This window comes from Rhodococcus sp. W8901, from assembly GCF_013348805.1.
Taxonomy (GTDB): domain Bacteria; phylum Actinomycetota; class Actinomycetes; order Mycobacteriales; family Mycobacteriaceae; genus Prescottella.
Genome location: NZ_CP054690.1, coordinates 3,886,255 through 3,998,872 on the forward strand (window position 1 = coordinate 3,886,255; position 112,618 = coordinate 3,998,872).

At 68.6% G+C, this 112,618-nt stretch carries 110 protein-coding genes, 4 tRNA genes, 1 other RNA gene and 2 pseudogenes (2 of these 117 running past the window's edge); 43 read left to right on the forward strand and 74 right to left on the reverse strand.

Translation table 11 applies throughout. The annotated features are described in order from the left end of the window. Positions 1-1,271, reverse strand: the 5' portion of a protein-coding gene (gene leuC, locus HUN07_RS18155; RefSeq protein WP_174911639.1) for a 3-isopropylmalate dehydratase large subunit. Its footprint begins 163 nt before the window's first position; the window shows 1,271 of its 1,434 coding nt (coding positions 1-1,271); it begins with the start codon at positions 1,269-1,271; its stop codon lies beyond the left edge, outside the window. 118 nt (positions 1,272-1,389) lie between these two features. Between leuC and HUN07_RS18160 the strand changes: the two genes are divergently transcribed. The 3 genes from HUN07_RS18160 to HUN07_RS18170 all read left to right on the forward strand — a co-directional run bounded on the left by HUN07_RS18160 (position 1,390) and on the right by HUN07_RS18170 (position 2,933). Continuing rightward, the gene (locus HUN07_RS18160) at positions 1,390-2,091 is read left to right on the forward strand and encodes an IclR family transcriptional regulator (protein WP_174911642.1); all 702 of its coding nucleotides are present in this window, start codon (positions 1,390-1,392) and stop codon (positions 2,089-2,091) included. Between the two features lie 90 nt (positions 2,092-2,181). After that, entirely contained in the window at positions 2,182-2,679 is a 498-nt protein-coding gene (locus HUN07_RS18165) for a pyridoxamine 5'-phosphate oxidase family protein (protein ID WP_174911645.1), read from the forward strand. 86 nt (positions 2,680-2,765) lie between these two features. Continuing rightward, positions 2,766-2,933, forward strand: a complete 168-nt coding sequence (locus HUN07_RS18170) for a DUF5302 domain-containing protein (protein WP_174911648.1) — start codon at positions 2,766-2,768, stop codon at positions 2,931-2,933. A 106-nt stretch (positions 2,934-3,039) separates the two neighbouring features. Here the strand turns inward: HUN07_RS18170 and HUN07_RS18175 are convergent. From HUN07_RS18175 to HUN07_RS18195, 5 genes are all read right to left on the reverse strand, one after another. Next, positions 3,040-3,112 (reverse strand) — tRNA-Glu (locus tag HUN07_RS18175). 89 nt (positions 3,113-3,201) lie between these two features. Beyond that, positions 3,202-3,277 (reverse strand) — tRNA-Glu (locus HUN07_RS18180). 147 nt (positions 3,278-3,424) lie between these two features. After that, positions 3,425-3,496: transfer RNA gene (locus HUN07_RS18185), tRNA-Gln, on the reverse strand. A gap of 138 nt (positions 3,497-3,634) precedes the next feature. Further along, positions 3,635-5,110 (reverse strand): glutamate--tRNA ligase, encoded by a 1,476-nt coding sequence (gltX, locus tag HUN07_RS18190; protein WP_174911650.1) that lies wholly within the window; start codon positions 5,108-5,110, stop codon positions 3,635-3,637. A gap of 92 nt (positions 5,111-5,202) precedes the next feature. Further along, positions 5,203-5,976: a fumarylacetoacetate hydrolase family protein gene (locus tag HUN07_RS18195; protein ID WP_174911653.1), complete on the reverse strand. Its 774-nt coding sequence runs from the start codon at positions 5,974-5,976 to the stop codon at positions 5,203-5,205. Positions 5,977-6,157: 181 nt separating this feature from the next. Between HUN07_RS18195 and HUN07_RS18200 the strand changes: the two genes are divergently transcribed. After that, positions 6,158-7,306: an MFS transporter gene (locus tag HUN07_RS18200; RefSeq protein ID WP_114722601.1), complete on the forward strand. Its 1,149-nt coding sequence runs from the start codon at positions 6,158-6,160 to the stop codon at positions 7,304-7,306. Between the two features lie 62 nt (positions 7,307-7,368). On the opposite strand, the gene HUN07_RS18205 is transcribed toward HUN07_RS18200, so the two are convergent. From HUN07_RS18205 to HUN07_RS18225, 5 genes are all read right to left on the reverse strand, one after another. Further along, on the reverse strand, positions 7,369-8,382 hold the full coding sequence (locus HUN07_RS18205) for a 3-isopropylmalate dehydrogenase (protein WP_174911655.1): 1,014 nt from the start codon (positions 8,380-8,382) through the stop codon (positions 7,369-7,371). 95 nt (positions 8,383-8,477) lie between these two features. After that, the gene (gene serA / locus HUN07_RS18210; protein ID WP_114722603.1) at positions 8,478-10,070 is read right to left on the reverse strand and encodes a phosphoglycerate dehydrogenase; all 1,593 of its coding nucleotides are present in this window, start codon (positions 10,068-10,070) and stop codon (positions 8,478-8,480) included. A gap of 265 nt (positions 10,071-10,335) precedes the next feature. Beyond that, positions 10,336-11,337: a ketol-acid reductoisomerase gene (gene ilvC, locus HUN07_RS18215; RefSeq protein WP_174914848.1), complete on the reverse strand. Its 1,002-nt coding sequence runs from the start codon at positions 11,335-11,337 to the stop codon at positions 10,336-10,338. 77 nt (positions 11,338-11,414) lie between these two features. Further along, the gene (gene ilvN / locus HUN07_RS18220; protein WP_174911658.1) at positions 11,415-11,918 is read right to left on the reverse strand and encodes an acetolactate synthase small subunit; all 504 of its coding nucleotides are present in this window, start codon (positions 11,916-11,918) and stop codon (positions 11,415-11,417) included. Beyond that, the gene (locus HUN07_RS18225) at positions 11,915-13,855 is read right to left on the reverse strand and encodes an acetolactate synthase large subunit (protein ID WP_174911661.1); all 1,941 of its coding nucleotides are present in this window, start codon (positions 13,853-13,855) and stop codon (positions 11,915-11,917) included. Before HUN07_RS18225 ends, ilvN begins: the two co-directional genes overlap by 4 nt. A 268-nt stretch (positions 13,856-14,123) precedes the next feature. Between HUN07_RS18225 and HUN07_RS18230 the strand changes: the two genes are divergently transcribed. The 3 genes from HUN07_RS18230 to HUN07_RS27095 all read left to right on the forward strand — a co-directional run bounded on the left by HUN07_RS18230 (position 14,124) and on the right by HUN07_RS27095 (position 17,324). Beyond that, positions 14,124-14,657: a PH domain-containing protein gene (locus HUN07_RS18230; RefSeq protein ID WP_174914850.1), complete on the forward strand. Its 534-nt coding sequence runs from the start codon at positions 14,124-14,126 to the stop codon at positions 14,655-14,657. Between the two features lie 187 nt (positions 14,658-14,844). Continuing rightward, on the forward strand, positions 14,845-16,686 hold the full coding sequence (gene ilvD / locus HUN07_RS18235; RefSeq protein ID WP_174911663.1) for a dihydroxy-acid dehydratase: 1,842 nt from the start codon (positions 14,845-14,847) through the stop codon (positions 16,684-16,686). Between the two features lie 155 nt (positions 16,687-16,841). Next, entirely contained in the window at positions 16,842-17,324 is a 483-nt protein-coding gene (locus tag HUN07_RS27095) for a hypothetical protein (RefSeq protein WP_114722514.1), read from the forward strand. A gap of 501 nt (positions 17,325-17,825) precedes the next feature. Here the strand turns inward: HUN07_RS27095 and HUN07_RS18245 are convergent. Further along, a complete protein-coding gene (locus tag HUN07_RS18245) occupies positions 17,826-18,737 on the reverse strand; it encodes a DoxX family protein (protein WP_114722516.1) in 912 nt (303 codons plus the stop codon). A 111-nt stretch (positions 18,738-18,848) separates the two neighbouring features. On the opposite strand from HUN07_RS18245, the gene HUN07_RS18250 reads away from it, so the two are divergent. After that, positions 18,849-19,994, forward strand: a complete 1,146-nt coding sequence (locus HUN07_RS18250) for a PQQ-dependent sugar dehydrogenase (protein ID WP_174911666.1) — start codon at positions 18,849-18,851, stop codon at positions 19,992-19,994. A gap of 3 nt (positions 19,995-19,997) precedes the next feature. On the opposite strand, the gene HUN07_RS18255 is transcribed toward HUN07_RS18250, so the two are convergent. The 5 genes from HUN07_RS18255 to HUN07_RS18275 all read right to left on the reverse strand — a co-directional run bounded on the left by HUN07_RS18255 (position 19,998) and on the right by HUN07_RS18275 (position 25,736). After that, positions 19,998-21,230 (reverse strand): cation:proton antiporter, encoded by a 1,233-nt coding sequence (locus tag HUN07_RS18255; RefSeq protein WP_174911668.1) that lies wholly within the window; start codon positions 21,228-21,230, stop codon positions 19,998-20,000. Positions 21,231-21,252: 22 nt separating this feature from the next. Further along, positions 21,253-22,764 (reverse strand): Asp-tRNA(Asn)/Glu-tRNA(Gln) amidotransferase subunit GatB, encoded by a 1,512-nt coding sequence (gatB, locus tag HUN07_RS18260; RefSeq protein WP_174911671.1) that lies wholly within the window; start codon positions 22,762-22,764, stop codon positions 21,253-21,255. A gap of 22 nt (positions 22,765-22,786) precedes the next feature. Beyond that, positions 22,787-23,818 carry an ATP-dependent 6-phosphofructokinase gene (locus HUN07_RS18265; protein WP_174911674.1) on the reverse strand — a complete coding sequence of 344 codons (1,032 nt, stop codon included), beginning with the start codon at positions 23,816-23,818 and terminating at the stop codon, positions 22,787-22,789. A gap of 82 nt (positions 23,819-23,900) precedes the next feature. After that, positions 23,901-24,563 (reverse strand): response regulator, encoded by a 663-nt coding sequence (locus tag HUN07_RS18270; protein WP_114722520.1) that lies wholly within the window; start codon positions 24,561-24,563, stop codon positions 23,901-23,903. Positions 24,564-24,572: 9 nt separating this feature from the next. Next, a complete protein-coding gene (locus HUN07_RS18275) occupies positions 24,573-25,736 on the reverse strand; it encodes a sensor histidine kinase (protein ID WP_114722605.1) in 1,164 nt (387 codons plus the stop codon). A 242-nt stretch (positions 25,737-25,978) separates the two neighbouring features. Between HUN07_RS18275 and HUN07_RS18280 the strand changes: the two genes are divergently transcribed. From HUN07_RS18280 to HUN07_RS18290, 3 genes are read left to right on the forward strand one after another with little or no spacing between them, the layout of a single operon-like run. Then, complete coding sequence (locus HUN07_RS18280; RefSeq protein WP_174911677.1) at positions 25,979-26,632, forward strand: hypothetical protein; 654 nt, start codon at positions 25,979-25,981, stop codon at positions 26,630-26,632. Next, positions 26,629-27,990, forward strand: a complete 1,362-nt coding sequence (locus tag HUN07_RS18285) for an alpha/beta-hydrolase family protein (RefSeq protein ID WP_174911680.1) — start codon at positions 26,629-26,631, stop codon at positions 27,988-27,990. The genes HUN07_RS18280 and HUN07_RS18285 overlap by 4 nt, the downstream gene beginning before the upstream one ends. Positions 27,991-28,034: 44 nt before the next feature. Next, a complete protein-coding gene (locus HUN07_RS18290; RefSeq protein WP_174911683.1) occupies positions 28,035-28,562 on the forward strand; it encodes a mycothiol transferase in 528 nt (175 codons plus the stop codon). Here HUN07_RS18290 and HUN07_RS18295 read toward each other — a convergent pair. The 3 genes from HUN07_RS18295 to gatC all read right to left on the reverse strand — a co-directional run bounded on the left by HUN07_RS18295 (position 28,489) and on the right by gatC (position 31,912). Next, positions 28,489-30,003, reverse strand: a complete 1,515-nt coding sequence (locus tag HUN07_RS18295; protein ID WP_174911685.1) for a flavin-containing monooxygenase — start codon at positions 30,001-30,003, stop codon at positions 28,489-28,491. The two genes, HUN07_RS18290 and HUN07_RS18295, sit on opposite strands and share 74 nt — an antisense overlap. 128 nt (positions 30,004-30,131) lie before the next feature. After that, positions 30,132-31,616: an Asp-tRNA(Asn)/Glu-tRNA(Gln) amidotransferase subunit GatA gene (gene gatA, locus HUN07_RS18300; RefSeq protein WP_174911688.1), complete on the reverse strand. Its 1,485-nt coding sequence runs from the start codon at positions 31,614-31,616 to the stop codon at positions 30,132-30,134. After that, a complete protein-coding gene (gatC, locus tag HUN07_RS18305) occupies positions 31,613-31,912 on the reverse strand; it encodes an Asp-tRNA(Asn)/Glu-tRNA(Gln) amidotransferase subunit GatC (protein ID WP_031938977.1) in 300 nt (99 codons plus the stop codon). Before gatC ends, gatA begins: the two co-directional genes overlap by 4 nt. A gap of 186 nt (positions 31,913-32,098) precedes the next feature. Between gatC and HUN07_RS18310 the strand changes: the two genes are divergently transcribed. Then, a complete protein-coding gene (locus HUN07_RS18310) occupies positions 32,099-32,749 on the forward strand; it encodes an ACT domain-containing protein (protein ID WP_114722526.1) in 651 nt (216 codons plus the stop codon). A 2-nt stretch (positions 32,750-32,751) separates the two neighbouring features. Here the strand turns inward: HUN07_RS18310 and HUN07_RS18315 are convergent, their stop codons facing one another. The 7 genes from HUN07_RS18315 to HUN07_RS18345 form a co-directional block, all read right to left on the reverse strand. Then, a complete protein-coding gene (locus HUN07_RS18315; RefSeq protein WP_114722527.1) occupies positions 32,752-33,240 on the reverse strand; it encodes a GNAT family N-acetyltransferase in 489 nt (162 codons plus the stop codon). A 274-nt stretch (positions 33,241-33,514) separates the two neighbouring features. Next, on the reverse strand, positions 33,515-35,659 hold the full coding sequence (gene ligA, locus HUN07_RS18320) for an NAD-dependent DNA ligase LigA (RefSeq protein WP_254623014.1): 2,145 nt from the start codon (positions 35,657-35,659) through the stop codon (positions 33,515-33,517). Positions 35,660-35,738: 79 nt separating this feature from the next. After that, positions 35,739-36,770, reverse strand: coding sequence for a methionine synthase (locus HUN07_RS18325; protein ID WP_174911691.1), 1,032 nt, complete (start codon positions 36,768-36,770; stop codon positions 35,739-35,741). Beyond that, positions 36,767-37,855, reverse strand: a complete 1,089-nt coding sequence (gene mnmA / locus HUN07_RS18330) for a tRNA 2-thiouridine(34) synthase MnmA (protein ID WP_174911695.1) — start codon at positions 37,853-37,855, stop codon at positions 36,767-36,769. Before mnmA ends, HUN07_RS18325 begins: the two co-directional genes overlap by 4 nt. Next, entirely contained in the window at positions 37,856-39,082 is a 1,227-nt protein-coding gene (locus tag HUN07_RS18335; RefSeq protein WP_174911698.1) for a cysteine desulfurase family protein, read from the reverse strand. Positions 39,083-39,135: 53 nt separating this feature from the next. Beyond that, complete coding sequence (locus HUN07_RS18340) at positions 39,136-39,984, reverse strand: lysophospholipid acyltransferase family protein (protein ID WP_174911701.1); 849 nt, start codon at positions 39,982-39,984, stop codon at positions 39,136-39,138. Further along, positions 39,981-40,811 (reverse strand): GNAT family N-acetyltransferase, encoded by an 831-nt coding sequence (locus HUN07_RS18345; RefSeq protein ID WP_114722533.1) that lies wholly within the window; start codon positions 40,809-40,811, stop codon positions 39,981-39,983. Before HUN07_RS18345 ends, HUN07_RS18340 begins: the two co-directional genes overlap by 4 nt. A 581-nt stretch (positions 40,812-41,392) precedes the next feature. Between HUN07_RS18345 and HUN07_RS27100 the strand changes: the two genes are divergently transcribed. After that, the gene (locus HUN07_RS27100) at positions 41,393-41,566 is read left to right on the forward strand and encodes a hypothetical protein (protein ID WP_254622588.1); all 174 of its coding nucleotides are present in this window, start codon (positions 41,393-41,395) and stop codon (positions 41,564-41,566) included. A gap of 123 nt (positions 41,567-41,689) precedes the next feature. Here the strand turns inward: HUN07_RS27100 and HUN07_RS18355 are convergent, their stop codons facing one another. Beyond that, a complete protein-coding gene (locus HUN07_RS18355) occupies positions 41,690-42,646 on the reverse strand; it encodes an electron transfer flavoprotein subunit alpha/FixB family protein (protein ID WP_114722535.1) in 957 nt (318 codons plus the stop codon). A 45-nt stretch (positions 42,647-42,691) separates the two neighbouring features. Then, complete coding sequence (locus HUN07_RS18360; protein ID WP_114722536.1) at positions 42,692-43,492, reverse strand: electron transfer flavoprotein subunit beta/FixA family protein; 801 nt, start codon at positions 43,490-43,492, stop codon at positions 42,692-42,694. A 240-nt stretch (positions 43,493-43,732) separates the two neighbouring features. Here HUN07_RS18360 and HUN07_RS18365 point away from each other — a divergent pair, with 240 nt between their 5' ends. Genes HUN07_RS18365 through HUN07_RS18375 form a run of 3 tightly spaced genes read left to right on the forward strand, consistent with a single transcriptional unit; the run spans position 43,733 to position 47,375 of the window. Next, positions 43,733-44,548 (forward strand): class I SAM-dependent methyltransferase, encoded by an 816-nt coding sequence (locus tag HUN07_RS18365; RefSeq protein WP_429519861.1) that lies wholly within the window; start codon positions 43,733-43,735, stop codon positions 44,546-44,548. Continuing rightward, positions 44,545-46,131: a 1,4-alpha-glucan branching protein domain-containing protein gene (locus HUN07_RS18370; RefSeq protein ID WP_174911704.1), complete on the forward strand. Its 1,587-nt coding sequence runs from the start codon at positions 44,545-44,547 to the stop codon at positions 46,129-46,131. Before HUN07_RS18365 ends, HUN07_RS18370 begins: the two co-directional genes overlap by 4 nt. Next, positions 46,131-47,375, forward strand: a complete 1,245-nt coding sequence (locus HUN07_RS18375; protein ID WP_114722537.1) for a glycosyltransferase family 4 protein — start codon at positions 46,131-46,133, stop codon at positions 47,373-47,375. The genes HUN07_RS18370 and HUN07_RS18375 overlap by 1 nt, the downstream gene beginning before the upstream one ends. A 29-nt stretch (positions 47,376-47,404) precedes the next feature. Here the strand turns inward: HUN07_RS18375 and HUN07_RS18380 are convergent, their stop codons facing one another. The 3 genes from HUN07_RS18380 to ald all read right to left on the reverse strand — a co-directional run bounded on the left by HUN07_RS18380 (position 47,405) and on the right by ald (position 49,833). Continuing rightward, positions 47,405-48,184, reverse strand: coding sequence for an acyltransferase (locus tag HUN07_RS18380; protein WP_114722538.1), 780 nt, complete (start codon positions 48,182-48,184; stop codon positions 47,405-47,407). 53 nt (positions 48,185-48,237) lie between these two features. Next, the gene (locus HUN07_RS18385; protein WP_254622589.1) at positions 48,238-48,585 is read right to left on the reverse strand and encodes a hypothetical protein; all 348 of its coding nucleotides are present in this window, start codon (positions 48,583-48,585) and stop codon (positions 48,238-48,240) included. Between the two features lie 123 nt (positions 48,586-48,708). Further along, positions 48,709-49,833, reverse strand: coding sequence for an alanine dehydrogenase (ald, locus tag HUN07_RS18390; RefSeq protein WP_174911707.1), 1,125 nt, complete (start codon positions 49,831-49,833; stop codon positions 48,709-48,711). Between the two features lie 194 nt (positions 49,834-50,027). Here ald and HUN07_RS18395 point away from each other — a divergent pair. After that, positions 50,028-51,333 (forward strand): annotated as a pseudogene (locus HUN07_RS18395) (outer membrane protein assembly factor BamB family protein). A gap of 3 nt (positions 51,334-51,336) precedes the next feature. On the opposite strand, the gene HUN07_RS18400 reads toward HUN07_RS18395, so the two are convergent. The 8 genes from HUN07_RS18400 to ctaD all read right to left on the reverse strand — a co-directional run bounded on the left by HUN07_RS18400 (position 51,337) and on the right by ctaD (position 60,085). Then, positions 51,337-52,494, reverse strand: a complete 1,158-nt coding sequence (locus HUN07_RS18400; RefSeq protein WP_174911712.1) for a THUMP-like domain-containing protein — start codon at positions 52,492-52,494, stop codon at positions 51,337-51,339. Positions 52,495-52,511: 17 nt separating this feature from the next. Further along, positions 52,512-53,495: a class I SAM-dependent methyltransferase gene (locus tag HUN07_RS18405; RefSeq protein WP_114722542.1), complete on the reverse strand. Its 984-nt coding sequence runs from the start codon at positions 53,493-53,495 to the stop codon at positions 52,512-52,514. A gap of 129 nt (positions 53,496-53,624) precedes the next feature. Further along, positions 53,625-54,404 carry an enoyl-CoA hydratase/isomerase family protein gene (locus HUN07_RS18410; protein ID WP_174911715.1) on the reverse strand — a complete coding sequence of 260 codons (780 nt, stop codon included), beginning with the start codon at positions 54,402-54,404 and terminating at the stop codon, positions 53,625-53,627. Between the two features lie 10 nt (positions 54,405-54,414). Then, positions 54,415-55,278: an NUDIX hydrolase gene (locus tag HUN07_RS18415; RefSeq protein WP_174911718.1), complete on the reverse strand. Its 864-nt coding sequence runs from the start codon at positions 55,276-55,278 to the stop codon at positions 54,415-54,417. Positions 55,279-55,333: 55 nt separating this feature from the next. Continuing rightward, on the reverse strand, positions 55,334-56,164 hold the full coding sequence (locus HUN07_RS18420; RefSeq protein ID WP_114722545.1) for an ABC transporter ATP-binding protein: 831 nt from the start codon (positions 56,162-56,164) through the stop codon (positions 55,334-55,336). Positions 56,165-56,224: 60 nt separating this feature from the next. Beyond that, positions 56,225-56,974 carry a peptidyl-tRNA hydrolase gene (locus HUN07_RS18425; RefSeq protein WP_174911721.1) on the reverse strand — a complete coding sequence of 250 codons (750 nt, stop codon included), beginning with the start codon at positions 56,972-56,974 and terminating at the stop codon, positions 56,225-56,227. After that, complete coding sequence (serB, locus tag HUN07_RS18430) at positions 56,971-58,194, reverse strand: phosphoserine phosphatase SerB (RefSeq protein ID WP_174911724.1); 1,224 nt, start codon at positions 58,192-58,194, stop codon at positions 56,971-56,973. The genes HUN07_RS18425 and serB overlap by 4 nt, the downstream gene beginning before the upstream one ends. Before the next feature lie 154 nt (positions 58,195-58,348). Continuing rightward, positions 58,349-60,085: an aa3-type cytochrome oxidase subunit I gene (gene ctaD / locus HUN07_RS18435; protein WP_114722548.1), complete on the reverse strand. Its 1,737-nt coding sequence runs from the start codon at positions 60,083-60,085 to the stop codon at positions 58,349-58,351. Positions 60,086-60,476: 391 nt separating this feature from the next. On the opposite strand from ctaD, the gene HUN07_RS18440 reads away from it, so the two are divergent. From HUN07_RS18440 to HUN07_RS18450, 3 genes are all read left to right on the forward strand, one after another. Further along, complete coding sequence (locus tag HUN07_RS18440) at positions 60,477-61,442, forward strand: ABC transporter substrate-binding protein (protein WP_441346827.1); 966 nt, start codon at positions 60,477-60,479, stop codon at positions 61,440-61,442. A gap of 99 nt (positions 61,443-61,541) precedes the next feature. Beyond that, positions 61,542-62,501, forward strand: a complete 960-nt coding sequence (locus HUN07_RS18445) for an ABC transporter substrate-binding protein (protein WP_174914853.1) — start codon at positions 61,542-61,544, stop codon at positions 62,499-62,501. Between the two features lie 7 nt (positions 62,502-62,508). Next, positions 62,509-62,985 (forward strand): NUDIX hydrolase, encoded by a 477-nt coding sequence (locus tag HUN07_RS18450; protein WP_174911729.1) that lies wholly within the window; start codon positions 62,509-62,511, stop codon positions 62,983-62,985. A gap of 15 nt (positions 62,986-63,000) precedes the next feature. Here the strand turns inward: HUN07_RS18450 and HUN07_RS18455 are convergent, their stop codons facing one another. Continuing rightward, positions 63,001-63,387, reverse strand: a complete 387-nt coding sequence (locus tag HUN07_RS18455; RefSeq protein ID WP_174911731.1) for a VOC family protein — start codon at positions 63,385-63,387, stop codon at positions 63,001-63,003. A gap of 144 nt (positions 63,388-63,531) precedes the next feature. Here HUN07_RS18455 and HUN07_RS18460 point away from each other — a divergent pair, with 144 nt between their 5' ends. After that, positions 63,532-64,020, forward strand: a complete 489-nt coding sequence (locus HUN07_RS18460) for an RDD family protein (RefSeq protein WP_174911734.1) — start codon at positions 63,532-63,534, stop codon at positions 64,018-64,020. A 78-nt stretch (positions 64,021-64,098) separates the two neighbouring features. Here the strand turns inward: HUN07_RS18460 and nrdF are convergent, their stop codons facing one another. The 4 genes from nrdF to HUN07_RS18480 are packed head-to-tail and all read right to left on the reverse strand — an operon-like array spanning position 64,099 to position 67,994. Beyond that, positions 64,099-65,073 (reverse strand): class 1b ribonucleoside-diphosphate reductase subunit beta, encoded by a 975-nt coding sequence (gene nrdF / locus HUN07_RS18465; RefSeq protein ID WP_114722554.1) that lies wholly within the window; start codon positions 65,071-65,073, stop codon positions 64,099-64,101. Positions 65,074-65,107: 34 nt separating this feature from the next. Further along, positions 65,108-67,294 (reverse strand): class 1b ribonucleoside-diphosphate reductase subunit alpha, encoded by a 2,187-nt coding sequence (nrdE, locus tag HUN07_RS18470; protein ID WP_114722555.1) that lies wholly within the window; start codon positions 67,292-67,294, stop codon positions 65,108-65,110. Beyond that, positions 67,252-67,710 (reverse strand): class Ib ribonucleoside-diphosphate reductase assembly flavoprotein NrdI, encoded by a 459-nt coding sequence (gene nrdI / locus HUN07_RS18475; RefSeq protein ID WP_114722556.1) that lies wholly within the window; start codon positions 67,708-67,710, stop codon positions 67,252-67,254. Before nrdI ends, nrdE begins: the two co-directional genes overlap by 43 nt. Before the next feature lie 50 nt (positions 67,711-67,760). Then, positions 67,761-67,994: a redoxin NrdH gene (locus HUN07_RS18480; protein ID WP_174911736.1), complete on the reverse strand. Its 234-nt coding sequence runs from the start codon at positions 67,992-67,994 to the stop codon at positions 67,761-67,763. 565 nt (positions 67,995-68,559) lie between these two features. On the opposite strand from HUN07_RS18480, the gene HUN07_RS18485 reads away from it, so the two are divergent. Then, positions 68,560-69,450 carry a siderophore-interacting protein gene (locus HUN07_RS18485; RefSeq protein WP_174911739.1) on the forward strand — a complete coding sequence of 297 codons (891 nt, stop codon included), beginning with the start codon at positions 68,560-68,562 and terminating at the stop codon, positions 69,448-69,450. 73 nt (positions 69,451-69,523) lie between these two features. On the opposite strand, the gene HUN07_RS18490 is transcribed toward HUN07_RS18485, so the two are convergent. After that, entirely contained in the window at positions 69,524-70,105 is a 582-nt protein-coding gene (locus tag HUN07_RS18490; RefSeq protein ID WP_174911742.1) for an NADPH-dependent FMN reductase, read from the reverse strand. 102 nt (positions 70,106-70,207) lie between these two features. Here HUN07_RS18490 and HUN07_RS18495 point away from each other — a divergent pair, with 102 nt between their 5' ends. Together HUN07_RS18495 and HUN07_RS18500 are read left to right on the forward strand one after the other, a co-directional pair. Beyond that, positions 70,208-70,822: a TetR/AcrR family transcriptional regulator gene (locus tag HUN07_RS18495; protein WP_174911744.1), complete on the forward strand. Its 615-nt coding sequence runs from the start codon at positions 70,208-70,210 to the stop codon at positions 70,820-70,822. A gap of 9 nt (positions 70,823-70,831) precedes the next feature. Further along, complete coding sequence (locus tag HUN07_RS18500) at positions 70,832-71,653, forward strand: META domain-containing protein (protein WP_174911747.1); 822 nt, start codon at positions 70,832-70,834, stop codon at positions 71,651-71,653. A gap of 15 nt (positions 71,654-71,668) precedes the next feature. Here HUN07_RS18500 and HUN07_RS18505 read toward each other — a convergent pair whose 3' ends face one another. Continuing rightward, entirely contained in the window at positions 71,669-72,232 is a 564-nt protein-coding gene (locus HUN07_RS18505; RefSeq protein WP_174911750.1) for a nucleosidase, read from the reverse strand. A 108-nt stretch (positions 72,233-72,340) separates the two neighbouring features. On the opposite strand from HUN07_RS18505, the gene nadE reads away from it, so the two are divergent. Both nadE and HUN07_RS18515 read left to right on the forward strand, forming a co-directional pair. Beyond that, positions 72,341-73,186 carry an ammonia-dependent NAD(+) synthetase gene (gene nadE / locus HUN07_RS18510; RefSeq protein ID WP_174911753.1) on the forward strand — a complete coding sequence of 282 codons (846 nt, stop codon included), beginning with the start codon at positions 72,341-72,343 and terminating at the stop codon, positions 73,184-73,186. 23 nt (positions 73,187-73,209) lie between these two features. Then, positions 73,210-73,977: an SDR family oxidoreductase gene (locus tag HUN07_RS18515; protein WP_174911756.1), complete on the forward strand. Its 768-nt coding sequence runs from the start codon at positions 73,210-73,212 to the stop codon at positions 73,975-73,977. 9 nt (positions 73,978-73,986) lie between these two features. Here HUN07_RS18515 and HUN07_RS18520 read toward each other — a convergent pair whose 3' ends face one another. Next, complete coding sequence (locus HUN07_RS18520; RefSeq protein WP_254622590.1) at positions 73,987-74,256, reverse strand: MoaD/ThiS family protein; 270 nt, start codon at positions 74,254-74,256, stop codon at positions 73,987-73,989. Beyond that, positions 74,249-75,322, reverse strand: a complete 1,074-nt coding sequence (gene moaA / locus HUN07_RS18525) for a GTP 3',8-cyclase MoaA (RefSeq protein WP_174911759.1) — start codon at positions 75,320-75,322, stop codon at positions 74,249-74,251. The genes HUN07_RS18520 and moaA overlap by 8 nt, the downstream gene beginning before the upstream one ends. 62 nt (positions 75,323-75,384) lie before the next feature. Here moaA and HUN07_RS18530 point away from each other — a divergent pair, with 62 nt between their 5' ends. The 3 genes from HUN07_RS18530 to HUN07_RS18540 are packed head-to-tail and all read left to right on the forward strand — an operon-like array spanning position 75,385 to position 78,006. Further along, positions 75,385-76,599 (forward strand): molybdopterin molybdotransferase MoeA, encoded by a 1,215-nt coding sequence (locus tag HUN07_RS18530; protein ID WP_174911762.1) that lies wholly within the window; start codon positions 75,385-75,387, stop codon positions 76,597-76,599. Between the two features lie 14 nt (positions 76,600-76,613). Continuing rightward, positions 76,614-77,600 carry a bifunctional molybdenum cofactor biosynthesis protein MoaC/MoaB gene (moaCB, locus tag HUN07_RS18535; protein ID WP_174914857.1) on the forward strand — a complete coding sequence of 329 codons (987 nt, stop codon included), beginning with the start codon at positions 76,614-76,616 and terminating at the stop codon, positions 77,598-77,600. Next, complete coding sequence (locus HUN07_RS18540) at positions 77,593-78,006, forward strand: molybdenum cofactor biosynthesis protein MoaE (protein ID WP_174911765.1); 414 nt, start codon at positions 77,593-77,595, stop codon at positions 78,004-78,006. The genes moaCB and HUN07_RS18540 overlap by 8 nt, the downstream gene beginning before the upstream one ends. 110 nt (positions 78,007-78,116) lie before the next feature. On the opposite strand, the gene HUN07_RS18545 is transcribed toward HUN07_RS18540, so the two are convergent. Continuing rightward, a complete protein-coding gene (locus HUN07_RS18545; protein WP_147283537.1) occupies positions 78,117-78,329 on the reverse strand; it encodes a hypothetical protein in 213 nt (70 codons plus the stop codon). Here HUN07_RS18545 and HUN07_RS18550 point away from each other — a divergent pair. Next, positions 78,292-79,791 carry a DEAD/DEAH box helicase gene (locus HUN07_RS18550; protein ID WP_254622591.1) on the forward strand — a complete coding sequence of 500 codons (1,500 nt, stop codon included), beginning with the start codon at positions 78,292-78,294 and terminating at the stop codon, positions 79,789-79,791. The genes HUN07_RS18545 and HUN07_RS18550 overlap by 38 nt on opposite strands. A gap of 17 nt (positions 79,792-79,808) precedes the next feature. On the opposite strand, the gene bluB is transcribed toward HUN07_RS18550, so the two are convergent. Both bluB and HUN07_RS18560 read right to left on the reverse strand, forming a co-directional pair. After that, a complete protein-coding gene (bluB, locus tag HUN07_RS18555; RefSeq protein WP_174911768.1) occupies positions 79,809-80,438 on the reverse strand; it encodes a 5,6-dimethylbenzimidazole synthase in 630 nt (209 codons plus the stop codon). Positions 80,439-80,497: 59 nt separating this feature from the next. Then, a complete protein-coding gene (locus HUN07_RS18560; RefSeq protein ID WP_174911771.1) occupies positions 80,498-81,568 on the reverse strand; it encodes a CobW family GTP-binding protein in 1,071 nt (356 codons plus the stop codon). Positions 81,569-81,750: 182 nt separating this feature from the next. Between HUN07_RS18560 and HUN07_RS18565 the strand changes: the two genes are divergently transcribed. From HUN07_RS18565 to HUN07_RS18575, 3 genes are all read left to right on the forward strand, one after another. Then, a complete protein-coding gene (locus HUN07_RS18565; RefSeq protein WP_174911774.1) occupies positions 81,751-82,467 on the forward strand; it encodes a (2Fe-2S)-binding protein in 717 nt (238 codons plus the stop codon). Between the two features lie 276 nt (positions 82,468-82,743). Continuing rightward, positions 82,744-83,040, forward strand: a complete 297-nt coding sequence (locus HUN07_RS18570) for an antibiotic biosynthesis monooxygenase family protein (protein WP_114722616.1) — start codon at positions 82,744-82,746, stop codon at positions 83,038-83,040. Positions 83,041-83,109: 69 nt separating this feature from the next. Continuing rightward, positions 83,110-83,589, forward strand: a complete 480-nt coding sequence (locus tag HUN07_RS18575) for a GNAT family N-acetyltransferase (protein WP_174911777.1) — start codon at positions 83,110-83,112, stop codon at positions 83,587-83,589. A gap of 76 nt (positions 83,590-83,665) precedes the next feature. Here the strand turns inward: HUN07_RS18575 and HUN07_RS18580 are convergent. From HUN07_RS18580 to HUN07_RS18590, 3 genes are all read right to left on the reverse strand, one after another. Continuing rightward, positions 83,666-83,738, reverse strand: a tRNA-Ala gene (locus HUN07_RS18580). A 145-nt stretch (positions 83,739-83,883) separates the two neighbouring features. Beyond that, the gene (locus HUN07_RS18585) at positions 83,884-84,633 is read right to left on the reverse strand and encodes a DsbA family protein (protein ID WP_114722567.1); all 750 of its coding nucleotides are present in this window, start codon (positions 84,631-84,633) and stop codon (positions 83,884-83,886) included. Between the two features lie 87 nt (positions 84,634-84,720). Continuing rightward, positions 84,721-85,209 carry a MauE/DoxX family redox-associated membrane protein gene (locus tag HUN07_RS18590; protein ID WP_114722617.1) on the reverse strand — a complete coding sequence of 163 codons (489 nt, stop codon included), beginning with the start codon at positions 85,207-85,209 and terminating at the stop codon, positions 84,721-84,723. A gap of 73 nt (positions 85,210-85,282) precedes the next feature. Here HUN07_RS18590 and HUN07_RS27105 point away from each other — a divergent pair, with 73 nt between their 5' ends. Continuing rightward, entirely contained in the window at positions 85,283-86,038 is a 756-nt protein-coding gene (locus HUN07_RS27105) for a VIT1/CCC1 transporter family protein (protein WP_254622592.1), read from the forward strand. Between the two features lie 39 nt (positions 86,039-86,077). Here HUN07_RS27105 and HUN07_RS18595 read toward each other — a convergent pair. From HUN07_RS18595 to HUN07_RS18635, 9 genes and pseudogenes are all read right to left on the reverse strand, one after another. Continuing rightward, a pseudogene (locus tag HUN07_RS18595) lies at positions 86,078-87,277 on the reverse strand (MFS transporter); the annotation flags it as partial. 35 nt (positions 87,278-87,312) lie between these two features. Further along, positions 87,313-88,950 (reverse strand): phosphoglucomutase (alpha-D-glucose-1,6-bisphosphate-dependent), encoded by a 1,638-nt coding sequence (gene pgm / locus HUN07_RS18600; RefSeq protein ID WP_174911782.1) that lies wholly within the window; start codon positions 88,948-88,950, stop codon positions 87,313-87,315. 81 nt (positions 88,951-89,031) lie between these two features. After that, positions 89,032-89,376: a fluoride efflux transporter CrcB gene (gene crcB / locus HUN07_RS18605; protein ID WP_174914859.1), complete on the reverse strand. Its 345-nt coding sequence runs from the start codon at positions 89,374-89,376 to the stop codon at positions 89,032-89,034. Beyond that, a complete protein-coding gene (locus HUN07_RS18610; RefSeq protein ID WP_114722571.1) occupies positions 89,373-89,735 on the reverse strand; it encodes a fluoride efflux transporter FluC in 363 nt (120 codons plus the stop codon). The genes crcB and HUN07_RS18610 overlap by 4 nt, the downstream gene beginning before the upstream one ends. A 23-nt stretch (positions 89,736-89,758) precedes the next feature. Further along, the gene (locus HUN07_RS27525) at positions 89,759-90,280 is read right to left on the reverse strand and encodes a cupin domain-containing protein (protein WP_368077024.1); all 522 of its coding nucleotides are present in this window, start codon (positions 90,278-90,280) and stop codon (positions 89,759-89,761) included. Positions 90,281-90,324: 44 nt separating this feature from the next. Next, positions 90,325-91,116 (reverse strand): DUF1295 domain-containing protein, encoded by a 792-nt coding sequence (locus HUN07_RS18620; protein ID WP_174911785.1) that lies wholly within the window; start codon positions 91,114-91,116, stop codon positions 90,325-90,327. A gap of 103 nt (positions 91,117-91,219) precedes the next feature. Further along, the gene (locus tag HUN07_RS18625; RefSeq protein ID WP_174911788.1) at positions 91,220-92,518 is read right to left on the reverse strand and encodes an SAM-dependent methyltransferase; all 1,299 of its coding nucleotides are present in this window, start codon (positions 92,516-92,518) and stop codon (positions 91,220-91,222) included. Continuing rightward, on the reverse strand, positions 92,518-93,276 hold the full coding sequence (locus HUN07_RS18630; RefSeq protein ID WP_217487148.1) for a DUF1365 domain-containing protein: 759 nt from the start codon (positions 93,274-93,276) through the stop codon (positions 92,518-92,520). Before HUN07_RS18630 ends, HUN07_RS18625 begins: the two co-directional genes overlap by 1 nt. Then, positions 93,267-94,589 carry an NAD(P)/FAD-dependent oxidoreductase gene (locus tag HUN07_RS18635; RefSeq protein ID WP_174911793.1) on the reverse strand — a complete coding sequence of 441 codons (1,323 nt, stop codon included), beginning with the start codon at positions 94,587-94,589 and terminating at the stop codon, positions 93,267-93,269. Before HUN07_RS18635 ends, HUN07_RS18630 begins: the two co-directional genes overlap by 10 nt. A gap of 170 nt (positions 94,590-94,759) precedes the next feature. Here HUN07_RS18635 and HUN07_RS18640 point away from each other — a divergent pair, with 170 nt between their 5' ends. After that, positions 94,760-95,254 carry a DUF5994 family protein gene (locus tag HUN07_RS18640; protein ID WP_174911796.1) on the forward strand — a complete coding sequence of 165 codons (495 nt, stop codon included), beginning with the start codon at positions 94,760-94,762 and terminating at the stop codon, positions 95,252-95,254. Positions 95,255-95,317: 63 nt separating this feature from the next. Here HUN07_RS18640 and ssrA read toward each other — a convergent pair. Continuing rightward, positions 95,318-95,689, reverse strand: a transfer-messenger RNA (tmRNA) gene (ssrA, locus tag HUN07_RS18645). Positions 95,690-95,915: 226 nt separating this feature from the next. Between ssrA and HUN07_RS18650 the strand changes: the two genes are divergently transcribed. Then, a complete protein-coding gene (locus HUN07_RS18650) occupies positions 95,916-97,124 on the forward strand; it encodes a lipase family protein (RefSeq protein WP_174911799.1) in 1,209 nt (402 codons plus the stop codon). A gap of 202 nt (positions 97,125-97,326) precedes the next feature. After that, positions 97,327-99,342, forward strand: coding sequence for a peptidase (locus tag HUN07_RS18655; RefSeq protein WP_254622594.1), 2,016 nt, complete (start codon positions 97,327-97,329; stop codon positions 99,340-99,342). 74 nt (positions 99,343-99,416) lie between these two features. Here the strand turns inward: HUN07_RS18655 and smpB are convergent, their stop codons facing one another. The 6 genes from smpB to prfB all read right to left on the reverse strand — a co-directional run bounded on the left by smpB (position 99,417) and on the right by prfB (position 104,194). Continuing rightward, positions 99,417-99,890 (reverse strand): SsrA-binding protein SmpB, encoded by a 474-nt coding sequence (gene smpB, locus HUN07_RS18660; RefSeq protein WP_114722577.1) that lies wholly within the window; start codon positions 99,888-99,890, stop codon positions 99,417-99,419. Positions 99,891-99,973: 83 nt separating this feature from the next. Next, positions 99,974-100,879 (reverse strand): permease-like cell division protein FtsX, encoded by a 906-nt coding sequence (ftsX, locus tag HUN07_RS18665; protein WP_114722578.1) that lies wholly within the window; start codon positions 100,877-100,879, stop codon positions 99,974-99,976. A 63-nt stretch (positions 100,880-100,942) separates the two neighbouring features. Beyond that, a complete protein-coding gene (gene ftsE, locus HUN07_RS18670; protein ID WP_114722579.1) occupies positions 100,943-101,632 on the reverse strand; it encodes a cell division ATP-binding protein FtsE in 690 nt (229 codons plus the stop codon). A gap of 65 nt (positions 101,633-101,697) precedes the next feature. Next, positions 101,698-102,186, reverse strand: coding sequence for a hypothetical protein (locus tag HUN07_RS18675; protein ID WP_114722580.1), 489 nt, complete (start codon positions 102,184-102,186; stop codon positions 101,698-101,700). Next, positions 102,183-103,085, reverse strand: a complete 903-nt coding sequence (locus HUN07_RS18680) for a mechanosensitive ion channel family protein (protein ID WP_114722581.1) — start codon at positions 103,083-103,085, stop codon at positions 102,183-102,185. The genes HUN07_RS18675 and HUN07_RS18680 overlap by 4 nt, the downstream gene beginning before the upstream one ends. A 5-nt stretch (positions 103,086-103,090) precedes the next feature. After that, positions 103,091-104,194, reverse strand: coding sequence for a peptide chain release factor 2 (gene prfB, locus HUN07_RS18685; protein ID WP_174911805.1), 1,104 nt, complete (start codon positions 104,192-104,194; stop codon positions 103,091-103,093). A gap of 327 nt (positions 104,195-104,521) precedes the next feature. On the opposite strand from prfB, the gene HUN07_RS18690 reads away from it, so the two are divergent. From HUN07_RS18690 to HUN07_RS18710, 5 genes are all read left to right on the forward strand, one after another. After that, positions 104,522-105,571, forward strand: coding sequence for an ABC transporter substrate-binding protein (locus tag HUN07_RS18690; protein WP_174911807.1), 1,050 nt, complete (start codon positions 104,522-104,524; stop codon positions 105,569-105,571). Beyond that, on the forward strand, positions 105,568-106,395 hold the full coding sequence (locus tag HUN07_RS18695; protein ID WP_174911810.1) for an ABC transporter permease: 828 nt from the start codon (positions 105,568-105,570) through the stop codon (positions 106,393-106,395). The genes HUN07_RS18690 and HUN07_RS18695 overlap by 4 nt, the downstream gene beginning before the upstream one ends. Further along, positions 106,395-107,195 carry an ABC transporter permease gene (locus HUN07_RS18700; protein WP_174911813.1) on the forward strand — a complete coding sequence of 267 codons (801 nt, stop codon included), beginning with the start codon at positions 106,395-106,397 and terminating at the stop codon, positions 107,193-107,195. The genes HUN07_RS18695 and HUN07_RS18700 overlap by 1 nt, the downstream gene beginning before the upstream one ends. Next, positions 107,195-108,235, forward strand: coding sequence for an ABC transporter ATP-binding protein (locus tag HUN07_RS18705; protein WP_114722586.1), 1,041 nt, complete (start codon positions 107,195-107,197; stop codon positions 108,233-108,235). Before HUN07_RS18700 ends, HUN07_RS18705 begins: the two co-directional genes overlap by 1 nt. Positions 108,236-108,304: 69 nt before the next feature. Further along, the gene (locus HUN07_RS18710) at positions 108,305-109,300 is read left to right on the forward strand and encodes an Lrp/AsnC family transcriptional regulator (RefSeq protein WP_174911816.1); all 996 of its coding nucleotides are present in this window, start codon (positions 108,305-108,307) and stop codon (positions 109,298-109,300) included. Positions 109,301-109,475: 175 nt separating this feature from the next. Here HUN07_RS18710 and HUN07_RS18715 read toward each other — a convergent pair whose 3' ends face one another. From HUN07_RS18715 to HUN07_RS18725, 3 genes are read right to left on the reverse strand one after another with little or no spacing between them, the layout of a single operon-like run. After that, positions 109,476-109,949, reverse strand: a complete 474-nt coding sequence (locus tag HUN07_RS18715; protein WP_114722588.1) for a DUF3830 family protein — start codon at positions 109,947-109,949, stop codon at positions 109,476-109,478. A gap of 44 nt (positions 109,950-109,993) precedes the next feature. Next, positions 109,994-110,728 (reverse strand): gamma-glutamyl-gamma-aminobutyrate hydrolase family protein, encoded by a 735-nt coding sequence (locus HUN07_RS18720; protein WP_174911819.1) that lies wholly within the window; start codon positions 110,726-110,728, stop codon positions 109,994-109,996. Beyond that, positions 110,721-112,220 (reverse strand): aldehyde dehydrogenase family protein, encoded by a 1,500-nt coding sequence (locus HUN07_RS18725; RefSeq protein WP_174911822.1) that lies wholly within the window; start codon positions 112,218-112,220, stop codon positions 110,721-110,723. The genes HUN07_RS18720 and HUN07_RS18725 overlap by 8 nt, the downstream gene beginning before the upstream one ends. 186 nt (positions 112,221-112,406) lie before the next feature. Between HUN07_RS18725 and hisN the strand changes: the two genes are divergently transcribed. Continuing rightward, positions 112,407-112,618, forward strand: partial view of a histidinol-phosphatase gene (gene hisN, locus HUN07_RS18730; RefSeq protein WP_114722591.1) — the beginning only. The gene runs 571 nt beyond the window's last position; only the first 212 of its 783 coding nucleotides appear in the window; its start codon is at positions 112,407-112,409; its stop codon lies beyond the right edge, outside the window.

A 112,618-nucleotide genomic window follows, 5' to 3' on the forward strand; every position in this document is an offset into this window, starting at 1 on the left:
ATACCCAGGCACATCGAACATCCGGCCTGACGCCACTCGGCTCCCGCAGTGGTGAAGATCTCGCCCAGGCCTTCCTCTTCGGCCTGTGCGCGAACGCGCATCGAACCCGGGACGATCAGCATCCGGACGCCTTCGGCGACCCGACGGCCCTTCAGGACGTCCGCAACGGCACGCAGATCCTCGATGCGCCCGTTGGTGCACGAGCCGACGAAGACGGTGTCCACGGACACATCCCGCAGCGGCGTTCCGGCCTCCAAGCCCATGTACGCCAGCGCCTTCTCGGCTGCGTTCCGCGCGCTCTCGTCGGCGATCTCTGCCGGATTCGGGACCGAATCTCCCAGCGGAGCGCCCTGTCCGGGGTTGGTGCCCCACGTGACGAACGGGGTCAACGAGGCCGCGTCGATGCGCACCTCGGCGTCGAAGACGGCGTCGTCGTCGGTCTTCAACTGTTCCCAGGCCGCCACTGCGGCGTCCCAGTCGGAACCCTGCGGCGCGTGCGGGCGACCCTTGATGTACTCGTAGGTGATCTCGTCCGGTGCGATCATCCCCGCGCGAGCGCCGGCCTCGATCGACATGTTGCAGATCGTCATCCGGGCGTCCATCGACAGCTTGCGGATGGCCTCGCCGCGGTATTCGAGGACATACCCCTGTCCCCCACCGGTACCGATCTTCGCGATCACCGCGAGGATGAGGTCCTTGCTCGTGACACCGGACGGCAACTCACCGTCGACCGTGATCGCCATCGTCTTGAACGGCCGCAGCGACAGCGTCTGCGTCGCCATGACGTGTTCGACCTCACTCGTACCGATTCCCATTGCGAGAGCACCGAAAGCGCCGTGCGTCGAGGTGTGGCTGTCACCACACACGACGGTCGTACCGGGCTGGGTCAGGCCCAGCTGCGGGCCCACCACGTGCACGATGCCCTGATCGAGATCGCCCATCGGGTGCAGACGCACGCCGAACTCCTCGCAGTTCCTCCGGAGGGTGTCGACCTGCGTGCGGGAAACCGGGTCCGCGATGGGCTTGTCGATGTCGATCGTCGGGACGTTGTGGTCCTCGGTGGCGATCGTCAGATCCGGTCGACGCAGCTTGCGGCCCGCGAGCCGGAGCCCGTCGAATGCCTGCGGGCTGGTGACCTCGTGAACGAGATGCAGGTCGATATAGATGAGGTCCGGCTGCCGCGCCGAACCCTCGCCTTCGCCGCGCACGACAACGTGCTCGTCCCACACCTTCTCGGCCAGAGTGCGTCCTCTGTTCGCCATCTTCTCCACCTCTGTATCCGGATGTCGCGCCGCCGGGCTTCAGGGCCGGCCCGTGTCGCGTGATGTGCCGAACCGTCCCTCGCGAAATCAGCTATGATCCCAATATGCGAGAACGGAGTATCGACCTATGAGACAGCATAGCGGCATTGGAGTGCTCGACAAAGCAATGGGCGTCCTGCATGCAGTGGCCGAACAACCTTGCAGCCTCACCGAACTGTGCAACCGCACAGGACTCCCCCGCGCTACCGCCCACCGTCTCGCCGTCGGGCTGGAAGTGCATCGCCTCCTCACTCGCGACGCGGACGGACTGTGGTGCACGGGCCCCGGTCTGGGCGAGCTCGCCGCGAGCGCCAGCGACACCCTCGTCGATGCCGCCACCCTGGTCCTGCCACGGCTGCGCGAGATCACGGGCGAGAGCGTTCAGTTGTATCGGCGGGAAGGCACGCACCGGGTGTGCATCGCCTCGATGGAACCGCCCACCGGCCTGCGCGACACCGTCCTCGTGGGTGCACGCCTGCCGATGACGGCAGGCTCGGGCGCCAAGGTCCTTCTCGCATGGGCGGACCCCCAGACGCAGCGGGCGATCCTGCCCGACGCCTCGTTCGGCGAACGTGTCCTCGTCGAGGTGCGCCGCCGCGGTTGGGCACAGAGCGCGGCAGAACGAGAGCCGGGCGTCGCGAGCGTCGCCGCGCCGGTCCGGGATGCCGCAGGGAACGTCGTCGCCGCAATCTCGGTGTCCGGGCCGATCGACCGGATGGGTCGCCGCCCGGGCGCACGCTGGGCCGCCGATCTCCTGGCGGCGGCGGACGCCTTGCACAAGCGCCTCTGAATTCCATGACGCACCCCACTCGGCGGTCCGCGTAGTGATTCGTGGCACAGTTCTCGCCAGAACGAATTCCAGCCGAGTGGAGGAACTGCAGTGGGAACCAACCAGCGCGGTCAGATCACGATGACGGATGCCGAGATCACCGAGTTCGTCGAGCGGAGCCGGGTGTCGACCATGGCGACGGTCGGACCGAACGGCATGCCGCATCTCGTGGCCATGTGGTACGCGGTGATCGACGGTGAATTGTGGTTCGAGACCAAGGCCAAGTCGCAGAAGGCCGTCAATCTTCGCCGCGACGGCCGGCTCACCATGATGATCGAGGACGGCGACACGTACGACACCCTGCGCGGAGTCTCGATCGAGGGTCGCGGCGAGATCATCGACGATCCGGAGGCGCTGTTCAAGGTCGGCATCAGCATCTGGGAGCGCTACACGGGCCCCTACTCCGAGGACGTCAAGCCGGCCGTCGAGATGATGCTGCACAAGCGCGTCGCCGTCCGAGTGGTCCCGGAGCGGGTCCGGTCGTGGGATCACCGCAAGCTCGGTCTGCCCGCGATGCCCGTCGGCGGATCCACCGCCGCGTATCTGTAGTCGCAGGGAAAACCACGCGACGTCTCCCCCTCCTCGGCGGTAGATTCCGACAGACGAGTCACCACCGAGGCAGGGAGGAGGACGACGTGAGCGAGCCCCGCAACGACGCGATCAAGCGCAAGTTCCGCGAAGCACTCGAGCGCAAGAATCATCAGCAATCGAATTCCGCAGCACATCTGGACGGTCAGTCGAAGGTCCACGACGCGCACGGCAGCGCCGAGCACAAGCGCGAGTTCCGCCGGAAGAGCGGCTAGGACCTCTGGAGAGCGTCAGACGAACCTCAGAAGCCCTGAGAGAACCTGAGAGAACCTCAGCGAACGAAAAAGACCCTCCGATCAATGATCGGAGGGTCTTGCTTTGTAGCCCCGACGGGATTCGAACCCGCGCTACCGCCTTGAGAGGGCGGCGTCCTAGGCCGCTAGACGACGGGGCCAGGAACTTCGTTCTTTACATGCTGTACACCAGGATAAATGCTCTCACCGAAAGAGAATTCCCTGATCCAGGATCGGAGAGTGCTTCCCTTGGTAGCCCCGACGGGATTCGAACCCGCGCTACCGCCTTGAGAGGGCGGCGTCCTAGGCCGCTAGACGACGGGGCCAGAACATTTTCAAGGTGTGTCGCCGCATGCGTGCGACACGATGGAACGCTTCCAATTTCAATCCGACCCTTTCGGATCCGATCTGCGATGGAAGCTCGGCCAGCTGAACTAACCGGAGTTCGGAGTGAAATTCACTCGAACTCTCCGCTGGGGTACCAGGACTCGAACCTAGAATGGCGGTACCAGAAACCGCTGTGTTGCCAATTACACCATACCCCAATGCTCTTCCGGGCTTGCCTGACCTCGCGGCCGGGGGCTTGCCTTTCGAACGAGGAGAACAATATCAAAGCCCCCCACTGTTTCTCCAAATCGGCTGGTCAGAGGGCTGAAATAGCCCTCCGACCGCCGACGGGGAGGCTAGCTGCCGACCTGAGCGCGGGCGGAACGCAGACGCGCGAGCGTCGCCTCCCGACCGAGCAGTTCCATCGACTCGTACAGCGGCGGGCTGATGTGCGAACCGGTGACCGCGACGCGCACCGGCGCGAACGCCTTACGCGGCTTCAGTTCCAACTTCTCGATCAGCGCGGCCTTGAGTGATTCCTCGATATCCGCGGTCACCCACTCCGACAGGGAGTCCAGCGCCTCGATCGTGGCATCCAGGACGGGCGCCGCGTCCGCACCGAGGTTCTTGGCCGCGGCAGCGGGGTCGATCGCGAAGTCCGCGTCGGACACCAGCAGGAACTTCAGCAGGTTCCACGCGTCCGACAGGACGACGATGCGCGTCTGGACCAGGTCGGCTGCAACAGCGAACTGATCGTCGGTCAGCGCGTCGACAGGATGCCCGTGCGTCGTGAGGAACTGGCGCAGCCGCGCAGCGAAGTCCGCCGGCTCGAGCAGACGGATGTGCTCGGCGTTGATCGCGTCGGCCTTCTTCTGGTCGAAGCGCGCGGGATTCGAGTTCACCTTGGAGATGTCGAATGCGGCGACCATCTCGTCGAGCGAGAAGACGTCGTGGTCGTCGGCGATGCTCCACCCCAGCAGCGCGAGGTAGTTGAGCAGGCCCTCCGGAATGAACCCGCGGTCCCGGTGGATGAACAGGTTCGACTCGGGGTCACGCTTGGAGAGCTTCTTGTTGCCCTGCCCCATGACGAAGGGGAGGTGTCCGAACTCCGGGGTGAAGTCGGCGACGCCGACGCGCTGGAGCGCCTCGTAGAGGGCCAACTGGCGCGGCGTGGACGACAGCAGGTCCTCGCCACGCAGGACGTGGGTGATCTTCATCAACGCGTCGTCGACCGGGTTCACCAGCGTGTAGAGCGGGATGCCGTTGCCGCGCGTGAGCGCGAAGTCCGGCACCGTGCCGGCCTTGAACGTGGTCTCGCCGCGCACCAGGTCGTTCCACGCCAGGTCGTGGTCGGGCATGCGCAGGCGGACAACGGGCTTACGTCCCTCGTCCAGGTACGCCTGACGCTGCTCGGGAGTGAGGTCCCGATCGAAGTTGTCGTAGCCCAGCTTGGGATCGCGTCCGGCCGCCTTGTGCCGCGCCTCGACCTCCTCGGGGGTCGAGAACGACTCGTAGGCCTCGCCCGCGTCGAGCAGCTTCCGCACGACGTCGAGGTGCAGGTCGCGCCGCTGCGACTGCCGGTACGGCTCGTACGGGCCGCCGACCTCGGGCCCCTCGTCCCACGACAGACCGAGCCAGCGCAGGGCATCGAGGATCGCCTGGTACGACTCCTCCGTGTCGCGGGCGGCATCGGTGTCCTCGATGCGGAACACGAACTTGCCACCGTGATGCCGCGCGAAGGCCCAGTTGAACAGGGCGGTTCGGACGAGCCCGACGTGCGGGGTGCCGGTGGGTGACGGACAGAAACGGACGCGTACTTCGCTGGTGGTCATGGCTCACTTCGATACACGCTGCTAGGCGCTGGGAAAGGACCCCTACAGGCTAGTACCGCGCCGGTTCCGTGCACACCCGGAAGGCGATCCGATCAGCGTTTGGCGGCAACCGGATTGGTCAGTGTGCCGATCCCCTCGACGGTGACACTCACTGTCTGGCCGTCGACGATCGGCCCGACGCCCTCGGGCGTGCCGGTGAGAATCACGTCGCCCGGCAGGAGTGTCATGACACCGGAGATCCACTCGATGACCTTCGGGATGTCGTGGAGCAGCAGCGAAGTGCGGCTGCGCTGCTTGATCTCGCCGTCGACCTCAGTCCTGACCTCGACGTCCGAAACGTCGAGCTTCGTCTCGATCCACGGTCCCAGCGGGCAGAACGTGTCGTACCCCTTGGCCCGCGTCCACTGGCCGTCGTGGCGCTGCTGATCGCGCGCCGTGACGTCGTTCGCGACGGTGTAGCCGAGGACCACGTCGAGGGCCTTCGCCGCGGGTACATCCTTGCACGGACGGCCGATGACGACCGCGAGTTCGCCCTCGTAGTGGACCTCGTTCGACGACGGCGGCAACAGGATCGGCGCACCCGGCCCGACGATCGACGTGTTGGGCTTGATGAAGATGACCGGATCCTCCGGCGCCTCGCCGCCCATCTCCGCAGCATGCGCCGCGTAGTTCTTGCCGATGCAGATCACCTTGCTCGCCAGGATCGGCGCCAGCAGGCGAACGTCGGCCAGCGGCCAGCTGCGACCGGTGAAAGTCGGTGTGCCGAAAGGATGTTCGGCGATCTCCTTCGCGGTCTGCGCGTCGCCCTCCCCTTCGATCGACACGAAGGCAACTCCATCGGGACTGGCAATTCGACCAAGGCGCATGTGCCCGAGTCTATCCACCCATCGGACGCGATCGCGGGACACCCGGCACCGGCGGCCCCCGAAGAGGTCTACACTCCGAACGGTATCCACACTATAAGACTCTCATTTCACATACTGGGATGGCAACGTGAACCAGGCAGCACAGCAGGAAACGCAGGCGAGCACGCTGCACCGCTGGTCGATGCTGGCGCTCGGCGTACTCGCGCAGGCAGCGGGAGCCATGTTCGCCAACGCGCCCGCTTTCCTGATCCCGACCCTGCAGAGCGACTATGGCGTGAGCCTCAGTCGCGCCGGACTGATCGCCGCGGCCCCGACGCTGGGCTTCCTCGTGAGCCTCATGGCCTGGGGTGCCGTGGTCGACCGCATCGGCGAACGGCGTGTGCTGGTGATCGGCCTGTCCGTCACCGCGCTCGCGAGCGCCGGCGCGGCACTGAGTCAATCGTTCGCACTGCTGGGCGTATTCCTCGTGCTGGGCGGCATGGCCGCGTCGAGCGCCAACGCCGCGAGTGGACGCGTCGTCGTCGGATGGTTTCCGCCCGAGCGCCGCGGCCTGGCAATGGGCATCCGGCAGATGGCGCTGCCGCTCGGTGTCGCTTTCGCGGCACTGACCGTCCCGCAGATCGCCGAATCACACGGTGTGGGTTGGGCGTTGGCACTTCCGACCGCCGTGACCATCATCGCGGCGGCAGCGTGCCTGCTGATCGTCGACCCGCCCCGGCCGACGCGCGCAGCGGCGAAGGAGAGCGGGCTGCTCGACAACCCGTACCGCGGCCGCGGAATGCTCTGGCGGATCCACGGCGTCTCGGTGCTGCTGGTGGTCCCGCAATACCTGGTGTGGACGTTCATGCTGGTGTGGCTGATGACGGATCGGAACTGGTCCGCCGCGTCCGCCGGCATCCTCATCACCTTCACGCAACTCCTCGGCGCGGCCGGTCGGATCGGCGCAGGCTTCTGGTCCGACCGGGTCCGCAGCCGAATGGGCCCCATGCGGTGGGTTGCGGTGGCCGCCGCCGTCTCGATGCTCGCGGTCGCGCTCACCGACTGGCTGGACTCCCCCGCGGCGGTTGCGCTCATGGTGATCGCGTCCGTGATCACCACCGCCGACAACGGGTTGGCCTTCACGGCGGTCGCGGAGATCGCGGGGCCGTACTGGAGCGGTCGTGCGCTGGGCGCCCAGAACACCACCCAGTATGTGGCCGCGACACTGGTCCCCCCGATCTTCGGCGGGTTGATCGGCCTCGTGAGCTTCCCTCTCACGTTCGCGATCGCGGCACTGTTCCCACTCGCTGCGGTACCGCTGGTGCCGGAGGACCCACCCGAACGTGTGTGAGAAACAACACGACCGCCGCCCGGCTACCGGGCGGCGGTCGTGTCGTGTGGAACTCGATGAACCTAGACGGCAGCCGCGATCCGGTCGCCCACCTCGGCGGTGACGATCGGGGCGTCGCCACGCGAAGCCAGATCAGCCTCGACGGCAGCCTCGATGCGGACGGCGTCGTCCTCACGGCCCAGGTGACGCAGCAGCATCGCGGCCGACAGGATCGCTGCCGTGGGATCGGCGATCCCCTGGCCGGCGATGTCGGGTGCGGAGCCGTGGACGGGCTCGAACATCGACGGGTTCGTGCCCGACGCATCGATGTTCGCGCTCGCGGCCAGGCCGATGCCACCGGTGACGGCACCCGCGAGGTCGGTGATGATGTCGCCGAACAGGTTGTCGGTGACGATCACGTCGAAGCGCGTCGGGTCGGTGACCATGTAGATGGTCGCCGCATCGATGTGGCAGTAGGCCGTCTCGACATCCGGGTACTCGGCGCCGATGGTCTCCATCGCGCGGGTCCAGATCCGGCCCGCGTTGGAGAGCACGTTCGTCTTGTGGATGAGCGTCAGGTGCTTGCGGCGGGTCCGCGCCAGCTCGTACGCGGCGCGGACGACGCGCTCGGCGCCGAACCACGTGTTGACCGAGACCTCGGTCGCAACCTCGTGCGGGGTGCCGACGCGGATCGACCCACCGTTGCCGGTGTACGGACCCTCGGTGCCCTCACGGACCACGATGAAGTCGATGTCCGGGTTCGCGGCCAGCGGCGAGCTCGACCCCGGGTAGGTGCGGGCCGGACGCAGGTTCACGTGGTGGTCGAGCAGGAACCGCATGTTCAGCAGGAGCCCGCGCTCGAGGATGCCCGGCTCGACGAACCGCGGATCGCCGATCGCGCCGAGCAGGATCGCGTCGTGCTGACGGATCGCGTCGAGCTCGGCCTCCGGCAGCAGGTCGCCGGTCTCGTTGTAGCGCTTGGCACCGAGGTCGAACTCGGTGGTCTCCACGTCGGGAACCAGCTTCCGCAGCACCTTCAGCGCTTCCGTGGTGACCTCGACACCGATGCCGTCACCGGGAATGACCGCAAGCTTCATGGACACACTCTCTTCTCGTAGAACCGACAGCGGGAGAATCCGACGGTGGCCGCGACCGTCCTCGACGATCGCGGCCACCGGTACAGACTGGAAGATCAGGACAGGTCGACCTGCGCGACGCGGGCGTCGAGCTGCTCCACGATCTGGGCGACCTCGGCGTCACCGACGACCTGGTTGACGCGCAGGATGACGGTGGCACCGGTGCCCTCGACGTCCTGGCTCAGGGCGGCGGCCTGGATGTCGATGCCGGCGTTGCCGAGCACGGTGCCGAGCACACCGAGAACGCCCGGGCGGTCCGCGTAGTGCACGACGATGTTGTGGCCCTCGGCGCGCAGGTCGAAGCTGCGGCCGTTGACGTTGACGATCTTCTCGACCTGCTGCAGGCCGGTCAGGGCGCCCGCGACGGCGGTGACGGTGCCGTCGGCGGCAACCGCGCGGACCTCGACGGCGCTGCGGTGCGTCTGTGCCTCGCTGTGCTTCTCGACCTCCACGCTCACGCCGCGCTGCTCCGCGAGCTGCGGGGCGTTGACGAACGTGACGGCCTCGTCGCTGCTCGCGGAGAACAGGCCGCGCAGGGCGGCCAGGCCCAGGATCTCGACGTTCTCGGCGGACAGCTCACCGCTGACGACGACCTGGACGTTCTGGACGGCCTCGGGCGACAGGGTGCCGGCGAGCAGACCCAGCTTGCGGACCAGCTCGAGCCACGGCGCGACCTCTTCACCGACCGGGCCGCCGGAGACGTTGACGGCGTCCGGCACGAACTCGCCGGCCAGGGCCAGCAGGACGCTCTTGGCGACGTCGGTGCCGGCGCGGTCCTGGGCCTCCGAGGTGGAGGCGCCGAGGTGCGGGGTGACGACGACGTTGTCGAGGTCGAACAGCTTGGAGTCGGTGCACGGCTCGGTGTTGAACACGTCGAGGCCGGCGGCGCGGACCTTGCCGGAGACGAGCGCGTCGTACAGCGCGTCCTCGTCGATCAGGCCACCGCGAGCGGCGTTGACGATGATGACGCCGTCCTTGGTCTTGGCCAGACGCTCGGCGTTCAGGAGGCCCGCGGTTTCCTTGGTCTTGGGCAGGTGCACCGAGATGAAGTCGGCGCGCTCGACGAGCTGGTCGATGTCGACGAGCTCGATGCCCAGCTGCGCGGCGCGAGCGGCCGGCAGGTAGGGGTCGTACGCGATGATCTCGGTCTCGAACGCGGCGAGGCGCTGCGCGAACAGCTGACCGATGCGGCCCAGGCCGACGACGCCGACGGTCTTGCCGAGGATCTCGGTGCCGTTGAAGCTCGAGCGCTTCCAGGTCTTCTCACGCAGCGTGCGGTCCGCGGCCGGGATCTGACGCGCGGTCGACAGCAGCAGCGAGACGGCGTGCTCGGCGGCCGAGTGGATGTTGGAGGTCGGTGCGTTGACGACCATGACGCCACGCTCGGTGGCGGCCGGGATGTCGACGTTGTCGAGGCCGACACCGGCGCGGCCGACGATCTTCAGCTTCGTCGCGGCGGCGAGCACCTCGGCGTCGACCGTGGTGGCGGAGCGGACGAGCAGCGCGTCGGCCTCGGGCACAGCCGCGAGCAGAGCGGGACGGTCGGGGCCGTCCACCCAGCGCACCTCGACACCGTCACCGAGCGCATCGACGGTCGATTGTGCGAGCTTGTCGGCGATCAGGACAACGGGACGGCCATTCTGGCTCACGAGGAACTCTCCTGTGTTGGGTGCGGGCTGTTTCAGGTCGAGCAAATGTCCACGGCCGGGCACCTCGAGGGCGCGCACGGATGGCCGTAGTCAGGATCAGTTTAGTTGGCACGGCGCAGCTATTCCGCAGGGCGGGTATCCGCTACCACATAGTGGACACCGAAGGGAAGCACTTCGGAGATCCACGCCACAATCCGGAAACGACTTCGGCCCGAGGCCGTGCGCACAGAACGCACGGCCTCGGGCCGAAACTGTCAGCTGTGGATCAGGCCGTCTCGGTGATCGGGCGATCGACCCAGCTCATCAGGTCGCGCAGCTTCTTGCCGGTGACCTCGATGGGGTGCTCGGCGTTGGCCTTGCGCAGGCCCTCGAGCTCGGTGTTGCCGTTCTCGACGTTGGCGACCAGGCGACGGGTGAACTCACCCGACTGGATGTCGGCCAGGATGGCCTTCATGCGCTCCTTGGTGCCGGCGTCGATAACGCGCGGGCCGGACAGGTAGCCACCGAACTCGGCGGTGTCGGACACCGAGTAGTTCATGCGGGCGATGCCACCCTCGTACATGAGGTCGACGATCAGCTTGAGCTCGTGCAGCACCTCGAAGTAGGCCATCTCGGGGGCGTAGCCCGCCTCGACCATGACCTCGAAACCGGTCTTGACCAGTTCCTCGGTGCCACCGCAGAGCACGGCCTGCTCACCGAAGAGGTCCGTCTCGGTCTCTTCCTTGAACGTGGTCTTGATGACGCCGGCGCGGGTGCCACCGATGCCCTTGGCGTAGGACAGAGCCAGGGCCTGGCCCTCACCCTTCGGGTCCTGGTGGACGGCGATCAGGGCCGGGACGCCCTTGCCGTCGACGAACTGACGACGCACCAGGTGGCCGGGGCCCTTCGGGGCGACCATGCCGACCGTGACGTTCTCCGGAGCCTTGATCAGGTCGAAGTGGATGTTGAGGCCGTGGCCGAAGAACAGCGCGTCGCCGTCCTTCAGGTTCGGCTCGATGTCGTTCTTGAAGATCGACGCCTGAGCGGTGTCGGGGGCGAGCACCATGATGACGTCGGCCCACTCGGCAACCTCGGCCGGCGTGCCTACGGTCAGGCCCTGCTCCTCAGCCTTGGCGCGGGACTTCGAACCCTCCTTGAGGCCGATGCGCACATCGACACCGGAATCGCGCAGGCTCAGCGAGTGCGCGTGGCCCTGGCTGCCGTAGCCGATGACCGCGACCTTGCGGCCCTGGATGATCGACAGGTCTGCATCGTCGTCGTAGAACATCTCGACTGCCACAGTTCTTACCTTCCCTCTGGGTTCTATGAACGCTTGATTGTCTGTTGTTGTCGGGTGTGACGGTACTAGCGGGTGGCCGTGATGGACTTCGGCCCACGGCCGACCGCCACCACACCGGACTGCACGATCTCGCGGATGCCGAACGGATCGAGCATGCGCAGGAGCGCATCGAGCTTGGAGCGGGTACCCGTGGCCTCGATCGTGACGGCCTCCGGCGCGACGTCGATCACCTTGGCGCGGAACAGGTTCACCGTCTCGATGACCTGCGTGCGCACGCTGGCATCTGCGCGCACCTTGATCAGGATCAGCTCGCGCGCCACCGACGCGTCGGTGTCCTGCTCGACGATCTTGATCACGTTGACCAGCTTGTTGAGCTGCTTCGTGACCTGCTCGAGCGGGAACTCGTCGACCGTCACGACGATCGTCATGCGCGAGATGTCGGGGACCTCGGTGCCGCCGACGGCGAGCGACTCGATGTTGAATCCCCGGCGGGAGAAGAGTGCGGCGACGCGGGCCAGCACGCCCGGCTTGTCCTCGACGAGAACACTGAGGGTGTGACTGGTGCTCACTGGCGATCCTCTCCTGCTGCGGCCTCGCCGGCACGCTGCTCGCGTTCCATGGCCTCGTGGATGGCGGCGGGCTCGGACACAGCCTCGTCGTCGTCGAACAGCGGCCGGATTCCCCGGGCCGCCATGATCTCGTCATTGCTGGTGCCGGCGGCGACCATCGGCCACACCTGGGCGTCGGCGCCCACGATGAAGTCGATGACGACGGGCTTGTCGTTGATCGACTGTGCGGTGCGGATCGCGTCCTCGACGTCCTCCTCGCGCTCGACCCGGATGCCGACACAGCCGAGAGCCTCCGCCAGCTTCACGAAGTCCGGGATCCGCACCGCGCCATGGGTGCCCAGGTTCGTGTTGGAGTAGCGCTCGTCGTAGAACAGGGTCTGCCACTGGCGGACCATGCCGAGGTTGCCGTTGTTGATCAGCGCGACCTTGATCGGCACGCCCTCGACGGCGCACGTGGCCAGTTCCTGATTGGTCATCTGGAAGCAGCCGTCACCGTCGATTGCCCACACCTCGGTGCCGGGCATGCCCATTTTGGCGCCCATCGCGGCGGGCACCGCGTAGCCCATGGTGCCCAGGCCGCCCGAGTTGAGCCACGTGCGCGGCTTCTCGTAGTTGACGAACTGCGCGGCCCACATCTGGTGCTGGCCGACGCCGGCGCAGTAGATCGCATCGGGGCCCGCGAGGCGGCCGACGGTCTGGATCACGTACTCGGGCGAGAGCGCGCCATCCGCCGGGCGGTCGTACGCCAGCGGGTAGGTGCGCCGGATGCCGTCGAGGTACGCCCACCACTCGGTGAGGTCGAGGGTGGTGCCCGTCGCCCGGTCGGCACGGATCGCCTCGATCAGCTCGGTGATGACCTCCTTGCAGTCGCCCACGATCGGGACGTCCGCATGGCGGTTCTTGCCGATCTCGGCAGGGTCGATGTCCGCGTGGATCACCTTGGCGTCGGGCGCGAACGAATCGAGCTGCCCGGTGACGCGGTCGTCGAAGCGAGCGCCGAGCGTGATCAGCAGGTCACTCTTCTGCAGCGCAGCAACGGCGGCCACGGTGCCGTGCATGCCCGGCATGCCGCAGTTGAGCTGGTGGCTGTCCGGGAACGCGCCGCGCGCCATGAGCGTGGTGACGACGGGGATGCCGGTGAGCTCGGCCAGTTCGAGCAGCTCGGGCGAGGCGTCGGCCTTGATCACGCCGCCGCCGACGTACAGGACCGGCGACTTGGCGTCGGCGATGAGGCGCGCAGCCTCACGGACCTGCTTGCCGTGCGGCTTGGTGACCGGGCGGTAGCCGGGCAAGTGCATCTCCGGCGGCCACGAGAATGTGGTCTGCGCCTGCAGGATGTCCTTGGGGATGTCGACGAGAACCGCGCCCGGGCGGCCGCTCGACGCCAGGTAGAACGCCTCGGCCAGGATCCGCGGGATGTCGACGCCGTCGGTGATGAGGAAGTTGTGCTTGGTGATCGGCATGGTGATGCCGGAGATGTCGGCTTCCTGGAAACCGTCGGTCCCGATCAGCGAACGCGCCACCTGGCCGGTGATCGCGACGACAGGGACCGAGTCCATCTGAGCATCGGCGAGCGGGGTCACCAGGTTGGTCGCACCCGGACCCGACGTCGCCATGCAGACGCCGACCTTGCCGGTCGCCTGGGCGTAGCCGGTCGCGGCGTGACCCGCGCCCTGCTCGTGACGCACCAGGACGTGCCGAACCTTCTGCGAATCGAAGAGCGGGTCGTACACCGGCAGAACGGCACCACCCGGGATACCGAACACAGTGTCGACCTCGAGCTCCTCGAGGGCGCGGACCACGGACTGCGCGCCGGTGACCCGCTCGGGGGCGACCTGACGACGGTTACCGGTCGGCGTGGCGGCGGCCGCGGTTGTCGGGCTGGCTGCTCCCGACTTGCGCGGCGTGGGTTGAGGCCGTGCGGTTGGTGCGCTCACTGGAAAGTCCTCTGATTCTGGCTCCGGGCAACAAAAAACCCTCGTCAGCATCCGCTGTACGAGGGTGGCGCGTCGTTATCTGGCGAGTTGTAAGAACCGGCTCAGGCGACGACGCGCCGGCCGATTACGAGCAACTCATTCTGCTTCACGCGCTCGACGGTAGGCGCGTCAATGGTAGACAGTCAACTTTGGTGAGTGCGCTGTCCCAGAATGTAAGATGCCTCGGCTGCAGTGCGAAGATGTAGAGGTGTCATCTCCTCAGCAGCCCGTGCCACCGGTGCCATCATCCCATACGCCCTCAGACGACCGACAGGTCATCCGGATTTCCCCACTCGCCCTGATGGCGTGCTTGTTCCTGTTGTTCTGCTTGAGCTTCCCGGTTCTCGGATGGCCGGCCGCGTTCGGCTGGACGCTGGTGATCCCGTTCCTGATCGGGGCCTGGGTCCTGCGCGTGCGGACCACCGTCGGCCCGGACGGCCTCGAGCTGCGCCGAGCCTTCTCTTCGCAGTCCATATCGTGGGATCAGATCAAGGGCTTCCGCTTCCCCAAGCGCGGCTGGGCACGCGCCGAACTCCTCGACGGCAACGAGGTCTCCCTGCCCAACGTGACCTTCGGACGCCTCCCGCAGCTCGCGTCGGCGAGTGGCGGCCGCGTCACCGACCCGTACGCCGCAGCCCGCGAGGCACAGGCGGAGAAGTCTCGCGCCAAGGCCGCGGCGGCCGACGAGGCCGCCCAGTCCGTCGAATCTCCGGGGGCCGCGAAGCCCGAGTCCGCCGGCGATTCGGAGCCGGATACCGACTAGCTCGCGCGCGGGGGTAGCGTCCAACCAGGATGTCTCTCGCTCCCACCGGAGATGACGAGGCTGCCACACCAGCCGAAATCGGGTCCAGCGACCAGCACCTTCACGGACCCACCAGTTCACGTATTACGCCGCGCTCGGCGAGCACAGCCCGCCGCCGAGAACCGCTGATCGACGAAGGAATTCGCCCATGCCCCCGCTGAGGTCACGCACCACCACCGTCGGACGCAACGCTGCCGGAGCCCGTTCGCTCTGGCGCGCAACCGGTATGACCGACTCCGACTTCGGTAAGCCGATCGTCGCGATCGCGAACTCCTACACGCAGTTCGTGCCCGGCCACGTTCACCTGAAGAACGTCGGCGAGATCGTCGCCGAGGCCGTCCGCGCAGCGGGTGGCGTGCCGCGCGAGTTCCACACCATCGCCGTCGACGACGGCATCGCGATGGGCCACGGCGGCATGCTCTACTCGCTGCCGAGCCGCGAGATCATCGCCGACTCCGTCGAGTACATGGTCAACGCGCACACCGCCGACGCCCTGGTGTGCATCTCGAACTGCGACAAGATCACCCCCGGCATGCTCAATGCCGCGATGCGCCTGAACATCCCGACGGTCTTCGTCTCCGGCGGCCCGATGGAGGCCGGCAAGGCCGTCGTCGTCGGCGGCGTCGCGCAGGCCCCCACCGACCTGATCACCGCGATCTCGGCGAGCGCCAACGACTCCGTGTCCGAGGAGGGCCTGGACGAGGTCGAGCGCAGCGCGTGCCCCACGTGCGGTTCGTGCTCGGGAATGTTCACCGCCAACTCGATGAACTGCCTCACCGAGGCACTCGGACTCGCACTGCCCGGCAACGGTTCCACGCTGGCCACCCACGAGGCGCGTCGCGCCCTCTTCAGCAAGGCCGGCACCACCGTCGTCGAGGCGGCGCTGCGCTACTACCGCGACGAGGACGAGTCGGTTCTGCCCCGGAACATCGCCTCCCCCAAGGCGTTCCGCAACGCGATGGCACTCGACGTCGCGATGGGCGGCTCCACCAACACGGTGCTGCACACCCTCGCGGCAGCGCAGGAAGGCGAGGTCGACTTCGACCTGAGCACCATCGACGAAATCAGCCGTCGCGTGCCGTGCCTGTCGAAGGTCTCCCCCAACTCGGACTACCACATGGAGGACGTCCACCGCGCCGGTGGCATCCCCGCTCTCCTCGGTGAACTGCGCCGCGCGAACCTACTCGAGACCGACGTCTCGACCGTCCACACCAAGAGCTTCGACGAGTGGCTCGACACGTGGGACATCCGCTCCGGCAAGGCGTCCGACGAAGCACTCGAACTGTTCCACGCAGCCCCCGGCGGTGTGCGCACCACCGAGCCGTTCTCGACGAACAACCGCTGGTCCGCGCTCGACACCGACGCCGAGGGCGGCTGCATTCGCGACCTCGAGCACGCGTACACCGTCGAGGGCGGCCTGTGCGTGCTGCGCGGCAACATCGCCGTCGACGGCGCGATCCTCAAGACCGCGGGCATCGACGAGGAGCTGTTCTCGTTCCAGGGTCCGGCCGTCGTCGTCGAGTCCCAGGAGGCGGCGGTCTCGGTGATCCTCCAGAAGCAGATCAAGCCGGGCGACGTCATCGTCGTGCGTTACGAGGGCCCCAAGGGTGGTCCGGGCATGCAGGAGATGCTGCACCCCACTGCCTTCCTCAAGGGCGCCGGTCTCGGCAAGGTGTGTGCACTGGTCACCGACGGTCGCTTCTCGGGTGGCACGTCCGGCCTGTCGATCGGGCACATCTCCCCCGAGGCTGCGTCGGGCGGTGTGATCGGTCTGGTCGAGGACGGCGACCAGATCCGCATCGACGTCGCGACCCGCACCCTCGAGGTCCTCGTCGACGACGAGACGCTCGCGCAGCGCCGCGCCAAGATGGAGGCCTCCGAGCGCCCGTGGCAGCCGGTGGATCGTCAGCGCTCGGTCACCACCGCACTGCGCGCCTACGCGGCGCTGGCCACGTCGGCCGACAAGGGCGCCGTCCGCCACGTGCCGTAAGAGGTCCTGCCGCTCCGCTTTTCGCTGTGCCGCGTCCCCGATCGGGGGCGCGGCACAGCCGTTTCCGGAGCGGCAGATCTGTGGATACCGAGAAATCCATCCACAGATCGCGGATCGAGCACCGTCGACGGCTCCGGCGACGTCAGGCTCGATACATGGATTTCGACGGCACACCACTGGTGTTCAGGTCCGACGCACTCGGTCGCGGCTTCACCGACCACGAACTACGCGCGGCCCGACGGTCGCGGGAACTGCTCGCGGTCCGACCCGGGGCGTACGTCCGCGCCGCCGACCTCGCCCGACTCGATTCCGTCGCGCAACACAGACTGGCGGTCCTCGCCGCGGCGTCGTCGTGCCCGGATGCCGTCGTCAGCCACGTGTCGGCGGCGGTACTGCACGGGATCGCCGTGTGGGCCGTGCCGCTGCGGCGGGTGCACTCCACCCTCGACCGCGCCTCCGGCGGCAAGATCACCACTCGTCGACATGTGCACGTCGCACGCTGCCCGCCGAGGACATCGTCGTCGTGGACGGTGTGCCGGTCACAGCGCCCGCCCGAACGATCGTCGACCTCGCGCGGACGACGCCGTTCGAGAGCGCGGTGGTGTCGGGTGACAACGCGCTCGCCACCGGACTGGTGACGCCCGAGGATCTCGAGGACGCGCTCGTCCGGTGTCGTGGCCGACGCGGGGCGGCACAGGCGGCGCGGGCGGTCGCGTTCATGGACGGTCGGAGCGAGAGTGTCGGCGAATCCCGCAGCCGTGTACTGATCCACCGCGCCCGGCCGCCGGCGCCGGAACCAGCGGGACCTGTTCGACGGCGATTCCTGGATCGGCCGTGTCGACTTCTGGTTCGAGGGCGAGCGCGCGGTCGGCGAGTTCGACGGGCTCGGCAAGTACGCCGAGCATCTGCGCCCCGGTCAGACCACCGAACAGGCGGTCATCGAGGAGAAGCTGCGCGAGGACCGGATCCGCACGGCCGGATACGGCGTCGCGCGATGGGGTTGGCGGGAGCTGAGCACACCCGAGGAGGTGGTGCGACGGCTGCGGCGCGCATTCGGCTGAGCCCGCCGCCGCTCCGGAAATGGTCGTGCCGCTCCCCCGATGGGACGAGCGGCACGACGAGAACCGGAGCGGCAGGCGTCAGATGACGGGGTTGGCCCCGTTGAGGAAGATCCACACGCCGACACCCACGGCCGCACCGAGGATCAGGATCACCGTCGATCCGACGTACGGGCGGGTGGCCCACTTGCGGCGGCCGTCCAGGGAGATCCGGCCCGGACCGGTCAGGATGATCGCGGCCGCGGCCGCACCGAGCACCGTCTCGTACTCGATGCCCTCGGGCGCGAAGTACTCGAGGCCGGGCACCATGGACTGCTTGAGGCACCACGCGTTGATCATCACGGCGACCACCGTGGCGGCCGCGATCGGAGTGAGCAGGCCGAGGATCAGCAGTGCACCGCCGGCCACCTCGCCGACCGCGCCGGCCACCGCGAGAACCCGCGCGTGGTCGAAACCGGAGTCCACCAGGATGTCCCGGTAGCCGCCGAGGCCCGGCCCGTTCCACCATCCGGTGAGCTTCTGCAGGCCGTGCGCGAGCAGCGTGCCGCCGACCACGAGTCGCAGGACCAGCAGACCGAGATCCAGCGTGCCGCGCCGGTTGTCCGCCCCGCCGTCCGAGCCCGGCATCGGCGGGACCGCGACCGGGGCGGCGACCGTCGACGCATCGCCGATCGGCTCCGACACGATCGGCTCGGACACGATCGGCGGGGACAGGGTCGGCGTCGGCACGGTGGCGTCGTCGCGCTGGATCACGGTGGTGGGCTGGTCCTCGATGCCGGTCGGCGCGGGAGCGGGGCGGAAGGCGGGAATCTGCTCCGTCGGCAGACTCGAGGCGCCCCTGTCGTCGAAGTCGAGGTCGTCGTCGGTGTGCGCCAACGGTCGGCTCCCCCGGTCGACGGACTGCGCGGCGAACCTCTCGGTCGGCTGATCGAACGGGCTCGGCGCGGACCCCGCGCCGGTGGACTCGGTGTGATCTTTCGACTTGTCAGTCACGCATGGCAGCCTAGGACGGTTCGTGGAGCTTGACCGGGTAGCGAGGCCCGGCGCGCCGGTCACACCGCGCCGCGTGGCGCACCCCGCCCGGGCTTCCGTAACGTCTGCACCATGACGAAGGGTGTACCGGGCCGGAAGGTTCGAGGGGCGGCCACGGCAGCCATCTGTTCGATCGCTGTGGTGGCGGCCGCCGGATGCGCGCGGTTCGACGACTCCACATCGTCGCCGTTCACCCCCGAGCCGACGTTCGGTTCCGGTGCGGAGGTGCAGCCTCGCGAACCGTCCGCACCCTCGTCGGTGCTGCCCGAGCCGTCGGTGCCGAACGACCCCTGCTTCGACCGCGACCCCAATGTCATTGCCACGTGCCTGGATGCGACCGGCGGGCTGGTGATGCTGCCCGACGGCGGCTCCGCATTGGTGGCGGAGCGTCGCACCGGGCGCATCGTGCGGGTGGCGCCGGGTGAGAAGCCGACCGAGTTCGCCAGGATCCCCGTCGATTCCGGATCCGACGGCGGCCTGCTCGACATCGCGCTGTCCCCCACGTACACCGAGGACAACCTCCTCTACGCCTACATCACGACGGGCAGTGACAACCGGGTGGTCCGCATCGCGCCCGGGGACACGCCCAAGGACGTCCTCACCGGAATTCCGCGCGGCGACGTCGGAAACGCCGGCGCACTGACGTTCTCGACGCCCGGAGAATTGATGGTCCTGACGGGCGACACCGGCAATCCCGCGGCCGCGGCCGATCCCGCGTCGCTCGCCGGAAAGCTGCTCGGTGTGACCGCGCTGTCCTCGACCCCGAATCCGCCACGGCCCGCCGTCGTACTGTCCGGGCTGGGTCGGGTGGGCGACGTGTGCGCGGATCCCGGTGGTGGCGTGTGGGTCACGGACCGTACAGCACTCGAGGATCGGATCCAGCGCGTCCGACCGGACGGAACCGTCGGGGCGCCCGCGTGGACGTGGCCGGACAAGCCCGGGGTCGCCGGATGCGCCGCCGCACGGGGCGCGGTCGCGGTCGCCCTGACCGACGCGCAGGCGATGGCGGTCCTGGCTACCGAGCACGACACCGGTGCCGTCACCTCGGCGCCGGCCCTGCTGGCGCAGAAGCTCTACGGCCGTCTCGGTGGGACGGTGATCAGCGGTGCCGGCGAGATCTGGGCGGCCACGGTGAACAAGTCCGGCGGGGAGCCCGGTCCCACCGACGATCGTGTCGTGAAGCTTCCGCTGCCGAGCGGTGGCGGCGGGACCGACTGACGCTCAGGCGCTCGCGGGTCTGGCCGTCTGCGGGTCTCGCCGATCTCCGTGCTCGCCCCGGTCGCCGCGTGCCAGCGCGCTCGCGAGCATCGGCAGCACCAGCACCGTGATGGCTCCGGCCGCGACGAGGATCGACGCCGTCGCATTGGACATCTCGCCCGCCGACACCGCGACGCCGGTGACTGCGACGATGAGCGGAAGACCCGTGGTCGAGTACAGCGCGATCTGGAGTTGCTCGCGGGTGTCGAAATTCGCGCCGGCCGGTCCCCGGTCGTAGCGCGACGCGACGAACACCGGGAGACCGCGGGCCACCAGCAGCAGGCCGAGGAAGGCGAGCAGGACCACCGGCTCGCCCGCCACCGCGGACACGTCGATCGCCATCCCGGACGTGACGAAGAAGATCGGGATCAGGAGCCCGAACGCCAGGCCCTCGAGTTTCGCCTCGAGCTGCTCGTTGCCGTCGGGCACCGCGCGTCGCAGGATGAACCCGGCCGCGAAGGCGCCGAGGATGACGTCGAGGTCGAACACCGCCGCGACGGCGATCAGCGCCACCAGCAGGAGCATCACCAGGCGAACCGTCGTCTGGGCCGTGGTGTCCGCGCCGCGGCGGATCACCGCGAGCAGGTCCGAGCCCTCGCGCAGGATCCTGGTCGGCAGCATCGCGACGACGACCGCCACCACCGCGAACGCCGCGAGCACGACGAGGGACATGATCGCGCCGCGGGCGCCGAGCAGCACGGCCATCGCGATCACCGGGCCGATCTCGCCGACAGCGCCGTGGTTGAGTACCGCCTTGCCGATCGGCGTCTCGACGAGCCCGCGATCCTTGAGGATCGGCAGCAGCGTGCCGAGTGCCGTCGACGTCAGCGCGATCGCCACGGCGATCTCCGAGTGCACCAGACCCGCCGCCCCCAACGCGGCGACGATCCCGAACGCGACGGCCAGGCACACCAGCCACGTGACGAGGGCGCGCCGACCGCCGCGGCCGGTCAGCTCCTCACGGTCCACCTCGTATCCGGCGAGGAGGAACAGCATGCCCAGTCCGAGTTCCCGCAGCATCTCGATCTCGCTGCCGGCGTCGGCAAGTTCGAGCACGTAGGGACCGATCACGATCCCGGCCACGAGCAGCAGCACGACCTCGGGCACGAGCTTGCGGGGCAGTGATCCGGCGACCAACGGCGCGACCACGGCCGCGACGGCGATCCAGAACAGTGAGGTGGCGACGGCGGCGTCCATGCGCCGCTACATTACTGCCCGATCAGCTGCACGCCGCGATGACGAGCTCCTTGACGCGCGCCGGGTCGGCCTGCCCGCGAGTTGCCTTCATCACGTCGCCGACAATCTTGCCGGCCGCCGCGACCTTGCCGCTGCGGATCTTGTCGGCGATGTCGGGGTTCGCGGCCAGGGCCTCGTCGACCGCGGCCTGCAGCTTGCTGTCGTCACGCACGACCACGAGCTCCGGGTGCGCGGCGAGGATCTGTGCCGGATCGCCCTCACCGTCGAGCACGTAGTCGACGACCTTGCGGGCGAGCTTGTTGGTGAGCTTGCCCTCGGCGACGAAACCGATGACCTCGGCGACCTGCGCGGGCGTGATGGGCAGCGCGGTGAGCTCGACGCTCCGGGTGTTGGCCTGCTGGCTCAGGTAGGCGACCCACCACGAGCGGGCCTCGGACGCGGGCGCGCCGGCCTCGGTCGTCGCGATCACCAGGTCGAGTGCGCCGGCGTTGACGAGGTCGCGCATCTCCTCGTCCGAGACACCCCACTCCTGCTGGATGCGCGCGCGGCGCAGCCACGGCAGCTCGGGCAGCGTGCCGCGGAGTTCCTCGACCCAATCGGCGTCAGGCGCGACGGGCTCGAGGTCGGGCTCGGGGAAGTAGCGGTAGTCCTCGGCGGTCTCCTTGCGGCGACCGGCGGACGTGGTGCCGTCGGCCTCCTGGAAGTGCCGCGTCTCCTGGATGATCTCGCCACCGGAGACGAGGACGGCGGCCTGACGGCGCATCTCGTGGCGGACGGCGACCTCGACGCTCTTGAGCGAGTTGACGTTCTTGGTCTCGGTGCGGGTGCCGAACACCTCGGCGCCGATCGGCATCAGCGAGACGTTCGCGTCGCAGCGCAGCGAGCCCTGGTCCATGCGGACGTCGGAGACATCGAGGGCCTTGAGCAGATCACGCAGGGCGGCGACATACGCGCGGGCCACCTCGGGCGCGCGCTCACCTGCACCGGTGATGGGCTTGGTCACGATCTCCACGAGCGGGACGCCGGCGCGGTTGTAGTCCAGCAGCGAGTGGCTCGCACCGTGGATTCGGCCGGTGGCGCCACCGACGTGCAGCGACTTACCGGTGTCCTCCTCCATGTGCGCGCGCTCGATGTCGACACGCCACGTGCTGCCGTCGTCGAGCACCACGTCGAGGTAGCCCTCGGTCGCGATGGGCTCGTCGTACTGCGAGATCTGGTAGTTCTTCGGCTGGTCCGGGTAGAAGTAGTTCTTCCGCGCGAACCGGCCCCACGGGGTGATCGAGCAGTTCAGCGCCAGGCCGATGCGGATCGCGGACTCGACGGCGGCCTGATTGACCACCGGCAACGCTCCGGGCATGCCGAGGCACACGGGGCACACCTGGGTGTTGGGCTCAGCACCGAACTCGGTGGGACACGGGCAGAACATCTTGGTCTTGGTGTGCAGCTCGACGTGCACTTCCATGCCCAATACGGGCTCGAACTTCGCGAGGACGGCGTCATAGTCGAGAAGGTCAGCGGACACGGCGGCAGTCATGGCCATGAGTTTATGCGCCCCGTCACCCGAAGAACGCGGCCGCCTCCCGGTAGCGCTCGACGGGCACGGTCTTGAGCTGTTTGGTCGCCTCCGACAGCGGCACCAACTCGATGTTCGTGCCGTGCAGCGCCACCATCTGACCGAACTGGTTGCTGTGGGCGGCGTCGGTCGCGTGGACGCCGAATCGGGTCGCGAGGACCCGGTCGTACGGGGTCGGCGTCCCGCCGCGCTGCACGTGCCCGAGCACCGTCGTGCGCACCTCCTTGCCGATGCGGTGTTCGATCTCGACGGCCAACTGCTGCGCGACACCGGTGAAGATCTTGTGTCCGTACTCGTCGATGCCGCCCTCGCGGAGCGTCATCGACGCCGGGTCGGGCGAGGCCCCCTCCGCGACCACGCAGATGAAGTGCGAGTCGCCGCGCTGGAAGCGCTTCTTGACCAGCGCGCACACCTCGTCGACGTCGAACGGCTCCTCGGGCACCAGCGTCAGATGCGCGCCCGACGCCATGCCGGACTGCAACGCGATCCAGCCCGCGTGACGGCCCATCACCTCGACGAGCATCACCCGCTGGTGTGATTCGGCGGTGGTGTGCAGCCGGTCGATCGCGTCGGTGGCGATGGTCAGGGCGGTGTCGAAGCCGAACGTGACGTCGGTGCAGTCGATGTCGTTGTCGATCGTCTTGGGCACCCCGACGACGGGGACACCGCTGTCGGCGAGCCAGCTCGCGGCGGTGAGCGTGCCCTCGCCGCCGATCGGGATGAGCACGTCGATGCCGTTGTCGTCGAGGGTCTGTTTGATCCGGTCGAGGCCGTCGTGCAGTCTCTGCGGGTTCACCCGCGCGGTGCCGAGGATGGTGCCGCCGCGCGCGAGGATCCGGTCTATGCGGTCCTCGTTGCGCATCTGCATCTTGCGGTCCTCGAGCAGACCCCGCCAGCCGTCCTGGAACCCGACGACGGTACTGCCGTAGCGCGCGTCCGCAGTGCGCACGACAGCGCGGATGACGGCGTTCAATCCGGGGCAGTCGCCGCCCCCGGTCAGGATTCCGATGCGCATCACGGCCCCTCTCGGCCATCGCGGAGCAGAGCGGTCCCTTCTCATCTTGCCGCGCCCGCGCCGATCAGGCACGCCGAGTCGATCAACCGGGCGTGACCAGTCCCGTTTCGTAGGCGAGGACGACGGCCTGCGCACGATCCCGCAGCGACAGCTTCGCCAGCACCTTCCCGACGTGCGTCTTGACGGTCTGCTCCGCAACGAACAGGCGTTCGGCGATCTCGGTGTTCGACAGCCCGGCCGCGATGAGTTCGAGGACCTCACGCTCGCGCGGCGTGAGCGACTCCAACCGCGTGTTCCGCGGGCGCGGCGCCGAACGCCGACGGGTGACGTCCGCGATGAGACGACGCGTGACGCTCGGCGCGAGCAGCGCCTCACCGGCCGCGACCACCCGCACCGCCCGGATCAGCTCCTCGGCCGGCGCATCCTTGAGCATGAACCCGCTCGCCCCCAGCCCGAGGGCCTCGTAGACGTACTCGTCGATGTCGAACGTCGTGAGCATCAACACCCGAACCGGATGTTCCGTTGTGGCGGAAAGGATTTCACGTGCCGCGTCGAGACCGTTCATCTCCGGCATCCGCACGTCCATCAGCACCACGTCGGGGCGCAGGCGCTTGACCTCGCTGACGGCGACCCGCCCGTCCGGCGCGTCACCGATGACACTGATGTCCGGCTGTGCACCGAGCAGCGCGCCGAAACCCTGCCTCACCATCGCCTGGTCGTCCGCAATGAATACCGTGATCGCCACCGTGACAGACTAGGCGGCCGGCCCGGCCGGGGTGCCGGCCACAACCGGGACACTCCCCGGAATATGGGCCCGGACCTCGAATCCCCCGCCGTCGAGTGCGCGGGTGTCGAGTGTGCCGCCGACGGCGCGGGCACGATCCCGCATGCCGGCGATCCCACTGCCACCCGACGACTCGGGACGCGGTTCGGCTCCCACCGCGGGACCGTTCGTCACGACGAGCGACGTGACGGCGGGCGAGAAGTCGACGACGACCTCCACGTGCGCGCCCGGACAGTGCCGACTGGCATTGGCCAGCGACTCCTGCAGGATCCGGTACACCGTCAGCCCCGTCGTCTCGGAGATCGCGGACGGCTCCCCGGAGATGCTGCGCGACAGCGACATACCGGCACGGACGCTGCCGTCGAGCAGTTCCTCGATCTGCGCGACGCCGGGCTGCGGGGCCCGCTCGGTGGTGTCCCCGTCGCTGCGCAGCACGCCGAGCAGGCCACGGATCTCGTTGAGCGCCTCCCGCGCGGTGGCACCGATGGATTCGAACTCCGCCCTCGCCTCGTCGGACACCGAGTCCAGCCGATACGGCGCGCTCTGCGCCTGCACCACGACCATCGACATGTGGTGGGCGACGACGTCGTGCAGGTCACGGGCGATCCGCGCCTTCTCCTCGAGGATCGCGCGGCGGGCTCGTTCGAGTTCGCTGGTCTGCTCCTGGGCGGCGAGCTGGCGCCGCGAGATCACCAGCCAGCGGATCAGCAGCCCGAACAGCACGAGGACCGTGAGACCCACCGCCCAGCCGCGCCCGTCCTGGCCCGGCGTGTCGGCGAGGAAGAGCAGCGTCGTCGCGCCCCACGCGACCGCGACCACCGGGATCGGCGACCGCAGGCTCACCGCCAGCAGCAGCGCCATCAGCACCATCACGTGGACCACCTGCCACGGGAAGTCGTAGTCGTCGGCGCGCTGGTACACCACCGGGATCACCAGCGCGCCCGCCGCCGAGATGGCCCATCCCAGCGCCGGATTAGCCCGGATCAGCAGGAGCGGCAGCGCGGCGAGCCCTCCGATCAGCGGCTGCACGCCGGCGGGCACATGGTGCGTCACGTGGAGCGTGGGCCACGCGATCGCGTACAGCACCGCGGTCACGAACAGCACCACCAGGTCCAATCGCTGCCCCGTGCTCATCCGCTTCAGGCGCGGGGCCGCGGCCGAGACCGCGCCCTGTGCCGCACGGTCGAGTGCACGATTTCGTTTCCTCACACCCGGAAACACTAGGAACCGGGACTCGAAATGTCCTCATACCCAGGGGTGAGATGCGACTGGCTCCGGGGTATCAGGCGCCGGTCGCGATCACTCCCGCGACGTGCCACGGTTCGGCACCGCGGGGTGATGTCGCAGGGTAGCGCCCATTTCTAGCGTCGTTTGTCATGCGAACTACGAGATGGATCGGATCCGTCCTCGCCGTGACGATCGGCGGGATGACGCTCACTGGGACGGTGTCGGCCCCCACCGCCGACGCGCACTCCCCGGCACGGGAGAACCGAGCGGCCGCGGCCGCCGTGACGTTGCTGACCGCCGACGACCACGCCCTCGCCGCGTCCGCGATTCCTGACGACTTCGCCGCCGTCATGGGATATCGGCCGACGGTGATCGACGGCACGGTCGTCAATCCGCTCGGCGCGTGCTCGTCGCCGATACCGCTGCCTGCCGAGTTCGACACGGCCTGCAAGGCACACGATCTGGGGTACGACCTGCTGCGTTACGCACACCGCGGCGGCGGCGACCTCGGGGCCTGGGCGCGCACCGAACTGGACGCGCAACTCGACCGACGGATGCACGCGGCCTGCGACGCCCGGGCTGCAGACCGGACGTCCTGCTTCGCGATGGCGAACACCGCGACGGCCGCCGTGGGGATGAACTCGATGCGTCAGGGGTTCGGCGCACCGGTCGACGAACCGTGGATGCGGTACGGCCTGGGTGGGCTGCTCGGCGCCCTCGGAGCGCTGCTCGTGACCCTGACTCTGCGGAGGATCAGGCCGATGCTCGGCCTTGTCGCTCCCAGCCCGGCGGTGGCGGCATGAGCGCGATCCCCGGCGCGCATGCCGGGAGCGCCCGATTCGCGGTCACCGTTGCGTTGCCGCGGGTGAGCACATCGGTGGCCATCGCCACCGGAGCCGTCGCCTCGCTGGCGCCGTCGCTACTCCCCCGAACCCCTGTCGCGCAGGGCATGTTCACCGGAACTCTGGTGGCGCTGTGCTGGGGCGTGGCCGCACTGCTCCGACGGCTGCGACCGGCCCGCGGCAGCCACACGCACGACGCCGCCCGGGCCGGCGCAGCCGTGCTGGCAGGCCTGATCCTCGCGTGGTCGGTGGCGTCGGCGGACCACTGGCAGAACGCGCTCCGCTCGGCGATGAGCCTGCCCGCGATCGGTCCGGGACACTGGGCGCAGGTCGCGTTCTGGGCGGTCGCGGTGTGTCTCGTACTGTTCGGCCTCACCCGGGGATGCGTCACGCTCGCGCGACGCCTGGGATGGGTGCGCTGCGTCGGCCTGCTGGTGGCGATCGTCCCCCTCGCGGGCCTGATCGCGGTACCGCGGGCGGCTTCGGCTGCAGCGCAGCATTTTCGGACCACCAGCTCGGTCATCGACACCAGTCTCGTTGCAAACGAACAGAACTCGATCGTTCCATGGACGACGCTCGGCGCGGAGGGCCGGCGGTTCGTGGCCGGCGTATCCGATCCGCGGGCCGTCCGCACGTATGTCGGGCTCGACTCGGCGCCCGACGTCGCCGCCCGGGCCGCGCTCGCGGTGGACGAGCTCGACCGCACGGGCGCGTTCTCCCGATCGCACGTCGTGGTCGCCGTCCCGACGGGTTCGGGATGGATCGACGGCGAGGCCGCCCGCGGTATCGAGCGCAGGTTCGCCGGCGACGTCGCGACCGTCGGCATGCAGTACTCGTACGCGCCCAGCTGGGCGACGTTCCTGTTCGGCCGGGCCGACGCGGAGGAATCTGCGCGGACACTGTTCGCGGCGGTGTCGGCACGGATCGCCGAACTGCCCGCCGATGCCCGGCCCGCGCTGCACGTGTACGGCCAGAGTCTCGGGTCGGTGGGCGGCAGCGCGATCTTCGGCGACGCCGACGACCAGCGGGCGCGCGCGTGCAGCGTTCTGTGGGCCGGACCCCCGGCCGGGGCGGTGCGCACCGACGATGCGACGGTGCTCGCGAACAGTTCCGATCCGGTGGTGTGGTGGTCACCGTCGCTGCTGACCCGGGCACCCGACCTAGGCGACGTCCGCGTCGACGCACCTGTGCCGCAATGGATTCCCGGTATCAGCTTCCTGCAGACCGGCGTGGACATGCTGTTCGCGCTCGACGCTCCCACCGGGCACGGGCACCGGTACGGCGCCGATCAGGGACTACGGATGCCGGACTGCGCCTGATCCGAAGACGCCCACGACCGGCGGTGTGCGCTTACCGTGGACACATGACCCCACAGAAGGAGACGGACGCGGCCCGCGAGATCCTGCGGGACAACTTCGAGCGCATCCGGGAACTCGTGGTCGAGGTGTGTGCCGGCCTGACACCCGAGATGTCCGACTACCGGCCGGGGCCGAACGCCAACTCGATCGCGTGGCTGATCTGGCACCTGACCCGGGTCCAGGACGATCACGTGAGCGACATCGCCGACGTGGAGCAGGCCTGGACGTCCCGGGGTTGGCGGGAGCGATTCGCCCTGCCGTTCCCGGCCGGCGACGTCGGCTACGGGCACAGCAGCGCCGACGTCGGCATCGTGCACGCGGACGCCCGATTGCTCGCCGACTATCACGGCGACGTGCACCTGGCGACGCTCGAGTACATCGACGAACTCACCGCCGACGAGCTGGACCGGATCGTCGATCGCCGCTGGGATCCGCCCGTGACCGTCTCGGTGCGCCTCGTCAGTGTGATCGGCGACTGCCTGCAGCATCTGGGGCAGGCCGCGTACGTGCGGGGGCTGTTCGAGGCGCGGTGATGCGGAAGTCGCGGCGGTCGGGGCGTCGGGTCCGGCGCCGGTAGGCCGTGACGGTGCCCGGCCAGTTGGTGGTGATCTTGCCCGACGCGGTGCGATACCAGCTGCTGCACAGGCTCCACACCGAGTCGGCGAGCTTGCGTTGGATGCGGTCGTCGAATCGTCGCTCGACACCGGCGTCCACCTCGACCGCACACCCCGGCTGCTCGACGAGCCACTCGACGAGTCCGGCGATGTGCCGGGCCTGGGACTCGAGCATGTACACGATCGATCCCGAGCCGAGGTTCGTGTTGGGACCGTACATCAGGAACAGGTTGGGGAACCCGGCCGTCGTGACGCCGAGATACGCGTGGGCGCCGTCGGACCAGGCGTCGTCCAGACTCCGTCCGGCGCGTCCGCGAATCTTCATAGGCGCGAGGAATTCCGTTGCGGCGAAACCGGTCCCGTAGATGATCACGTCGGCCGGGTGCAGGGTTCCGTCGACCGTCCGCACACCGTCGGGTTCGATGCGGTCGATGGCGCCGACGACGACGTCGACGCTGCTGCGCGTCAGTGCCGGGTAGTACTCGTCCGACAACAGCATCCGCTTGCAGCCGGGCTCGTAGTCCGGCGTCAGTGCCGCCCGTAGCGCCGGATCGGTGACCTGCTCGCGCAGGTGCCTGCGCGCCAGTGCGCCCGCGATGCCGCCGCGCCACCTGGTGTCGAGCAGGCCGACGGTGAGCAACTCGAATATCCCCCAGGTGACGAGGCGTTCGCCCCGCAACGTCGCCGGCACCGACCGGAAGATCCGGTGATGCCGGTCCCCGTACACACGATCGGGTTTCGGGAGGATCCACGGCGCCGATCGCTGGAACAGCGTCAGCCGGCCCACGTCGGCGGCGATCGCCGGCACGAACTGGACCGCGCTGGCACCGGTGCCGATCACCGCGACGCGTCGGCCCGCCAGATCGACGTCGTGGTTCCACTCGGCCGAGTGGAAGGCGGGCCCGGCGAACGTCTCGCGTCCCGGAATGTCGGGCAGCGCCGGGCGCGACAACTGGCCGACCGCGGTGACGAGGACGTCGGACTCGACGATCTCACCGCCGGCGGTCCGCACCGACCACCGGTTGACGTGCTCGTCGAACTCGGCCTCGATGACCGTGACTCCGAACCGGATCAGCGGCCGCAACTGATGCCGCTCGGCGATGTCGCGCAGGTACGCCAGGATGTCGGGCTGCTCCGAGAACCGCCGCGACCATTCGGGATTGGGCTCCGACGAGATCGAATACAGCGGCGACGGCACGTCGCACGCCGCGCCGGGATACGTGTTGACGCGCCACACACCGCCGACGTCGTCGCCCTTCTCCAGGATCGTGATGTCCGTGAGCCCGGCACGACGCAACTCGAGCGCCATCGCGATTCCGCCGAATCCGGCGCCGATGATCGTGATCGACGGCTTCCCCACTTCGATCCTCCTGGCATCCCGCACACATCCTGCTGCCCCGGAGCCTAGTCCCCCACGACAGCGAACAGCCCGGATCCGAATGTCCGGATCCGGGCTGTTGCCGAACGCGTTCGGTGACGCGCCGGGCGTCAGTTCACGGGCGACGCGATCGGCCCGCGGGCGGCCTCGTAGGCCGCGCCGACGCGGTACAGGCGCTCGTCGGCCAGAGCCGGGGCCATGATCTGCAGACCGACGGGCAGGCCGTCATCCGCGGACACACCCGACGGAACCGACATCGCGCAGTGGCCCGCCAGGTTGGTCGGCAGGGTGCACAGGTCGGACAGGTACATCGCGAGCGGGTCGTCGACCTTCTCGCCCAGCTTCCACGGCGTGAACGGGCTGGTCGGCGAGACCAGCACGTCGACCTTCTCGTACGCGGCGTCGAAGTCACGCGCGATCAGCGTGCGGACCTTGAGCGCCGAACCGTAGTAGGCGTCGTAGTAGCCCGACGACAGCGCGTAGGTGCCGATCATGATGCGGCGCTTGACTTCCTTGCCGAAGCCGGCAGCGCGGGTCGCGGCCATGACCTGCTCGGCGCTCATGTCGCCGTCGTCGACCCGCAGGCCGTACCGCATGGCGTCGAAGCGCGCGAGGTTGGACGACACCTCGCTGGGCAGCACCAGGTAGTACGAGGCCAGCGCGTACTCGAAGTTGGGGCACGAGACCTCGACGACCTCGGCACCGAGGGCCGTCAACTGCTCGACCGCGGCGTCGAACGACGAGATGACGCCCGGCTGGTAGCTGTCGGAGTGCAGTTCCTTGACGACGCCGACGCGCACGCCCTTCAGGTCGCCGGTCGCGCCCTGGCGGGCCGCCTCGACGACGGGGCGGACGGGCTCGTTCAGCGACGTGGAGTCACGCGGGTCGTACCCGGCGATCACCTCGTGCAGCAGCGCGGTGTCGAGGACGGTGCGGCCGCACGGGCCACCCTGGTCGAGCGACGACGCGCAGGCGACGAGACCGAAGCGCGAGACGGTGCCGTACGTGGGCTTGGTGCCGACGGTCGCGGTGACCGCGGCGGGCTGCCGGATGGAGCCGCCGGTGTCGGTGCCGATCGCGAGCGGGGCCTGGTACGACGCGAGCGCCGCGGCCGAGCCGCCGCCCGAGCCACCCGGGATGCGCGTGGTGTCCCACGGGTTGCGGGTGGGCCCGTACGCGGAGTTCTCGGTGGACGAGCCCATCGCGAACTCGTCCATGTTGGTCTTGCCCAGGATCGGGATCCCGGCCTCGCGCAGCTTGGTGGTGAGCGTCGCGTCGTACGGCGACACCCAGCCCTCGAGGATCTTCGACGCGCACGTGGTCGGCATGTCGGTGGTGGTGAAGACGTCCTTGAGCGCGATCGGCACGCCCGCGAGCGCCGACGACGGCGCCTCACCGGCAGCGAGAGCGGAGTCGACCTCCTTGGCCGCGACCAGCGCCTGCTCGCCCGCAATGTGCAGGAACGCGTGCAGTTCACCGTCCACCTGACCGATCCGGTCGAGGTGTGCCTGCGTGGCCTCCACCGACGAGATCTCGCGCGAGTGGATCTTCGACGCCAGCTCCGAGGCGTCGAGACGAGTCAGATCGGTGCTCATTCGCCCTCTCCCAGGATCTGCGGAACGGCGAACCGATCCTGTTCGACGGCCGGCGCACCCGACAGCGCCTGCTCGGGCGTCAGCCCCGGCACGATGACGTCCGGCCGCGTCACGTTCGCGATCGGATTGGGGTTCGCGGTGGGCGGGACATCATCTGCCGCGACCTCGGACACCGCCTTCACGTGGCTGAGAATCGAATCCAGCTGACCGGCGAACTCGTCGAGTTCTGCGTCGGTCAGGGCAAGCCGGGACAGCCGGGCGAGGTGGGCGACCTCGTCACGGGAGATGGCAGGCACCTTCGGTGACCCCTTTCAGGTCGAAGTGAACGTTCCCGACCAGCCTAGAGCGTGGCCGGATCGGTCGTGCAGCCCGTCACCCCAGCGGACGCGAGCCCGGGGTGAAAGGATAGGGAACGGCGGGGGTGCGCACTGTGTCCCGTCTTCGGCGTCGGACCCGGCACCGAACGAACGGAAAGGCAGCACGTGTCCTACCTGCTCCGCGTCCAACTCCCCGACCGACCCGGCAGCCTCGGCGCACTCGCCGTCGCACTCGGCTCGGTGGGAGCGGACATCCTCTCGCTCGACGTCGTCGAGCGAGGATCCGGATTCGCCGTCGACGACCTGGTGGTCGACGTCGAGGCCGGGTCACTGCCGGACACTCTGATCACCGCGGCGGAGAAGCTCCCCGACGTCCGGGTCGACTCCATCCGCCCCTACTCCGGCATCCTCGACACCCACCGCGAGCTGGAGTTGATCGACCACGTCGCCACCGCGCACTCCGACCGCCTGCAGGTCCTCGTCGACGGGGCGCCGCGGGTGCTGCGGGTCGGCTGGTCCACCGTCATGGACATCGGCCCGCACGGCTCGTTCCGTGTCGTCGGTAGCCCGGGCGCACCCGAGACCCACGCCGGCGACGCGCCCTGGATGCCACTGAAGAAGGCCACGGTCCTCGACGGCAACGACGACTGGGTGCCGCAGGTGTGGCGCGACATGGACACCACCCTCGCGGCCGCCCCGCTCGGCAGCACCGGCCGGGCACTGCTACTCGGGCGCCCCGGCGGACCGGAGTTCCGCCCGTCGGAGGTGGCGCGACTGGGCTACCTCGCCGGCATCGTCGCCACCGTCCTGGGCTGACGTCAGACGAGTTCGCGCACCAGCGCGGTCAGCTCCATGCCGGGGATCGGTTCCCAGTTGCGCTCGGGCGCGGGAACGAAACCGTTGCGGTCGTATATGCGTCGCGCGTCGACCATGTCGGGCTGCGTGGAGATGACGACCGCGCGGTCGCCGCGGTCGTACGCGACGTCGAGCACGTGGCGCACCAGCGCGGAGCCGACGCCCTTGCCGCGCGCCGACGCCGCGACCGCGAGCATGCGGAACTCGAGTTCACCCTTCTCGGCGACGTCCGCGAACGGCGACTCCGGCTCGGCGATTGTCACCGAGCCGACGATCTCGCCGTCGACCAGCGCCACCACGACATCGGCCTGGTCGGCACGGGTCGCGGTGTCGCGCAGTCGCTCCGCGTACATGTCGCTGTCCGATACGAAACCACCGTCGATGTAGACGTCGGCAGTGAGCTCGCCGACAGTGTCGTAGTCGGCAGGTGTGACGGGCCGGATATCGATCATGGCGTCACTATGTCAGCCACTGGCCGCCGTCAGAAAACCGATTCAGATGCCCCGAGCGGCGCAAATGAGACACGCGCCACATTTGGGACGGTCTGCGATCGAGGCCGCCACTGCCCCGGCCGACGCCGCGACTCCGGGTGCACGCCCGCCCCCGAACTATTCCGACCAGCATCGATGGCGCGAAGTTCACCATGCGCACACTCGGCGGTCCGTCGCGAATTTCCGGCCGTCGGAATTCCACCGAAAACGACACCACGTCGTAGCGTGGCGTTCATCACGTAGACAAGCGCGGCGCGACAGTGTGAATGTTCCTGTCGCGCTGTGCTTCTGCCACGAAACGTCGGATGCCGTCCGGTCCGTTTTCGAGCAGACGGCGGAATCCTGCCTCGTCGAGGATCGGCACACCGAGTTCCTCTGCCTTGGCCGCCTTGGAACCGGGGGCGTCGCCGATCACGACGAACGCCGTCTTCTTCGACACCGAACCGGCGGCCTTGCCGCCGCGGATCAGGATCGCTTCCTTCGCCTCGTCCCGGGAGAACCCCTCGAGCGAACCGGTGACGACGATCGACAGGCCCTCGAGGCTGCGCACGATCGACTCGTCACGCTCGTCCTCCATCGACACCCCCGCCGCGCGCCATTTCTCGACGATGTCCCGGTGCCAGTCGACGGCGAACCATTCGACGACGGCCGCCGCGATGGTGCCGCCCACCCCGTCCACCGCCGCCAGTTCGTCGACACCGGCGTTCTCGATGCGCTCCAGGCTGCCGAACTCGCCCGCCAGCGCCCGCGCCGCCGTCGGGCCGACGTGCCGGATGGACAGCGCGACCAGCACGCGCCACAGCGGTTGCTGCTTGGCCGAGCCGAGGTTGTCGAGCAGGCGCCGGCCGTTCGCCGACAGCTTCCCCGCCTTGGTGCGGAACAGCGACGCCTGCATCAGGTCGTCCTCGGTGAGCGAGAACAGGTCGCCCTCGTCGCGGATGACGCCGGCCTGCAGCAGCGCCGTGGCCGCCTCGTACCCGAGGACCTCGATGTCGAACGCGCCTCGGCCCGCGACGTGGAACACGCGCTCGCGCAACTGCGCCGGGCACGAACGCTGGTTGGGGCAGCGGATGTCCGCATCGCCCTCCTTGGCCGGGGCGAGCGTCGTGCCGCACTCGGGGCACTCGGTGGGCATGACGAACTCGGTCTCGGTGCCGTCGCGCACGTCGACGACCGGGCCCAGCACCTCGGGGATCACCTCTCCGGCCTTGCGGATCACGACGGTGTCGCCGATCAGCACGCCCTTGCGCTTGACCTCGGAGCCGTTGTGCAGCGTCGCCAGCGCGACCGTCGAACCGGCCACCAGGACCGGCTCCATGTACGCGAACGGGGTGACCCGGCCGGTGCGGCCGACACTGACCCGGATGTCGAGGAGTTTGGTGGTGGCCTCCTCCGGCGGGTACTTGTACGCGACCGCCCAGCGGGGCGCGCGCGACGTGGAACCGAGGCGGCGGTGCAGGGCCATCTCGTCGACCTTGACGACCAGACCGTCGATCTCGTGCTCGACGTCGTGGCGGTGCTCGTCCCAGTACTGCACCTTCTCGACCACCGCGTCGATGCCGACCACGCGCGACGTGTGCGACGACACCGGCAGCCCCCACGCCGCGAGTGCGGTGTAGGCGTCGTACTGGCCGACCGGGTCGAAGCCCTCGGTGCGGCCGAGCCCGTGACAGATCATGCCGAGCCGCCGCCGTGCGGTGACGGCCGGATTCTTCTGCCGCAGCGAGCCGGCCGCCGAGTTGCGCGGATTCGCGAAGGGCGCCTTGCCTTCCTGGACCAGGGACGCGTTGAGGGCCGCGAAGTCCTCGAGCCGGAAGAACACCTCGCCGCGCACCTCGAGCAGCGCGGGAATCGGGTATTCGTCACTGGGCGTGAGAGTTTCGGGGATGTCGGCGATGGTGCGCGCATTGAGCGTGACGTCCTCGCCGGTGCGACCGTCACCGCGGGTGGCCGCGCGGACCAGCTTACCGTTCTCGTACACCAGATTGAGCGCGACGCCGTCGATCTTCACCTCGCACAGGTAGTGCAGATCAGGACCGGTCTCGACTTCTACACGCCCGGCCCAGGTGCGTAGTTCGTCGTAGTCGAAGACGTTGTCGAGGCTGAGCATCCGCTCGAGATGGTCGACGGCCTTGAACTCGGTCGCGAACCCGCCGCCGACGAGCTGCGTGGGCGAGTCCGCCGTCCGCAGGTCCGGGTGGCGTTCCTCGAGCGCGTTCAGCTGCCCGAACAGTGCGTCGAACTCGCCGTCGGAGACGACCGGCGAGTCGAGCACGTAGTAGCGGAACTGGTGGTTGCGGACCACCTCGGCCAACTCCTGCCAGCGTTCGCGATCCTCGGCACTCGCAGGCTCCACCGCGGCGTCGGACGGGCTGGTCATTGCGGTAGCGGCTTCGTTCTGGTCCACCTGGGAAGGTTATCGCAGCCAGCTGACAGTTTTCGCGGCCGCAAACTCCCGTTCAGGCCATGGCGGACGGGTCGGCACCGTCGGCGAAGGCGCGGGTCAGCTCGTTCGCCGACCGCAGGGCCGTGCGGGCCCAGTCCGCGTCCGCGCCCGCCAGACCGCACGCCGGGGTCACCGTCACGCGCGACGACAGCAACTCACGCGCGAAGCCCAGGCGATCGAGCAGACGGGTCGCCGGCTCGGCCAGGTCCCGCCAGCCCGGTGTGCGTTCGGGCGCGGTGGTGGGCACCAGGCCCAGCGCCAGGTCGATTCCCGCGTCGAGCAGTTCGCCGATGCCGTCGAGGTCCGCGGTGCGCAGCGTGGTCACGTCGAGGCCCACCATCGACGCACCACTGCGATGCAGCAGACCGAGGGGGGCGTCGGCGGCGCAGCAGTGCACCAGCACGGGCGCGCCGACCCGCTCGATCGCCGACTGCAGCAGTGCCAGGGCCTCCGGTTCGGGCAGCGCACGCGGGGTCTGCAGGATCGACACTCCGGACAGCAAACCCGCGAGGACCGCGGGCAGTCCGGGCTCGTCGAACTGGACCACGACCGGTGAACCGAGGCGCCGCGCCGTGTCCGCGACATGGGCCGCGACACCCTCCGCGAGCGATTCGGTGAGATCGCGCAGCGCACCCCGATCGGTGAGCACCCGGTGCCCGGCGTGCAGTTCCAGTTGCGATGCGAGCGTCAGCGGGCCGACGGCCTGCACCTTCACCGGCTGGTCGGTGCCCCGGCGTCCCGCCAGCTCCCACGCCTCCTCGAGGGCATCGAGGTCGCGGGCCAGCAGGTCGCGGGCGGTGCGGGTGGCCGCGCCGACCCGTTGCGTGAGGCGGTAGCCGGTCGTGGAGGTGTCGAGCGGCATGGAGATCAGCAGCGCCGCGGCGCGGCCGATCATGTCGGCCCCGATGCCGCGGGCCGGAAGTTCCACCAGGTGTGGCAGGGCGGGCAGTTCGCCGACGACGATCTCGGCGGCCGCCCGCGGATCGGTCCCGGGCCAGGAGCCGACGCCCGTCGCGACGCCGACGGGAACGCGGGCGCCCGTCACGGACGGTCCGCGGAGGTTCCCGAGATGGTGCCGCTGCCGATGACCACGTCCCCGTCCTCGTCCGGGTGGTACAGGACCACGGCCTGCCCCTTCGCGACACCGGTGAGCGGTTCCGACAACTGCACCGAGATCCCGCCGTCGACTTCCTCGGCCACCGCGCGGGCGGTGCCACCGTGGGCACGCACCTGAACGACGCACTCGATCGGACCCTCGGGCGCCTGCCCGGACGTCCAGATCGCGCGCTCGGCGGAGATGGTCCACACCTTGAGCCGCTCGGCCGAACCGACCCGGACCGTACCGGTTTCGGGCTCGATCGACGTCACGTAGCGGGGCTGACCGTCCGCGGCCGGGCCCTTCACACCGAGCCCCTTGCGCTGACCGATGGTGAACCCGTGGACGCCGTCGTGCTCGGCGAGGACCTCACCGGAGTCGGCGTCGACGACCGCGCCGGGACGGATCCCGATCTTGGCGCCGAGGAACGCGCGGGTGTCACCGGACGGGATGAAGCAGATGTCGTGGCTGTCGGGCTTGTTCGCCACGGCGAGGCCGCGCTCGGCGGCCTCCTCGCGGATCTGCTCCTTGGGGGTGTCGCCGACCGGGAACATGGCCCGCGACAACTGCTCCGAGGTGAGCACCGCGAGCACGTAGGACTGGTCCTTGTCGGCGTCGACGGCGCGGCGCAGGACGCCGTCCTCGAGCCGCGCGTAGTGACCGGTCGCGACGGCGTCGAAGCCCAGCGCGATCGCGCGGTCCGCGAGCGCCGCGAACTTGATCTTCTCGTTGCATCGCAGGCACGGGTTGGGGGTCTCCCCCGCCGCGTACGCCTCCACGAAGTCGTCGATCACGTCTTCCTTGAAGCGCTCCGCGAAATCCCAGACGTAGAAAGGGATTCCGAGCACATCCGCCGCACGCTTGGCGTCGCCCGCGTCCTCCTTGGAGCAGCAGCCACGCGACCCGGTCCGCAGTGTGCCCGGCGCCGTCGACAGTGCGAGGTGAACACCGACCACGTCGTGGCCGGCCGCCACCGCACGGGCCGCCGCGACCGCGGAGTCCACGCCGCCGCTCATCGCTGCCAGAACTCGCATCTACCGATTCCCTCCGTGTGTTCCCCGAGCGCCGGCACTCGCCAGTCCGGCGGCGCGGGCACGCTCGATCACCTGCGGCAGCGCCGACAACAACGCCTCGACGTCCCGCTCGGTCGACGTGTGCCCCAACGAGAATCGCAGTGATCCACGCGCGAGGACGGGGTCGACGCCCATCGCGGTCAGCACGTGACTCGCGCTCGCGACGCCGGCCGTGCACGCCGAACCCGTGGAGCACTCGACGCCGGCGACGTCGAGCAGCATCAGCAGCGAGTCGCCCTCACAGCCGGGAAAAGTGAAGTGCGCGTTACCCGGAAGCCGCCCGGCACCGGTGGCGCCGTTGAGGATCGCATCGGGGACCGCGCGCCGGACGCCGTCGATCAGGCTGTCCCGCAGGGCCGCCAGCTCGGCGCCGCGCACGTCCATGTCGGCGGTCGTGATCTGCAGCGCGGACGCCAGTCCGACGATCGACGCGGTGTCCTGGGTTCCGGAGCGCAGGTCGCGTTCGTGCCCGCCGCCGTGCAGCAGCGGCACACACGACACCTGCCGGCCCAGCAGCAGGGCGCCGACGCCCTGGGGGCCGCCGAACTTGTGCCCGGCGATGCTCAGCGCCGACAGGCCGCTCGCTGCGAAGTCGACCGGCAGATGCGCCGCGGCCTGCACCGCGTCGCTGTGGATCGGGACGCCGAACTCTGCGGCGACGGCCGCGATCTGCGCGATCGGGTTGATCGTGCCGATCTCGTTGTTGGCCCACATGACGGTGACGAGGGCCGTCTCGTCGGCGTGCACCGACAGCTCGGCCCGCACGACGTCGGGGTCGACGGCACCGTCCGCATCCACGGGCAGCCACGTCACGTGGGCTCCCTCGTGGGCCACGAGCCACTCGACGGCGTCCAACACGGCGTGGTGCTCGACGGCACTGGCGAGGATGCGGGTGCGTTTGGGGTCGGCGTCGCGGCGGGCCCAGTAGATGCCCTTGACGGCGAGGTTGTCGCTCTCGGTACCACCGGAGGTGAAGATCACCTCGGACGGCCGGGCCCCGAGGCAGGCGGCGATGGACTCGCGGGACTCCTCGATCCGGCGCCGGGCCGACCGACCCGATCCGTGCAGTGACGAGGCGTTACCCACCGTGGCGAAGACCTCGGTCATCGCCTCGATCGTTGCCGGATACATGGGTGTGGTCGCGGCGTGGTCGAGGTAGACCGCTGAGCTGGTGGCAGACGAGATCATGACTCGACAAGGATAGCCGTTCACCCGGACCCGTCACGCCGCGGAGACCCCCGTCACGCAGCACGTGCGCGACGACGACCTTCCAGACGCGCAAGGATGCGGTCCGCGCCCACCGCAGCGCCGCGGCGGACCTCGCATTCACACCGCTCGGCCAGCTCCCGACGGTCGCGGCCCGGGGCCTGCAGCGCCCCCAGCGTCACCCGGGCCCGCAGGCCGCGACTCCTGAGCACCCGGCGCATCGAGGCTCCGATCGAGTCGTCGCCCACGAAGCACGGCCCGGTCGTGTGCGCCCCCGCCGCGTCGACATACTCCACCAGCACCGGCTGGACGGGCCGCTGCGCGTCGACCGCGGCCTGGAACAGCGCCGGCCGGAACCGACCGAACGCCCGACCACACCACGTGGTCCCCTCCGGAAAGACGATCACCGTGTCCCCCGCGAGCAGCCGATCCCGCGCGGTGGCGACCGTGTCCGGCAGGCCGCGCAGGTTGCCCCGCTCGATGGGGATCACCCCGGCCCGCCGGGCCACGCCACCGAGCAGCGGCCAGGTCAGCAGGTCGGCGCGGGCGACGAACCGACCCGGCAGCACCGCCGCGAGCACCAGGACGTCGAGCCACGAGACGTGCCCGGCCACCACGAGCGTCCCGCCGGGCACTCGGGCCGGCGATGCGGACACGTCGATCCGGATACCGATGCCGCGCAGTGCTGTTCGCGCGAACATTCGATGGCATGCCACCCGCGGCTGCCGCGGGAGCAGTCGCACGATCGGCAGCAGCACCGACGCCGACGCCACCGCCACCAGCGCGATCCAGCGGCCGCACGCGAGCGCGACCGGGACCCGCTCGGGGCGCCGCGGCAGGCAACCGTCGCCGCACGGGCTCGTCGGCAGCCACGAATGACTCATGCCGCGGCCTCGATCACCGCCGACGCGCGCCGCAACCGCTCGAGGTAGCGGGTGTCGGCGTCGTGCAGGCTCTGCAGGGCCACGAAGTCGGCGACACCGAAGTCCGGGTCGTGCGCGGGTTCGCCGCAGATCTTCGCGCCCAGCCGCAGGTAGCCACGCAGCAGCGGCGGCACCGACGGCCGCAGCGGCGCGGCGATGTCGTCGAGGGGACGGCCGTCCACCCGGACCGGACGCAGCGGTCGCGCCCACGTCGACGGATCGGCGGCGTGGCGGCTCAGCAGGAAATCGCGCACGCCGCGCACGTTCGCACCGGCAACCGCGTCGGGGCGGTCCTGCATCGGCACCGACACACAGCCCATGACGGTGTCGTGGCCGGTGAGCTGCAGGTAGTGCAGGATCCCCGCCCACATCAGTGCCAGGACCGAGCCCGAGCGGTGGTCGACGTCCACACAGGCCCGTCCCATCTCGACGACCCGCCGTCTCGCAGGGTCGAGCGCCGACAGGTCGAACTCGGTCGCGGTGTAGTAGCCCCCGGCCGCGACCGCGGCGTCGGGCGGCAGCATCCGATAGCAGCCGACGAAGTCACCGGAGACGTTGTCGCGGACGAGGAGATGGTCACAGAAGTCGTCGAACCGATCGGCATCGATCCGCTCGGCAGACGGGGGGAGGACGAAGCCGGGTTCGGCGGCGAACACGCGGTAGCGCAGGCGCTGCGCCGCCTCACGATGCTCGCGGTCGGAGGAGACGAGGAGGGAGTAGCGGGATCTGGTGGTCCCTGAAGTCACGGGCGCGGTGTAGACGGTCTCGACGAGTGGCGAAGTTGTCATGCCAGAGGTCTATCGAGCCCGTCCGGCGACGAGGCATCAGCCGCATGTCGACGGGATGCCGGTTCGGTGAACGTCACTGCCGCGCGCGAATTGACGCCCCGCGCGCACGATTGCACGCGCGGGAGACGAATTCGCGCGCGCGGCGGCTGTGGACAACGTCGGAGTTGTCCACAGCAGCGCGAACAGGCGTCGCGCATCGCATCTGCGACGTCGAAGATCGAGGCCATGACCGAGCCTGCACCTCGAACACTGAGACGACGCGATGCGCTCTCCCGAGGCTTCACCGACGCCGAGATCCGCACGCTCTGCCGAAACGGAGGTCTGCGCAGGCTCCGTCCGGGCACATACCTGAGCGCAGTAGCCGATGCCTCGATGGACCCCGCGCAGCGACACCGCGAACTGATCCGGGCGACGCTACCGGGACTGAATCCCGACGCCGTCGTCAGTCACCAGTCCGCCGCGGTGCTGCACGGCCTGTCATTGTGGGACATCCCACTCGACCGCGTATACGTCACGCGGAACCGGACGGGAGGTGGACGGCGCACCCGGCACTTCGCCCAGGCCAGGATGCCGGCGATGCCGTGTTCGCAGAAAAGCAACGTGAGGACAGGATCCGCGACGCCGGCTGGGAGGTCGCGCGGTGGACGTGGCGAGACCTCGACCGTCCGGACGTGATCGGAGCGAGAGTTCGTCGATCGATGCAGCGGCGCGACGACCGGCCCCGCCCCCTGGGCGCGGTGCTGCGCGCGAATTGACGCCCCGCGCGCACGATTGCGCGCGCGGGAGACGAATCCGCGCGCAGCGGGAAGTGGACGGGCACAACACAAAACCCCCGCCACCGGAACCGGTGACGGGGGCGTGCGAGCCTGGGACTGGGATCAGCCCTTGTGAGCCTTGACAGCCTCGGTGAGCTGCGGTGCGACGTTGAACAGGTCGCCGACGACGCCGAAGTCCGCGATCTCGAAGATCGGGGCCTCTTCGTCCTTGTTGACCGCGACGATGGTCTTCGAGGTCTGCATGCCGGCGCGGTGCTGGATGGCACCGGAGATGCCGAGCGCGATGTACAGCTGCGGCGAGACCGTCTTACCGGTCTGACCGACCTGGAACTGGCCCGGGTAGTAGCCGGAGTCGACGGCGGCGCGCGATGCACCGACGGCGGCACCGAGCGAATCGGCGAGCTCCTCGACGACCGAGAACTTGTCGGCGCTGCCGACGCCACGGCCACCGGAGACGACGACCGACGCCTCGGTGAGCTCCGGACGATCGCCACCGACGATCGGGGCACGCGAGACGACCTTGACGGCGCTCTCGTCCTGAGCCGGAACCTCGACGACGACCTGCTCGCCGGCAGCAGCCTGCGGCTGGGCCTCGACGGCACCCGGGCGGACCGAGATGACCGGAACCTCGCCGTTGGCCTTGGCCTCGACGGTGAACGCGCCACCGAAGATCGAGTGGACGGCGCTGCCGTCGGCCTTGACCTCGACGACGTCGGACAGCAGGCCGGAGCCGATGCGAGCTGCCAGGCGACCGGCAACTTCCTTGCCCTCGGTGCTGGCGGCGGTGACGACGGCGGCCGGGCCGGCGGTCTCGACCAGGCCGGCGAGGACGTCGACCTTGGGGGTCACGAGGTAGCCGTCGATGTCGTCGGACTCGGCGACGTAGATCTTCGCGGCACCGGCGGCAGCCAGCGCGTCGGCCAGCTTCGCGGCGGTACCGGCCGGGCCGGTGACGACGGCAGCCGGCTCACCGAGAGCGCGGGCGGCCGTGATGAGCTCGGTGCTGACCTTCTTGAGTGCACCCTCGGCGTGCTCGACGAGCACGAGTACTTCTGCCATTGCTTACTTCTCCCTGTCTTCTCTGCTGGTCTCGAGGGGGCGCGATCAGATGATCTTCTGGCCCACGAGGTACGCGGCGATCTTGGAGCCGCCGTCGCCCTCGTCGGCGACACGCTCACCAGCGGTACGCGGGGGCTTGGGGGTGGATGCGGTGACGGTGGTGCCGGCGTTGGCGACGCCCACGGTCTCCGGATCGACGCCGAGGTCGGCCAGGGTGAGGACCTGAACTTCCTTCTTCTTCGCGGCCATGATGCCCTTGAAGGACGGGAAGCGGGGCTCGTTGATCTTCTCGGTGACCGAGACGATGGCCGGCAGACCGGCCTCGAGGCCGAAGACGCCCTCGTCGGTCTCGCGCTCGCCGGTGACCTTGCCGTCGGCGAGGGTCAGCTTGCGCAGCTGCGTGAGCTGCGGCAGGCCCAGGTACTCGGCGATGATGGCCGGGACGGCGCCGATGCGGCCGTCGGTGGCCTCGTTGCCGGCGATGACGAGATCGGCGGCCTCGCCGTTCTCGAAGCCGATCTGGCCGAGGGCCGCGGCGAGGGTCCAGCCGGTCTGGACGGCGTCGGAGCCGTGCAGGGCGGGATCGTTGACGTGGACGGCCTTGTCGGCGCCCATCGACAGAGCCTTGCGGATGGCGTCGGTGGCACGGTCCGGTCCGGCGCACAGCACGGTGACCTCGCCGCCCTGGGCCTCCTTGATGAGGAGAGCCTCTTCGACTGCGCGCTCGTTGATCTCGTCGAGCACGGCGTCGGCGGCCTCGCGGTCAAGCGTGAAGTCGCCGTCGGAGAGCTTGCGCTCGGACCACGTGTCGGGGACCTGCTTGATCAAAACGACGATGTTCGTCATGGGTCTTCGTCGACCTCCTGTGTCTATCTACCTGATGATCGCGAGCGGCTCCGCGAGATGCCGAGCTCTCGTAAGTAATTTCGTTGCACGTTGGCTGTGCGACAGATTACCCCACGTTAAGTTACCCACGGGTAACTTAGGCGAAATCCGGTCTCACCATAACCGCCTACCGGGCGTTTCATGCGTGTGATGTGGACCACCCCGACCGCCGTCGACACCGCGGGCACTAACCTCGCTGGGGTGAGCGAATCCACAGTTGGTTCCACCGCCGAGTCCCTCGACACCACGACGCCGTCCCCCGACGACGCCGCGACGCTGCCGTTGACCGGCGAGCGGACCGTGCCCGGAATCCCCGAGGAGAACTACTGGTTCCGGCGCCACGAGGTGGTCTACCGCGACCTGCTCCCCCGCTGCACCGGCCGCACCGTCCTGGAGGCCGGATCCGGAGAAGGCTACGGCGCCAACATGATTGCCGACGTCGCGAGCAAGGTCACCGGGCTCGACTACGACATCTCCGCCGTCGAACACGTCCGTGCCCGGTACCCCCGGGTGGAGATGCTGCACGGCAACCTCGCGGAGCTTCCGCTCGCGGACGGTTCCGTCGACACGGTCGTGAACTTTCAGGTGATCGAGCACCTGTGGGACCAAGCGCAGTTCCTGCGCGAGTGCCACCGTGTCCTGACGCCGGGCGGCGAGCTGCTCGTCAGCACGCCCAACCGGATCACGTTCTCCCCCGGCCGGGACACCCCCCTCAACCCGTTCCACACGCGTGAACTCAACGCCGCCGAGCTCACCGAACTGCTCGTCGAGGCCGGCTTCCGGGTGGCGGTCATGACCGGCGTCCACCACGCCGCGCGTCTGCGCGCGCTCGACACCAAGCACGGCGGCTCGTTCATCGACGCCCAGATCGACCGCGCCCTGGCCGGCGAGCCGTGGCCCGAGGATCTCACCCGGGACGTCGAGGGCATCGACGTCGACGACTTCGAACTCCGCGAAGCCGACATCGACGACAGCCTCGACCTCGTCGCCATCGCGATCAAGGATCCTGTGGCATGACCGGCACTCAGGGGGGTCGGGCCGCCGAGGCCCGAGAGCCGGGCATGTTCTGCCTGGTCCTGCACTCGCATCTGCCGTGGCTCGCGAACCACGGCCGGTGGCCGGTGGGCGAGGAGTGGCTGTACCAGTCGTGGGCGGCGACGTACCTGCCGGTGACGGCCGTGTTGCGCCGGCTCGCCACGGAGGGCCGCTCACGGCTGCTGACGCTCGGCATCACGCCGGTGCTCGCTGCCCAACTGGACGACCCGCACTGCCTTGACGGCATGCACCACTGGCTCGGCAACTGGCAGATCCGCGCGCACGAGGCGGCGGGGATGCCGTCGGCGTCACACAAGGAACTCGGTGCGCGCGAGCACCGCGCGTCCGCCACGGCGCTCGCGGACTTCGAAACCCGTTGGCGCCACGGCGGATCCGCGGTGATCCGCGAACTGATCGACGCCGAGGCGATCGAACTGCTCGGCGGCCCGCTGGCCCATCCGTTCCAGCCGTTGCTCGATCCCCGCCTGCGCGCGTTCTCGCTCGCGGAGGGCCTCGCGGACGCGAAGGCCCGCTGGGACCACACACCGTCCGGCATCTGGGCGCCCGAGTGCGGCTACACGCCGGGCATGGAAATCGGTTACGCAGCCGCGGGCGTGTCGCACTTCATGGTCGACGGCCCCGCGCTGCGCGGCGACACGTCGGCGGGTCGGCCGGTGTGGGACTCCGACGTCGTCGCGTTCGGCCGCGACCTCGAGGTCAGCTACCGCGTGTGGTCCCCCAAGACCGGGTACCCGGGCCACGCCGCCTACCGCGACTTCCACACGTACGACCACGACACCGGGCTCAAGCCCGCGCGCGTCACCGGGCGCAGTGTGCCGTCCGAGCAGAAGGCCCCGTACGACCCGGACCTGGCCGCCGCGGCGATCGACAAGCACGTCGAGGACTTCGTCGAGACGGTCCGACGACGACTCCGCAGCGAGTCCGAGCGCATCGGCAGGGACGCACTGGTCGTCGCCGCGTTCGACACCGAACTCTTCGGGCACTGGTGGTTCGAGGGCCCGCAGTGGCTCGAGAAGATGCTGCGCGCGCTGCCCGAGGCCGGGATCGACGTCGGCACCCTCGCCGATGCACGCGCCCGTGGCTACGTCGGCGCACCCGTGGAACTGCAGGACTCGTCGTGGGGTTCGGGCAAGGACTGGCGGGTGTGGGCCGGCGACCAGGTTTCCGACCTGGTCCAGCTCAACGCGGAGGTCGTGCAGACCGCACTCGACACCATCGACAAGTCGCGCGATGCGAATCCGGGCAGACCGGAACTTCGCAATCGGGTCCACGACCAGATGTTGCGTGAGACGCTGATGGCGGTCTCGAGCGACTGGGCGTTCATGGTCAGCAAGGACTCGGCAGCCGGGTACGCGCGGGATCGGGCCCACAAGCACGCCCACGCGCTGCGGGAAATCGCCGACGCGGTCGCGTCCGGCCGGGACGACGTCGCACGCCGTCTCGCGGACGGATGGAACGCCGCCGACGGCCTGTTCCCCGCCCTCGACGCGCGGCGCCTGCCCGGTCCGCTGACTGATACAGCCGCATTCGCTGGGAGCGTGTGATGAAGATTCTGATCGTGTCGTGGGAGTACCCGCCGGTCGTGGTCGGCGGGTTGGGACGGCACGTCCATCACCTCGCGACCGAACTGGCCGCCGCCGGCCACGAGGTGGTGGTGCTGTCGCGGCGGCCGTCGGGCACCGATCCGACGACGCACCCGACCGTCACGGAGATCTCCGAGGGCGTTCTGGTGGTCGCGGTCGCCGAGGATCCGCCACACTTCATCTTCGGTGAGGACATGCTGGCGTGGACGCTCGCGATGGGCCACGCGATGGTCCGCGCCGGGGTCGCGCTGTCGAAGGGCGGCATCGGTGAGGGCTGGCAGCCCGACGTCGTCCACGCCCACGACTGGCTGGTGGCGCATCCGGCGATCGCCCTCGCCGAGTTCTACGACGTCCCGCTGGTCTCGACGTTGCACGCGTCGGAGGCAGGCCGGCACAGCGGCTGGATCTCGGGGCGGATCAACCGTCAGGTCCACTCGGTGGAGTGGTGGCTGGCGAACGAGTCGGACTCGATCATCACGTGCTCGGCGTCCATGGAGGACGAGGTCACTCAGCTGTACGGGCCCGAACTGCCGCCGATCACGGTGATCCGCAACGGCATCGATGTCACCACGTGGAGCTACCGCCCGCGCGCACCGCGGTCGGGGCCGGCGACGCTGCTGTACGTCGGACGGCTCGAGTACGAGAAGGGCGTGCAGGACGCAATCGCCGCACTCCCCCGGATCCGGCGCAGCCACCCGGGCACGACGCTGGCCGTCGCGGGCGAGGGGACCCAGTTCGAGTGGCTGCAGCAGCAGGCCCGCACGCACCGAGTGGCACGTTCGGTGACGTTCCTCGGCAACCTCGACCACGAGGAGCTGCTGAGCTGGCTGCACGGCGCCGACGCGATCGTGCTCCCCAGCCGGTACGAGCCGTTCGGGATCATCGCCCTCGAGGCGGCCGCCGCGGGCACACCGCTGATCACCTCGACCGCGGGCGGGCTCGGCGAGGCCGTCGTGGACGGCGTGACCGGACTGTCGTTCGAGCCGGGGGACGTGGACGGACTGACCTCCGCGGCCCGCGAGGTGCTCGACGATCCCGCCGCCGCTCAGACGCGGGCGCGGGCGGCTCGCGAGCGGCTGACCGCCGACTTCGACTGGCGCAAGGTCGCCGAGGAGACGGTCCAGGTGTACTCGGCGGCCAAGCGCCGCGTGCGGCATCCTTTGGCACGCCCCGAGATTCCCGAGCGCCCGCTACCCGGTCGGTAGCGGGCCGCCCGGCCCACGCCCGAGCCCACTCACTGTGAGGCGCCGGCGCCGTTCCCGTTGACGGCGGCGGCGCCGTTCATGGTCTTCTTGCGGGCGATGTCCTCGAGCGCGGCGATGTACTTCGCCCGCTCCGCGGCGCCGGCCTCCCAGTCGACGCGACGGTTCTTGACCGCCTTGGCGGGCGAGCCGACGGCGATGCTGAAGTCGGGGATCTCGCCCTTGACGACGGCGTGCGCGCCCAGCACGCAGCCGCGGCCGACGCGCGTGTTCCGCAGGACCGTGACCTTCGCGGCGATCCACGTGTCCGGTCCGATGCGCACCGGTCCCTTGACGATGCCCTGATCCTTGATCGGGACGTTCACGTCGTCCATCCGGTGGTCGAAGTCGCAGATGTAGCACCAGTCCGCGACGAGGGTCGACGCACCGATCTCGATGTCGAGGTACGTGTTGACGACGTTGTCCTTGCCGAAGACGACCTTGTCGCCGATCCGCAGGGATCCCTCGTGGCAGCGCAGGGCGTTGCCGTCACCGATGTGCACCCACTTGCCGATCTCCAGGCGGGAGAGTCCCGGCGTCGAGTGGATCTCCACGTTCTTGCCGAGGAACACCATGCCGCGCGTGATGATGTGCGGGTTGGCGAGTTTGAACTTCGCCAGACGGTAGTAGCGAACCAGGTACCACGGTGTGTACGCCTTGTTCGCGATGACCCACTTCAGCGAGGCCGGCGTCAGGAAACGTGCCTGCTCACTGTCCCGACGTCGGGATCCACGCCACCTCGAGCGCAACGGTGCGCCCCACATGCTCGTCATGACACGTAAGCCTACGGACCGCCACTGTGCGCCCCGTCACGTGCCCCGTCCGGTCAGAGGGCGGCGTGCCTGCTCACGCTGTGGCCGCCCCACGAGTGACCACTCCAGCGCGGCTTGACCCACACCTGACGCCGCCGGGTGCGCCGACGACGCGACGCCCGGACCCAGTCGTCGTCGTGCGCGACCGCATACGCCACCAGCGCCCCACCGAGTGCGGTGACGAGCATCGCGACCACCGACGCCATCACCAACCCGATCGCGCCGGCGATGCCGGCGACGAGCATCGAGGTGACGACACGGCCCGCGGACGGCGATCCGAGGAGGTGGTTGTCGATATCGGAGACCCCAGGACCGGGGTCGACTGTGACCGCTTCGGATTCTGTCCGCGTTCCCGGCTGCATGGATCTATTAGACACAATTCCTCGCCGCGTGTCGCAGCGGATTTCGATAAACGATCGGCAACGATAGTTTCCCCGACGAATTACATCCATGGCGTTCACTCCAACAGGACAATTCAGTCGGGATCAGCCACACAGTGCGGTCTCGACCGAGACGTACGGCAACGCGTGCGCCAGCGCCACCGGCGCGTGCGTCACCTGACCCGACCAGGCATTCAATCCCATCGCCAGCGCACGGTCGGCGCGCATCGCCCCGCGCCAACCCTTTTCCGCGATCACCGAGACAAACGGCAACGTAACGTTTACCAACGCGCGGGTGGACGTATGGGGAACAATGCTCGGCATATTGGGAACCGCATAAATAATAGAATTGTGAACCATATAGGTGGGTTGGTCGTGGGTCGTGGGACGCGAATCCTCGAAGCACCCGCCCTGATCGATCGCGATGTCCACCAGCACACTGCCCGGCAGCATCCGGGACACCTGCTCGGACGAGACCAACCGCGGCGCGCGGGCACCGTGCACCAGCACGGCGCCGATCACCAGATCCGCGTCGACCAGCGTCCGCTCGAGTTCCGTCCGGGTCGACACGACGGTCGAGATACGGGCCCCGAAGCGGGCGTGCAGCGCGCGTAGGCGCTCGACGTCGCGGTCGAACACGGTCACCCGTGCGCCCATCCCCACCGCGACCGCCGTGGCGTGGGTCCCGGCGCTCCCGGCGCCGATGACCACGACACCGGCAGGTGGAACGCCGGGCACCCCGCCGAGCAGGATGCCGCGTCCGCAGCCGCCCGCGGTGGATTGCAGCGCGTGCGCCCCGACCTGCGTGGCGAGGCGGCCGGCAACCTCGCTCATCGGTGCCAGCAGCGGGAGCGAGCCGTCGGCGCGTTCGACCGTCTCGTACGCGATCGCGGTGACGCCACTCGACAGCAACGCCTCGGTGCACTCGAGCGACGCCGCGAGATGCAGGTAGGTGAACAGCACCTGCCCCCGTCGCATCAGTTCGAACTCCGGCGCGAGCGGCTCCTTGACCTTCACGATCAGGTCGGCCTCGGCCCAGACGTCTTCGGCGTGATCGACGATCCGGGCCCCCGCGGCGACGAACTCACCGTCGGACATCGACGAACCGTCGCCCGCCCCACGCTCGACGACGACGTCGTGTCCCTGCGCACGCAGTTCGGTGACCGAGAGCGGGGTCAACGCGACCCGCAGCTCACCGCTCTTGATCTCCTTCGGCACACCAATTCTCATGATGCCTCCTCCGCGCGGACCTGCCGGGTCACGGAACTGCCGGGTCCCGACGCGCTGCGGATCGGGCGGGATCGAAGCGCGGATCGTGGGACCTTCATCGAGGGTCCCACGAAATGCGCCGGGGCGGTTCGGCGACCGCACATCGCAGCCGGGATAATCTCTGGTCCGAGCAGATCCCTACCCAAGGAGATGTAATGCGGCGTGCCCTACGGTCGTCGGCGGCGGCGCTGACGGCGATCTCGGCCCTCCTCCTCGCAGGATGCGGCGGGGATTCCGGCACCGCGGACGTCTTCGGTGCGGGCGGATGCGGGAATGCACGCCGATGCGCGGAGCAGCAACACGAGCCCGGTGACGGGATCCCGGTCGCTCGACTTCCAGTGGTCCCGCCCGATCGGCGGCCCCACCCCCACGAACGCCTCGGTGGCGGCGAACGGACAGGTCTTCCTCACCGCACGCACCGACGAGGGCTGCAACCTCCTCTCGTTCCAGATCGACACCGGCCGCAAGCGCTGGTGCACCCGGATCGGCCCGGGCGCCGCGACCTCGACTCCCGTGGTGGACGCCGCCACCAACATCTACATCGGCGACGAGGGCGCGATGAGCTCGTTCAACGAGCGCGGCCAGTTGCGCTGGCGTACACCGGTGTCCGGCACTCCGCGGTCCGCCCAGTTCACCGGCGACGGCAACCTGCTGTTCATCACGCAGCTCGGCCAGATCAACGTCCTCGATCCGCAGACCGGCTTCAAGGTGGCGCCGTCGTACGACCTGATCCCGCCGGCGTCGTACACGCAGGGCGCCAACGTCGAGCCCGTTCCGAACGACCAGGGCCTCGACGGGTGCCTCGCCGGCGGGCAACAGTGCCCGGTCGCGAACACGCCGGCGATCGATCTGGACAACGGTCGCTTCGTGTTCACATTCTGGCGCCCCTTCGCCCCACAGGCCGACCTGGTCGCGATGCGCTACACCGGAGGTGACGATCCGAGGATCGTCGAGGACTGGTCGACCGGCACCCTGCCGGGCGGCCCCGCCGGCGGCCCGAACCTGTCCGCGGACGGAAAGACCGTGTACACCAACGACAATGCCGGGCACCTGTGGGCCGTCGACGCCGAGACCGGTGAACCGCGGTGGAGCTACGACGTCGGCTACCCGGCCCTGGGCACCCCGTCCACGTCCGCCGGCGGACTGATCATTCCTGCCGGCGCGGAGAAGGGTCGGCTGCTGGCGGTGCGCGATCGCGGCGACCACGCCGAACTGGTGTGGGAGCGAGCCGATCTGCTGCAGCTCGGCGTGCCCGCGCAGACCGCCGGCACCACCGGATACACCGTCGTCCGGGACGGCGACGCCGGACTCGCACTGCTGACGTTCGACACCGAGACCGGCGAAACGCTCGACCAGGACCCCCTGCCCGGGGCCACCGGGTTCACCGTCGGTACCTCGATCGGACCGGACGGCGAGGTGCTCACCCCGACCCTGATCGGGGAACTGTTCGTCCTGAAGTAGGCGTCAGTCCCGCGCGGCACACACGAAAGCGACGGGCGTCCGGCCGATCCTGGTGAGTACCACCGACATCGGCGTGGTGCCGCGCAGTTTCAGGCGCGGCCGCAGCACCGCCGGATCGATGTCGAGACCACGGACCAGGATCTCCGCCGACCCGCAGTCGCGCGCGGCCAGTTCCTGCCGCAGCGCCTTCTCGGTGTACTTGAGCCGCGCCAGTATCCGGAAACCGCGCACGCCGTCGGGCACGCTGTCGCCGGTCAGGTAGGCGATCCGCGGATCCAGCTGCCACAACCCGTGCCGGGCCGCGTAGTGGCGCACCAGGCCGGACCGCACGACGGCTCCGTCCGGGTCGATGATCCACTCCCCCGGTTCGCGCTCCGGGATGTCGTCGGGCTCGGCGTCGGTGATCTCCCAGGTCGTCCCGTCCGAACGCAGCACGCTCGCCCGGCGCCGCACGCCTGGGCCTGCCAGCCCCGGCGACCACAGGCACGCCTCGCGCACCCCGCCGTCGAGCGAGACCACCTCCACCTCGCCGTCCCAGTCGAGCCGGTCGAAGTCGAGGCCCGGGGCGCACTTCACCGCGAGATCACGCCCGGCGTAGACGTCGAGCAGGTCCGGCAGCGGCGGCATCAGGGCCGCCGGGTCGTGTGTGCGCCTACCGCCGGAACGTCGTGCGGGGTCGGCGATCACGACGGTGTCGCGGGTACAGGGTCGTAGCGCGTCGGCGCGCACGAGTGTCGCGCCGGGAACATTGTGGGCCGCCATCGCCAACCGGACGGGGTCGAGATCGCTGCCGATCACGGTGTCCGCCACCGGAACCAGCGCCGAAAGCTCGGCACCGATCGAGCAGGTGACGTCGTGGACGCGGCGGCCCGCGAGCCGGACGCCGCGGTGCCGCGCCACCACGATCGGCGTCGCCTGCTGCAACGCGTCGTCGGTGAACAGCCAGGACTCGGCACCGTCCAGCTTGGCCTGCGCCTTGCGCCGCAGCAGCACCGTCTCGATCAGCAGTGCCGCGCGGTCACCGAAACGCGCACGCGCCCGGCCGATGTCGGCCAGTCGCGTACGCGTCGACAGCTCCGATTCCGCCGTCTCCGCCAGCGCCGCGATGCCGTCCGCGCTGCGCAGGTATCCGACGTCGTCGGTCGTGAAGTCGTATCCCAAAGCTCGTTCGGCTCAGTTCAGTCGGTGGCGCCCGGCTTCACGCCGGTGATCATCACGTTGTAGAAGAAATTGCGCGGAACCACGTGCTGGAGCACCTTGTCGTCCAGCCAGCTCAGCGACTTGAAACCACCGAACGCGAACCTGGCCCAGCCCCAGCCCAGCTTCTCCGGCGGCACGGCGGCCTCGAAGGTGCGGACCGGCCAGCCGAGCAGCGCGGCGGCGAACTCCTCCGTCTTGGCCTTCACCTCGACGGCGCCGGCCGACTTCGCGATGTTCTCGAGGTCGGTGGGATCGAACGTGTGCAGGTCGACGACGGCCTCGAGCGCGGCGGCACGGGACGACTCGTCGAGCTCGGCCTGCGGACGACGCCAGTCGGACAGGAACGGCAGCTTGGTGACGTTCGTGGTCGCAGCCCACGTCGCGCGCCCGAGCCAGCGGGCGTAGAAGTTGCCGATGGTGCTGGGCTCGCCGGCGAAGACGAACCGGCCGCCCGGCTTGAGCACGCGCAGCACCTCGCGCAGCGACTGCTCGACGTCCGGGATGTGGTGCAGGACCGCATGGCCGACGACGAGGTCGAAGGTGTCGTCCTCGTACGGGATGGTCTCGGCATCGGCGACGCGGCCGTCGACGGGCAGCCCGAGGTGCTCCGCGTTGCGCATCGCGACCTTGACCATGCCCGGGGACAGGTCGGTGACCGAACCGGTCTTCGCGACGCCGCCCTGCATGAGGTTGAGCAGGAAGAAGCCCGTTCCGCAGCCCAGTTCCAGCGCCCGCTCGTACGGCAGCGGCTGATCGCCCGCGACGGCGTCGAACCGGCCCCGCGCGTACTCGATGCAACGCTCGTCGTACGAGATGGACCACTTGTCGTCGTAGGTCTCCGCTTCCCAATCGTGGTACAGGACCTGGGCGAGCTTCGTGTCCTTCAACGCAGCCTCGACCTCTTCGGCGGTTGCGTGCGGGTTCGGCGCGGGATCGATCCCGTCGTTCGGGCTAGCAGTCATGCAGCGAATCCTACCCAATGGTAAGGAATGAACAAGTTCTAGTTTTGGGCCTCGGGGGGCCCGATTTGCGCACTTGCCGCGGTTCCGGACGACCGGAAACGCCGACAAGTGCGCAAATCGCGGTGAGCTCTACTTGCCGGTGAACTTCGCCTTGCCGGGGCCGTTCTCGACGAACGACTCCATGCCGATGGTGCGGTCCGCGGTCGCGAACAGCGACGCGAACAGGTGCTGCTCGATCTTCAGGCCGGTCGCCAGGTCGGTGTCGAGGCCCTGATCGATCGCGGCCTTCGCGGCGGCGATCGCGCGGCTCGCGGCGCCGGTGAACTGCGACGCCCACTTGCGGGCGGCGTTGTACACCTCGTCGGGAGCGACCATCTCGTCGATCAGGCCGATCTGCAGGGCCTCCTCGGCGCCGACGAAGCGGCCCGTGAACACCATGTCCTTGGCCTTCGCCGGGCCCACCAGGCGGGCGAGGCGCTGCGTGCCGCCACCGCCGGGAATGACGCCCAGCAGGATCTCCGGGACACCGAGCTTGACGTTGTCGCCGGCGATGCGGCGATCCGCACCCAGCGCGACCTCGAGGCCGCCGCCCAGCGCGTAGCCGGTGATGGCGGCGACGGTCGGCTTCGGGATGTCGGCGATCGCACCGAGCGCCGACTGCAGGTCGGCGATGATCTCGCTCATCTGCACGAAGTCGAGCTCCGCCATCTCCTTGATGTCGGCGCCCGCGGCGAACACCTTCTCACCGCCGTAGACGATGACAGCCTTGACCTCCGGATCGACGGTGGCCTGCCGGGCCGCGGCCCGAATCTCTTCCTGCACCTGACGGTTCAGCGCGTTCATCGGGGGGCGCGCCAGACGGATCGTACCGATACCTTCGGAAACCTCGAGGGTCACAAACTCAGCCATGTGACTGAGGCTACTGGTCGGCGCCCCAGGGCAACGCCCCGGTGTCGTAGTACCCCTCGTCGCCGGGGAAGGCCACCCGCGGCTTGCCGTCCACGAAGCTCAGCTCGGGCAGGATCGGCGAGATCTCCGGCTCCGCAGCCAGAATCGCGTCGACGCCGTCGAACCGGCCGAGCGCGGCGAGCTGACTCCACGTGGGCGGCAACAGGACACTGCGACGCTCACGCCAGTCGTCGACGGCCGCAGCCGGAGTCCGCCACGAGACCTCCGCGGCCTCCGACGTGTCACCGTCCGCCAACTGCCCCTCCGGGAGCACCGCGACGAAGAAGCGCGTGTCGTACCGGCGCCCCTCCTGGACGGGGGTGATCCAGTTGGCCCACGGGCGCAGCAGATCCGTTCGCAGGACCAGGTTCTCGCGCGCGAGGAAGTCCGCGAACGACAGCTCCCGCGACTCGAGCTGGCGACGCGCCCGCGCGTACCCGGTGGTGTCGGCGACGACGGTGTCGACGGTGGGGCCGGCCAGCAGCACGCCGCACTCCTCGAACGTCTCACGAACCGCCGAGCACACGAGGGCCTTGGCACGGGCATCGTCGACGCCGAACCTCTCGGCCCACCACGACAGCGGCGGACCGGCCCAGCGGACGTCGGCGTCCCCGTCGGACGGATCCACGCCGCCGCCGGGAAACACCGTCATACCGCCCGCGAATGCCATCCCCGCCACACGCCGCAGCAGGAAGACCTCGACGCCCGCGTCGCCGTCGCGCACGAGCATCACGGTGGACGCGTCCTTCGGCGCCGGGACGGTGGTGTCCGGTGCGGTGGTATCCGGTGCGACGGCGCCGACGGAAGCGGCGCCCGACTCTCGAGAAGTTCCCATATCCGGAACCTACGCCCCGAGTGACGAACGCCTCACCACCGGTCCGGTCCGCGTGTCAGGCCCGGTGCAGGCCGGGATGCCGCGTGCGGCGGGCGAAGAATCGGCCGTCGACGCGGTCGAGGGTGATCGCCTGGCTGAAAGCCTCGCTCAGGTTCTCGGCCGTGATGACGTCGTCGAGCAGGCCCTGCGAGACCACGCGGCCCTCCGAGAGCAGCATCGCGTGCGTGAAGCCCGGCGGGATCTCCTCGACGTGATGGGTGATGAGCACCGTCGCCGGCGAATCCGGGTCCGCGGCCAGGTCACCGAGGCGCGCGACGAGTTCCTCACGGCCACCGAGGTCGAGGCCCGCGGCAGGCTCGTCGAGGAGCAACAGTTCGGGGTCGGTCATGAGCGCACGAGCGATCAGCACGCGCTTGCGTTCACCCTCGGACAGCGTCCCGTAGGTGCGGGTCGCGAGATGCTCGGCGCCGAGACTCTCGAGCATCTCGACGGCCCGCTCGGTGTCCATGTCCTCGTAGCGTTCCCGCCAGCGTCCGAGCACCGAGTAACCGGCCGACACCACCAGATCGCTCACGATCTCGTCGGCCGGAACCCGATGCGCGAGCGCCGACGACGACAGCCCGATCCGTGGCCGCAGCTCGGTGATGTCGACCTTGCCGAACGTCTCGCCGAACAGTCGGGCCACGCCGGCGGTCGGGTGGACCTCGGCGGCGGCCATGCGCAGCAGCGACGTCTTGCCGGCGCCGTTGGGGCCGAGCACGACCCACTTCTCGTCCAACTCCACTTGCCAGGAGACCGGGCCGACGAGGGTCGCTCCGCCACGGCGAATCAGGACGTCTTCGAAATCGATGAGGAGATCAGGATCTGGTTCCGACACAGCGACCATCTTCCCGTACTCGGTTGCGGCCGCATCGACTGGACCCGGACCTGCGTGTCGCCCTGGGGATCAGGGAATCGGGGCGATCACCGTCATCGAACCGGGTGCCACCTCGGTGAACCCCGCATCCCGCACCGCCACAGCGGCACCCCTGCCGACTTCGTCACACAGCGCGGCCCACGACCGCGGGTCGGCGTCCCGGACGGCGCAGCGGAATCCGTCTGCCGCCCACTGCCGCACGCGGTCGACGGGCATGGCACCCGCCAGGATCATCGACGCGTGCCCCACCTGGGCGGCGGCCTTGCCGACCGTCATCTCGAGGGACGCGTCGATCCACAGCGTCGGCAGTGCCGGGTCGACCGGTCCCGGCTCGTCGTGGTCCAGGTCGGTGCCGCCGATCTGCAGCTTCTTGATCCGCGGATCGAGGTCGCCCACCCGCCCCGGGACGAGCGCGCGGGCCTGCGCGCCGTCCACGTCGACGGTGACGCCGTCGACGTCGCACGCCGCGAGCCACTGGGCTCCGCGGGCGCGGCGGGCCACCTTGCGGATGCGGGCGTCGGTCCACTCCCGGACCGCGTGCTGCCACGGCCCCGGCTCGCCGCCGGCGTCCGGCCCGACACGCTCGTCGAGACACAACGCGACGGTCGCGGAGGCGGCCGCGGCGAGCAGCGCGCTCCGCGCGGGCGGTTCGATCTTCGGGATGTGCAGCACGATCGGCATCGCCAGCACCTGAGCCGGATCGGCCGGATCCGGGCGGTTGCCGTATCCGGCGGCCAGCACGGCGTGGCGTGCCGCGAAACCGTCCCCGGTCAGGGTCATGCGATCGGCACGCGCCGCACGACACCGTCCACCGCGTCGGCGGCCTCGACCTCGTCGCGGGTCACGCCGAGCACGAACAGCACCGCATCGAGGAACGGATGCGACAGCGCGGTGTCCGCGACCTCGCGCAGCGCCGGCTTGGCGTTGAACGCCACACCCAGACCGGCCGCGGTCAGCATGTCGATGTCGTTGGCGCCGTCGCCGACCGCGACGGTCTGCTCCATCGGCACCCCGACCTCGGCGGCGAACTTGCGCAGCGCGACCGCCTTCGCGGCGCGGTCGACGATGTCGCCGACCACACGCCCGGTGAGCTTGCCGTCGACGATCTCGAGGGTGTTGGCCTGGACGAAGTCGAGCTCGAGCTCGTGCGCGAGGCCCTCGATCACCTGACGGAAACCACCCGACACGACACCGCAGTGGTAGCCGAGGCGCCGCAGCGTCCGGATCGTGGTCCGCGCACCGGGCGTGAGCTGCAGATCGGCGGCGACGTCGTCGATGACCGACGCGTCGAGTCCGGCGAGGGTCGCGACGCGCTGGTGCAGGGACTCGGTGAAGTCGATCTCGCCGCGCATTGCCGACTCGGTGACCGCGCGGACCTCGTCCTCGACACCGGCCCGCGCCGCGAGCATCTCGATGACCTCACCCTGCACGAGCGTCGAGTCGACATCGAACACGATGAGCCGCTTGGCGCGCCGGGCGAGCCCGCCGCGCTCGACGGCGACGTCGACGTTCTCACCGGCCGCGACCTCGGCCAGGCCGGCACGCAGCTGCGCGTCCGCCTCGACGCCGGTGCCCGACGCGGTAACCATCAGCTCGAGGCCGGTGACCGGATAGTCGGCGACACCGCGGATGGAGTCGATGTTGGCGCCCTGCCGTGCCAGCTCACGCGACAACGAACGGAACGCCCGGGCGCTGACCGGGCTGCCGAGCACGACGACCGCGTGGGTCGACACCTGACGGCTCGCCGCGTCGGCGCCGATCTCGACATCGACGTTCATGCCGACCGTGTCCATCGCCTCCTCGAGCTCCTCCTGGAGGGCTTCCGGGTCGGCGGGACACAGGACCAGCACGCCGAGCGTGAGGCGACCGCGGATCACCACCTGCTCGACATCGAGCAGGCTCACATCGTGGCGGGACAGTGCCCCGAAGAGCACCGACGTGACGCCGGGCCTGTCCGGACCTGTAACCGTCACCAGAACAGTGGCGTCTGACGCACCCACCGAGAACTCCGTTCGTTTGGGCTCGAACTACGTACAAAGAAATCCGGCCCCCATTCTGCCAAGTCGAGGTGGCGGCACGGGAAAGGCCCCGCCAGCTCCCTCGACATCGGGGATCGGGCGGGGCCTTCCGGCAGAGCAGGGACCTTCCGGTCCGCTAGGACTTGCTGTCTTCCAGGACCGCGGTGGCGTGCTTGCCGCCGTGTCCGATACCGACATGAGCCTCGTCGCGCAGGCGCTCGACCATGTGCGGGTAGTGCAGCTCGAACGCCGGACGCTCCGAACGGATCCGGGGCAGCTCGGTGAAGTTGTGGCGCGGCGGCGGGCAGGTGGTGGCCCACTCGAGCGAGTTGCCGTAGCCCCACGGGTCGTCGACCTTGACGACCTCGCCGTACCGGTAGCTCTTGAAGACGTTCCACAGGAACGGCAGCGTCGAGGCACCGAGGATGAACGAGCCGATCGTGGAGATCGTGTTCAGCGTGGTGAAGCCGTCGCTGGGCAGGTAGTCCGCGTAGCGACGCGGCATGCCCTCGGCACCGAGCCAGTGCTGGACCAGGAAGGTGGAGTGGAAGCCGACGAACGTGGTCCAGAAGTGCCACTTCGCGAGGCGCTCGTCCATCATGCGGCCGGTCATCTTCGGGAACCAGAAGTAGATACCCGCGTAGGTGGCGAACACGATGGTGCCGAAGAGCACGTAGTGGAAGTGCGCGATCACGAAGTACGTGTCGGTGACGTGGAAGTCGATCGGCGGGCTTGCGAGCAGGACGCCCGACAGACCACCGAAGAGGAAGGTCACGAGGAAGCCGACCGAGAACAGCATCGGCGACTCGAACGTCAACTGTCCCTTCCACATCGTTCCGATCCAGTTGAAGAACTTCACACCGGTCGGGACCGCGATGAGGAACGTCATGAAGGAGAAGAACGGCAGCAGGACGGCGCCCGTCGCGTACATGTGGTGCGCCCACACGGCGATCGACAGGGCCGCGATGGCCATCGTGGCGTACACCAGACCGCTGTAACCGAAGATCGGCTTACGCGAGAAGACCGGGAAGATCTCCGAGACGATGCCGAAGAACGGCAGCGCGATGATGTACACCTCGGGGTGACCGAAGAACCAGAACAGGTGCTGCCACAGCAGGACGCCACCGGTTGCCGGGTCGAAGATGTGGCCACCGAGGTGACGGTCGACGAACAGGCCCATGAACGCGGCGGTGAGCAGCGGGAACGCCAGCAGGATGAGGATGGCGGTGATGAGGATGTTCCACGTAAAGATCGGCATCCGGAACATGGTCATGCCCGGTGCGCGCAGGCACACGATGGTGGTGATGAAGTTGACGCCACCGAGGATGGTGCCCAGACCGGCAACCGCGAGGCCCAGGATCCACAGGTCCGCACCGATGCCGGGCGAGTGCAGCTCGCTCGTCAGCGGGGTGTAGGCGGTCCAGCCGAAGTCGGCCGCGCCACCCGGGGTGATGAAGCCGGCGGTGGTGATGATGGCGCCGAACAGGTACAGCCAGTAGCTGAACGAGTTCAGACGCGGGAACGCCACGTCGGGCGCGCCGATCTGCAGCGGAACGATGTAGTTCGCGAAGCCGAACACGACCGGGGTCGCGTACAGCAGCAGCATGATCGTGCCGTGCATCGTGAACAGCTGGTTGAACTGCTCGTTGGACAGGAACTGCAGGCCCGGAACAGCGAGTTCGGTTCGCATCAGCAGGGCCATGAGGCCACCGATGAGGAAGAAGGCGAACGACGTCACCAGGTACATGATCCCGAGCACCTTGGGGTCGGTGGTCGTGATCATCTTGTAAATGAACGAGCCCTTGGGTCCCTGCCGTGGCGGGTAAGGCCTCGCTGCTATCTCTGGGACTGGCTGGGGCGCTACGGCAGTCACTAATCCTCCTGAATGTGCCCTTGATCGCTCCGCAGGCTCCGCTCTGAGCGCCGATCCCGGGCTGGCGAGATAGGCGTTCGCTGGCTTGCGCTCATCGAATCGTAGACGGTGCCTTCGGGGCCCGCGGACCGGGTCCTACTCCCTGTCGTACTCGGGCCGTAGTTCCCTCGGCCCACAGAGCCGCGAGCAGGACTTTAGTCCCCCACCGGACCATCCGCCGGATGCGTCACGGCGTGTCGGTGCCGGTCGACCGACGCCCGAGCGTCACACCACAGAAGTCGACCACCGGGAACCCCACATCCCCGGTTGTTAAGGTTTTGCTTACCTAACCCCCTTCCTCTTGGAGTCTCGACCCGTGCACACACAGACCCGACGCCGCACCCTCACGTCCCTGGCCGCAGTCGGCGTGGCCGTCAGCCTCGCCCTCACCGGTTGCTCGTCCAGCGGGAGCACCGCCGATACAACGGCGTCCGCGACCGACGAGTTCCCGCGGACCGTCCAGCACTTCCGCGGCGCGACCGACATCGACGCCCAGCCGCAGCGGATCGTCACGCTCGACAACAGCTACGCGGACGCCGTCCTGCTGCTCGAGTCCCCTCTCGTCGGCTACGTCGACTACCGCGGACAGGGCCTGCCCGACTACCTCGGCGACGCGCGCGACAAGTACGCCGCCGACGCCACCTCGGTCGGCAAGGTGTCCAACGCGAGCCTCGAGAAGGTCGCGCAGCTGCAGCCGGACCTGATCCTCTCCGCCGAGGTCCGCGACGGAAAGAACTACGAGGCGCTCTCCGCCCTCGCCCCGACGGTGTTCTCCCAGTCGACCGGCCCCACGTGGAAGGACAACATCCGCCTCGTCGCGAAGGCTCTCGGCAAGGAGGATCTGGCCGAGCAGAAGATCGGCGAATACGAGGCCCGGGCGAAGGCGATCGGCAACGAGATCAACGCCAAGGCGGACAACCCCGACGTCTCCGTCGTGCGCTTTGCCGGCGAGCCGACCGCCCGCCTCTACCGGACGACGTCGTTCAGCGGCATCGTCCTCGCCGACGCCGGACTGGCCCGGCCGGACAGCCAGGGCCCGGACCCGGCCGACGCCGGCAGCATCATGAACTCGATCAGCCCCGAGCGGATCAACGAGGCCGACGCCGACGTCGTCTTCGTCGCGACGTACGAGGATCCCGAGGGCAAGTCGATGAAGGCGGCGGAGGCCTTCCTGCAGAACCCACTGTGGGGGACGCTGAAGGGCCGCATCGTGGAGGTCGACGACGCGATGTGGATGACGCCGGTCAGCATCCAGGGCGCGCACAAGATCCTCTACGACCTCGCGCAGGCATTCGGGGTGGATCCGCACAACGGCTAACCTGAGTCGGCCGCACCCGCCGAGCTCGTCGAACAGGAAGTCGTCGCATTGTCCAGTTCCCAGCCCGTCCGCACCGTCCGTCGAACCGCCGTGGCCGCGATGGCGGCCGCGACGCTGGTGGGACTCGCCGGCTGCAGCAATACGCCGGACGACGACGCGAGCACGATCGTGCGGACCACGACGAAGATCGCCGGCGCGGGTGTCGTGGGCATCGAACGCGACACCCACGCCGCGTGTGCGCCGGCCACCCCGGCCGACCCCGGGGCCCCGGATCCGCAGCGCATCGTCGTACTCGACAGCGCCGCAATGGATTCGGTATGCGCACTGGGACTGTGGCAGCGCGTCGTGGGTGCCGCGACGTCCGACGCCGGAACCCCGCAGCCGTCGTACCTCGGTGCCGGGGTCTCGGCGCTGCCGAGCGTCGGACCGGCCGGCTCCCCCGACGTCGGCCTGATCGCGGCGGCCGCCCCCGACCTGATCCTGGGCTCCGAACCGGCCGATCCGGCACTCGCCGACCGCCTTCGGGCGGTGGCACCCACCGTGTTCGTCGGCGCCGACCCGGTGCAGTGGAAGGACCGCTTCCTCGCATCAGGGAAGGCGCTGGGTCGCGGCATCTCCGCGCAGCAGGCTCTCGACGCCTACACCGCGGATGCCGCCCGAGTCGGGGCCGAGATCAACGCCCGGCAGACGCAGGCGTCGGTGGTCCGGTTCGGTTCGGATTCCTTGGCGATCGAGGGGCCGGGCAGCTTCTCGGGTCAGGTCCTGGCCGACACCGGCGTACAGCGACCGGCGTATCAGCGACTCGACGTGGCGTCCAAGGACATCGACGATCTCGGCGACGCGGAGGGCGATCTGATCTATGTCAGCTTCGACGGACCGGGCGGGCTCGAACACGGAACGTCGGTCATGGAGTCCGACGACTGGCACGAACTCGGTGCCGTGACCGACAAGCGCGTCTTCGCCGTCGACGACGCGATCTGGAACGACGGCAACGGCCTCGTCGCAGCACGGGCGGTCGTCACCGACCTGCAGCGCAGCCTCAACGAGTACGTCAGCTAGGCCGACGATGCCGGTCCCCGAATTCGTTGCGGCCCTACGTGAACACGTCGGTCACGCCCCGCTGTTCCTGTCGGGCGTCAGCGCCGTCGTGATCGACGACGACGGTCGCCTCCTGCTCACCCAGCGGTCCGACAACGGCCGGTGGGCCGTCGTCTCCGGCATCCTCGAACCCGGCGAGAAACCCGGCGCCGCCGTCCTGCGGGAGATCCGCGAGGAAACCGGGGTGGACGCGGAACTGGTGCGTGTCACCAGCGTCGACACCGCCGGCCCCGTCACGTATCCCAACGGCGACATCGCCAGCTATCTCGACGTGTGCTTCCTCGTGCGCGCCGTGTCGGGTGAGGCGCGCGTCGCGGACGAGGAGAACCTCGACGTGCGTTGGTTCTCGCCCGACGGCCTCCCCGCCGACCTGACCGAGTCGTCACGGATGCGGATCGAGAAGGCGCTCGGCGACGACCCGCGGGCCTGGTTCGTCCGCGAGTGAGTGCGTCACTCCCCCTCAGCCTTTCGCGGTCTCCCACAACCCCATGACGTTGCCCTCGGTGTCCCGGAAGTAGGCGGCGAAGCCCATCTCGCCGACGGGCTGCTTCGCCGAGACCGTCGCGCCACCGAGCGACTCGATCTTCGCGAGCGCGGCATCGATGTCGGGGACGTCGATCGTGATCACCGGCCCCTGGGGATCCTGGTCCGCGCGCCGGAACATGCCGCCACCGATGTACCCGGGTTCGTTCGGCATCCCCGAATCCTCGACCGGCCCGGTGGACACGCCGGTGTACTCGAGCTCGGGCATCTCGGTGACGTTCCAGCCGAATGCCACCTTGTAGAAACTTCGTGCCCGGTCACCGTCGTCGAACGGTACCTCGAAATGCACTACTCGACCACTCATTACCGTCTCCTAGATCGTCGTCGGGCATCGTCGGCTCGGTCCTACAACCTCGACACTAGGCGCGGCTCACCTCCGCGACAACGGTCCGAACGAAACCTGGCCCTCGCCATTGCCTTTCGCGGCAGCGTCCGTCACTCTTCTGCGGTGACCACATCAGGGTTCGACGCAACCAGGCCCCCGGGAACGACACCGGTGCCGACGGAACTTCCGGACAAGCACGGCGAGTCGGACGACCCGCGGTATCCGTCGCCGCGCCAACTGCGTCAGGCGATCGCCTTCGTCATCGACCTCGTCCTGCACATCGCAGTCGGCGTCGTCGGAATGATCGTGTGCCTCGATATTCCGGCAGTGTCGGATTGGGCACCGCTCGCGCTCCCGATCGGATGGATCCTCGCGTCACTCCTGCAGCGCGTCGTGGCCCAACGGATCTTCCACACGACCGTCGGCAAGGCACTGGCCGGCGTGTGTGTCATCCGCCCGTCCGACGGGCAGTGGCCGACCACCGGCTACCTGCTGAAGTGGTGGCTGATCGGGGCGTTCGACGTCGTCGGCACCTTCACGGACAGCACGTGGTTGGGCGACTACGACGACTCGCCGGCCGTCGTCCGCCGCAGGGACGTCACCCTTCCCTGAAAACACCGACGGCCGAATGTCACACCGGTTCAGTCCAACTGAACCGGTGTGACATTCGGCCGAAGTGGTGCGGGTGGGCTAGAAGTCCCAGTCCTCGTCCTCGGTGTTGACAGCCTTGCCGATGACGTAGCTCGAACCGGAGCCCGAGAAGAAGTCGTGGTTCTCGTCCGCGTTGGGCGAGAGCGCCGACAGGATCGCCGGGTTGACGTCCGTCTCGTCCTTCGGGAACAGGCCCTCGTAACCGAGGTTCATCAGCGCCTTGTTGGCGTTGTAGCGCAGGAACTTCTTGACGTCCTCGGTGAGCCCGACCTCGTCGTACAGGTCCTGCGTGTACTCGACCTCATTGTCGTACAGCTCGAACAGCAGCTCGAACGTGTAGTTCTTGAGATCGTCCTTCTCGGCCTGGGTCAGCTGCTCGAGTCCGCGCTGGTACTTGTAGCCGATGTAGTAGCCGTGCACGGCCTCGTCACGGATGATGAGGCGGATCATGTCGGCCGTGTTGGTGAGCTTGGCCCGCGAGGACCAGTACATCGGCAGGTAGAAGCCCGAGTAGAACAGGAAGCTCTCGAGCAGCGTCGAGGCGACCTTGCGCTTGAGCGGGTCGTCACCGCGGTAGTAGTCGAGGACGATCTGCGCCTTGCGCTGCAGGTTCGGGTTCTCCTCCGACCAGCGGAACGCGTCGTCGATCTCGCGCGTGGTGCACAGGGTCGAGAAGATCTGCGAGTAGCTCTTCGCGTGCACCGACTCCATGAACGCGATGTTGGTGAGCACGGCCTCCTCGTGCGGGGTGACCGCATCGGGGATCAGGCTCACGGCACCGACGGTGCCCTGGATGGTGTCGAGCAGCGTCAGGCCGGTGAACACGCGCATCGTGAGCTGCTGCTCGTTCGGCGTGAGAGTGGCCCACGACTGGATGTCGTTGGACACCGGCACCTTCTCCGGCAGCCAGAAGTTGCCGGTGAGGCGATCCCACACCTCGGCGTCCTTGTCGTCGGGCACGCGATTCCAGTTGATCGCCGACACGCGACTGACCAGCTTGATCTTCTCGCTCACGATTCCCTCACTTCGTTCAAGCTCTTCACTACGGTCACAGCATGCACGAGACGCAACCCTCGACCTCGGTGCCCTCGAGTGCCATCTGACGCAGGCGGATGTAGTACAGCGTCTTGATGCCCTTGCGCCACGCGTAGATCTGCGCGCGGTTGACGTCACGCGTGCTGGCGGTGTCCTTGAAGAACAGCGTCAGCGACAGGCCCTGGTCGACGTGCTGCGTGGCCGCGGCGTAGGTGTCGATGATCTTCTCGTACCCGATCTCGTACGCGTCCTGGTAGTACTCCAGGTTGTCGTTCGTCAGGTACGGCGCCGGGTAGTAGACGCGACCGATCTTGCCTTCCTTGCGGATCTCGATCTTCGCGGCCACCGGGTGGATCGAGCTGGTGGAGTTGTTGATGTACGAGATCGAGCCGGTCGGCGGGACGGCCTGCAGGTTCTGGTTGTAGATGCCGTACTTCTGCACCGACGCCTTGAGCTCACGCCAGTCGTCCTGCGTCGGGATGTGCACGCCGGCGTCCGCGAACAGCGCACGCACCCGCTCAGTGGCGGGCTCCCACACCTGGTCGGTGTACTTGTCGAAGTACTCACCCGACGCGTACTTGGACTGCGGGAAGCCCTTGAAGTGGGTGCCGCGTTCCTTCGCGATCTCGTTCGACGCACGGACCGCGTGGAACACGACCGTGTAGAAGTAGATGTTCGTGAAGTCGACGCCCTCTTCGGAGCCGTAGTGGATCCGTTCGCGAGCGAGGTAGCCGTGCAGGTTCATCTGCCCCAGGCCGATCGCGTGAGAGTCGTTGTTGCCCTGCTCGATCGACGGCACCGAGTAGATGTGGGTCTGATCCGAGACGGCGGTCAGCGCGCGGATCGACGTCTCGATCGTCTTCGCGAAGTCCGGCGAGTCCATCGTCTTGGCGATGTTCAGCGAGCCGAGGTTGCACGAAATGTCCTTGCCGACATGGCTGTAGGACAGGTCGTCGTTGAACGTCGACGGCGTCGAGACCTGCAGGATCTCCGAGCACAGGTTGGAGTGCGTGATCTTGCCCTCGATCGGGTTCGCCCGGTTCACCGTGTCCTCGAACATGATGTACGGGTAGCCCGACTCGAACTGCAGCTCGGCGAGGGTCTGGAAGAACTCACGCGCCTTGATCTTCGACTTGCGGATCCGCTTGTCGTCGACCATCTCGTGGTACTTCTCGCTGACGTTGATGTCCGCGAACGGCACACCGTAGATGCGCTCGACATCGTACGGCGAGAACAGGTACATGTCCTCGTTCTTCTTCGCGAGCTCGAACGTGATGTCCGGGATCACGACGCCCAGCGACAGCGTCTTGATGCGGATCTTCTCGTCCGCGTTCTCACGCTTGGTGTCGAGGAACCGGTAGATGTCCGGATGGTGGGCGTGCAGGTACACCGCGCCGGCGCCCTGACGCGCACCGAGCTGGTTGGCGTACGAGAACGAGTCCTCGAGCAGCTTCATGATCGGGATGACGCCGGAGCTCTGGTTCTCGATCTTCTTGATCGGGGCGCCGTGCTCTCGAACGTTACTGAGCAGCAACGCAACTCCGCCGCCGCGCTTGGACAGCTGCAGGGCCGAGTTGATCGAACGACCGATCGACTCCATGTTGTCCTCGATGCGCAGCAGGAAGCACGACACGGGCTCGCCGCGCTGCTTCTTGCCGGAGTTGAGGAACGTCGGGGTGGCCGGCTGGAAGCGACCGGCGATGATCTCGTCGACCAGCTCGGTCGCGAGCGTCTCGTCGCCCGCGGCGAGCGTGAGCGCAACCATGCAGACGCGGTCCTCGAAACGCTCGAGGTAGCGCTTACCGTCGAACGTCTTGAGGGTGTAAGAGGTGTAGTACTTGAAGGCACCGAGGAACGTCGGGAAGCGGAACTTCTTCGCGTACGCACGGTCGATCAACGACTTCACGAACTCGCGGGAGTACTGGTCGAGCACCTCGGGCTCGTAGTAGTTCTCCTTGACCAGGTAGTCCAGCTTCTCGTCCAGGTTGTGGAAGAAGACCGTGTTCTGGTTGACGTGCTGGAGGAAGTACTGGTTAGCCGCCTCGCGGTCCTTGTCGAACTGGATCTCACCGTTCGGTCCGTACAGGTTCAGCATCGCGTTGAGCGCGTGGTAGTCCAGCTCCCCCGCCGACGCGTCGGGTCGTGCCGCAGCGCGCTCTACACTCCCAGCCGGGGCTGAATCTGTGATGGTCGGTGCCACTGTTCACTCTCCATGAATTGTTCGAGGCCCTCGCGCACGGCGATGACATCCTCTGGTGTTCCCATTAGTTCGAAGCGGTACAGGTACGGCACCTGACACTTCTGAGAGATCACGTTCCCGGCGAAGCAGTACGACTCGCCGAAGTTCGTGTTGCCGGCAGCAATCACCCCGCGGATGAGCGAGCGATTGTGCTTGTTGTTCAAGAATCGGATGACCTGCTTGGGCACGTAACTCGTGTCGCGCCCCATCGCCGTCGTGCCGCCCCCATAGGTGGGGAGGATCAGGACGTAGGGCTCGTCGACTCCGAACGCGCCTTCACGGTCATGGAGCGGGATGCGCGCGGCGGGGACACCGAGCCGCTGGACGAATCGGTGTGTGTTCTCCGACACGCTGGAGAAGTACACCAGCGATGCCATCGGTGTTCACCCTCTTACTCGAGCTGAGATTCGACCGGCCCCGCGACGCTTCAAGCAGCGTTTGCGGTGAGGGTCTTGATGCGATCGGGTCGGAAGCCCGACCAGTGGTCGTCACCGGCCACCACGACGGGGGCCTGGAGGTATCCGAGGGCCATCACGTAGTCGCGCGCCTCGGGGCTCTCGGAGATGTCGACGATGTCGTATTCGAGACCGGCCTTGTCGAGGGCGCGGTAGGTGGCATTGCACTGAACGCAGGCGGGCTTGGTGTAGACGGTGATGCTCATGATGGTCCCTCTTTCCACGGCCTGACGAGCTACGGATGCGTGCTCTGCATGCCGAGGAAAAGAGCCGGTTTTCCGACCCGGGATCCGTTTCGTTCCCGTTGTGCCCCTCGGCTGTGTAGACACTACACCTAGTGGCCGACAGAAACGCACAACCCGAGATCTTGTGAGTGACACGGTTGATATTCGCAGGTTGACCCCCTCCCGGCGGCGCGCCGAGACCCACTTTCGGCGTGTCGCAGATCACGTTTGCGTCGGTGATTTCGGTCACCTCCGAACCGTCTCGGACACGCCCCCGACGCGACACGCCGCGGACACGCCGAAGACGCGCCGGCGGTGCCGTCACAAGCACCGTCGACGTGTGTTCACGGACACACTCACAACCCCTCGCCGCCCCACTCGCGCAAACGTCGGGAGCGCCGGTGCGGATGCCGGCCCCAGGGTCGGGACGGAGGGGTCCGGACGTCGCGCCGACCACCCCGAGCGACGTACCCCCCGACGCATAACTGGCCGGTAACTGGCAGGCGGCTTCCACCGTCGCCGCACCGCGGTGTGCCAATGTGATCAGGTGCCGTCGAACGAGAGCCCCTACTACTTCGCGACCGTGTCGCGGGTAGTTCGCGTGACGCCCAACATGCAACGGATCACCCTCGCCGGCGGCGACCTGACCCGCTTCACCTCGAGCGGCGACCCCGACGAGCGGCTCCTGGTGGTGTTCCCGCCCGACGACACGGACCGCCCGCCCGCGCCGGAACCCGTCGGAGACGGATGGGACTTCCCCGGCACGGAGAGTCCCGAGATGCGCAGCTACACCGTTCGCCGCTGGGACGCCGCAACCCACGAGATGGACATCGACTTCGCCGTGCACGACGGCGGCGCCGCCGTTCGATGGGCCCTGCAGGCGCGCCCGGGGCAGGTGCTCGGGGTGACGACGGCGTCCGGCTGGTACCGCCCGCCGACCGAATCACGCTGGCAGCTGCTGATCGCGGACATGACCGCGCTACCCGCAGTGGTGCGCATCGTCGAGGGCCTCGAGCCCGGCACGCGCGTCCACGTGATCGCGGAAGTCACGACGGCCGCGGACGCGCAACGCCTCGACACCGCCGGCGACGTCACGTTCACGTGGCTGCACGGCACCGGCAACGGCGTCGGGCCCAGTGCCCTCGCCGCCGCCGCGAGGTCGTGGACCCCACCCGACGGCCCCGGCTACGTGTGGTTCGCCGGTGAGGCAGGCCTCTCGCGCGAGGTGCGCCGGTGGGTGCGGCACGACCTGGGCTGGCCGTCCGACCGGTACGACGTCATCGGCTACTGGCGCGCCGACAAGGAGGCCTGGACCGCGCGGTACGAGCAGGCGCGCGAGCAGATCGAGGCGGCGAAGCTGGCGGCACTGACCGCGGGCGGCGACTTCGACTCGGTCCGCGACGCCGTCGACGCGGCGATGGAGCAGGCCGGGCTGTGAGCACTTCCTGAAACGCCGAATGTCACATACGTTCAGTCGAACTGAACGCATGTGACATTCGGCGAAAAGGACGTCAGGCGTTCGCGAGGGCCTCGGACGCCTTGGACGCCTTGGACGCCTCGACCAGCGCGGCGACGACGCCGGCGACCTGCTGCGCAACCTCGGCGTTCTCACGCGGGTGCTGGTCGCCGAACTTCTGGATGGTGCCGCCGATGGAGAGTTCGACGTCGAGCACGTTGCCGCCGGCGATGCCGAGAGCCTTGCGGGTGTCGTCGTGCGCCCACTTGGCGGCGTTGGGGCTCGGGGACGCGCTGATCACGGCGACCGGCTTGTCCTTGACGGCGCCGGTGCCGTACGGACGCGACAGCCAGTCGATGCCGTTCTTCAGGACGGCGGGGATGGTGCCGTTGTACTCCGGGGTGACCAGGAGCAGGGCGTCCGACTCGGCCGCAGCCGCGCGCAGCTCATCGGCGCCGGGGATCGTGGCACCGGGGACGTCGACGTCCTCGTTGTAGAAGGGGAGGTCGCCGAGACCCTCGTAGATGGTGAGCTCGACACCCTCGGGTGCGACAGCTGCCGCGGTCTCCGCGACCTGACGGTTGACGGAGCCGGCACGGAGGCTGCCGACGAGGACGAGAACGCGGGACTGAGACATGGGAAGTTCCTTCGGTGATCCGGTCGATAACGCCGTGGACATGTATAGCAGCACAAACGGACCGCGGTCCACTTGCATTCCCGCCTGGGCTACGATGCTCACGTGAACAGCCCGCTGCTTCCGCTGGTGGACGCCGAGATCCCCGAGCGATGTGATGCCGCCCGCAATCGGAAACTGCTCCTCGACGCTGCCGCTCGACTGGTCGCCGAGCGAGGCGTCGACGCCGTGACGATGGAGGCCGTCGCCGCCACGGCCGGAGTCGGCAAGGGCACCGTCTTCCGCCGCTTCGGCAGCCGCTCGGGCCTGATGAACGCGCTGCTCGACCACACCGAGCGCGAACTGCAGCACGCCTTCATGTTCGGGCCCGCACCGCTCGGCCCGGGCGCCGACCCCATCGTCCGCCTCGTCGCGTTCGGGCGTGCACGCCTCGACATGGTCGCCGTCCAGGGAGACATCCTGCGGGCCGCCGAGGACTCCCCCGAGTTCCGGTTCGCCGGTCCGGCCCGGGCCGTGAGCCTGCGACACATCGTGACGCTCCTCACCGTCGCGGGCGTCGACGGGGACACCGAACTTCTCGGCACAGCCCTGCTGGCACCGCTCGAGGCGAGCCTCGTGCTGCACCAGATCCGCACCCTCGGAATGTCGGAGAGACGGATCGCCGACGCCTGGGAAGACCTGGCCCGCAGGATCACCCGTTCGGCGCCGCCCGCCGACTAGGGTGTGGTCATGCGCACGTCGTTGGTCGTCCTCGCCCTCCTGTCTGCAGCCACGCTGACCGCGTGTGGCAGCAGCACCGACAGTGCGGACGCCGGGACGACGTCCGCGAGCACGTCGGCGTCGGCCGCTGCTGCGCCCGAGGACGCGCTGTGGGGGCACACATACCTCTCGGTCGCCGTCACCGGTACAGCCATCCCCGGCGGCGGCCCGCTCGAGGTCGCCTTCCCCGAGAAGGGGAACATCGCGATGAGCGCGGGCTGCAACCGCGGCGTGAGCAGCGTCGACCTGTCCGGCGGAGTCGTGAAGACCGGTCCGATCGCGACCACCATGATGGCCTGCCCGGGCGACCTCGCGGGCGCCGACAAGTGGATGACCGACCTGTTCGCCACCCAACCGTCGTGGACGCTGACCGGCGACATCCTCACGCTCTCGTCTCCCGGAACCACCGTCACGCTCGCCGACAAGAAGACCGCGAATCCGGATCGCCCGCTCGTCGGAACGACGTGGGTGGTCGACTCGCTGATCGGCCCGAACGCGATCTCGACGTCGGCGGCCCTCGAGACGTCGGCACCGACGTTGACGATCGGCGACAACGGGCAGGCCACCGGATCCACCGGATGCAATCGTTTCAACGGTCCCGCCCAGGTCGGCGAGAGCACCGTCATGTTCGGTCCGCTGGCCACCACCAGGATGGCGTGCCCGACGGACGTCGCCGAGGTGGAGCAGGCCGTGCGGCACGTCCTCGACGGCGAGGTCACCTACACGATCGACGGCGACACCATGAAGCTGATGCGCGCCGACAGCACCGGCCTGGGACTGCGCGGCCAGTAGGCGACCACGCCTACGTCAAAGCGTCTCGCGCAGCCACTCCCCGAGCACCCGCGCGCTCGCGTCCACCTGCGCCGGCCAGTCCATCGCCGAGTCGTCGGCCTGATCGCTGACGTGCTTGACCAGTCGGCAACGCGCACCGACCTGCGCGCACGCGAACGCGACAGCGAACCCCTCCATGTCGACCAGGTCGGCCCGGGCGGCGAGTGCATCGCGGATCTCGGCGTCGGAGATGAACGAATCCCCCGTCGCGAGGACCGAGCCGTCGCCGTCCTCGACCTCGATGACGTCACACACGGGGTGACCGAGCGAGCGCAGCACCTCGCTGCTGATGTCGTGGTTGAGGACCGCCGACGGCAGGTAGAGGCCGCTGTGATGGGTATGCAGGGCGCCGGCGGTACCGATGTTCACCACGAGCGGCAGCCGATCCGGATCGCATTTCGCGAGTGCGTGCGTGACCGCGACCGCCGCGGCCACCTTGCCGATGCCCGTCACGACGACGTCGAGGCCGTCCGGCACGTGCGCCGCCTCGCCTGCCGTGGCGCTCACCACGAGGATGCCGGTGCTGCCGGTGCTGCTCATCAGGGTCTCCCGAGTTTCTCTGCCGACGCCGGTGGGCGTGCGGAATCACATCCTGCCGTGCCGGTTCGCGTTGCTGCACACCCGACCCGTGCTCGCTACAGTTCTGCCATGGCAATTTCGCGCGCCCGGATCATCGAGGAACTCGGCGTCGAGTCGACGATCGATCCGGCAGCCCAGATCCGCAACCGTGTGCAGTTCGTCAAGAACTACCTGCGGTCCACCCCGGCGAAGGGCTTCGTGCTCGGAATCAGCGGCGGCCAGGACAGCACGCTCGCCGGCCGACTGACCCAGTTGGCGGTCGAGGAGCTGCGCGCCGAGGGCCACACCGCCGAGTTCGTCGCGGTCCGCCTGCCGTACGGATCGCAGTTCGACGAACACGACGCGCAGGTGGCCCTGAAGTTCATCGGACCGGACCGGTCGCTGACCGTGAACGTCAAACCGGGTGCCGACGCGACCATCGCCGAGGCCTCACAGGCCATGCGAGGACTGCTGGGCGACGGCGGGCTGCTGCGAGACTTCGTGCGCGGCAACATCAAGGCGCGCGAGCGCATGATGATCCAGTACGCGGTCGCGGGCGAGCTCGGCTACCTGGTGGTGGGTACGGATCATGCCGCGGAGGCGCTCACCGGGTTCTTCACCAAGTTCGGCGACGGCGGCGTCGATCTCACCCCGCTGACGGGACTCACCAAGCGGCAGGGCGCGGCACTGCTGCGCGAACTCGGCGCCCCCGACTCGACGTGGCGCAAGGTGCCGACCGCGGACCTCGAGGACGACCGGCCTTCACTGCCGGACGAGGTCGCGCTCGGGGTCACCTACCACCAGATCGACGACTTCCTCGAGGGCCGGGACGTCACCGACGAAGTGGCCGAGAAGCTGGAGCGGATGTACCGCAACACCCGCCACAAGCGGACGGTTCCGGTGACTCCGCTCGACACGTGGTGGCGCGAGGACTGACGGTCCACGACCGAGGGGGATCCATGACCAGATTTCTGGTGGCGGGCGGCACCGGTGTCGCCGGGCGGTCCGTGGTCGCCGAACTGCTGCGCCGCGGCGAGCCGGTGCGGGTGCTCAGCCGCCACGGCGGGGCGCCGAGCAACGGTCTCGAGCACGCCGCCGGGGATCTGGTGAGCGGTGAGGGACTCGCGGCCGCCCTCGACGGCGTGGATGTCGTGATCGACACCACCGACGGCAAGACCCGCAGTACCCGGGCGGTGTTCACGACCGGCGCGACCAACCTGCTCGCCGCCGCGCGGTCGGCGGGCGTCTCCCGCGCGGTGCTGCTCTCGATCGTCAATGTCGACCGCGGGAGGTTCGCGTACTACCGGGCCAAGACACAGCAGGAACGGCTGTACAGCGACTCACCGCTGCCGACGCAGGTGGTGCGCGCGACGCAGTTCCACGAGTTCGTCCCGATGATCTGCGCGCCGGCGTCGAAGGTCGGGCTGATCCCCGCGTTCACCCGCACCCGGTTCCAGCCGATCGACACCGCCGACATCGCCCGCGCGCTGGTCGACGCCGCCGTCGCGGATCGGGTGTTCGACGACCCGACGACGATCGGCGGACCCGAGGTCCTGACGATGCGTGAGATGGCACTCGCGTGGAAGGCGGCCACCGGCGCCCGCGGCCGGGTCACGAACCTTCCCATGCCCGGCAACATGGGCACCTTCTGGAGGAACGGTTGGAACCTGGTGCCGGACAAGACGTTCGGCACCGTCACCTTCGCCGAATGGCTGCGCGGCCGGTGAGCCGCAGAGCTATCCGCCCGCGAACGGCGGCAGCACGTCGACCTGCGCGCCGACCGGTCGCGACGGGTCGCGGGTGAGCTCGGAATCGACCAGGTACGCCGCGACGCCCAGGATCTTCTCCATCCCGGCGCCGTAGCGGTCGACGAGTACCGCCGTCAGGTCCGCGAGATCGGCGTCCATAGGCACCGACAACGTCTCCGTCGTGCAGTCGGCCGCCTCGGCCGCCGCCGCGAAGTACCGCACCTCCACCGTGCGCACCGCCCCGAGTGTGTCAGCCACCGATCGCTCCCATACTGCGTTGCGGGGGGACGAATCCCGCCGCGTTGATGCCGTGACCGGCCCACTTGTCCCACATCGCCGCGCGCCACAACTGCGCGAGTTCCTCGTCGTCGGCACCGGAGCGCAGCGCGTCCCGCAGGTCCACCTCGCGATCACTGAACAGGCACGACCGGACGGTCCCCTCCGCGGTGAGCCGGGTGCGATCGCAGTCCCCGCAGAACGAGCGGGTCACCGAAGCGATGATCCCGACCGTGGCCGGACCCCCGTTCACGAGCCACTCCTCCGCGGGCGCCGACGGATCCTCGCGGCCCACCTCCTGCAGCTCGAAGCGCTCGCCGAGGACGGCGAGGAGGGTCTGCGCGTCCACCATATTCTCCCGCGCCCATTCGTGGTCGGCATCGAGGGGCATCTGCTCGATGAACCGCAGCGCGCATCCGGAGTCGAGGCACCACTGCAGCAGATCGGCTGCCCCGTCGAGGGTTTCGGCCATCAACACCGCGTTGATCTTCAGTGGCGCGAGTCCGGCGTCCTGGGCGGCGCGGATCCCCGCGAGCACCGAGCTCAGTCGGTCACGGCGGGTCAGTTCCGCGAAGTGTGCCCGATCGACCGTGTCGAGCGAGACGTTGATCCGCGTGAGCCCGGCGCGGGCGAGGGCGTCGGCGCGGTGCTCGAGCCCCACCGCATTGGTCGTCATCGACAGGGGAATCCCGGGCACCGCGGCGGCGCAACCCGCGACGATGGTCTCGAGGTCGCGGCGCATCAGCGGCTCTCCACCGGTGAACCGGACCTCCCGTACCCCCAGCCGGTGCACAGCGACGCCGACCAGTCGGACAATCTCGTCGGCGGTGAGCAGCTGCCGCGCCGGGACCGCCGGCAGACCCTCCGCCGGCATGCAGTACGTGCAGCGCAGCGAGCACTTCTCGGTGATGGAGACCCGCAGATCTCGCGCGATCCGCCCGAAACTGTCCACCAACTCGGGAACGTCGGGACGTCCGGTCGTCGCGGGCGCGGTCCGCACAGCAGGAATGCCGACGTCCACCACCGTTCCCGTTCGTACCGCGCTCATGCCCCCCAGTATGCCGCTGTACCGCCGCCCGAGTGCGGGGAAGATGCCTAGGATTGGCACTCATGGCACAGCGTCCTGGGCACGAGCACCGCGGCACTGCGAGATCCGTCGAAGAACACGCCGCGGAGGTGGGCCGACTCCTCGCGCCGCTGCTGACGCGACCGTCCGAGACCGTGCGCCTCGACGACGCGCTGGACCGGGTCCTGTCGTACGACATCACCTCCCCCGTCGATCTGCCACTGTTCCGCAATTCGCAGATGGACGGATTCGCGGTCGATGCCGTCTCGGTGGCGGCGGTTCCGGTGACGCTCCCGGTGGTCGGCACCGTCGCCGCCGGCCCGGCCGAGCCTGCCCCGCACGTGCCGGGAACCGCGGTGCGGATCATGACCGGGGCGGTGATTCCCGATGGCGCGGATGCCGTTGTGCCGGTGGAGGACACCGAGGTGATCGACGGAAAGGTGACCGTCAGTCGGCCCCGGGACCGCGGCGACTACGTCCGCGAGCGGGGCAGCGACGTGCGCACCGGGATGCTGCTGCTGACGGCCGGAACGCTGCTCGAACCGCGACATCTCGGGGTGCTGGCCGCGGTCGGGCTCGGGTCGGTGGCGGTGCGGACCCGGCCCCGCGTCGCGGTGATCACGACCGGCGCGGAACTGGTGGACGCCGGCACCACACCCGCGCCGGGACAGATCTACGACTCCAACGGCGCCGCGCTGTCCGCGAGCCTGCGGGCCAACGGCGCCGAGGTCGCGGTGGTGGACCGCAGCAGCGACGAGCCCGACGCCTTCCGTGCCGCGCTGCGCCGCGCGGTTGCCCGCACCGAACTGGTGATCACCTCGGGCGGGGTGTCGATGGGCGACTACGAGGTGGTCAAGGACGTCCTCACCGAACTGGGCGCACGGTTCGGTCCGGTCGCGATGCAGCCCGGCGGACCGCAGGGCCTGGCGTTGGTCGACGAGATCCCGGTCCTGACGTTCCCCGGTAACCCGGTGAGCACGATGGTCTCGTTCGAGGTGTTCCTGCGCCCGCTGCTTCGCCGCGCGGTGGGACTGCCCGCCGTGCCGACCGAGGATGCCGTGCTCGGCCACGCGGTCACGTCGATCGCGGGCAAGCGCCAGTTCCTGCGCGGCCGCCGCACCGACACCGGGGTCGAGGTGGTGTCGGGTCCCGGATCGCACCTCGTGGCGGCGTTCGCGTGGGCCGATGTACTGATAGACGTTCCCGCCGCCGTCACGTCCCTGGCGGCGGGCGATCGAGTGAAGGTGTGGCCCCTGTAGTGAGCGAACAGAACATGAGCGAGCTGAGCCATCTGGACGGCGAGGGCCGGGCCCGGATGGTGGACGTGAGCGCGAAGGCGGACACCACCCGGATCGCCGTCGCTGCCGGCGAACTGGTGACCACACCGGAGGTGGTCGCGCTGGTCCGCGCCGACGACATGCCGAAGGCCGACGTCCTCTCGACCGCGCGGATCGCGGGCATCGCCGGCGCCAAGAAGACCTCCGAGCTGATCCCGCTGTGTCACCAGCTGGCACTGTCGTCGGTCAAGGTCGAGTTCGGGTTCACCGACACCTCGATCACGATCGAGGCCACCGCGAAGACGAAGGGCCCCACCGGGGTCGAGATGGAGGCCCTCACCGCGGTCGCCGTGGCCGGCCTGACGCTGCACGACATGGTCAAGGCCGTCGACCCGGCCGCGACGCTCGACGGCGTCCGGTTGCTGACCAAGGAGGGCGGCAAGCGCGGGCAGTGGCGGCGCGACGACGCGACGCCGACCGCCGCCGCCACGGTCACCGACGTGCGGGCCGGTTCCGCGACCGTCCTCGTCGCGTCCACGGGTGGCGCGCGGGGTACCCGACCCGACACCACGGGCCCGGCGATCGTCGGCTGGCTCGAGACCCGCGGCCACACTGTCCGCGGCCCGCTGGTCTACGCCGACGCCGACATCGCGGCGGGCCTGGCCGACGCACTCTCCGACGCCCCCGCGCTGGTGATCACCACCGGCGGCACCGGGGCCTCCCCCACCGACGCGACACCCGAGGCCACGCTCGCCGTCCTCGATCGGCAACTGCCGGGCCTCGCGGAGGCCATGCGCCGGCGCGGCACCGAGGTGACCCCGCACGCGTCGCTCAGCCGCGGCGTCGCCGGGTTGGTCGGGCGCACCGTCGTGGTGAACCTGCCGGGGTCGCCGGGCGGGGTAAAGGACGGCCTGTCGGTGCTGGACCCCGTCCTCGATCACCTGTTGGCGCAGGTCGCGGGGGGCGGTGCACACGATGCGTGAGCTGCTCGCGCGCATCTGCGCCGAACCACTCGATCCAGCGGTCGTCGACGCCGCAGTCGCCGGGCCGGAGCACGGCGCTGTGGTGGTTTTCACAGGTGTCGTCCGCGACCACGACGGCGGCCGGTCGGTGTCGGCGCTCGAGTACCAGGCCCACCCGGACGCCGGACGGTTCCTCCGCCAGTGCTGCGAGCAGGTCTCCGAGCGCACCGGACTGCCCGTCGCGGCGCTACATCGGGTGGGGCAGTTGACCATCGGCGATCTGGCGTTGGTCGCTGCGGTGGCCGCACCGCACCGCACCGAGGCCTTCGCCGCGTGCGCCGAACTGGTGGAGCGGATCAAGGCCGAGGTGCCGATCTGGAAACGTCAGCGGTTCGCGACCGGCACGTCCGAATGGGTGGGTTTGTGACCCGGTCGGAGCGGCCCATCGGCCGACCCGCACAGCCCCGGATACCGGAACCCGGTATGGTGGCGAGTACTGGACGTCCGCTTGCGAGGCGTCCAGCGTCGTAGAACGCTTCACTTCGCGCCGGATCCGAGCGAGTGCTCGAATGCCCAGAGGGCATCCACGCCCGCCAACGAGTGCAGACGAGTGCACCAGCACAAGCATTTCTTGCGGCGATCGATCTTGCCTCCCGGCAATGTCGCCACCTTGTGCAGGCCGTGCACCGGGACCTCCCGGCCGTAGGCGTGCATGACGAATGCCCGAAAGGCACCGACGAACTTGTCCACCAGCATCACCACCCCGTCCGACGAATCGGCAACTCCCTCCTTCGAGTCCCTGGGCGTCCCCGCCCCGATCGTCACCGCTCTGACCAACGGCGGCATCACCGCGCCGTTCCCCATCCAGGTCGACACCCTCCCCGACACTCTCGCCGGCCGCGACGTCCTCGGCCGCGGCAAGACCGGCAGCGGCAAGACCCTCGCGTTCTCCATCCCGCTCGCGGCCCGCCTCGCCGGCGGCAAGCGCCGCCCGGGCAAGCCCCGCGGCCTCGTCCTCGCCCCCACCCGCGAGCTTGCGACGCAGATCACCGCGACACTCGAACCCCTCGCCGACGCACACGGTCTGCGCGTCACCACCATCTTCGGCGGTGTCTCGCAGCACCGCCAGGTCAAGGCGCTCGAGGCCGGGGTCGACATCGTCGTCGCGTGCCCGGGCCGCCTCGAGGACCTGATGAAGCAGGGCTTCGTCAAGCTCGACGGCATCGAGATCACGATCCTCGACGAGGCCGACCACATGGCGGATCTCGGCTTCCTGCCCGGCGTGACCCGCATCCTCGCGGCGACGCCGGCCGGTGGCCAGCGACTGCTGTTCTCGGCGACGCTCGACAACGGCGTCGACAAGCTGGTCAAGCGGTTCCTGCAGAACGAGGTCCTGCACTCCGTCGACGAGGCGAACTCGCCGGTCGCGGCGATGACCCACCACGTCTACGACGTCTCCGGCGTCGAGGCCAAGAAGGCCCTGATCCACAAGCTGGCGTCCGGTCAGGGTCGGCGCATCTTGTTCATGCGCACCAAGCACCAGGCCCGCAAGCTCGCCCGCCAGCTCACCGAGTCGGGCATCCCGTCGGTGGACCTGCACGGCAACCTCTCCCAGGCCGCGCGCGACCGCAACCTCGCTGCCTTCTCGGAGGGCTCGGCCCGCGTGCTGGTGGCGACCGACGTCGCGGCGCGCGGCGTCCACGTCGACGAGGTCGAACTCGTGGTCCACGTCGATCCGCCGGCCGAGCACAAGGCGTACCTGCACCGCTCGGGTCGCACCGCGCGCGCCGGCAGCGCCGGCGACGTCGTCACCATCGTGCTGCCCGATCAGCGCAAGGATCTGTCCGCGCTGATGCGCAAGGCATCGATCAAGGTCACCCCGGTCCAGGTGACCGCCGACTCCGAGCACGTGATCCGTCTCGTCGGCGAGCCGGCCCCGCACGTGCCGCCGGCCCCCAAGACCGACAAGCCGGCCGGTGACGCGCGCCGCCAGCAGGGACAGCGTCCGGGCCGTGGCGGTCAGGGCGGCCAGGGCCGAAACAGCCGGGGTCCGCGAGCGGAAGGCGCCGCCACCACCGGTGGTGGACGCCGCCGCTCGGGCGGACGTCCGGGCGGCGGCAGCGGAACGGGCGCCACCGGTTCCGCCGGCTCGCAGGGCGGCGGAACCCGTCAGGCGTCGCAGGGCGGCGGCTCGCGCCGCCGCCGCGGCTGACACCCCTCAGGAACGAATCAGAAGCGTTCCCAGTGGATCGCGTCGGCCAGTGCCCGACGCGTCCGCCAGCCGAAACGCTCCAGATCGGGCACCTCCTGGAACTGGTCCACCTTGCCGACGCACAGCCACGCGATGGGGCGGACCGGGGCCGGGATGTCCAACAGTTCGGTGAGGTACTCCTCGTCGTAGAACGACACCCACCCGACGCCGATGTTCTCGGCGGCCGCGGCCAGCCAGAGGTTCTGGATGGCCAGCACCGCCGAGAACAGGCCGGTGTCGTCGATGGTGTGCCGGCCGAGGATGTTCTGGCCACCGCGCGACGGATCGTAGGTGACCACGATGCCGGTCCCGCTCTCGCGGATGCCCTCGATCTTGATGGGGTCGAACGTCTTCCGGCGATCCTCGGGCAACGAGTCGGCGAAGGCACGGCGACGGTCGGCGACGTGGTCGGCGAACGTCGCGAGGGTGTCGGGGTTGCGGACGACGATGAAGTCCCACGGCTGCGTGTTGCCGACGCTCGGTGCCGCGTGTGCCGCACCGAGCACCCGTTGCAATGTCTCGTCGGGGATCAGCTCGCCGCTGAACTCGGCGCGGACGTCACGGCGTCGGCGGATGGCTTCGTATACGGAAACAAGAGATTCGGTCACCACCCCACGGTAGCCGTCCCCGGAAAGCCCTCCCGGTAGAGCTGCTCGCGGGTATCCGATCAGGCGTCGACGGTGTAGCGGTGCACGCCCATCATCGTGTCCGCGTCGAGCCCCTCGGCCTCGGATTCGGTGCAGGCGTCCAGCATCGCGTCCACCGAGTCTGGATCCAGGTCGGTGCCGATCACGACCAGTTCGGTCCGACGGCGCTCGCCCGGGTTCCACCGCTGCGGATGGAACGCGATGTGGTCACCCACCACCTGCAGCAGGTACTTCTGTTGATGACCCCGCACGCCGAAGTACACGTACCCCTTGATCCGGTACACGCCCGCGGGCTGCTTCTCCAGGAAGCGGATGAGCCGACGCGGGTGCATCGGCAATTCGGACGCGAACGTGACGCTGTCGTAGAGCGTGTGGATGTGCGTGTCGTGATCGCCGCCGCATTCCCCGCAACCGGCGGCGTCTGCTGCGTCGGCGAGCAGATCGTCGAACGACAACTGTTGTCCCGGCCGGGGTTCGGGCCGCGGGGCACGGTCGAACAGCAGGCCGGGATCCACGCGCCCCTGCACGGTGGAGACCACAGCCGCCCGCGGATTGATCCCGCACACGTCGCCGAGAAGGGTGTCGTGGTCCTCCCCGCCGATGCGGTCCGTCTTGTTCAGCACGATCAGGTCGGCGATCGCGATGTGCTGGTCCAGTTCCGGATGCCGCGCCCGGCTGTTCTGGTACTCGGCACCGTCGACGAGCATGACGAGACCGCCGTACGTGATGTACGGGTTCTCACTGCCGAGTACCAGCCGAATCATGTTGCGCGGCTCCGCGAGTCCACTCGCCTCGACGACGATGACGTCGATCTCCGACGTCCGGTGCGCCAGCCGGTCCAGCATCGCGTCCATGTCGCTGACGTCCACCGCGCAGCACATACAGCCGTTGCTGAGCGCCATCATCGAATCGACTTGCCCCGCAACCATCATCGAGTCGATGTTGACCGAGCCGAAGTCGTTGACGATCACGCCGATCCGGGTGCCGCCGTTGTTGCGGAGCAGATGGTTGAGCAGGGTCGTCTTTCCCGACCCGAGGAAACCGGCCACGACGACGACAGGGATCGACCGCGGACCACGTTTCTTCGCCACTCCTCGATCCTCCGCGCCCCGAGTCACCTACATCACCGACCGGCCATGCTACTCGGTTGGGGCCGGTGTGTTTCCACTCGCGCGAGAGCCCATACAACAATGCCCCGGTCAAATGCCATATCGTTGGCGACATCGACGCACTCTCCCACCTGATCCGCACTCGCCCGGCGACCGAGCTTCTCGTGTCGTCGCCCTCCGAGGTCTCCAGGACCCTGGCCTCGCTGGCCACCGTCAACCCCTACTTCGTCGCCACCACAGGCGATCCCGGCCTGGGCGACTGGCGTCCGGCGAGTCGGCTGTACGACGAAGCGGACGCGCTCGCCGAGGTCGTCGGACATGTCGGAGCGCGCATCAGCTCGACGGAGTATCGCGTCGCGGCGTCGACGCTGTTCCTCGGGTATGCGGCGCGGTTGTGGTCGCTGGTGCTGGGCGGGGCCGTCCGTGATCGACGACTGCTGGACCTGGATCCGGCCGAGTTGCTGTGGCTCGACGACCACGGTCAGATCCGGTTGCACGTGCGCGAGCCTCGCGGCTGGGAGGGCGCAGATCTGGTGGATCTCGTGCGGGCGATGGTCCTCGACCGTCACCTCGAACCGATGGTCGACTCGATCCGGTCCGCCGAGCCGATGTCCGAGCGCCTGCTGTGGGGCAATGCGGCGTCCGCACTGATCGGGGCGGCGCGTGTGCTCGACGGCGACACCCGCACCGACGCCATCACCGTGACCGAGACGATCCTCCGTGATCCCCGCCTGACCGACACCGTCGACCGTGAGGGCGCGGGCTACCGACGTCGGAGCTGCTGCCTGTTCTATCGCACGCCGGTCTCCGGATACTGCGGCGACTGTGCGCTCACCGGTCCGAGCGAATCCGTCCACCACCAGGGGGACGAGTCGGTGTGACCACCGCAGGACCCGGCCACGCCACGATCGAGTTCGGCCGGTCGCACGTCCACCTGCGCACGGCTGACGCCCAGTCCGACGTCTCGAGAAATGGTCATTCGACCCAGCCGACGTGCTTCAGGCCACAAATTGCACTACAGTTCAAAAAGTTGCCCGACCCCCCCTGGGCAGCAACGGGCCCGCCCAGAATTCCCCCCCTGCCTGGGCGGGCCGTCGGGTGGTGGCGCGTGAGACTACTCCGCGTCACCACCCGGCACCGTGTGCGAGGATCCGTCGATGATCCTCGAGCATGCACCACTGCAGGTGAGACCGGGACAGGCCGCCGCATTCGAAGCGGCGTTCAGCCAGGCCAGAACGATCATCTCGGCGATGAAGGGGTTCCGGCGCCTCACGCTCTCACGCTGCCTCGAACGCCCCGGCGCTTATCTCCTCCTGGTGGAGTGGGACACGCTCGAGGACCACACCGAAGGGTTCCGCGGATCGGCGGAGTACCAGGACTGGCGTCGGCTGCTGCACCACTTCTACGACCCGTTCCCCACCGTCGAGCACTACGCGCCCGTCGACGACGCCTGACACGCCCGCCACTGGCGCGGCGTGCAGGGACCGCCGGGGACGGCACCCGACCCTGCAGAATGAGCGCTCATGGAATCACTTGCCATCCTGAGTGACGTCGACGCCGGCGAGCTGCTGACCCTGCAGCGGGCCGCCTACGTCACCGAGGCACAGGCCCACCACGATCCGAACCTTCCGCCGTTGATGCAGACGTCGGAGGAGCTGCAGCGCGAGCTGCGGGACGACGCGGTGCTCGCCCTCGGACTGCGCGACGACTCGTCGCGACTGGTGGCAGCGGTGCGCGTCCGCATCGGGCAACCCGACCGCCGGACCGCCGAACTCGGCCGGCTGGTGGTCGCACCCGACATGCAGGGGCGGGGCCTGGGCAGCAGGCTACTGTCCCTCACCGAGCAGCATCTCCCGGAGTCGGTCACCGAGATGCGGTTGTTCACCGGCGAGTTCAGCAGCGGGAACCTGCGGCTGTACGCGCGGTTCGGCTATCACGAGACGCACCGCACCCCGACACTGTCCGGCTACGATCTTGTGCACCTCGCCAAGACCGTCGGCTGACGGCCGTCCGCGCCGATCGGCGATACGTAAAAACTCCGGGCCACGATCGTGATGATCGTGACCCGGAGTTTCGGAGTGGAGCTAAGGGGACTCGAACCCCTGACCCCCACACTGCCAGTGTGGTGCGCTACCAGCTGCGCCATAGCCCCGTGTTGAGTTGTTCTCTGCGCTTCGGGAGTGACTCCCTCGTGCTGAAAGAAAGTTACACCATCGCCGTCGCGGGCAACAAATCGCCTGGTCAGAGGAAAGCAGGCCGTGGTGGCCGACCCGGTCTGGGTCGGCCACCACCGGGTCCTACTGCGTCACCTGCGACACCCAGTCGGGGTTGCCGAGCGCGTCGATCACTTCACCGTTGTGGACGACGGCCGGGGTGCCGGTCGCGCCGGACGCGGCGAGGGCCTGACGGCCGGTCTCGGCGTCCGCGGCAGCCTGCTGCATCCGCTCACCGCTGGTGATGCAGTTGACGGCGGCCTCGTTGGCGCCGGCGTCCTTCGCGAGCTTCGCGAGGTCCTCGTTGGAGAGGTCCGACTTGCCGTTCTCCGCGGGCTGGTTGGCCGGCGAGAACAGCTCGCCGTGGAACGTGGAGTACGCGATGGCGTCCCCGGTCTGGGCGACGCACTGCGACGCGGCGACCGCGCGCGTGGAGAAGTCACCGCTGGCCGAGAGCCGGTTGAGGAAGTTGAGGATGTGGTAGCGGACCGCGAGCTTGCCGTCGTCGACGGCCTGCGCCACCTCCTGGCCGTGCTTCTGCTCGAGCTGCGCGCAGAACGGGCACATCGGGTCCTCGAACACGTCGATCGTGTTCGTGACGTCGGGCAGGCCGAGGCGCACGACGCCGGCGTCCTCCATCGTCACCTGGACGGCGGAGTTCTGCACCCCCCCGTATCCCTCGTTCCGCGGCTTGTCGTTGTCCTTGGTCAACAGGATGCCGCCGATCACCAGCGCCGCGATCACGACGATCGCGAGACCGCCGACGATGTACGTGGCCTTGCTGGAGGTCGGTTGAGGGTTGTACTTGGCCGACTTCGGCTTCTTCGAACTCACTTCGCGTCCTTCGTCATAGGTGTGAGATCCGTTCGGGGAACTGACTGCGGCGCCTGCTCCATCATGTGGGCAGGCACAGCTCGACGACTACTCTGCCACCGCTGCCTGAGCGGGTACTGAGAGCGGTCCGCGGGAGCGCGGGCCGAGGGACAGCGGGCTCCGCGGGAACACCACCAGCCACACCGCCAGCGCCAGGAAGCCGACGTCGCGGGCGACCTCCCGCGCGTAGTCCCACCCGTCGACGTCGGCGACACCACCGCCGCCGAAGCAGCCGCAGTCGATCGACAGACCGCGCGCCCACACGGAGACGATGACACCGATCAGAACGAGCAGCGCGGCCGCCGACACGATGGCGGTCAGTCGCACACCCAGGCCGATCACCAGGAACAGTCCGAGCGCGATCTCGAACATCGGCATCGTGTACGCGACGGGACGGACGAGATCCTCGGGCAGCAACTGGTACGCGCGCACCGCGACGACGGTCTGGGTGGGGTCGATGAATTTGATCCATCCGGAGATCAGCCACACAGCCGCCAGACCGAAGCGCGCCAACAGGCTCACAATGCGTATCCACACGCCCCACACGCTACCGAACAGGTATGCCTCGGCTTTCTAGATCATGTGCGTTTTCGCAGCTAGATTCGGCTGTGTGAACGACTCTGCCCCCGATCCCGACACGTCGAACACGGCGTCCCCGGCCGCCCGGCCGCACGACTTCGACCACACGCATTCGGACGTCTCCGGCGGCTGGCTGCGCGCGGCGGTGTTCGGCGCAATGGACGGTCTGGTGACCAACACGTCGCTGATCGCGGGCGTCGGCGGCGCGGGCGTGGAAGCACACACGGTGATCCTCAGCGGTGTCGCAGGTCTGGTGGCCGGCGCATTCTCGATGGCGCTCGGCGAGTACACGTCGGTGTCGACGTCCAACGAGCAGATCGACGCCGAGGTGCGGGTCGAACGCCGGGCATTGCGCAGGCATCCCGAGGCGGAGGAGGCCGAGCTGGTCGAGACCTTCACCACAATGGGCATGAGCGAGCAGACGGCGACGGCCGCGGCCGCGGAGGTGCACGCCGACACCGAGCGTGCCGTCAACATCCACATCACCCACGAGCTGGGCGTCAACCCGCTGGAGAAGCCGTCACCGCTCGTGGCGGCCGGCTCGTCGTTCGTGATGTTCTCGATCGGCGCGATCATCCCGCTGATCCCCTACCTGCTGGGGTTCGAATCGCTGGTCGCGGGGCTCGCGGTGGGCGGCTTCGGTCTACTGCTCGCGGGCGCGCTCGCGGCGCACTTCACCGCCCAGTCCAGGATCCGTGGCGCACTCCGGCAGCTGGTGTTCGGTGCGATCGCGGTCGGTGCCACCTACGTGGTCGGCGCGCTCATCGGAATCGGTGTGCCCGGCTGACGCTGCATCCGACGCCTCCCCGTCGGTGTCGGTGTCGTCCGGCACCCGCCCCTTGGGCACCAGGAACCACAACACCATCGGCAACAGCATGATGGTCCCACTCACGGCCCAGGCCGCGCCGTAGGACCAGGCCTGCGCCACGATCCCGGCGACGAGCGGGCCGGCGAACGCGCCCACGTCGTTCATCATCTGGAACAGGGCCAGGACCGGGCCACCGCGCCGCTTGGACCCGACGACGTCGGCGACCGCGGCCTGCTGCGCCGGTCCCATCACACCCGACCCGATGCCGCACACCGCGGTCGCGATCAGGAATACGACGATGTTGTCGCTGGCCCCCATCGCGATCGTGGACACTCCGCAGATAGCCAGTCCGACGAGCATGAACGGCTTGCGGCCGATGCGGTCGGTCATCCGCCCCGCCTGCATCAGGACGGCGGCGTTGCCGAGCGCGAACACGGTGAGGGCGATCGCGGCCGTGGTGCCGTCGCCGTCGAGCATCTCGACGACGAACAACGGCACCAGCGAGATCCGGACACCGAAGATCACCCAGCCGGTGACCAGGTTCGCGCCGAGTGACGCCCGGAACATCGACGACTGGAGTCCCTCTCGGATCGTCATGATCGGCATCGCCCCGTGGACCTCCGGCGCGGCCAGGTGCGACTTGCGGAGCGCGAAGAACACGACGGTCGCGGCAACGAGCAGGGCGACCGCGTAGATGACGAACGGGACGCGCAGACCGAACCGCACGAGTGCGCCACCGAACAGCGGTCCCGTGATCGTGCCGATCAGGAACGCCGCCGAGTACACACCGGACACCCGCCCGCGGCCACCGGGTGGCGACATGCGGATCAGCAGGCCCAGTGCCGACACGGTGAACATCGTGGACCCGATGCCGCCGAGACCCCGGAACACCAGCAGCTGCCAGTAGTCCTGCGCGAACGCGCACGCCCCCGTCGAGACCGCGGTGATGATCAACCCTGCCAGATAGGTGGGCCGCTCCCCCAGCTTCTGCACCAGGGTGCCGCTCATCGGCGCGAAGATCAGCCGCATCAGCGCGAACGCGCTGATCACGGCACTGGCGGCGGTGACGCCGACGTCGAAGCTGCGGGCGAACTGCGGCAACGCGGGCGCCACGATGCCGAACCCGACGGCGACGATGAACGCCGACACGACGAGTACCCAGATCTCCTTGGGAAGTTTCGCCTCAGCGCTCGTCGAGGTAGACGTCAATTTTCTCATTGCCGATCAATCTATCGGCGCACTCGAACGGTGGTTCAGCCCAGTCCCAGTGCCCGGGAGACCACGTCCTGCGCCGCGGCCTGCACCTGCGCGAGATGGTCGGGGCCACGGAACGATTCGGCGTAGATCTTGTAGACGTCCTCGGTGCCGGACGGCCGCGCCGCGAACCAGGCGTTCTCGGTGGTGACCTTGAGCCCGCCGATCGCCGCACCGTTCCCGGGCGCCGACGTGAGCGTGGCCGTGACCGGTTCACCGGCCAGGTCGGTCGCGGTGACCTGTTCCGGCGACAGCTTCGACAGCACCGCCTTCTGGTCGCGGGTCGCGGGCGCGTCGATCCGCGCGTACGCGGGATCGCCGAACTGCCGGGTCAGTTCCCGGTACCGCGCCGACGGGCTCTGCCCGGTGACCGCGGTGATCTCGGCCCCGAGCAGCGCCAGCAGGATGCCGTCCTTGTCGGTGGTCCACACGGTGCCGTCGTGGCGCAGGAACGACGCCCCGGCGCTCTCCTCACCGCCGAAACCGAGCGAACCGTCCAGCAGTCCCGGAACGAACCACTTGAATCCGACCGGCACCTCGACGACGGGTCGGCCCAGCCCGCCGGCCACCCGGTCGATCATCGAGGAACTGACGAGGGTCTTGCCGACCTTCGTGGTCGGCGACCATCCCGCGCGGTACGTGTAGAGGTAGTCGATGGCGACCGCGAGGTAGTGGTTGGGGTTCATCAGCCCGCCGTCGGGGGTGACGATGCCGTGCCGGTCCGCGTCGGCGTCGTTACCGGTGGCGAGGTCGAACCGGTCCCGGGCAGCGATCAGCGACGCCATCGCGTACGGCGACGAGCAGTCCATCCGGATCTTGCCGTCACCGTCGAGGGTCATGAACCGCCACGTCGCGTCCACCAGGGGATTGACCACAGTCAGGTCGAGCCGGTGCCATTCGGCGATGGCGCCCCAGTAGTCGACCGATGCGCCGCCGAGCGGGTCGGCCCCGATCCGCAGGCCCGACGCCCGGATCGCGTCGAGGTCGAGCACGGTGGGCAGGTCGTCGACGTAGGCGGCGAGGAAGTCGTAGCGCCCGGCCGTCTCGAGCGCCCGCGCGAGCGGGACACGCGCGACGGCGGACAGTCCCGAGCGCAACAGGTCGTTGGCGCGGTCCGCGATCACGGTGGTCGCATCGCTGTCCGCGGGGCCGCCGTGCGGCGGGTTGTACTTGAAGCCGCCGTCGCGCGGCGGGTTGTGCGACGGTGTGACGACGATGCCGTCGGCCCGGGCGGCCGGACCGGACGCGTTGTGCCGCAGGATCGCGTGGCTGACCGCTGGCGTCGGGGTGTAGCCGTCTCGTGAATCGATCACCACCGCAACATCGTTGGCGACCAGAACCTCGAGCGCTGTCGCCCAGGCCGGCTCCGACAGCGCGTGCGTGTCGCGACCGAGGAACAGCGGACCGGTGATGCCCTGCGCGGCGCGGTATTCGACGATGGCCTGCGTCGTCGCGAGGATGTGGGCCTCGTTGAACGCCGAGTCGAGGCTCGAGCCTCGGTGTCCGGACGTCCCGAACACCACCTGTTGCAGCGGATCCGCCGGGTCGGGGGTGCGCGTGTAATAGGCGGACACCAGATGCGCCAGATCCTCCAGATCCTCCGGCAACGCCACCTGTCCCGCTCGTTCGTGCACCATCTACCCCTCCGACTTCGACCCGATGAAACGCTGTGGAACGCTTCGGCTCCATCGTGCCAGGACCGGAGGCTACCGGCCGGTTCACGAGGTGATCCGAAACCCCGCCCACGCGAATCCGATACCGACGGCGAGACTGGCCGCGACATACACCGCAGACGTCACGGACCGCCGCACCCGGGTCAGACCGACAGCCTCGTTCGCGAACGTCGAGTATGTGGTGAGGCCCCCACAGAAACCGGTGCCGAGCACTGCGAACACCGCCGCCGGCAGCGTCGCGCCCGCGAGCAGACCGAGGATCAGACAGCCGACGACGTTCACGACGAACGTGGGCACCGGGAAGCTGCCGTACGAGTGCAGGTGTCGTCCGGCGAGATACCGCACACCCGCGCCGACGCCCCCACCGAGCGCGACCCACAACACCGTCACGACACCGACCCCCGACGCGTGTGCCACACCTCGCCTATCCCCATGCCGAGACGCGCGGCGAACAGCGCCGGCACCAACGTCGCGAGGAGGTACAGCACCGCGACGCCCGGGTTCTGCACGACATCGACCGCGAACGTCGAGAACGTCGTGAATCCGCCCAGCACCCCGACCCCGAGGAACAGCCGCCACAACCGGTCCGGTCCGACCATCGCCGCGAGCACTCCGAGGAGCAGCGAACCGACGACGTTGACCACGACGATGGTCCAGATACCGGGGAACTGCTGGGCCAGCAGGTAGCGCACACTCGCACCGATCGCCCCACCTGCCGCGACCACGGCCAGCGTCCGCGCCTCGGTCATCGCCCGCCGTCCTTCCCTTGCGGTCACCGCGCCTGTGAGTCGGTCCGGCCCGCGCGGGACCGACCGCGCGAACCCGGCGTCCGCGCCCTCATGATCATCGCCGCCACGAAGTATCGGCACGGCGATTGTCCGTCATTGACGAACCGGTGCGGGGCGTCCGCCTCGAAGTACAGCGTGTCCCCGGCGGCGAGCACCCATCCGCTGTCGCCGACGCCGACCGTGCGCCGGCCGTCGAGGACGTGCACGAACTCGTGCGAGTTGGGGGCGTACGCCGGGAAGTGCCCCGCGTCGCACCCTGGAAGACGCGGTCGGGGTACCGGTACTGCGTCGAGGAATCGATCTATCTGGCGCCGTGGGCCACCGGTCGACGGCTCGGCGGTGCGCTGCTCGACCGGACGCTCGCCGAATGCGCCCGCCTCGGCATCCGCGAGGTGATCGCGGTGCTGACGTCGGAGACCGGCGCGCCCGGCTCCGGCTCGTACCACCTGCACCGCAGCCGCGAGTTCGAGGTTGCCGGACGGCTTCTCGACGTGGGGTTCGAACACGAGACGTCCCTCGACACGATCATCATGCAGCGCGCGCTACCCGATCATCCACGCGGCGGCAACGGCACGAAATAGCTGGTGCGATGCTGGTAGTCGCGGTACCCGGGCCGCTCGGCCATGTGCTGCTCGAGCAGGCGCGCACCCGTGGCGAAGACGAGGAAGTACGTCATCGCCAGCGGCGAGAGGATCGTGAGAACGCCGGGCCACGTCTGCGCGGCGACGAGGAAGATCCCCCACCACACGCACGCGTCGCCGAAGTAGTTCGGATGACGAGTCCAGCCCCACAGGCCGCGGTCCATGATCGTGCCGCGATTCGCCGGGTCCGCCTTGAACGCCGACATCTGTGCGTCCCCGACGGATTCGAACACGACCCCGACCGTCCACACGATCACGCCCAGTACGGTCAGCACCCCGAAGGGCCCGCGCGTGACGGCGGCGACCTGAACGGGCAGAGAGACGAACCAGAGCGCGATGCCCTGCGTGATGTAGATCTTGCGGATCGCGGTGAGCGTCCGGTTCCCGCCGGCGTCGTCGAGGAGCTTTTCGTAGCGCGGGTCCTCTCCGTGCCCGCGCGAGCGCCGCTCCATGTGTATCGCGAGCCGCAGTCCCCACACCGCAACGAGGCCGGCGAGCAGCCAGCGTCGCCACTCGTCGCCGTCGCCGAATGCCGCCGCAACCAGCGCAACGAGGACGAAGCCGACACCCCAGGACACGTCGACCACATTGTGCCGGGCCCGCCGGAACCCGAAGGCGGCGGTGACCACCATGAGGATGACGATCGCGATCACACTCGTGATGGTGACGAGCGCGAAACCGCCCCAATCGAAACCGTTCATCTCGAGACCATTCATCGCGCCGCCCATTCCGTCCGCACGTTCCCCACCTCGAGGCCCGCGGCCTCGACAAGTCCGACGGTCTCCCCCGGCCCGGTCGTCGTCATCACGCATCCCTCCGGTCGAGGACGATCTGCTGCACGTCGAGGTAGCCCGAGCGGAACCCGGCCTCCGAGTAGCAGAGGTAGAAGTGCCACATCCGGCGGAAGACGTCGTCGAATCCGAGCGCGGCGACGTCGTCCGCGTTCTCGGCGAACCGCTCGTCCCACAGCCGCAGCGTCCGCGCGTAGTGGTCGCCCATCGACAACCGTTGCCGCACGCGCAGGTTCGTCTGATGTTCGGTGATCTCCTCGATCGCCCGGACGGATGGCAGGAATCCGCCGGGGAAGATGTACTTGTGCACCCAGGTGTAGGTGTTGCGGGTGGCGAGCATCCGGTCGTGCGGCATCGTGATCGCCTGGATCGCGACTCGTCCACCGGGCGCCAGCACCCGATCGAGGGTGCGGAAGTAGGTGCCCCAGAACTGGTGTCCCACGGCCTCGATCATCTCCACCGACACCACCGCGTCGTACCGGCCGTCGACCCGCCGGTAGTCCAGCAGATCCACCTGTACCCGGTCGGCGTATCCGGCCTCGGCGATCCGCTTGCACGCCAGGTCCTGCTGCTCGGTGGACAACGTCACCGATCGAACGGTCGCGCCGCGGGCGGCCGCCCGGATCGCGAGTTCGCCCCAGCCCGTGCCGATCTCGAGCACCCGGCTGCCCTCGCGCACACCCGCACCGTCGAGCAGGTGGTCGATCTTGCGGTGCTGGGCCGAGACCAGGTCGTCCCACGACGGGACGGTCTCGTCGCGTCCGAACAGCGCACTGGAATAGGTCAGCGTGTCGTCGAGGAACAATCCGAACAACTCGTTCGACAGGTCGTAGTGGCGCGAGATGTTCGAGCGGGTGTTGCGGGTGGTGTTCTTCTCGCTGCCCGGCGGCTTCGGAATCACCATGCCCCGCAGGCGCTGCAATGGGCCCGGGATCAGCGTCGCGGCGCGGGCCGCGAACACCTCGAGCACCGCGGTGAGGTCGGGTGCCGACCAGTCACCGGCCATGTACGCCTCGCCGAAGCCGATCAATCCACTCCGGCCCACCCGCGCCGTGAAGTCACGCGGCCGGTGCACGAGCATGACCGGCGCATCCGGCGCGGCGGGATCGCCCAGGACGCGGCCGTCGGGGAACTCGACCCGGACAGGCAGTCGCGAGACGGCGTGCCGGAACAACCCGTCGGCGATCCGGCCGGCGGCCTGCGCTCGCGGCCCGCTCGGCACCCGGTGCAGATCTCCCCAACTGCAGCGGCCCGTGGTCGAGTCGGGCGAGATCGAACTCCGGGTCGTGGCCCCGATCGTGGTCGCGGTCATCACACTGCCTCCTGTCGCTGATGCACGGGCCGAGGGCGTATCGGCAGCCCCCTCGCCCACAAGCGGATTCCCTGCCAACGGATCTGCGCGGCCACCCGCAACGGGGCCAGCGGCACCTCGAGCGCCGCCCGGAGGACCTCGCGCGTCGTCGCGTCCCGCCGTTCGCCGATCACGGTCGCGACGAACGGCGACTGCCCCTCACGCTCGAGGGAGATGACCAGCCGTAGCGCGGCGCCCGGGACCGGCAGGGTCATCCGGTACTCACCGTCGACGTCGTTGAACGGCGAGACGTAGAACTCCTTGGTGGCACGCGCGGCCCCCGCGCTGTCCGGCCGCAGCAGGTAGCAGTGCCGCTCACCGTAGGTGTTGTGCACCTCGGCGATCACGCAGACCGGTCGGCCGTCCGCGTCGTGGCACCAGAACACGCTGAGCGGATTGAACACGTATCCGAACACTCGAGCGTTGCTGAGCAGCAGCACCTTTCCGCCGTCCAGGTCGATCCCGTGCGCGGCGAGGAAGGCATCGACGTTCTGCCGCAGGGTCCGCGACAGATCGCCGAGGTGGTCGGAGGACGCGAATCCGGCGAGCGGCGCCAGCAGCCTCGGAAGGTGCGGAAGGCGCGGCAGGTTGTCGACGTCGACCAGCCAGCTGTAGCTGCGATAGCGGAAGACGTTGTGCAGCGGGGCGGTTCGTACGTGACTGATCACGGTCCGGTAGATCGCCGGCGTCTCGGGAATCGACTGTGTGGTCATGTCCATCGCCCTCCGACACTCTCCGCGGCGCGCAGTCCGGACAGCGCGCCGTCCTCGTGAAAGCCCCAGCCGTGGTAGGCGCCGGCGAACGCCACGACGTGGTCGCTCAGCTCGGGCAGCCGGCGCTGCGCGGCGAGCGAGGCCGGCGTGTACTGCGGGTGCTCGTAGACCATGGTGTCGAGCACCAGGTCCGGATCGACGACGTCCTTGCCGCCCAACGTCACCAGGTAGCGCTCGCCGGTGTCGGGCAGTTGCTGCAGCCGCGTCATGTCGTAGCTCACCAGCACCTGCTCGGGCCGCGCGGCGCAGAAGGGGATCCGGTAGTTCCACGACGCGCGGGCCCGCGACCTGCGCGGCAACACCGATTGGTCGGTGTGCAACTGGGTGTGGTTGACCGAATACGGCATCGCGCCCAGCACCTCGTGCTGCAGCGGAGTGGGCGCCGCGAGCATCTTCAGCGCCTGCAGCGGGTGGGTGGCGACCACCACCGCGTCGAACCGGCGCAGCCGGTCTGCGTCGTCGCGGATCTCGACATGATCCGCGTGCCGGTGTACGGCCCGCACGGGCGTCGAGACCCGCACGTCGTCGATGTGGTCGGCGATGCGGCGCACGTATTCGGCGCTGCCACCGCGCACGGTCCGCCAGGTGGGCGAACCTCCGACACCGAGCATTCCGTGGTGGTCGAGGAACGTGAACAGGTAGCGGGCCGGATACTGCAGCGCGGTCTGCGGGTCGCACGACCACACTGCCGACACGAGCGGCGTCATGAAGTGCGCGACGAAGTAGGGAGCGAAGCCTCCGGTCGCGAGGAAGTCACCGAGCGTGATCTCGTCGGCGTCCCCGTCCTCCAGCAGGGCGGATGCCCGGCGGTGGAAGCGCTTGACCTCGAGCAGCATCCGCACGTACTCCCCGCGCAGCAGAGTCGACACGGTGGGCGCCAGCCCGCGCAGGCCCTGGCCGCCCGAGTACTCGAGCCCGCAGCCGTCGCAGCGCACCGACATGCTCATGTCCGAGTCCTGCGTCGGCACATCGAGTTCGGCGAACAGGCGAAGCAGGGTCGGGTAGGTGCGGTCGTTGTGGACGATGAAACCGGTGTCCACCGCCAGACCGTCACCCACCGGTGTACGCACCCGATGAGTGTCCGCGTGGCCACCGAGGCGTCCGTCCGCCTCGTAGAGCGTGACGTCCGCGTCCTTCGCCATCACCCAGGACGCGGTCAGCCCGGCCACACCTGCACCGACCACCGCAATCCGCCGTCTCTCGCCGCTACCTGTCACGACCACCCGTCCCTCCGCCGCTGTCCTGCTGTCACGAGGCATTCGGAGGCGACAGGCGCCGCGATTGGTCCAGAACGAAATCGACCACGATCCGGTCCACAGCCCAGCGTGTAGCGTTGAGGTATCGCGCAGCACTTCACGTCGAGCGTTCTGCTCACACGGGCCGCGATTGGAAATTAGCGGCCGATTCGCGGCCACACCAGGAGCGTCAGGTGACGCACACTTCTACCCACTCGGACCTGAAACGTACCGCGGCTTCCCCCGGGGACGGACAGCCGTTCCCGACACCGACCCGAACCCCGCGACTGCTTCTGCGGACGGGCGGACCGCGCGACGTCGACGGGGTCTGGTGGCCGCGCACTCGGAACCTCACGGTCGAACTGCACGACCTGATCACCAAACTCACCCCGAGTCTCGGCGCCGTCGCGAGCATCCGGTTCGGCTGGAACTCCGTCAGCATGATGCAGCGGCGAATCGACATCGACGACGGCGTCGAGATCACCGGCCCCGAGACGGGCCAGCCGGGCAACGTTCTGCGCGTCTACGGGCGAGGCGGCCGCCACCTCGACCTCGTCGTCGTGCGTCCCGGACTCGACACCCACTACGGGTATCAGCTCATGCGCCGGGTCGTCGATCCGTCCTGGGCCCGGCCGCCGGTAAACGCGTCCGCGGCAGTCCCGGAGGAACACGGACGGCCCCCCGCTTGACCCCACCGCCGAGACAGCAAAAAGGCCCGGTCGGAAGGCGATTACCTTCTGACCGGGCCCGTTTGGTGGAGCTGCCGGGAATCGAACCCGGGTCCTCCGCCGCTTTGCCAGGGCTTCTCCGTGTGCAGTTCGCTATGTCTCTACTTGGATCTCCCGGTCTCGCGAACAAGCCGTGATGACGATCCCAGTCGCTGTTGGATGTCCCGCCCCACTCCGCGACCGAGTGGAACGGTAGAGCCCTCTAGCTGATGCCAGGGTCCGGGGCGAGGGCACACCCGGTCTGACAGACACGCAGTCGCTACTTAGGCAGCGAGGGCGTAGTCGCGCTGATTGGAATCGGCGCTTATTGGTTTGCAGCGACGCTTACGGTGGTCTCTTGCCTGCACCGACACGCTTCCCCTGACTCAACGTACGCAGTCGAAACCGTTCAGCCCCGTACGTCCCCGCGTCTCTCGCGGGGCTACTTACTTTAACCCGCGCGGACGCGCGAATCATCCCAATTATCGCCGACCGGTTCGAACCGCTCCCCGGCACCCCCACGACAGATCACCCCATCTGCGCATTTCCCCGTTCCGGGTCGCCTCGTTCCGTTAATGTCGTGCCCCGAGACGGCCGGTCGAGTGACGTTCGCCACTCGCTACTCGTACGGGGGAAACAGGGTATGAGTTCGTTCGCACGTCGATTGATGTCCGCTGCCACGCTCGCGATCGCGGCCGTGGTGGTGGGCACCCTCGCGTCACCGGCCTCGGCAGGCGCGGAGCCCGCCTACCCCACCCCGTACAGCGACCCCTTCTACGCCGCCCCACCCGACATTGCGTCGAAGGCGCCGGGCGACGTCCTCGAGAGCCGGCGCGCGGACACGTGGATCCTGCCCGGCACCGAGGTGTGGCAGATCAAGTACCGGTCGACCAACTCGGCCGGTCGACCCATCCCGGCGGTGACGACGGTGATCAAGCCGGTGGGCGCACCCGCCGACATGCCGGTCCTGTCGTATCAGGCGATCGTCAACTCCCTGGGGTTGCGATGCGCGCCGTCTGCGGCCCTGTTCACCGGCGAGATCAAGGACGCGTTCGGAATTCCCCTGGCGCTCGCAATGGGGTGGGCGCTCGCGATTCCCGATCACCTGGGCCCCGACAGTGCGTACGGCGCGGCCAAGCTCGGCGGCATGATCACGCTCGACGGGGTTCGCGCCGTCAAGCACCTGCCCGAGCTGCGCCTGGGCGGCAGCCCGGTCGCCCTCGCCGGATACTCCGGCGGCGGCATGGCCACGGCCTGGGCCGCAGCCCTCAACCCCACATACGCCCCGGACGTGAAACTTGCGGGCGTCGCACAGGGCGGCGTTCCGGCGAGCATCGAGGAGATGGCCGTGGGGCTGGGCCTGGCCGACCGGCACCCCGGCTTCGGTCTCGGCTTCGCCGCGGCGGTGGGTCTCGAGCGGGAGTACCCGGATCGTCTCCCGCTCGGCTCCCAGCTCAGCCCCGCCGGGATCGCGCTGCGCGACGAACTCAAGGACGAGTGCCGCACCCTGATCATCGCGAAGGGCCTGCTGCACAGCGTCAGCGAGGTCGCGAAGTCCACGAGCCTGATCCAGGACGAGGACGTGCGCGCGGTGATGCGTGAGAACAGTCTCGTCGACTTCCCGGGCGTGCCGACCGCGCCGGTGTTCATGTGGCACGGCGCGTCCGACGAGCTCACGCCGTTCCGGTCCGTGGCCGCGACCGCCGACCGGTACTGCAAGGCCGGTGCGACGCTCGAGTTCCACGCCTACCCCATCGCCGAACACATGACGAACGCCGTCGTCGGCCTGCCCGAAGCCTTCATGTATCTGAAGGATCGCTTCGCCGGCCTGCCCGCTCCGAGCAACTGTTGACCCCCGGCAGAACCGTTTACGCCAGGTCGCGAATCGTATATGTCCATCCCTCGAGATTCGTTCGCCGAAACACCTGGACGGTCGTTCAGGTTCCCCTAGCCTGCTCGCCAGATAGCTGACGCCTGCGCTCGTGAGGGGACCTCCGCCGATGAAAACTCTCAGATTCGTTCGACGGAGGGCATTACCGCTTCTCGCTGCTGCCGTGGCCCTCACCGTCGCCGGCGCCGCGGCAGCGGTGTCGGTCCCGTTGTCGCCGAACCCGACCGAACCCGGACCGCCCACCGATCCCGTCTACGGACTCGCGGGCGGCTGCTACACGCTCACCTCCGACGTGTCCCCCGGATTCGTCACGCGGGACGGCGACGGCTTCCGCACCGGCGCCGACGTCGACTCCGCGTCCCGCTTCCGGATGCAGGCCGCGCAGCTGGGCCGGTTCCTGTTCTTCGGCGCCGACACCGCGATGCTCGCCGGCGAGTCCGGTCGGGTCTTCGCGTCGCCGCAGGCCACTCCGGCCGCCGACTGGGCACTGACGTTCACCGACGGCGCCTACACCGCCACGGCCGTCACCACCGGCAAGCAGTTGAGCGTGGGCCGGTCCGACGGTCGCCTGACCATCACCGATCCCGGCGCCGACCCCGAGGCGGGACGCTTCCGTCTCGCGGCCGCCGACGGCTGCGCCGACTTCCCCGAGGCGGAGGTGAACGCCAGCGGGGTGCCCGTCGGAGCGACAGCGGACGGCGAGGTACGGGGGTTCATCGACGCGCACGTCCACATGAACGCCAACGAATTCATCGGCGGCAGCATCCGCTGCGGCGAGCCGTACTCCCCGCTGGGCGTCACCGTCGCGCTGCAGGATTGCGAGGACCACAAGCCGGACGGGCTGCCCGCGCTGCTCGAGAACGTGCTCTCCCACGGCAACCCGTTCGAGTCGCACGACACGACGATGTGGCCGAGCTTCGCCGACGTCCCGTCGTACGACTCGATGACCCACGAGCAGACGTACTACCGCTGGGTGGAGCGCGCGTGGCGCGGCGGGCTGCGGATCTTCACGAACCTGCTCGTCTCGAATCGCGTGCTGTGTGAGCTGTATCCGCTGCGCAGCAACCCGTGCGACGAAATGGAGACGGTCCGGATCGAGGCCCGACAGGCCCACGAGATCCAGGACTACGTCGACGCGCAGTACGGCGGACCGGGCCGTGGTTGGTTCCGGATCGTCAGCTCCCCGCAGCAGGCCCGCGAGGTGGCGGCGTCGGGCAAGCTCGCCGTCACACTCGGGATGGAGATCTCCGAGCCGTTCGGCTGCGGGTTGTCGGGCGGCGTCCCGCAGTGCACCGAGCAGGACATCGACGCCGGCCTCGACGAGCTGTACGCGATTGGCGTGCGGCAGGTGATCCTGACCCACAAGTTCGACAACGCGTTCGGCGGAGTGCGCTTCGACGAGGGACTGACCGGCACCGCGGTCAACATCGGCAACTTCCTGGGCACCGGCGAGTTCTGGAAGGCCGAGCAGTGCACCGGAGTCGCGACCGACAACCCGATCGGCAACGTCGGCGACGACGTCGTGGAGGCGGCGAAGTCACTGCCGCCGGGGGTCACGCTGCCCGTGTACCCGGAGGGTGACGTCTGCAACGCGCGGGATCTGAGTCCGCTCGGCGAGCACGCGATCCGCGCGATGATGCAGCGCGGCATGATCGTGGACATCGACCACATGGGCGTCAAGACCGCCGACTCGGCACTGCGGATCCTCGAAGAGGCGAAGTATTCCGGCGTGGTGTCGAGCCACGGGTGGACCGACGCGTCGAACTACCCGCGGATCTACAAGCTCGGCGGGTTCGTGGCGTCGTACGCGGGGCCGTCGGAGAACTTCGTCAAGGAGTGGCGAGAGGCGCGGCAGGGACGCGACGACGACTACTACTTCGGCTACGGCTACGGTGCCGACACCAACGGCTTCGGTTCGCAGCCGGCGCCGCACAAGGACGGCACGCGCGGGGTCGAGTACCCCTACACCACGTTCGACGGCGGCACGGTGATGGATCAGCAGCGAGCCGGCACCCGCGTGTTCGACTTCAACACCGACGGTCTGGCGCAGTACGGCATGATCCCCGACTGGATCGAGGACATGCGCGTGTATGCCGGCGACGACGGTGCGCAGTTCATGGACGACATGTCCCGCGGCGCCGAGGCGTACCTGCAGATGTGGGAGCGCGTCGCGAAGTAGGGCAGACATAGAAGCAACGGTGGCCGCCTCCCGTTCGGGAGGCGGCCACCGTCGTCAGTTCACCGGGAACTCGGTCAGCGCATGCCCTTGACGCGGCGCCCGAGCTCGCGCGTCACCTCGCGTTCGGCGGTGCGGCGCGCCAGATCCTGACGCTTGTCGTAGTCCTGCTTGCCCTTCGCGAGCGCCAGCTCGACCTTGACCTTGCCGTCGGAGAAGTACATCGACAGCGGCACCAGCGTCTGGTTGCCCTCGCGGGTCTTGCCCACCAGATGCTCGATCTCGCGCTTGTGCAGCAGCAGCTTGCGGGTGCGCCGGGGCGAGTGGTTGGTCCACGTGCCCTGCGTGTACTCCGGGATGTGCAGTGCGCGCAGCCACACCTCGCCGTCGTCGACGGTGGCGAAGGCGTCCACCAGGGAGGCCTTGCCCTCGCGCAAGCTCTTCACCTCGGTACCCAGCAGTGCGACGCCGGCCTCGTAGGTGTCGATGATGGTGTAGTTGTGTCGCGCCTTGCGGTTGGTCGCGATGACCTTGCGGCCCTTCTCTTTCACGTGCGGGCCCTCACAGTCCTCGTTCCGCCGTCACTCTTCGTACAGCTCCAGCATAGGAGCTTGCGCAAGCCGATAACGCCGCACTACTCCCGGACGTACAGGCGCAGTGCGATGTACGCGGTGATCGCGGCCATGCCGGCGCCGACGATCACCACGAACGGCGACACCAGCAACACGTCACTGTTGGAGATCCGGGCCACGATATTGGCGTCGTAGATGTCGCCGAGGACGTCGTCGATGAACATGTTCTTCGCGGTGAACAGCCCGGCGATCGCCAGGACCGAACCGATCAGCGAGGCGACCACGGCCTCGAGCAGGAACGGCAGCTGCGTGTACCAGCGGGTGGCGCCGACCAGACGCATGATGCCGACCTCTGTGCGGCGGGTCAGCGCGGCGACCTGAACCATGTTGGCGATCAGGAAGATCGCGGCAATGGCCTGCACGACGGCGATCGCGAACGCCGCGTTGCGGACACCGCCGAGGACGCTGAACAGGCGGTCGACCAGCTCCCGCTGATTGAGGATGCTCTCGATGCCGGGACGCGCCGCGAACTCGTCGTTGATGACACCGAAGCGCTCCGCATCGCTGAGCTTGACCTTGAACGAGGCCGGGAAGCTCTCCGGGCTCACCAGGGACGCCAGTTCCGGGTTGTCCTTGAACACCCGGTCGGTGGCGTCGGCGACGGCGTCGTCGCGGTTGAGGTACTGCACCGAGACCACCGAATCGGTGTTCTCGAGATCGCTGCGGATGCCGCGGCAGATGTCCGCCGCACAATCCGGGTCGGACGCGGAGATGTCGTCGGTGAGGAACAGCTGCACCTCGACGCGGTCCAGGAAGATCTGCTGGGTCTTGTCGGCCATCTGCACGACCAGCAGACCGCCGCCGAACAGTCCGAGCGAGATCGCGGTGGTCAGGATCATCGCGACGGTCATCGTGAGGTTGCGGCGCAGGCCGGTCAGGACCTCGCTGAAAATGAAACTGGCACGCATCGGGGAATCGCAGTCCTTGAGTCGTCTGTTCGAGAGGATCGGTGGGCGGGTGCCGTCGCGGGCCTAGCGGCCGACGGCGTACACGCCTCTCGCTTCGTCGCGCACCACCTTGCCGAGATCGAGCTCGACGACGCGGCGGCGCATCGAGTCGACGATGTGGTGGTCGTGCGTGGCCATGAGCACGGTGGTGCCGGTGCGATTGATCCGCTCGAGCAGCAGCATGATGTCGGCGCTGGTGTCGGGGTCGAGGTTGCCGGTGGGCTCGTCGGCGAGCAGGACCAGTGGACGGTTCACGAACGCGCGGGCGATCGCGACGCGCTGCTGCTCACCGCCGGACAGCTCGTTCGGCAGGCGATCGGCCTTGCCGGACAGTCCGACCAGGTCGAGGACCTCGGGGACGGTGCGCTCGATCATCGAGCGCGACTTGCCGATCACCTCGAGCGCGAACGCGACGTTCTGCGACACCGTCTTGTTCTGCAGCAGCCGGAAGTCCTGGAAGACGTAGCCGACGCTCTGCCGCAGCTTCGGCACCCGTCGACCCGACAGCTTGTTGACGTGGAAGTCGGCGACGTAGATGTCCCCCGAGCTGGGGGTCTCCTCCTTGAGGAGGAGCTGCATGAACGTGCTCTTGCCCGAGCCCGACGGCCCGATCAGGAACACGAACTCGCCCTTGTCGATCTCGACGTTCACCTTGTCCAGGGCGGGCCTGGTGGAGGCCTTGTAGAACTTGGAGACATCCTTGACGCTGATCACGGGAAGTCAGTCTAGCCGTTATCGAACAGTGACCTTGGGTAACGACGCGCACCGATCCGCGCGTGTCAGCCCTGCGGCGTCGGCGCCGTGGTCGTCACCTCGTCGGACGGGCCCGACTCGGGTTCCTGCGACAGCTGCGGAGCAGGTGGAGGCGTGGTCGTCGTCTGCTGCGACGTCCCCGACGTGGTCGTGCCACTGCCGGCGCCCGGCGTCGTGGTCGGCGTGCTCGACTGCTGCCCACTGCGGCTCGTCTCCGACGCGGGCGACGACGACGGCGTGGCGCTCTCCGACGACGACGGCTGAGTGGAGCTTTGCGGCGGCGTCGACGGACTCTCGCTCTGCCGCTCATCCGCAGGCAAGGCCGGATCCCCGGTACTGACGGCCGGCTGCGTGCCGTGCGTCGAGGCGTCGGTCTCCTGATTGACCTGGGCGTTGAGCATCGCCAGACCCAGCCAGAGCACGCACATGGCCACGGTCGTGGTGCGCATGCGGCCGCCGAACAGCTTGCGCGGAATCCGCTTCCACAGCAGCGACACCTTCTCCTGCGGGCTCATTCGTCGCCACCTCCCACCGCGTCGTTCTCGAGTTCGGCCGCGACGGTGATACCGGCGCGTCGCAGCGCCGTCACGACGCGCACCCGCAGCGCCCGGCCGACCTGGAACTGCTTGCCGGGCAGTGTGCGGGCCACCATCCGGATGCTCACCTGATCCACCGCGAGGCTCTCGACTCCCATCACCGACGGGGTGTCGAGCAGCAGCGGGCGCAGGCCCTTGTCCTCGTACGCGTCGACACCGACGCGGTGCAGGATGTCGTTGACGTGGTTGATGTCGGCGGTCGCGGGGATCGGCACGTCCACCACCGCGCGCGCCCAGTCCTTCGAGAGGTTGACCGCCTTGACGATCTGCCCGTTGGGAACGGTGATGACTTCGCCGTCGGCGTTGCGCATCCGGGTCACCCGCAGGGTGACGTCCTCGATCACACCCTCTGCGTCCGTGGACGACCCGGTGATGGCGATCTGCACCGTGTCACCGAAACCGTACTGACGCTCGGTGATGATGAAGAACCCGGCGAGGATGTCCTGGACCACACGCTGCGCGCCGAAGCCGAGTGCGGCACCGAGCACCGTCGCCGGAGCCACGAGGCTGCCGATGGGCAGGCCGAGCAGACCGAGCACCTTAACCGTCGCGATCACGTAGATCATCGTGATGACCACCCACGTGATGACCTGCGCCACCGAGTGCCGGTGCTTGGTGGCCTCGGAACGGACCAGGGCGTCGCCCTGCTGGTAGTTGTCGTCGATCTGCTGAGTGATCCGACCGCCGGCCCAGTTCACGAAACGGGCGACGATCAGCGCACCCAGAACCGTCAGCGCAATGGGAAGTCCGGTGACTTCGAGCCATGCACGCAGTTGGACGTATGGGGTGAAGGTCAGTGCGAGGGTTGTGGTCTGCATACGTCCTAGGCTTGGGTTTCGCTCATCCGCCAGCGGATGCCGGCCTCGATGAATCCGTCGATTTCACCGTCGAGCACTGCCGACGGGTTGTTGACCTCGTACTCGGTGCGCAGGTCCTTGACCATCTGGTACGGGTGCAGCACGTACGAGCGCATCTGGTTGCCCCACGAGCTGCCGCCGTCGCCCTTGAGCGCGTCCATCTCGGCGCGCTCCTCCTGGCGCTTGCGCTCGAGCAGCTTGGCCTGCAGCACCCGCATCGCGGACATCTTGTTCTGCAGCTGCGACTTCTCGTTCTGACACGTGACGACGATGCCGGTAGGGACGTGTGTCAGGCGCACCGCCGAGTCCGTGGTGTTGACCGACTGGCCACCCGGTCCGGACGAGCGGTACACGTCGACGCGGACGTCGTTCTCGTCGATGTCGATGTGGTCGGTGGTCTCGACGACGGGCAACACCTCGACCTCGGCGAACGAGGTCTGGCGGCGGCCCTGGTTGTCGAACGGGCTGATACGGACGAGACGGTGCGTGCCCATCTCGATCGACAGGGTGCCGTAGCTGTAGGGCGCCTTCACCGCGAAGGTGGCGCTCTTGATGCCGGCCTCTTCGGCGTAGGAGGTGTCGTAGACCTCGACGCCGTAGCCACGCTTCTCGGCCCAGCGGATGTACATGCGCATGAGCATCTCGGCCCAGTCCGCGGCGTCGACGCCGCCGGCGCCGGCGCGGATGTTGACGAGCGCGTCACGCTGGTCGTACTCGCCCGAGAGCATGGTCTTGACTTCCATCGCCTCGATGTCGGCGCGCAGGGTCGCCCGCTCGACGTGGACGTCGGCGACCGCGTCGGGGCCCTCCTCCTCGGCGAGCTCGTACAGCACGGCCATGTCGTCGAGGCGCGAGCGCAGTTCCTCCACGCGGCGCAGCTCCGCCTGGGCGTGCGACAGCTGGCTTGTCACCTTCTGCGCGTGTTCCTGGTCGTTCCACAGCTCCGGATCGGACGCCTGGTGTTCGAGTTCGTCGATGCGGCGGCGCAGCTCCTCGACGTCGAGAACCTTCTCGACCGTGGTCAGAGTGGCGTCGAGCTCGTTGAGGTCAGCGGAAACGTCAGGATGCACAGTTATCCAGGCTACCGGGTCCATCACGGTGGCATCGCTGCGACCGCAGTCACACCGGCCGCGATGGCGACCCTCGCGCCGCGGATCCGCCGAGCAGCGGTCCCCCGAACCCGCCCCGGGTTCACCTCGAGCTCACCCCAGGGCCGCCTGAAGGCGAATTCGAGTGACAATCCTTAAGACAATTGTCTACTTCACCCACTCTATTGCGGCAATCTGGCGAATATGCAACACTCATCCGACTCGTGGCCTGGGTCACAGCCCACGAAGTGCCTCGCCGTCGGCCGCGTCGACTTGTTCGGACGCCTCAACCCACATCCAGGAAGTCAGATGAAACGTCGCCTCGCACTCACCGCAATCGCCCTCGCAGTGGGCGCCTCCGCCTCCTTGACCGCATGCACGCCCGGGACGTCATCGGCGTCCGAACTCGTCGTCACGACGTTCGGCGGCGAGTGGCAGAAGAACTTCACCGATGCCGTGGTGAAGCCGTTCGAGAAGGAGAACAACGTCACCGTCAAGCAGGTGACGCTGTACAGCTCGGACGCGCTCGCGCAGCTCCAGGCCCAGAAGTCGAGCCCGCAGATGGATGTCGTCTTCTTCTCCGGGGGTCAGGAGGCGGTGGCCGCCAAGGACGGGCTCCTCGCGCCGATCGACCCGTCCGCGCTCACCAACGGTCCCGACCTGATCGCCCAGGCGACCAGCGATCTTGCCGGCGGTCAGGGACCGGTGGTTCAGATCACCCCGATGGGGCTGCTGTACCGCACGGACAAGATCGACGAGCCCACGTCGTGGAACGACGCCTTCAACCCCGAGTACCGGCAGCACGTCGCCTTCACGGACCTGTCGAACAGCTACGGCACCCTCGGGATGCTGATGATCAACGGCACCCGGGGCGGGACGATCGACGACGTCGCCCCCGGTATCGACGCGATCGGCCAGTCGGCCCGCGCCGGCGACTCCATCATCACCAAGACGTCGTCCGACCTCCAGCAGGCCTTCGCGGCCCGCGACATCTGGCTGGCTCCCTACTCGCAGGACTACGCGGAGACGCTGCGCAAGGCCGGCCAGCCCGTCGGCTTCACCATGCCGCGAGAGGGCACGACCGGGTCGTTCATCACCGCCAACGTCGTCGCCGGCCGCCCCAACACCGACCTCGCCACCAAGTTCATCGACTATGCACTGAGCGCGGGCGCCCAGGAGAAGTTCGTCACCGGCATGGCCTACTCGCCGGTGAACACGAAGGCAGCCGTCCCCGCTGACATGCAGTCCAAGATTCTGTCGGGCCCGACGCTGGAGAAGCTGGTCAGGTTCGATCCGGCGCAGATCACCGGGAAGTCCGCGGCTTGGCAGAACCAGTGGCAGGAGCAGATCGCGCGATGAGGAAGCGCTCCGCCGAACCCTGGCTATTGGTGCTGCCGCTCATTGCGCTGCTTCTGATCGCATTCGTGATCCCCGTCGCCAGAACACTCCTGGCCAGCTTCACCACAGATTCCGCCGGGTTCACCCTCAGCAACTTCACCAGGTTCTTCGGGTCGTCGGTCTCCCTCGGCGCATCGGAGCGGTCACTGCGGATGGCATTCATCCAGACGATCGCCTCGGTCGTCATTGCCGTACCGCTGGCGTACATCATGGCCGGGCTCTCCGCGAAAGCGCGGGCCTTCATGATGATCGCGACAATCCTTCCGCTGATGACCAGCGTCGTCATCCGGACGTTCGGCTGGGTCATCCTCATGGGCCCGTCCGGCCCGCTGGCGAAGATTCCGGGTTTCCTGGATCTGAGCCAGGCTCGACAGGGTCTGCTGGGGACCGAACTCGGCGTGAACATCGCCATGATCCAGGTACTGGTGCCGTTCGCGGTCCTGTCGGTTCTCGGTGTCATCAACGGGATCGACGTGCGGCTCCGGGAAGCATCCCGAACCATGGGCGCGGGATTCGTCGGAACCTTTCGGCACGTGATACTTCCGCTGTCCCTACCGGGCATCGTCTCCGGAGCCACGCTGTGCTTCGCACTGTCGATCAGTTCGTTCATCACACCGAACCTCATTGGCGGAGCGCAGCTTCCGGTGATCGCCGGATTCATCTACCACGATGCGACGGTCAGCAACGACATCCCCTTCGCCGCGACGCAGGCGGTGCTGATCCTGGCGGTCGTCGTCATCACGATCGCGGCGACCAACCGAATTGCGAACGCGAGGATGAAATAGTGGTTCGATCAACTCCGCTTCCGTTGAGGATCGCCGGCAAGGTCTTCCTCGTTCTCATCGCGCTGTTCATGCTGGCCCCGCTCGCGGTGGTGGTGGGGGCCGCGTTCAACTCGGACCAGTTCCTCGCCTTCCCGCCCGAAGGTCTCAGCCTGGAGTGGTTCGCGGATGCGCTGGCCGACACCACGTACACGTATCCGTTCCTGTTCAGCCTGCAGGTCGCCCTCATCGCCGCGGTGGGTGCGGCCGCGATCGGGACGGCCTTCGCCATCGGGATCGCACGTCACAAGGTTCCCGGTTCGGGTGCGCTGCAGTCGTTTTCCCTGTCGCCGCTGACCATGCCGAGCATCATCTTCGCGATCGGCATCCTCCAGACGGTGTCCCAGTTGATGGGCGGATCCTCGCCCTGGATCCTGATGCTCGCGCACGTCGTCATCACCGTCCCCTACGTCGTCCGAACGGTCCTCGGGGTGATCGCGAGATCCGACGGGTTCACCGAAGAGGCCGTCCGGGTGATGGGTGCCAGCTGGTGGCAGCGCTACTGGCACGTGCTGCTACCGATGTGCCGCCCCGGAATCATCGCCGGCGCCTTCCTGGCCTTCATCGTCTCCTTCGACGACGCGGTCATCGCGCTGTTCCTGCGGACACCCCAGCTCCAAACACTCCCCCTCGCCATCTACGGACAGCTCGAGTTCAGCGCATCGCCGACGGTGGCGGCCGTCTCGACTCTCTCGATGGCCCTCACCGCGATTTCAATCCTGGCGATCGAGAAGATCGTCGGTCTCGGAAAGGTCTTCAGCTAATGGCCGATCTCACCATCGCCGACGTTCACAAGACATTCGGGGACGTGAAGGTACTCAAGGGCGTCGACATCCACGCGAAATCGGGCAGCTTCGTGTCGCTGCTCGGTTCCAGTGGCTGTGGCAAGTCGACGCTGCTGCGGTGCATCGCGGGCCTCGAGACCGTCGACTCCGGGACCATCTCGGTGGGCGGAGAGGACGTCACCGACCTCGCGCCGGAGAACCGGCGGCTGAGCATGATGTTCCAGAGTTATGCACTCCTGCCGCACATGAGCGTGCTCGAGAACGTCCGCTTTCCCCTGCGGATGCGCGGAAAGGCGCACGGAACCCGCGCCGAACAGCGGGACCTCGCCGTGCGGGCGCTGGAACAGGTCCAGATGGATCACCTGGCGTCGCGCATGCCACGACAGCTGTCCGGCGGCCAACAGCAGCGCGTGGCATTGGCCCGCGCGATCGTCGGTGGCCCCCGGCTGATCCTGCTCGACGAACCTCTGTCGAATCTCGATGCACGCCTCCGCGAGGACATGCAGGTGGAACTGGTGTCGCTGCAACGGAGTCTGGGCGTGACCACCGTTTTCGTCACGCACGATCAGGACGAAGCACTGAGCATGTCCGACCAGGTCATTCTGATGCAGGGTGGCGTCGTCGAGCAGTCCGGTACGCCCGAGGATCTCTACGCGAACCCGGGCACGCGCTTCGCTGCCGATTTCCTGGGGGCCGCGAACCTCCTCGACGTCACGGGGGGCGCGGATCGGCGCGCGTCGGTGGGCGATGTGACCGTGCCGGCCCCGGAGACCTTCGGTGGCGAGTCGCTGCTGATGGTCCGGCAGGAGGACATCCGGGTCAACGCACCGGACGGCTGCGACGCGCACCTGACCGCGGTGGTCAAGTCCCGAGTGTTCCGGGGAAGCGAGCTGCTGATCGTGGTGGAGGCGGCGGGACAAGAGCTTCGGGCCGTCGCCCCGACCTCGACGATCGCGTACCCGGGCAGCGAGGTGACGGTTTCCTGGCGCAGTGAGCAGAGTCGGATCCTGACGAAATAGCGTCGGAGACATGGTTACACTGTGTAATTCTCTTCCCGCACATAAATTCTCATACGAAGGCTGCAGACCATGAGTCAGAAGGGCAATGACACGGGCGACACCGATCGGCTCATTGCGAGCGCACTGCAGGTAAACGGACGCGCCTCCTGGGAGGCCATCAGTCGCGTCATCGATCTTCCGTCGCGGACCGTCATGCGACGTGGACAGCATCTGCTCGACACGGGATGTGTGCGGGTGTCCACCTATGTCGATGCGAACAAGCTGCTGCACGCACGGGGCGTACTCATTCGCCTCGGCACCGAGATCGACCAGGTGGCCCAGGTGGCCCGCAGGGTGGCAGCGCTGCCGGGTGCGTCCTCGGTGTCGATCCTCGAGGGTTCGGGCGACATCGTCGCTCTCGTTCTCGTGGAGAGCGCCGAGGCGCATCAAGTGCTGCTGTTGCAGACACTTCCGGCCATCCCCGGGCTGCGGGCGTTCGAGGTCAGTACCGTTCTGCGGTCCTACCTGATGGGCCTGGACTGGCACGCCGGGATACTGCCGGCGGAGCAGGTCGAGGCCCTTCGCAAGTCCGCACCCTGGCACGCGCCGTCGACCAGTTCCACGCCGGTGGTTCTCGATGCCGTCGACCAGAACCTGATCGACCAGCTGAGCAACGATGGGCGCGCGACGATCTCGATGCTCGCGCAGGACGCCGGCATCAACGCGCAGACCGTTCGCCGTCGGCTCGACACCCTGTTCGGTGTCGGCGTCCTGCGGGTTCGCACCGAGGTGGCGCCCACATTCTTCGGTTTCAAGGTCGAAGCCATGCTGTGGCTGCACATCCGCGGCGGAGACATCGAGAGCATCGGCGGTTCACTCGCCACTCATCCGTCCGTTCGATACTGCGCGGCTCTCACCGGGCACGCCGGACTGTTGGTCGACGGACTGTTCACGGACGAGGAGGCGCTGTTCGACTTCCAGAACAGCGTGATCGGATCCCTGACGACCGTGGAGATCGCCGAATCCCGCGTGGTACTCAAAGCCGTTCGTCGCGGCCCGTTGTTCGTCGACGACGTCGTGGCCTGACCTCGGTCTCGATACACCCGACGCCGCACCACACGAGATGTGGTGCGGCGTTTCGGCGTGCGCTCGGTACCGAACACCTTTGAGCCGAACAGTTTCCGCCCGAACCCGCGCAGACGAATGGGGCCGTGCCCGCCCGGCTACGTCGGCGGCGGGCACGGCCCCACTGGCTTCGGAGCTATTCGACGCGACCGATCGTGAGCTTCTTCAGCCCGGTGATCCGGATGTCGGCCGAGGCCTTGGCGAAGTCGGCGAGTCCCTCGGTCACGGTGGCGAACACGTTGACCGGGGTCCATCCCAGCGGGCCGAACGTGCGCACGCCGGGGGCGTAGCAGACGCCGACCTCGTACCACTCGAACGGCAGGCCGCCCATCTGCATCGGACGCTGGTAGTACCAGAGCACGTCACCGACGCCCGGAATGACCTGCTGGTTCTCGAACGGGACTGCCTCCGGATCGAAATTCTGCGCCTCCTCGGGGAGACCGGTCATCACCTCCGGGCCGGCATACATCGCGTGCATCGCATCGACGGTCACGGGCTTCACCAGCGCACCCCATAACGCGTCGCACGTCTTCGGTGCCAGGTCGAGATGCATGGTGGCGATGGCACGCGGGCCGTTCTCGTACTCGAAGAAGAGCTTCTGCTCGGTCACGGGGGTTCCTCTTTCTGTTCGGTGCATACTTCGGTGTTGCGTCATCAGGTGGTGTGTCGGTAGCTCTTGACGGCGTCGACGAACGGAGCGACGAACTGTGCCTGTTCGGCGAACTCGTCGGCGCCGCACATCTTCTCGGGGTGCCACTGGACACCAGCGGCGTACCAGTCGGTGGTCGACTCGATCGCTTCGATCGTCCCGTCCGCGGCCGTCGCGGTCACGGCGAAACCATCCGGGCAATGCGAGATCGCCTGCTGGTGAATCGAATTGACACGCATACCTCGAACAGCGGACGGCGCCGGGCCGGACGCGATGTCGATCTCGTGGCGGTGGTCGAGTTGGGCCTCGGGCGCGAGTCCGTACGGGTGCAGGTCCCGGACGGCGGGCAGGTCGACGACGCGACTGCCGTGGAGGGCCGCGAGCAGTTGCATTCCGCGGCAGATGCCGAAGACCGGCAATCCGAGTTCCCGGGCGGCCACGACAAGCGCGTGTTCGGTCACGTCACGGCTGGTGGCGTCGAGCGGGGCACCGACGTCCTCGCCGCGGGCGATCCACTCGCCCACGTCCTCTCCCCCGGAGAGCACGAGCCCGCTCACGTGCGAGAGCAGGGCCGCGGCGTCGTCTCCGGTGCATTCCGGAACGAGGATCACGGACAGGCCCTGCGCGGAGAAGAACCGGACGTACTCGGTGCCCACGGTGAACAGGTCGGTCCGCTCGCCGAGGTAGGTGGGGAGATCGCGCCGCCACGTGGTGACGGCGATCAGGGGGCGATCAGCCATCGAGCTTCATCCAGACCGCGGTGGTGTCGGTGTACTTGTGCAGCGCATCGGCGCCCTTGTCCCGCCCGAATCCGCTCTCCTTCACACCGCCGAAGGGAAGGCGCATGTCGCCCTCCTCGTAGCAGTTCACCCAGATCACGCCGGCCTTCACGGCACGCGTGACGCGGTGGATCGCGGCGACGTCACTGCCCCACACCGAGGCCGCGAGTCCGTACCGGGTGTCGTTGGCGACGCGGATCGCCTCCGCCTCGCTGCTGACGCGGATGACCGAGAGGACCGGCCCGAAAACCTCCTCCTGCGCGATCCGGGAATCGGGATCGACGTGATCGAGGACGACAGGGGCGAAGTACGAGCCCCCTTCCAGGCCCTGCACCACAGCGCGCCGCGGGCTGCCGGCGGCCAGGACCGCCCCCTGCTCGAGCGCGTCCGCGACCTTGGCCTCGATCCCGGCCACCGCGCCGGCGCTGACGATGGCGCCGAAGGCGGTACCGGCGTCGAGCGGGTCCCGCGGCTGCAGCGCGGCAGCAACCTCGCACGCCGCGGCGACGGCCTCGTCGGCGTTGTCCTCGAACACGATCAGCCGAGACGAGGCACTGCACATCTGGCCCTGGTTGAAGAATGCGTTCTCGGCGGCGCTGGCGGCGGCGGCCCGGATGTCGGCGTCGGGCAGGACGATGGTGGCGGATTTCCCGCCGAGCTCCGGCCACACCCGCTTGCCGTTCGATTCGGCGCTGTACTTCATGAAGGCGCGCCCGGTGACCGGCGATCCCGTGAAGGTCAGGACGTCGACGTCGGGGTGCCGACCGAGCGCCTGACCGGCATCCCGACCCAGGCCGTTCACGACGTTCAGCACACCCGCCGGCAGTCCGGCCTCGCCGGCCAGTTCCGCCAGTCGCAGTGCCGAGAACGGCGTCTGCTCCGACGGTTTCACCACCACCGAGTTGCCGGCGAGGAGTGCGGGCGCGAGCTTCCATGCGGTCATCGTGAGCGGGAAGTTCCACGGCACCACGGCGGCCACCACGCCGGCCGGGGCCTCGACCGAGTACGCCAGCACGGACGCCTCGTGCGCGATCAGCTTGTCCGACAGCTTGTCGGCGAGTTCGCCGTACCACCGGATGCACTTCTCGACCGCTGCCAACTCCACGTTGAGCGCTTGAGACACCGGCTTGCCCATCTCGAGCGAGATGATGGTGGCCAGTTCCTGGGCGTTCTCCCCGACGAGGAGCGCCCACTTCTTCAGGACCTCGCCCCGCTCGCGCGCCGGCGCCGTGGCCCAGCCGGACGTCCGGAAGGCCGATCGGGCGACGTAGACGGCGAGGTCGACGTGCATCTCGTCGCTTGCGTGCAGTACCCCGAGCGACCGGCCGTCGCGTGGCGAGATGACCGGCACGCATTCGGCGCCGTCGAGCGACACGAGTTGCCCGCCGATATAGGCGCCCTCGAGTCGCATCACATCCTGCATCGCGTCGCGCGCAGTTGAACTGAGCGACATGTAACCGTCCCTTCGACGACCGAGGATTGTGGCTTCCGCCACGATTCGCGCTCAAGAGTGCCACATCCGCCAATGTTCGGCAATCAGTAGTCCATATTCGTCACTGATTGCCGGTTCTCCATCCGAATCCGCCTGAGGCCTTCGCTGGAAGCAACCGCGGGCAGGGCGCCGGTAGGCTTTGCTGTCGTGACCGCACGCGCCGCCGACCTGACTCTCGCCCGCCGCATCGCCGACGAGGCCGACGCCATCACCCGCGCTCGATTCGGCGCGCTGGATCTGAAGGTGGATTCCAAGCCCGACCTCACCCCCGTGTCGGATGCCGACCTGGCGGTGGAGCGGGCAGTGCGCGCGACGTTGGCCGTGGAACGGCCCGGCGACGACGTCCTCGGCGAGGAGTT

What these genes read in the sequence shown, in the direction of transcription:
- HUN07_RS18160 (WP_174911642.1), top strand. Translation starts at nt 1,390, where the DNA reads ATGAGACAGCATAGCGGCATTGGAGTGCTCGACAAAGCAATGGGCGTC.
- gltX (WP_174911650.1), bottom strand. Translation starts at nt 5,110, where the DNA reads ATGACCACCAGCGAAGTACGCGTCCGTTTCTGTCCGTCACCCACCGGC.
- HUN07_RS18195 (WP_174911653.1), bottom strand. Translation starts at nt 5,976, where the DNA reads ATGCGCCTTGGTCGAATTGCCAGTCCCGATGGAGTTGCCTTCGTGTCG.
- HUN07_RS18200 (WP_114722601.1), top strand. Translation starts at nt 6,158, where the DNA reads ATGCTGGCGCTCGGCGTACTCGCGCAGGCAGCGGGAGCCATGTTCGCC.
- HUN07_RS18205 (WP_174911655.1), bottom strand. Translation starts at nt 8,382, where the DNA reads ATGAAGCTTGCGGTCATTCCCGGTGACGGCATCGGTGTCGAGGTCACC.
- ilvC (WP_174914848.1), bottom strand. Translation starts at nt 11,337, where the DNA reads ATGTTCTACGACGACGATGCAGACCTGTCGATCATCCAGGGCCGCAAG.
- ilvD (WP_174911663.1), top strand. Translation starts at nt 14,845, where the DNA reads ATGCCCCCGCTGAGGTCACGCACCACCACCGTCGGACGCAACGCTGCC.
- HUN07_RS27095 (WP_114722514.1), top strand. Translation starts at nt 16,842, where the DNA reads ATGGATTTCGACGGCACACCACTGGTGTTCAGGTCCGACGCACTCGGT.
- HUN07_RS18250 (WP_174911666.1), top strand. Translation starts at nt 18,849, where the DNA reads ATGACGAAGGGTGTACCGGGCCGGAAGGTTCGAGGGGCGGCCACGGCA.
- HUN07_RS18255 (WP_174911668.1), bottom strand. Translation starts at nt 21,230, where the DNA reads ATGGACGCCGCCGTCGCCACCTCACTGTTCTGGATCGCCGTCGCGGCC.
- gatB (WP_174911671.1), bottom strand. Translation starts at nt 22,764, where the DNA reads ATGACTGCCGCCGTGTCCGCTGACCTTCTCGACTATGACGCCGTCCTC.
- HUN07_RS18265 (WP_174911674.1), bottom strand. Translation starts at nt 23,818, where the DNA reads ATGCGCATCGGAATCCTGACCGGGGGCGGCGACTGCCCCGGATTGAAC.
- HUN07_RS18275 (WP_114722605.1), bottom strand. Translation starts at nt 25,736, where the DNA reads ATGAGCACGGGGCAGCGATTGGACCTGGTGGTGCTGTTCGTGACCGCG.
- HUN07_RS18280 (WP_174911677.1), top strand. Translation starts at nt 25,979, where the DNA reads ATGCGAACTACGAGATGGATCGGATCCGTCCTCGCCGTGACGATCGGC.
- HUN07_RS18285 (WP_174911680.1), top strand. Translation starts at nt 26,629, where the DNA reads ATGAGCGCGATCCCCGGCGCGCATGCCGGGAGCGCCCGATTCGCGGTC.
- HUN07_RS18290 (WP_174911683.1), top strand. Translation starts at nt 28,035, where the DNA reads ATGACCCCACAGAAGGAGACGGACGCGGCCCGCGAGATCCTGCGGGAC.
- gatA (WP_174911688.1), bottom strand. Translation starts at nt 31,616, where the DNA reads ATGAGCACCGATCTGACTCGTCTCGACGCCTCGGAGCTGGCGTCGAAG.
- HUN07_RS18315 (WP_114722527.1), bottom strand. Translation starts at nt 33,240, where the DNA reads ATGATCGATATCCGGCCCGTCACACCTGCCGACTACGACACTGTCGGC.
- ligA (WP_254623014.1), bottom strand. Translation starts at nt 35,659, where the DNA reads ATGACCAGCCCGTCCGACGCCGCGGTGGAGCCTGCGAGTGCCGAGGAT.
- mnmA (WP_174911695.1), bottom strand. Translation starts at nt 37,855, where the DNA reads ATGCGAGTTCTGGCAGCGATGAGCGGCGGCGTGGACTCCGCGGTCGCG.
- HUN07_RS18335 (WP_174911698.1), bottom strand. Translation starts at nt 39,082, where the DNA reads ATGATCTCGTCTGCCACCAGCTCAGCGGTCTACCTCGACCACGCCGCG.
- HUN07_RS18340 (WP_174911701.1), bottom strand. Translation starts at nt 39,984, where the DNA reads ATGAGTCATTCGTGGCTGCCGACGAGCCCGTGCGGCGACGGTTGCCTG.
- HUN07_RS18345 (WP_114722533.1), bottom strand. Translation starts at nt 40,811, where the DNA reads ATGACAACTTCGCCACTCGTCGAGACCGTCTACACCGCGCCCGTGACT.
- HUN07_RS18355 (WP_114722535.1), bottom strand. Translation starts at nt 42,646, where the DNA reads ATGGCAGAAGTACTCGTGCTCGTCGAGCACGCCGAGGGTGCACTCAAG.
- HUN07_RS18360 (WP_114722536.1), bottom strand. Translation starts at nt 43,492, where the DNA reads ATGACGAACATCGTCGTTTTGATCAAGCAGGTCCCCGACACGTGGTCC.
- HUN07_RS18370 (WP_174911704.1), top strand. Translation starts at nt 44,545, where the DNA reads ATGACCGGCACTCAGGGGGGTCGGGCCGCCGAGGCCCGAGAGCCGGGC.
- HUN07_RS18375 (WP_114722537.1), top strand. Translation starts at nt 46,131, where the DNA reads ATGAAGATTCTGATCGTGTCGTGGGAGTACCCGCCGGTCGTGGTCGGC.
- HUN07_RS18380 (WP_114722538.1), bottom strand. Translation starts at nt 48,184, where the DNA reads ATGACGAGCATGTGGGGCGCACCGTTGCGCTCGAGGTGGCGTGGATCC.
- HUN07_RS18385 (WP_254622589.1), bottom strand. Translation starts at nt 48,585, where the DNA reads ATGCAGCCGGGAACGCGGACAGAATCCGAAGCGGTCACAGTCGACCCC.
- ald (WP_174911707.1), bottom strand. Translation starts at nt 49,833, where the DNA reads ATGAGAATTGGTGTGCCGAAGGAGATCAAGAGCGGTGAGCTGCGGGTC.
- HUN07_RS18405 (WP_114722542.1), bottom strand. Translation starts at nt 53,495, where the DNA reads ATGACTGCTAGCCCGAACGACGGGATCGATCCCGCGCCGAACCCGCAC.
- HUN07_RS18410 (WP_174911715.1), bottom strand. Translation starts at nt 54,404, where the DNA reads ATGGCTGAGTTTGTGACCCTCGAGGTTTCCGAAGGTATCGGTACGATC.
- HUN07_RS18415 (WP_174911718.1), bottom strand. Translation starts at nt 55,278, where the DNA reads ATGGGAACTTCTCGAGAGTCGGGCGCCGCTTCCGTCGGCGCCGTCGCA.
- HUN07_RS18420 (WP_114722545.1), bottom strand. Translation starts at nt 56,164, where the DNA reads ATGGTCGCTGTGTCGGAACCAGATCCTGATCTCCTCATCGATTTCGAA.
- HUN07_RS18425 (WP_174911721.1), bottom strand. Translation starts at nt 56,974, where the DNA reads ATGACCCTGACCGGGGACGGTTTCGCGGCACGCCACGCCGTGCTGGCC.
- HUN07_RS18445 (WP_174914853.1), top strand. Translation starts at nt 61,542, where the DNA reads ATGGCGGCCGCGACGCTGGTGGGACTCGCCGGCTGCAGCAATACGCCG.
- HUN07_RS18450 (WP_174911729.1), top strand. Translation starts at nt 62,509, where the DNA reads ATGCCGGTCCCCGAATTCGTTGCGGCCCTACGTGAACACGTCGGTCAC.
- HUN07_RS18455 (WP_174911731.1), bottom strand. Translation starts at nt 63,387, where the DNA reads ATGAGTGGTCGAGTAGTGCATTTCGAGGTACCGTTCGACGACGGTGAC.
- nrdI (WP_114722556.1), bottom strand. Translation starts at nt 67,710, where the DNA reads ATGGCATCGCTGGTGTACTTCTCCAGCGTGTCGGAGAACACACACCGA.
- HUN07_RS18480 (WP_174911736.1), bottom strand. Translation starts at nt 67,994, where the DNA reads ATGAGCATCACCGTCTACACCAAGCCCGCCTGCGTTCAGTGCAATGCC.
- HUN07_RS18490 (WP_174911742.1), bottom strand. Translation starts at nt 70,105, where the DNA reads ATGTCTCAGTCCCGCGTTCTCGTCCTCGTCGGCAGCCTCCGTGCCGGC.
- HUN07_RS18500 (WP_174911747.1), top strand. Translation starts at nt 70,832, where the DNA reads ATGCGCACGTCGTTGGTCGTCCTCGCCCTCCTGTCTGCAGCCACGCTG.
- HUN07_RS18505 (WP_174911750.1), bottom strand. Translation starts at nt 72,232, where the DNA reads ATGAGCAGCACCGGCAGCACCGGCATCCTCGTGGTGAGCGCCACGGCA.
- nadE (WP_174911753.1), top strand. Translation starts at nt 72,341, where the DNA reads ATGGCAATTTCGCGCGCCCGGATCATCGAGGAACTCGGCGTCGAGTCG.
- HUN07_RS18515 (WP_174911756.1), top strand. Translation starts at nt 73,210, where the DNA reads ATGACCAGATTTCTGGTGGCGGGCGGCACCGGTGTCGCCGGGCGGTCC.
- moaA (WP_174911759.1), bottom strand. Translation starts at nt 75,322, where the DNA reads ATGAGCGCGGTACGAACGGGAACGGTGGTGGACGTCGGCATTCCTGCT.
- HUN07_RS18530 (WP_174911762.1), top strand. Translation starts at nt 75,385, where the DNA reads ATGGCACAGCGTCCTGGGCACGAGCACCGCGGCACTGCGAGATCCGTC.
- moaCB (WP_174914857.1), top strand. Translation starts at nt 76,614, where the DNA reads ATGAGCGAGCTGAGCCATCTGGACGGCGAGGGCCGGGCCCGGATGGTG.
- HUN07_RS18540 (WP_174911765.1), top strand. Translation starts at nt 77,593, where the DNA reads ATGCGTGAGCTGCTCGCGCGCATCTGCGCCGAACCACTCGATCCAGCG.
- HUN07_RS18550 (WP_254622591.1), top strand. Translation starts at nt 78,292, where the DNA reads ATGACGAATGCCCGAAAGGCACCGACGAACTTGTCCACCAGCATCACC.
- HUN07_RS18570 (WP_114722616.1), top strand. Translation starts at nt 82,744, where the DNA reads ATGATCCTCGAGCATGCACCACTGCAGGTGAGACCGGGACAGGCCGCC.
- HUN07_RS18575 (WP_174911777.1), top strand. Translation starts at nt 83,110, where the DNA reads ATGGAATCACTTGCCATCCTGAGTGACGTCGACGCCGGCGAGCTGCTG.
- pgm (WP_174911782.1), bottom strand. Translation starts at nt 88,950, where the DNA reads ATGGTGCACGAACGAGCGGGACAGGTGGCGTTGCCGGAGGATCTGGAG.
- HUN07_RS18610 (WP_114722571.1), bottom strand. Translation starts at nt 89,735, where the DNA reads ATGACCGAGGCGCGGACGCTGGCCGTGGTCGCGGCAGGTGGGGCGATC.
- HUN07_RS18620 (WP_174911785.1), bottom strand. Translation starts at nt 91,116, where the DNA reads ATGAACGGTTTCGATTGGGGCGGTTTCGCGCTCGTCACCATCACGAGT.
- HUN07_RS18625 (WP_174911788.1), bottom strand. Translation starts at nt 92,518, where the DNA reads ATGACCGCGACCACGATCGGGGCCACGACCCGGAGTTCGATCTCGCCC.
- HUN07_RS18630 (WP_217487148.1), bottom strand. Translation starts at nt 93,276, where the DNA reads ATGGACATGACCACACAGTCGATTCCCGAGACGCCGGCGATCTACCGG.
- HUN07_RS18635 (WP_174911793.1), bottom strand. Translation starts at nt 94,589, where the DNA reads ATGCCTCGTGACAGCAGGACAGCGGCGGAGGGACGGGTGGTCGTGACA.
- HUN07_RS18650 (WP_174911799.1), top strand. Translation starts at nt 95,916, where the DNA reads ATGAGTTCGTTCGCACGTCGATTGATGTCCGCTGCCACGCTCGCGATC.
- ftsX (WP_114722578.1), bottom strand. Translation starts at nt 100,879, where the DNA reads ATGCGTGCCAGTTTCATTTTCAGCGAGGTCCTGACCGGCCTGCGCCGC.
- HUN07_RS18675 (WP_114722580.1), bottom strand. Translation starts at nt 102,186, where the DNA reads ATGAGCCCGCAGGAGAAGGTGTCGCTGCTGTGGAAGCGGATTCCGCGC.
- HUN07_RS18680 (WP_114722581.1), bottom strand. Translation starts at nt 103,085, where the DNA reads ATGCAGACCACAACCCTCGCACTGACCTTCACCCCATACGTCCAACTG.
- HUN07_RS18690 (WP_174911807.1), top strand. Translation starts at nt 104,522, where the DNA reads ATGAAACGTCGCCTCGCACTCACCGCAATCGCCCTCGCAGTGGGCGCC.
- HUN07_RS18695 (WP_174911810.1), top strand. Translation starts at nt 105,568, where the DNA reads ATGAGGAAGCGCTCCGCCGAACCCTGGCTATTGGTGCTGCCGCTCATT.
- HUN07_RS18705 (WP_114722586.1), top strand. Translation starts at nt 107,195, where the DNA reads ATGGCCGATCTCACCATCGCCGACGTTCACAAGACATTCGGGGACGTG.
- HUN07_RS18710 (WP_174911816.1), top strand. Translation starts at nt 108,305, where the DNA reads ATGAGTCAGAAGGGCAATGACACGGGCGACACCGATCGGCTCATTGCG.
- HUN07_RS18720 (WP_174911819.1), bottom strand. Translation starts at nt 110,728, where the DNA reads ATGGCTGATCGCCCCCTGATCGCCGTCACCACGTGGCGGCGCGATCTC.
- HUN07_RS18725 (WP_174911822.1), bottom strand. Translation starts at nt 112,220, where the DNA reads ATGTCGCTCAGTTCAACTGCGCGCGACGCGATGCAGGATGTGATGCGA.